Here is a 114821-nt window from a genome sequence, read left to right as displayed (position 1 = left end):
GAGCGTGAACGCGAGCGACGCGACCATCGCGGCGAGCATCCGCAGCGTGGTGCGCAGCGCGTATTCGGGCAGGTTCGACGGATCGAGCGAGATCTTCTGCGTCTGCAGCACGGCGATCGGCGCCATCGTTTCGTGAAAGCCGACGATCGCCATCGCGAGGATGCCGATGATCAGCGGAAACGCGACCGCATCCCAGCGGTTGGGCAGCACGCGCCACGCGGACGCGTTGGCGGTGCGGTTCGGGTCGAAGAAACTGATATCCATCGGTAGCGTCTTGGTCGAATTGAAAGATCGATGGGGCCGGCCGCACGCCGCGCGGCCGACAGGTGCGTCAGCGGATATGAGCTTGAGCCCGCGAACCGGATGGACGATCGACGGCGATCGGGAAAGGCAGCGCGAGTCTGACGGCGGGCCGGCGACGACGAGCCGCACCGCGGGTTTCCGTTGCCGCGGGATTCGGCATGAGGGGCTCCGGACACGTGATTCGGTGTCGCAGGCTATCTGGCGGGCGTGACGCACATATGTCGTGTCACTTACAGGACATTGACGGGTCATCGGCCGGCCGTCACCGGCCCGGCACGGCGTCGCAACACGCGGGAATAAAACCGCCGCCGCATCGGTATCGCATGCGAAAGCGCCGGCTTAATCCAGGACGACCCGGCCGTCCGGTTCCGTCATACGAATGCGAGGCTCACATGTCTTCATCGAATCCCACTCGCCCGTCGCGCCGCAAGGCCCTGCAATGCATGGCGTTCGGCGGCCTCGGCACGCTGTTCACGCTGTCGGGCGGCGTTCTGACGCCGTTCGATCTCGCGCTCGCGCAAAGCGGCACCGCACTTCCCGCGAATGCGGGCCGGCCGCTGTTCGTGCAGATCAGCGACACGCACATCGGGTTCAACAAGGACGCGAATCCTGACGTCGCGGCCACGCTGCGGCAAACCATCGATCTCGTCAACGCGATGCCGGCGACGCCCGCGCTCGCGATCCATACCGGCGACATCACGCATCTGTCGAAGGCCGAAGAGTTCGACCATGCGTCACAGCTGCTGTCCGGGCTGCGCGTGCCGGAACTGCACACGGTGCCCGGCGAACACGACGTGACCGACGGTTCGGGCGCCGAATACTTCAGCCGGTTCGGCAACGCATCGAACAACCGCGGCTACTACAGCTTCGACCACGCGGGCGTGCACTTCGTCGCGCTCGTCAACGTGATGCACTTCAAGCCGAACGGGCTCGGCAGCTTCGGCGACGAACAGCTCGCGTGGCTCGCGCAGGATCTGAAGGGCCAGTCGTCGAGTACGCCGATCGTCGTGTTTTCGCACATGCCAATGTGGACGATCTACGAGCCGTGGGGCTGGGGCACCGGCGACGCGCCGCAGGCGATGGCGCTGCTGCGCCGCTTCGGCTCGGTCACGGTGCTGAACGGACACATCCATCAGATCGTGTCGAAAGTCGAAGGCAACGTGACGTTCCATACCGCGCGCTCCACCGCATTCCCGCAACCGACCGCCGGCAACGGACCGGGGCCGGTGCCGCTTGCCGTGCCGCGCGACCGCCTGCCCGCAATGCTCGGCGTGACGACCGTCGACTTCACCGGCCATCCGGTCGCTGCGTCGCTGCACGACACGACGATCGCGTGATTCCTCGGCTGCTTTCGATACGCAAGGAGACCGACATGACCTTTCTCAAGCCTTCGATGCGCACGGCCGCGCTGCTCATGTGCGCGGCGGCCGCCGGCGCGCCGCTCGCAGCATTCGCGCAGACGCCGGCCGGCCCGCTCGTGACGATCCGCAATTTCATGTTTTCGCCGATGTCGACCACGATCAAGGCCGGCACGACGCTCACGTGGAAAAACCTCGACGCGGAACCGCATACGGTCGTCAACGACGCGGGCATCTTTCATTCGAAAGCGCTCGACCAGGACGAAACCTACTCGTTCCGCTTCGACAAGCCCGGCGTGTACAAGGTGTTCTGCGGCATCCATCCTTACATGAAGGAAACCATCACGGTGGAGTGACGCGGCGCGCCGCACGGCGCGCGACGACCCGGCACCGACCGACGCCGATCGCCTACACTGGTTGCAACCGGCCGGCACTCGCCGGCCGGCATCGACCGTGAGGACAGCGATGACGGCAAGCCAACCCGCACATCCGAAACTGCCCGGGCAGGCCGTGCTCGTGCTTCAGGGCGGCGGCGCACTGGGCGCGTACCAGCTCGGCGTATTCGAAGCAATGGACGCGTCGGGCATCCAGCCCGACTGGGTCATCGGCACGTCGATCGGCGCGATCAACGCCGCGCTGATCGCCGGCAACGCGCCCGCGCGCCGCGCGCAGCGGATGGCGGAATTCTGGCGCCACGTGACCGAACACGCGGCCGTGAACGTGCCGGGCTTCCCGACGAGCTGGGACAAGATCGGCGCCGAACTCGCGGTCATCGGCGCGGGCATTCCAGGCTTCTTCCGGCCGAATCCGGCCGCATGGCTCGGGCCGCTCGCGCGTGTCGGCGTCGAGCACGCGTCGTACTACGTGGTCGAGCCGCTGCGCGACACGCTCGCGTCGCTGATCGATCTCGAGCTGCTGAACGCGGGGCGACCGCGACTGACGGTCGGCGCGGTCAATGCGTGCACCGGCACGATGCGCTATTTCGATTCGCGCGACCGGCCGCTCGGCATCGAACACGTGATGAGCTCGGGCGCGCTGCCGCCCGCATTCCCTGCCGTGCGGATCGACGGTGCGCCGTACTGGGATGGCGGCATCTTTTCGAACACGCCGGTCGAGGTCGTGCTCGACGATGCGCCGCGCCGCAGCTCGATCATCTTCTCGGTGCAGATGTGGAATCCGGTCGGGCCAGAGCCGCAAAGCATCTGGCAGGTGTCGGAGCGGCAGAAGGACATCCAGTACGCGAGCCGCACCGACAGCAACATCGCGCGGCAACAACAGATTCACCGGCTGCGCCATGTGATCAAGGAACTGGTGATGCGGCTGCCGGAAGCGGAGCGCGCGTCGGCCGACGTGCAGGCGCTCGCCGCGTGGGGCTGCCAGACGACGATGCATGTCATCAAGCTCGCGGCGCCGCGGCTCGACGGTGACGATCAGTGGAAGGACATCGATTTCACGCCGGACGGGATCGCCGCGCGCCGCCAGGCCGGCTTCGACGCGACGATGCAGGCGATCGCCGCGCGGCCGTGGGAACTGCCGCTCGATCCGACGGAGGGCTTGAGCGTGTGGAGCCCCGAAGAGAACCGGATCGGCGAGCGGCACAACTGAGCCGATGCCGCCGCGCGACCGGTTGCGCGCATCGTCGCGACGCCGCGCCCGCTTACAGCGCGCGCACGATGCCGCCATCGACGCGAATGTTCTGCCCGGTGATGTAGCCGGCGCCTTCAGACAGCAGGAACGTCACGGTTTGCGCGATCTCCTGCGTCTTGCCGAAACGTCCGACCGGAATGCGCGCGACGATCTCGGGCGTCTCCGGCCAGCTGTCGATGAAGCCGGGCAGCACCGAATTGATGCGGATGTTGTCCTTCGCATAGCGCTCCGCGTACAGGCGCGTGAGCGAACTGAGCGCCGCGCGCAGCGCCGACGACACCGGCATCGGCTGCTCCGGCGCGTCGGCCGCGAAGCTCGAAATGTTGACCACCGCGCCGCCGCCCTGCTTCAGGAACACCGGCGTCACGCGGCGCAGCACACGCACGACGTTGAGCACGATCAGGTCGAGCCCTTCGTGCCATTTGTCGTCGTCGATCGACAGCAGGTCGCCCTTCGGCGGATGCCCGGTGTTGTTGACGACAGCATCGATGCGGCCGTACTTCGCGAGCGTCTCGTCCACGAAGCGCGCGATGTCGGCGTCTTCGGTGACGGACCCCGCGATGCCGAACCCGCCCAACTCCTTCGCGAGCTCGACCGCACTGCCCGACGGCGACATCAGCGCGACGCGATAGCCGTTGTGCGCGAGATCGCGCGCGATCGCCGCCCCCATGCCCTTCCCCGCCGCGCTGATCAAAGCCACTTTCTCTACAGTCATACCGCTCTCCCGATAGATCGGCTCAACGCCGTGATCGTCGATCCAAAGCGCCACTTTAGGGCTCTATAATCGCCTTGTCGAACGATGATTTCTCCATCCAGACTGTAGAATTTCTACTGCATGAACGCTTTATCCCGCACCCGCCGGTTGCCGCCGCTCAATGCGCTCCGCGCATTCGAGGCCGCTGCGCGGCACCTGAATTTCCGGCTGGCCGCCGACGAACTCGGCGTGACGCAGGGGGCGGTCGCGCAGCAGGTCCGGCATCTGGAGGATGTCGTCGACGTGCAGTTGTTCCGGCGCCTGCCCAGAGGGCTCGCGCTGACTCGCGGCGGGCTCGAGTATTTCTCGTCGGTTCAGCGCGCGCTGCAAATCATCTCGGATGCGACGGACGCCCTCGGCGAACGCCCGACGGTCCTCGCGGTCAGCACGACGCCATCGTTCGCGTCGAAGTGGCTGATTCCGCGCCTGGCGGACTTCAGCCGGCTGCATCCGGACATCGAGGTGCGCGTGATCGCAGACGAACGGCTGGCCACGTTCCGGGCCGACGGCGTCGACATTGCGATCCGGTTGAGCAAACCGCCGTTTCCGCCGGGCTTGGTCGCGCAACTGCTGTTTCCGCTCGACGTCTTCGCCGTCGCGAGCCCGGCGCTGCTCGACGGCGGCGCGCCAATCCGCAAGCCCGCGGACTTGTCCAAGCACGTGCTGTTGCACGACGCGCACGACCTGTGGCCCGAATTCATCGGGAAGCTCGGCGGCAAAGGCCGCGCGGATCCGACGAAGGGACCGCGATTCAGCCAGTCGCTGCTCGCGATCGACGCGGCGGTCGCCGGACAGGGCATCGCGCTGACCAGCGAGCCGCTCGTCGAACGCGACATCGCGGAAGGCAGGCTGCGGCGGGTGTTCGATTTCTCGTTTCCGATGTCGCTCGGCTTTTACGTCGTCTTTCCGCGGGCGAATGCGGAGTCGTACGCACTCGGCGCGATGCGCCGGTGGCTGTTCGCGCAGTATGGAAACGCGTGATTCGGCGCGCACGCAGCCGTTTTTCCCGCGTCCGATCGCGCCCCGCTCGCATCCGCGCGTGTTGCCGATTTACCGATATCGAGCGCAATAAACCCCACCACCGACAGTGTCATCGAAGATATCGTGTTTTTACGATATATGATTCGGCCATCGACGATACCTGGTTGCCCGGATTTTCCGGCTGAACCTTCCGCCTTTCCATGCCGACCGAACTCGACATCGATGCGATCCTGAAAGCGCTCTCGAACCCCGTGCGCCGGGAAATTCTCGTCTGGCTGAAAACGCCGGGCGCGCATTTTCCGGACCAGACGCTGCCGTTTGACCACGGCGTCTGCGCGGGGCAGATCGATGCGCGCTGCGGGCTGTCGCAGTCGACCGTCTCCGCGCACCTCGCCACGCTGCAGCGCGCGGGGCTCGTGACGTCGACGCGGATCGGCCAGTGGGCGTTCTTCCGGCGCAACGAGGCCGTCATCGACGCATTTCTCGACGCGCTGCGTCGCGAACTCTGACTCAGGCCATGCGGGCCGCACGCCGCGCACGACGCGGCGCGATCCCGCCTTTCGTGAAGAGGTTTTCCGCCATGCCTACCCTGTTCGACCCCGTCACCCTCGGCGACCTGACACTGCCGAACCGCATCGTGATGGCTCCGCTCACCCGCGCCCGCGCCGGCAGCACGCGCGTGCCCAACGACCTGATGGCCCGTTATTACGCCGAGCGCGCGTCGGCCGGGCTGATCATCAGCGAAGCGACGTCGGTGACGCCGCAAGGCGTCGGCTATGCGGACACGCCCGGCATCTGGTCCGACGAACAGGTCGAAGGCTGGAAGCGCGTGACGCAGGCGGTGCACGCGGCCGGTGGCCGCATCGTGCTGCAGCTGTGGCATGTCGGCCGGATTTCCGATCCGGTGTTCCTGAACGGCGACCTGCCGGTCGCGCCGAGCGCGATCGCCGCGGGCGGCCACGTGAGCCTCGTGCGCCCGCAGCGTCCGTACGTGACGCCGCGCGCGCTCGAACTCAATGAAATTCCGGGCATCGTCGCCGCGTACCGCCACGGCGCGGAAAACGCGAAGAAGGCCGGTTTCGACGGTGTCGAGATCCACGGCGCGAACGGCTACCTGCTCGACCAGTTCCTGCAGGACAGCACCAACCATCGCACCGACGCCTACGGCGGCCCGATCGAGAATCGCGCGCGCCTGCTGCTCGAAGTGGTCGACGCGGCGATCGACGTGTGGGGCGCGGGCCGCGTCGGCGTGCATCTCGCGCCGCGCGGCGACGCGCACACGATGGGCGATTCCGACCCGGCCGCGACGTTCGGCTATGTCGCGCGCGAACTCGGCCGGCGCAAGATCGCGTTCATCTTCACGCGTGAAGCCTATTCGGGCGACCAGTTGAGCCCGCGCCTGAAGGAGGCGTTCGGCGGGCCGCTGATCGCGAACGAGCAATTCACGCTCGAATCCGCGCAGCACACGCTCGCGAACGGCGACGCCGATGCGATCGCATGGGGCAAGCTGTTCATCGCGAACCCCGACCTGCCGCGCCGCCTCGAACTCGGCGCGCCGCTGAACAAGCCGGTGCCGGAGACGTTCTACGCAGAAGGCGAAACGGGCTACACCGACTACCCGGCGCTCAGCGACGCGGCCTGACGGCCTGCGCCGCGTTCATGCGCGCACGTCCGCGCGCATGAACACACGCTGCGTTTCGTCGAGGCCAAGCGCGATATGGTGTGCGCGGATCGCGCGCAGCGTGTCGTCGAGCGATGCGTCGTCGACGATGTGAAAGCCCAGGCGCGCGTAGTACGGCGCGTTCCACCGCACATCGCGGAACGTCGACAGCACGACCTGTGCAATGCCGTCTTGCGCGGCGCGCGTCATGATCCGCTCGATCAGACGCGCGCCGATCCGCTGCCCGGCGTGCGACGGCGCGACATCCAGTTCTTCCAGATACAGCCGCTGCGGGTCGAGCAGCCGGTAGAACGCAAAGCCCACGCACGTGCCGGCTTCATCCGTCGCGACATACGCGTGGCCGTCGGCGATGCGCGCCAGCAAGTCGGCAGCACGCGTCGGTTCACCGTCGGCGATGTCGGGCATGCCGACGTCATGAAACCGCCGGGCGGCGGCTACTTCGACGGCGGCCATCGCGGCCGCGTCTTCCCGCGTGGCGGGACGAATCCGGATCGGTACTGTCATCACGACGACGTAGCAGGCAAGCAGGGACGGCCGTCACTATAATCGAAACCTCACACCTTTCGAACGCCCTGCCCACGAGGTTCGCCATGACGCCGTCCGCGCTCGCCGTGTTCGCCATCGCCCTGCTCGTCACCGCCGGCACGCCCGGGCCAAGCGTCGCCGCGCTCGTCGCGCGCGTGCTGACGAACGGCGTGCGAGACGTGCTGCCGTTCCTCGCCGCGATGTGGCTTGGCGAAGCACTGTGGCTCACGCTGGCCGTCGCCGGGCTGTCCGCGTTCGCGCGCACGTTCGAGACGGGGCTTCTCGTGCTGAAGCTCCTCGGCGTCGCGTATTTGCTGTTTCTCGCATGGAAAATGTGGACCGCGCCGACCGACACGAAAGCCGGCGAGCTGCCGCGCGGTCAGTCGCCGTGGCGGATGTTCGTCGCGGGCACGCTTGTGACGCTCGGCAATCCCAAGATCATGCTCTTCTATCTCGCGCTACTGCCGACGATCGTCGATCTGACGCATGTCGGCGTCGTCGCGTGGGCCGAACTGGTCGGCACGATGCTCGCGATCCTGATTCTCGCCGATTGCTTCTGGTCGCTGCTTGCGGTTCGTGCGCGCGCGTTCCTCACCTCCGCCCGCGCGAAACGGATCGCGAACCGCACGAGTGCGACCGCGATGGCGGGGGCGGCGGTGGCGATCGCGACGCGCTAGGTCGGCATCGCGCGTCGCAATGTGACCGGCAACGCGCACGCGATCGCGCGGCGCCCGGCGCCCGGCGCGGCTTCACACTAACACCCGGCCGGCCTGCGCGTGTTTCCCGCCGCACGCACATGCCAGTTGCATTCGACCAGCGCCCGCACCAGCGCCCAGTCGTCGTCGTCGCAGAAATCGAGCAGCATCGCGCCGCACGGCCCGCGCGCTTCACGCAATCGCTGCGCGAGCCGCGAGTGAATCCCCTGCACGCTGCCATCGCCGTGCGCGACTACCGACGGATTCGCGCCCATCCCTGTCCCGCTGCAGAAATTGATCGCCCAGCGGCCGCTGTCCGGCGACGGCATGCCGGTGAGCAGCGCGTCGATCACCCGCCACTTGTAGTGAATCGAACCGGGCACGGGCACCCGGTATTCATCCTGGATCACGAAAGCCGCATCGGGATGATCGATCGTGAACGTCGCGTTGTCGGGCCACGCCGTCAGGTCGATACCGAACGGCCGGCTGCTGCGGAAGCGGCGCAACAGCACCACGGCCCCGCGTACGTCGCCGAGCGTCGGCAACGCACTGCCCGAATGCCAGTGCAGCCGTGGATGCCGCGCGCAATGCGCATCGAACGTCGCGTCGAAACTGCGGGTGCATGCGTGCGCCGGCCATTCGTCCTTCACCGACATCACGATGCATTCGCGCGGATGCGCATCGAGAAAACGCGTGCAGTCCGCGAGCACGTCGTCGAACGACATGCCGAGCGCGATCCCGCCGTGATGGATGTCGAACGTATCGCTCCGGTGCCGGCAGCGGATGTCGAGCAGCCGCACGCCGTGCGCGAGCTGCGCCGCGAGCGGCGCGTGCTGCGTGCGCACGAGCGGATCGTCGACGGTATACGCACAGGTGTCATGGCTGCCTGGTAAGGTCAGCGTGTGCAGCAGTCGCGCGTCGTCGAGCACCGACATCCAGTCGGCCAGCGGCGCGGGTTCTTCGTGTCGCGAACGGTTCATGTATCGATGACTGACAAGGAAAGAAAAACGTGGGTAACCGCGTCGGATGTCGCGGTGCGGGCCGGCGTGTCGCGCTCCGCGGTCTCGCGCGCGTTCTCGCCGACGGCCAGTATCGCGCCGGAAACGCGCGAACGCGTGATGGTGGCCGCGCGCGCACTCGGCTATCAGGTCAACCTGATCGCACGCGACATGATCACGCAGCGCAGCAGCATGATCGGCGTCGTGACGGCCGGCTTCGAGAATCCGTTCCGCGCGCGGCTGCTGTCGGACCTGATGGCCGCACTCGGCCAACGCGCGTTCACACCACTCGTGACCAACGCAGACGATCCGCATCAGGTCCGGCAATCGCTCGAGCGGCTGCTCAGCTACCGGGTCGCGGGCCTCGTGATGACGTCGGCATCGCCGCCGCTGTCGGTCGCGCAACAGTATCTCGATCACCGGATTCCGGTCGTGATGATCAACCGCGAAGCGAACCTGCCCGGCGCGGACGTCGTGGTCAGCGACAACGCCGCAGGCGCGGCCGGTGCCGCGCAACGGCTGGTGCTCGCCGGCGCGCGCCGGCTCGCGTTCGTCGGGCCGCGCACCGCGAGCTACAGCGCACGCGCTCGCTCGCTCGGGTTCGAGCACGCGCTGCAGCACGGCGACACGCTCGGCGCGACGCTCGTCCGCACGATCGATACGCGGTCCGACACGCATGCGTGCGGGATCGACGCGGCGCGACAACTCTTCGTGGCAGGCGAGCGTCCGGATGGCGTGTTCTGCTCGTCGGATCTGCTCGCGCTCGGCGTGATCGATGCCGCACGCGACGCATACGGCTTGCGCGTGCCCGGCGACCTGCGCGTGATCGGCTTCGACGACATTCCTGCCGCCGAATACAACGCGTATCGGCTCACCACGCTGCGCCAGGACACGCAAGCGCTCGCACACGCAGCGGTGGACCTGCTCGCCGACCGGATCCACGCATTCGACGGCGCGTCGCGCACGAGGATCGTCCCGGTCACGCACGTGGTGCGGCATAGCTGCGCGTAACGCGTCGCATCACTTCAGCCCGCCGGCGAAACCGCGCAGCAGATAACGCTGCACGTAGCCGGCCACCGCGAGCGTCGGCAGCGACGCCAGCAGCCCCGCGCTCATCAGATCGCCCCAGTCGATTCCGTTTTCGGTCACGTAGCCTGCAATCGCGAGCGGCAGCGTGAAGCGGCTCGGCGTCGACACGAACAGCAGCGCGATCAGGAACTCGTTCCATGCGGCGATGAACACGAAGATCGCGGTCGCGATCAGCCCTGGCGCGCACAGCGGCAGCACGATCTGCACGAGCCGCCGCGCGAGGCCCGCGCCATCGATGCAGGCAGCCTCCTCGTATTCGACGGGCACGTCGCGCACAAACGCGAGCAGCATCCAGATCGCCATCGGCAGCGCGTAAAGCTGGTACGCGAGCACCAGCCCGGGCGTCGAATCGAGCAGATGCAGCCGCTTCGCGAGCGCGAACAGCGGCACCGCAATCGTGATCGGAGGCATCAGCTTCAATGCAAGCACGAGCATCAGGAACAGCAGATCGAGCCGCGCCGGAAAGCGCAGCCGCACGAGCGCAAAGGCGGCCGGAAACGCGAGCGTCAGCGCGAGCACCGTCGTGCCCGCGCCGACCAGCAGCGAATTGACAAGCGGCGCACCGAGGCCGTTCGACCATACCGACGTGAAATGCTCGAGCGTCGGCGCGACCGGCCAGATCCGCAGCGGATGATCGAGGCGCTCGAGCGTCGGCATGAACGCGGCGCCGCCCATCCACAGGCACGGCAACAGCAACAGTGCGAGCGCGACGATGCGCAGAATCCATGGCGCCGCGCGACCGAATACCGCGCCCGTTCGCCCGGGTGCGATGCGCGCCGGTCGCGCGGTCATGCGCGCCGCTTGCGAACCGTCTGCCATACGTACCCCGAAACCAGCAGTGCGGACGCCGCGAGCATCAGCACCGACGCGGCGCTCGCCGGCCCGACGTTGAAGAAGCGGAAGCCCGTGTCGTAGATGTAGGTCGACAGCGTCTGCGTCGCGTTGCCGGGGCCGCCGCCCGTCAGCGCATAGACCTTGTCGAACAGCTTGAACGTGTCGATCGAGCGCAGCAGCAGCGCGAGGCCGATCTGCGGCGCCGCGAGCGGCAGCGTGATGTCGCGCAGGCACTGCCATTCGCTCGCGCCGTCGGTGCGAGCGGCTTCGTACAGCTCGTGCGGGATCGCTTGCAGTCCGGCCAGCACGATCAGGAACGCCATCGGCGTCCATTGCCACACGTCGACGAGCGCGAGCGACCACAGTGCGAGATGCGGATCGGACAGCCAACGCACGCCCTCGCGTCCGAACGCGGCAAGCAACGCGTTCAGGAAGCCGTCGAAGTTGAGCCAGTTGCGCCAGATCGCCGAACACACGAGCGTCGACAGCATCATCGGCAGGATCGCGAGCGGCAGCGCGATGCGCCGCCCCGGAAACGCGCGCACGAACAGCAGCGCGAGACCGAAGCCGAGCGCGACCTCGGCCAGCGACGCGACGACCGTGAAGCGCAGCGTGTTGCCGAAGCCGGCCGCGAACGCGTCGTCGCCGAGCACCGCGCGGTAGTTCGCCAGCCCGACGAACGCGCGCCGGCCGGCCGCGTAGTCGACGCGGCAGAACGAATCCACGAGCACTTGCGCGACCGGATACAGCGCGAGCGCGGCCAGCACCAGCAGCGCGGGGCCGAGCAGCGCGACGAACGGCAGGCTTCGGCCGAGCGCCTTCATGCGCGAATTGCGGACGATGCGTGACGGCGGGCCGTCATTTGGCGGCCGTTGCCATTGCCTGCGCGATCTTCTGCTGCGCCTGATGCAGCGCGGCGTCGGGAGCCGCCTGACCGGTCAGCGCGAGCTGCAACTGGTCGCCGAGAATGCTTTCGACCTGCTGCCAGTCCTTCACGCGCGGCCGCGCGCGACCGGCTTCGAGCGCCTTCAGCTGATCGGGATACCAGCGGTACTGACGCACCAGCGCCGGATCGTTGAACACACTGCGGCGCGTCGGCGGAATGCCGATTCCCGCAAGACGTGTTTGCGTGTCGCGCGCGCTCAGGTATGCGAGAAATTCCTGCGCGAGCTTCGCGTGCGGCGCATCCTTCGGAACGCCCATTTGCCAGATGCCGAGCATCGGCGCCGGACCCGCCGTCTGTCCTGGCGGCGGCTGCAGTGCGATCTGCCCGACCACGCGCGACTGCTTCGGGTCGTCCAGCGCCGGAATCCATGCGGGCCACACTTCGATCGATTGCGCGGCGGTGCCGCGCTGCAGTGCGTCGCGCACTTCGGCGGCGCCATACACGTCGACGTCCTTCGGTGCCGAGGCCTTCAGCGCAACGAAGGTTTTCAGCGCAGCTTGCGACTCGCGCGAATCGATCGTCACGTTGCCGGCACGGTCGAACACATCGCCGCCATACGCCCACAGGATCGGCAGGAAGCCGGTCACGACCGGGTTGCCCTTGGTGCCGCGGAACACGACGCCCGACACGCTCTTGTCCGCGCCGCCGACGGTCTGCGCGATCTTCAGCACGTCGTCCCAGTTGCGCGGCGGTTGCAGCTTGTACTTCGCGAGCAGATCCTTCCGGTACGCGAACATCTCGACGTTGCCGACGATCGGCAGCGCGTACAGTACGCCCGCCGCATTCCGGCCGAGCGCGAGCGCCGACGGCACGAGATCGGCATCGGCCAGCGATGCGGGCAACGGCTTCAGCCAGCCGTTGCCGATGAATTCAGGCGCCCACGTGTCGTCCATCATCACGAGGTCGTACGTGCCGGTGCCTTCGCGCATCGACAGCTTCAGCTTCTGGTACAGGTTCGCGTTCGGCAGCTTCAGCAGCTCGATGTCGGTGCCCGGATGCAGCCTGGTGAAACCGGCGACGGCGTCGGCGAGCCCTTTGCCGTAGATGTCGTCGCGGCCTGCGATGACGAGATCCGCCGCGCAGGCGTGCGTGGCGACAACGGACAGCGCAACGGCGGCGGACAGCGCGCGCAGGCGGCTCAGCAGGGTCATGTGGTCTCTCCCGGTCGGCGTATGGAAGGCAACGGTCGTGCATTGCACACGTGTGCAATGCTGAAGCGTCGCCATTGTTCATGCAGACCGTGAAGGTATTGTGGCAAGCCGCAAGCTCGTCAAACCGACGCGCGCGTTCGGCGGATTCACGCCCATTCGGTCGGGCATCCGGATGTTTTTTTCAAGCATCGACTTCCATCGAACGCACGGGCCGGCCGCTCAACGCGGGTGCAGCGCGGCGGCACGCGACCCACGTGCCGCCGCCCGCACCCGGCGTCAAAAGTTCACACGAATGCCGGCCATTACCGCGAGCTGCCGACTCGAATTGCTGTTCGCGAGCACGGGGATCTGCGCGTAGTTCACCGCGTTGCCGTTCGCGTCGGCGCCGAGCCCCCGGCCGCTCGCGATCTGGCCGATCGCGACCGCGTACAGCGCGGTGCGCTTCGACAGGCTGTAGTTCGTGCCGACGTTCACCTGATGAAAGCGCGTCGTGCCGCGGCCGTCGGTGTGCGCGGCGTTGAAGATGTACGCGACACCGCCCTGCAGCGCGGGCGTGAACATGTACGTGACGTTCAGCTCGCCGATATCGAACGTGAACGCCTGCGTGTGCGGCTGCGCGCCGGTCGAGAAATAGCGGCTGTCATCGACGCGCGTGTGCGTGTAAGTGAGCGCGGCCGTCGCGGCACCGAGTGTGACCGAGCCGCCCGCGCCGAATGCGCGCATCGAGCCGGCGTCCTGCAGCAGGCAGTACATCGCGCCCGCGTTGCTGCACGCGAAGTCGCCGATATAGCCGTTCGCGCCGCCGAGCGCCGCATCGAGCGGCTGATGCAGGTCGAGATAACCGACGGAGAACGCGACCGGCGCGCGCGCGTAGGTCGCGGCGACCGCATAGCCGCGCTTTGCGGAAAAATCGCCGGCCTGGCCGCCGAAGCTGAACGTGCCGCCGAACGTCAGGCCGTTGAAGTCGGCGCTGGTGAACTTCACCGCGTTGTTGAAGTTGAATGCGGCGTTCAGGTTGTCGACGTCGCCGAGATGCGATCCGTACGGGGTCGACCAGTTGTTGCTCGACACGTAAGTGCCGAGCATGTCCGTATACGAGTCGTACTGCCGGCCGAGCCCGAGCGTGCCGATCCCGTCCTGGCGCAGCCCGACCCACGCCTGCCGGCTGAACGCGGAGCCGCCCTGCAGCGCCTGCCCGTTTGCGGAAAGGAACTGTTGCTCCAGCGTAAACACCGCATCGAGCCCGCCGCCGAGCGGCTCGGCACCCTGGAACCCGAAGCGCGACGGCACGAGGTTGCCGCCGCCCATCTGCCACGCATGGCCGCCGCCCGTGCTGCCGTCGGCGCGCGTGAACTGCTGGTTCGTCGAATAGATGATGCCGGTGTCCACCGTGCCGTACAGCGTCACGCTGCCGGCGGTCTGCGCGTGTGCGTGCATGCAGCCCAGCGCCGCCGCAGTCGCGGCCAGTCGTCGTCCGATCGTCATGTCCCGCCCCTCTGTTGTCATCGGTTTGCACTACAGACCGATGGGTTGCCGATATGGGTGACGGGACTTTATCCAGCGAAAATTTCGGACCCCTATCCCAAATCAGCAAACGGTGAAGCGGCGATTGATTGGTGACGGCGCCGGGCGGCGCCGTCGCGGCACGACGGCGTCATTCGGGTCGCAAGGTTTGCGACGGCAGTTCGCCGAACAGGTCGCGATACTCGCGCGCGAAATAGCCGAGATGCGTGAAGCCCCAGCTCGCGGCGGCCTCGCCGACGCCAAGCTGCTGCGCGGACGTCGTGCGCAGCAGGCGCCGTACCGCGTTCAGCCGGATCGTGCGCAGATAGCCAACCGGCGTGACGTCGGCGACGCGCTGGAAGCTCGTCTGCAACGTGCGGCGGCTGCAACGCAGCGCGCGGCACAGCTCGAGCACGGTGACGGGCTCCTCGGGCCGATCGCGCAAGTGCTTCTCGCAACGGCTGACGATATCGCTGTACGTAGCATGCGTGATGTCGCGGCGCTCGACGCCAATGCCCTGCTCGAGCGCATCGAGGAACATGCCGAGCATCGCATCGCGGAACATCTTGCGGGTGGCCGCGTATTCGAGGCAGCCGGGGTTGCGCTGCGCGTCGTCGATCAGCGACGACAGCCGCGCGCCGAGCGCGACGCCCTGCGCGTCCGACAGCCGCGTCACGTGCCGCAGCTTGCGCGCGCCGGCCGCGCCGAATTCGGCCTCGCACAGTTCGTCGATCATGTCGGACGCGGCGCTGATCCCCACGAGTCCCATTCCTTCAGGCGTATGGAATTCGAAATCCTCGCCGGCGCGCAACGCGAGCAGCGCATAGCCGTCGACCGGCTGCCCCTGGAACGTGCCGGCGAGCGGCACCGACAACGGCACCGCGAGCGACGTGCGCGCGTGCGGCGCGAGGCCGGTTTGCGCGACGCGCCGATTGGTCGTCTCGCGAAAGAAATGGAAATCGTCGTACAGCACCTGCGTGACGGTGCCCTTGAACCGGCCCGGCGTCATCTGGCGGTAGACCTGATGCCAGCCCGCGATCGCGAGCCCGTGGTCGTGCACGTCTTCGTGTGAGCGTGACTGGAACAGCATCGGCATCTCCGGTAAAACCCTGAATCCACGTTGCGCAGCGCGCAGCGTCACAGCTTACCCCCGCAAAATTCCGCGCAGCGCAGTTTCGAATGCCGCACACGCGGCCGACAGCGCGGCGGCCTGCTCGCCGGTGAGCCGCACGTAGCGGCGAAACGACGGCATCCGGTTCACGACCTCGCTGCCGCCGAACGGCGCAACGTCGAGCGTCCATCGGCCGTCGCACGCGGCGATGGTGCAGCCGGTCACGTGCAGCGGGCGCAACGCATCGATTACTGCCGGCTGCGCGACGATTGCCGACACGGCGCGCACGAACGCGGGGTCGCAGCCGGGCAGCGGCGTGGCGGCGATTCCGGTGCGCCGCAGCCAGCCGGTCTGCACGATGCGCGCGTGGCCGTGTCCGGCCGGACCGCGCGCCGCCGCCGATACCTGCACGCTGACGGTATGCATCAGAAACTGGCGATCGGCGCGCTCCGCGATGTTCACGTGCACGCCATTCGGCAGCCGGGCAGCAACGGCGGTTGCCGTTGCGCCCGCGCCGCCATTCGAACCGCGCACCGCGCGCAGGTCGGTCAGCACGCGCGCGACGACCGTGCCCGGCCGGTAACCGGGCGGCCGCGCATCGGGCGACGCGCGCCACCACGCGAGCACGGCCTTCACGATGCGACGTGCTCGTTGCGCAGCACTTCCTCGACCGGCACCGGCTTGAACGGATGCCGACGCTGCACGACGAGCGTCCAGAACAGCGCATACAGCGCGGTTAGCCCGAGCATCGCGCCGAACGGCACGTAGATGTCGCGTGCGTTCATGCCGGGCGGCGTGATATACCAGATCGCGAGCACGATGCCGACGCTGGACACGATCTGCGGCAGCGGGAACCACGGCGATCGATACGGACGCGGCAGGTCCGGCCGGCGGATCCGCAGCATCACGACCGACGCGGTGACGAGGAGGTAAGCGGTACCCCACGCGCAGGTCGCGGCGAGCACAAGGTGCAGGATGCTGTCGAGATTGCCGTTGATCAGCCATGCATGGAAGATCGGCACGATCGCCGATGCGACGATGCCAACCACCGGCGTCTTGAAGCGCGGATGCAGATACGCGAAGCAGCGCGGCAGCGCGCCGTCGATCGCCATCCCGTACAGGATGCGCGGCAGTCCGGCCATCAGCGTGTTGATCGTCGCGGCGCCTGCGCACAGGAACGCGATGCCGAACCAGATCCGCCCGAACGGCCCGAGCACCTGCAGCGCGAACGCGGGAATCGCGCCCGGCGTGTCGAGCAGGTGCGTGAGGCCGTCCGGGCTCACCGGCACGTTCGCGACCTGGCGACGGATCGCCGCGCCGTACAGGAACATGCAGACCGCGACGCCAACGAGGCCGATCGCCATCGCGCGCGGAATCGTGCGCCCCGGCGCTTTCATTTCAGGCGCGAGCGGCGTGACGAACTCGCAGCCGACGAACATGAACATCGCCATCCCGACCAGCGACAACACGGCCGGCGCCGACGTGCCGATTTCCGATCCGCCGAACCAGCCGTCGAGATGCACGGCCGGCGCGGCCGCGAGGCCGAGAATCCCGAAGATCATCAGCGACAGCCACATGCCGGCGGTCAGTACGACCTCGAGTTTGCTGAACACCTTGATGCCGATGATGTTGGTAATCGCGAACGTGACCACGAGGCCGACGCCGACGAGCCACGCGCTGTTGTGCTTCTCGAACGCGGCGTTCAGCGACTCGAAGTTCACGAGCGCCATGATCCCGCTCAGGATCGTCTCCGCGGTGCCGGCGAACACGTGCACGAGGAAGTACGCGGAAATCGTGCCGGTGATCGCCCAGAAGCGGCCGAGCCCGCACGACAGGTAATCGTAAACCGAGCCGGCCGTCGGCAGCATCGCTGCGGCTTCGGAGAACGTCGTCGCCTGCGCCTGCATCATCACGAACGCGATGATCATCGCGACCGCGAACGCCCAGCCGCCCATCCCGAAACCCGACGTCGCGGTGAGAATCACCGGGCTCGCCATGATCAGGCCCACCGCGCTGGCGAGCGCCGTCGGAAAACCGACCGCGCCCGCCTTCAGCACCGCGCCGCCGCCCGCTTCAGCCGGCCCGCCGGCGGGCGTATCGCCCGCGGCGCCGGTCAATCCAGACCATCCCGACATCCTCGTCTCCTTCCAGTATCGGCCGGCGCCGCCGCTGCGGCGCCGCTCCGGCTCCATGCTTCACGATCGGCCGGGGCCGGCGCTTCCGCGCTTCACCATCCGGCCCCGCCCGGTCCAATCCTGCTCCGAAGTCGAAAAAATACGCAGGCAAAATAAGCCCGTCATAGCGCAAATCGGCAAACCGGCAGTGGGCAGCGGGTTATCCCGCCCTCCACCGCCGGTTCGTCGTCACACGCTCACGCCGTCATGCAAACGGCACGGCGTTGAAGCCCGCGGCAAGTGCATCGACGATCCGGTCGAGCTGCTCGCGCTGGATCACGAGCGGCGGCGACAGGATGATTTTCGTGCCAACCGGGCGCACCAGCACGCCGTGTTCGCGCGCGACTTCGGCGACCGCGTTTGCATAGCCGGACAGCGGATCGATCGGCTCGCGCGTCTGCTTGTTCGCAACGAGGTCGAGCGCGAGCATCAGTCCCTTGCCGCGCACCTCGCCCACCGCCTCGAAGCGCTCCGGGAACGACCGCAGCGCTTCGAGCAGATACGCACCCTGCTTCGCCGCGTTCGCCGGCAGATCCTCGTTCACGACGATGTCGAGGCTCGCGATCGCGGCCGCGCACGCAACCGGATGCCCTGCATACGTGTAGCCGTGCATGATCGCGCCGCCGAAATCCGCGTTCGCGGCGAATGCATCCTCGATCCGCGCGTTCACGGCCGTCGCGCCGAGCGGCACGTAGCCGGACGAGATCCCCTTCGCGAGACACATGATGTCCGGGCGCACGCCCCAACCGCGGCTGCCGAACAGGCTGCCGCTGCGGCCGAAGCCCGTCACGACCTCGTCGGCGATCAGCAGCACGCCGTAGCGGTCGCACACCTCGCGCACGAGCGGCCAGTAATTGGCCGGCGGCACGATCACGCCGCCTGCGCCCTGCACCGGCTCGGCGATGAACGCGGCGACCGTGTCGGGGCTCTGGAACTGGATCTCGCGCTCCAGCATTTCCGCACAGATCCGGCCGAGTTCCTCGGGATCCTGCGTGAACGGATTGCGATACAGCCACGGCGTCTCGACATGGAAGCAGCCCGGCAGGTTCGGCTCGTAGTTGCGGCGGAACACCGTGTTGCCGTTCACCGACGCGCCGCCGAAGTGCGTGCCGTGATAACCCTGCTTCAGCGAGATGAATTTCGTGCGGTCGGCCTGGCCGCGAACCTTCCAGTACTGGCGCGCAATTTTCAACGCGGTTTCGATCGAATCCGAGCCGCCCGAGCTGTACAGCACCCGGCGCATCCCTTCCGGCTCCATCATGTCGACCAGCTTCTTCGACAGCTCTTCCGCGCGCGGATGCGAGATGCCGTCGAACAGCTGAAAGTATTCGAGCTCGTCGAGCTGGCGCACGATCGCGTCCTTCACTTCCTGCCGGTTGTGCCCGACGTTCACGTTCCACAGCCCTGCGACGCCGTCGACCAGCTGCTTGCCGGTTTCGTCGAACACGTAGCAGCCGTCGCCGCGCACGATGCGGATCGGCTTGCGCTGTTTCATTTCGTTCGGATGCAGCATCGGGTGCCAGAACTTCGCTTCGTTATAGCTCATTGCAATCTCCACTTTTCGGATCGGTTTGTGCGGTGTTTGCGGCTTTTCGCGGTTTTTTGCGGCGCCTGGATCCGCCCGCGCGTCAGTGCGCGATGCAGACGGATTTGGTTTCGGTGAAGCCTTCGATCGCGTATTGGCCGAACTCCCGACCGATGCCCGATTGCTTGTAGCCGCCGAACGGCATCGACGGGTCGAGCGGAACGTGGCAGTTCACCCATACGGTGCCGGCCTCGATCTGCGGAACGAGGTTCATCACGCGCTTCAGGTCGTTGCTCCAGATGCTCGCGGCGAGCCCGTACGGCGACGCGTTCGCGAGACGCACCGCGTCGGCCGCATCGTCGAACGGCACGACGACGATCACGGGGCCGAACACTTCGTCGCGCACGATCGCGCTGTCCGGCGGCGGATCGGCGATCACGGCCGGCCGCACGTAGTAGCCGGGCAGATCGTCGACGGGCGTGCCGCCCGCCAGGAACGTGAGACCCGCGCGGCGCGCGCCTTCGATGTGCTGGCGCACCTTGTCGCGATGGTGCGCGGAGACGAGCGGGTTGATCTGCGCGGTCGTGTCGAGGCCCGCGCCGAGCTTCATCGACCGCGCGACGCCCGCGAGGCCGTCCGCGAGCTGCGCGAACCGGCTGCGGTGCACGTAGATGCGCGACGCGGCCGCGCACACCTGGCCCTGATTGAAGAACGCACCGGCGGCGACGCCGTCGAGCGCCTGTGCGACGTCGACGTCGTCGAGCATCACGATCGGGTTCTTGCCGCCGAGTTCGAGCGAGAAGCGCGTCATGTTCTGCACGGCCGCCGCGCCGACCAGCTTGCCGGTCGAGGTCGAACCGGTGAATGAGATCTTCGCGACCGCCGGGTGACTCGACAATGCTGCGCCGCAGACGCGGCCGCCGGTGACGACGTTGAACACGCCGGGCGGCACGCCGGCTTCGCGTGCGAGTTCGGCGACGCGCAGCGCGGTCAGCGGCGTTTCCGGCGACGGCTTGAGCACGATCGTGCAGCCGGCCGCGAGCGCCGGAATCAGTTTCCACACGGCGATCATCAGCGGGAAATTCCACGGCACGATCGCCGCGACCACGCCGACGGGTTCCTTGCGCGTATAGGCCGTGTAGCGCGTGCCGGGCGGGAACGGGATCGACACGTCGAGCGTCTGGCCGGTGATCTTCGTGGCCCAGCCGGCCATGTAGCGCACGTATTCGACGGTCGCGCCGACTTCGATCGCGCGCGACACGTGGATCGACTTGCCCTGATTCAGCGTTTCGAGTTGCGCGAGCGTTTCGGCGTCGGCTTCGATCAGGTCGGCGAGCTTCAGCAGGATGCGCTCGCGGTCCGCAGGGCGCAGCCCGCTCCACACGCGCGTGTCGAATGCGTGCTTCGCACTCGCGACCGCGCGGCCGACGTCTTCCGCGTCGGCATCCGGAACCGTCGCGAGACGCTCGGCCGTCGCCGGGTCGTACACGTCAACGCGCGCGGCCGCATGGGCTGGCTGCATTCGACCGTCGATGAAAAGGCCGAAGTCACGTGCGAGGAAGGTGCGCACGGTGTCGCTCACGGCGACGTGGTTCGTGGTGGTCATGGGCGTCCCGATAGTTGTCGTGGCGGGCCGCATGCGCTTCGGCACGCGGTTTTCGGACCACTGTATCGACGCGGTCACGCGCCCGGTGAGCGCAAATTGGCAGCGCATCGGCAACCGACACGCACTCGACATGTGGATGACACTGACGCAGGCACGGCGGCGCATGGGCTCCGAGTCATCGTCGGACTAACAATGCGGCACGAGGTGGACGTGAGCGTGCGGGGTGCGGGGTGCGGGGTGCGGGGTGCGGGGTGCGGGGTGCGGGGTGCGGGGTGCGGGGTGCGGGGTGCGCGGTGCGCGGTGCGCGGTGCGCGGTGCGCGGGAAATTACAGGAACAATGCGCCGACCAGTTCGGTGCGGTTCGACACACCGAGCTTGCGGTACATGCGCATCAGGTGCGTCTTGATCGTCGTCTGGCCGAGCGCGAGATCTCGTGCGATCGCCTTGTTCGAGCGGCCGTCGCGCACCAGGCGTGCGATCTGTTCCTCGCGATACGTCAGCCGCTCCTCGCAGCCGATCCGGTGAATGCCGCGCCGCGCGCGCAGCAGCGGCGCCAGCGCGGCTTCGGCGACCGGCTGCAGCCGCGCGAGCGCATCGATCTCGGGCGGCGCGAAACGGCCAGCCGGGCTGTTGCCATCTGCGTCGCCGGTGCCGAAGCGCAATAGCGAAAACGCGCCGACCGTGCGGCGCGCGTCGTCGCGCAGCCAGACTTCGACGACGTCGGCCACGTCGTGTCGCCGCAGGAAACGGGTCCAGTACGCGGACGCGTCGCGTCTTTCGTCAGGCAATTGGGACGCGAGCGTCACGACCGCGGGCTCGGCCGCCGCGCAACGCGACGGATGCAGCGGATCGAGCATCCGGTAACGCGCGAGGTAAGTGCGATGCATTGACTCCGGCATTCCGAACAGCTCGAAATCGGCGGGCTCGCCGCTCAGGTCGAGCCGGTAGAACACGATCGCGGACGGGCTCGCGAACGCGTCGAACGCAGCGACGCATGCACGCAGCGCGCGCGGCCAGTCGGCGCAGTCGCCGGCGGCAGTAACGGGTGGGATCGGGAGCGGGATCTGCATGGCTGGAGCGGCCGGCGGCCGCACGCGTCTGAGTTCGGGCCAGCCTACCGGGCGCCGCAATTGACCGGTGAGCACGAATCGGCAATTCGTCTCGGGATGGCGGGGCGCGGGTCGCGGCCGGCCCGCGCTATCGCGCTGACGGCGCAGCAGCGTGCGCGCACGGCGCGGCCGGTCTGGATCCAGATTCGCGCTCGTATCAGTGCGCGTTCGCGGCGAACGTGTCGCACGCGCTGACCTCACCCGACTCCATCCCGCGCCGCAGCCAGTACACGCGCTGCTCACTCGAGCCGTGCGTGAAACTCTCCGGCACGACATAGCCCTGACCTTGCTGCTGCAGCCGGTCGTCGCCGATCGCGGCGGCCGCCTTCAGCCCCTGCTCGAAATCGCCGGGCTCCATCAGATGCTGGTTTGCACGTTGCGCGTTGTTCGCCCATACGCCGGCCAGGCAGTCGGCCTGCAGCTCCATCCGCACCGACAGCGCGTTCGAGCGCGCTTCGCTCGAACGCCGGCGCGCGGCGTCGACCTTGTCGGAAATGCCGAGCAGGTTCTGCACGTGATGGCCGACTTCATGCGCGATCACATACGCCTGCGCGAAATCGCCACCCGCGCCGAATCGCTTGCGCAGCTCGTCGTAGAAGCCGAGATCGATATACACCTTGCGGTCGGCCGGACAGTAAAACGGCCCCATTGCGGTCTGGCCGGTGCCGCACGCGGTCGGCGTCGAGTTCGTGAACATCACGAGCTTCGGCGGCTCGTACTGCGCGTGCAGCTGCGTGTTGAACACGCCCGACCACGTCCGCTCGATGTTGCCGAGCACCTTGCGCGTGAACACCGCGCCGGGATCGTTCGCCTGCGCGCCCTGGCGTTGCGTCGGCGCGGTTTGCGCCTGCTGCTGCCGCCCTTGCAGCGCCGATGCGCCTTCGAGCACGACGCGCGGGTCGATCCCGAAGAAATACGATGCAGCGAGCGCGACCACGATCGTGCCGATGCCGATGGTCGCGCGCCCGCCGCCGAAGCCGCCGCCGCCGCGGCGATCCTCGACGTTCATGCTTTCTCTCTCGTCGTCCAGCCTCATTGCCGGCCCCTCCCTGTTCTCGTCGATGGTCCGGCCGCGCGATGCGCAGCCGGGCGACCCGTCGCCGCGACGTTCATCATCGGCCAATGCGATCGATCCGCACCGCGCACGCTCGCGCGGCATGCGCCGATCGCAGCGCCGGCCGCTCCGCTTGCACGACGGAATTGGCCGGGGCCGGCGCGCCGTACGTCGATGCGCGGGCTCGCCCGCGCCTATTTTGCCGGGCTTTTGCGACTTATCGCAAAAATACGGAGGATAGAGCGATTCGGCGCAGAACATCGTCAGCCTTTGCAAAATGCCGCATCGCATTCATCCGTTCGGCGGATACCGGCGTGCGCGGGCACCGCCTAGAGTGACCGGAAACGTCCCTTCCGGAGAACGACATGACGCACCCTCGCCCTCGTACGATCGCGATCACCGGCGCAGGCACCGGTATCGGCGCCGCGTGCGCACGCCGCTTCGCGGCCCGCGGCGACCGCGTCGTGCTGCTCGGCCGGCGCCGGGCGCCGCTGGACGCGCTCGCCGCCGAACTCGGCGGGCTGGCGCTCGCCGGCGACGCCGCGAACGCGGCCGACTGGGCGCGTTTCCTGCCGGAGATTGCCGCGCGATTCGGCCCCATCGATTCGCTGATCGCCTGCGCGGGCGGCCACGGTCTCGGCCGCGCCGGCGAAACCGGGGACGCGCAATGGCGCGATGCGATCCATGCGAATCTCGACACCGCATTCGCCAGTGCACGCGCGTGCTTGCCTGACCTGATCGCGCAGCGCGGCAGCATCGTGCTGGTCGCGTCGATCGCCGCGCTCGCGGCCGGTCCCGGCGTGTGCGGCTATACGGTCGGCAAGCACGCGTTGCTCGGCCTCGCACGTTCGCTCGCCCGCGACTACGGACCGCACGGCGTGCGCGCGAACGCGGTGTGCCCCGGGTGGGTCCGCACGCCGATGGCCGATGCGGAAATGGCGCCGCTGATGTCCGCATACGGCGATACGCTCGATGCGGCCTATGCACGCGTCAGTGCCGACGTGCCGCTGCGGCGCGCGGCCGATCCGGACGAGATCGCGGCCGTGTGCGCGTTCCTCGCGTCGCCCGACGCGTCGTTCGTCAGCGGCGCGACGCTCGTCGCCGACGGCGGCGCGACGGTCGTCGACGTGCCGACGCTCGCGTTCGACAAGCTGTGATGCCGGCAACCGCACCTATCCGCACGCTGCGTCATGGCGCATGAACGCGCGACGTTCGGCGGGCGGCATCCTGCCCGTCGGCGGTTCGCCCGCGCGTGAGCGGGTGCGCGCTTCGCTACTGTCCCGCGCCCGAAATCCGCTAACATCGACCGATCCCGCCGCAGCGCGGCACGGCCTCACCGTTCGGACTTCGATGAACATCCGGTTCCTGGAAACCTTCGTCTGGCTCGCGAAGCTGGAAAACTTCCGTCTCACCGCCGAGAAACTGCACACGACGCAGGCGGCCGTGTCGAGCCGCATCGCGTCGCTGGAAGAGGCGTTCGACGTGCGGCTGTTCGACCGCAACACGCGCTCGGCCACGCTCACGCCCGCGGGGCGGCGCATGCTCGCGTACGCGGAACGGATCGTGCGGCTCGACAGCGAGATGCGGCGCGATATCGACGCGGCAAGCGACGCGGGCCTGATCCGGATCGGCGTGATCGAATCGATCGTGCACAGCTGGTTTCCGGCGCTGATGGCGCAACTGCGCGAGCGCTATCCGCGCCTCGACGTCGAGATCACGAGCGACACCACGCTGCACCTGATCCGCCTGATGAGTACCGACGGCGTCGACCTGATCCTGCAGACCGATCCTGTGCCGGGCCCCGACTTCACCAATCTGCCGCTGTGCGAATTCCCGGTGCGCTGGGTCGCGAGCCCGCGCGTCGGGCTCGGCGGCAAACGGCTCGGCGTCGCGCAGCTCGCCGCATATCCGATCATCAGCTTCTCGCGCCATTCGGGGCCGCATGCGACGATCGAGCGGCTGTTCGCGGCCGTCGAGCGGCCGGCCAGCATCAACTGCATCACGTCGGTCGCCGCGATGATCCGGCTCGTCGCCGACGGCTTCGGCGTGGCCGCACTGCCGCCCGCGATCATCGGCCGCGAGTTGCACGAAGGCACGCTCGAACTGCTCGACGTCGAACCGGAATTCCCTGCGCTGCCACTCGTCGCGTCGTATCGCACGCAAGGGCTGCCGGTCGCCGCGCGCATCGCGGAGCTGGCGAGCGAAGTGGCGCGCGCAATGCCGGCCGCGGCGGGACAAGTGAAACCGTCGGCGGTGGTAACGGCCGATGCCGGCGTCATCAGCGACACGCGTGCCCGCACGGCGGCCAACACCAACGCAAAGGCCGGCACCGTGGCCGCGGCGGCAAAGCGCGCGCCCGCATCCGCACCGCCCGCCGCCGCTGCGAAACGCCGTCCGCGCCGCTCATAAGAAAACCTGTTCACCGCGAATTTGTTTTCTTGTTGGACGGGCGCGCCCCGTCTTCGGGACACTGCAGTTCCTGACACACCGCGTCGCAAGGAACCCGCAATGACCCGCCCTTCCCTTCCGCACGGCCAGCTCTGCGTCTGGACGGACATCGATCCCGCACACGAAGCCGATTTCAATGCTTGGTACGATCGCGAGCATATGCAGGAGCGTGTCGCGATTCCCGGCTTCACGCATGCGCGGCGGTTTCGCGCAACCGACGGCGGCCCGCGCAAATATCTCGCGCTGTACGTGACGGAGACGCTCGACGTGTTCCGCAGCGACGCGTACCGGCGCGCGTTCACGCAGCAGACCGCGTGGTCGCTCGCGAACTTCGAACGGATGACGGGCACGCAGCGGCGCGTCGGCGACCTGACGCTCGAGGCCGGCGACGGCGAAGGCATCCATCTCGCGCTGTTCGTGGTGCCGCCGGAGCGCATCGACGTGCCGCACCTGCGTGAACGCTTCGACGTGGCGCTGCGCGAACCCGGCATCCATGCGACGCGATTGTTCCGTACCGTGCCGGAACTGTCCGCGCCGATCGGCGCCGATGCGGCCACGCGTCCGGACGCCGATGCGCTCGTGCTGATCGAAGGCAGCGACGCCGCGGCCACGCGCCGCGTCGCCGCAGCAATCGCCGGCCACGGCGACGTGCGCACGTTCGATCTGCTGTGGCGCGCCGCCGCGCCGCTGCCGGCTGCACGTCGCGACGCCGAAGCGGAAGCCGCGGCCGCGGCAGACCTCCCCGGCTGAACCGGAACCCGACGCTGCCGCGCGCCCACATCGGCAACGCTGCGCCCGGCGCATGGCGCCGGGCACCCAGCCGCTCAGGCGCCGTCCGTCATCCCGTCATCCCTTCACGACATGCCCGATACCATGAGCACTCTCGCCCAGCCCGCCGCCCACGCGCCCCGCCGCGTCCGCAACAGCCGACTCGCGACCGCGAGCATGATCGGCACGTCGCTCGAGTGGTACGACTTCACGATCTACAACACGCTCGCGGCACTCGTCTTCAACCATCTGTTCTTTCCGTCGGTCGATCCGCTGGCGGGCACGATTCTCGCGTTTTCGACGTATGCGGTCGGCTACGTGTCGCGTCCGCTCGGCGGTTTCGTGTTCGGCAACCTCGGCGATCGCATCGGCCGGCGCGCGGTGCTGATGCTCACGCTCGTGCTGATGGGCGTGACGACCGCGCTGATGGGCGTGTTGCCAACCTATGCGCAGGCCGGCATCCTGAGCCCGATCCTGCTCGTCGCGCTGCGCTTCGTGCAGGGTGTCGCGCTCGGCGGCGAATGGGCCGGCGCGGTCCTGCTGTCGGTCGAGCACGGCGACCAGAAGCGGCGCGGCTTGTCCGCATCATGGACGCAGATCGGCCCGTCGTTCGGCACGCTGCTCGGCACCGGCTGCATCGCGCTCGTGACGCTGTCCACCACGCCCGGCGACTTCCTGTCGTGGGGCTGGCGCGTGCCGTTCGCGGCGAGCGCGCTGCTCGTCGCGTTCGGCTTCTGGGTGCGGCGCGGCGTCGATGAAACGCCGCAGTTCGAGCAGCTCGCCGAATCGCATGCGACCGCCGACGTGCCCGTCGCCGAAGTGCTGAAGTCCCACTGGCGGCGCCTGCTGATCGCCGGCGGCTCGCGAATCGGCTCCGACGTGCTGTACGCGCTGATCGTCGTGTTTACGCTGACCTACGTGACGACCGTGTTGCACCTGTCGCGCCCCGTCGCGCTGACCGCCGTGATGATCGGCACCGCATGCAACGCGCTCGCCGTGCCGTTCTTCGGCGCGCTGTCGGACCGCCTGGGGCGCCGCCCCGTCTACCTCGCCGGCGCGATCGCGGGAATCGTATGGGCGTTCGTGTTCTTCGTGCTGCTCGATTCCGCGCGGCCGGCGGCGATCGTCGCAGCGGTTGCGATCGGCCTGGTGATCCATGCAGTAATGTACGGCCCGCAAGGCGCGTTCGTCACTGAACAGTTTCCGACGCGTGTGCGTTACGCAGGTTCGTCGCTGGCGTACACGCTCGCCGGCATCGTTGGCGGCGGGTTCGCGCCGCTCGTGATCGCGGCGCTGTTCCGCCAGACCGGAACGACGACGGCCGTGTCGCTGTACGTGACCGCCGCACTCGTCGTGACGTCGATCGCACTGCTCGCAGCGCGCGAGACCGCACATCGGCCGCTCGCCGATTGAGCGTTGCGGCAGCCGCTCCTCATTCATTCGCACTTCAAACGGATACCTGCATGCAAACCCTGTCGTTCAACGTGATGCTCGTGCACGACGCGCCGGCCGCCGTCGACGTCGACATCGAACGCGTCGTGATCGCCGGCTGGGCCGGTCGCGACCCGGCGGCGATCCGCGCACACATCGACGAACTCGCGGCGCTCGGTGTCGCGCCGCCATCGACCACACCGTGCTTTTATCGCGTGTCGTCCGCGCTGCTCAGTCAGGCGGCGTCGATCGGCGTGCTCGGCGCGCGCTCGGGCGGCGAGATCGAATGCGTGTCGATCGACAGCTCGATCGGCACGCTGGTCACGGTCGGCTCCGATCATACGGATCGGGAAGTCGAGGCCTACGGCGTCGCTGTATCGAAACAGGTATGCGCGAAGCCGCTCGGCCGCGACGCGTGGCGCCATGCGGATGTCGCCGATCACTGGGACGCGCTGGAAATGCGTTCGTGGCTCGTCAAACGCGACGGCGAGCGCATCGCTTACCAGCACGGCGCAGTCAGCGCATTGCTGGCTCCCGAAGCGCTGTGGCAGCGCTTCGACGACCGGCGCACGATGCCCGCACGCTGCGCGATGTTCGGCGGCACGGTTGCCGTGCACGGCGCGATCGCGACGATGGACGACGGTGATGCGTTCGAGATGGAATTGCACGATCCGGTGCTCGGCCGCAGCCTGCGGCACCGGTATGCAGTCGACGTGCTGCCCGTCGTGGCATGACGCACGCTGGCGCTCGTCCGGCGATCGGCGGAATGTGGCGCGCCCGCGCCTGCGGCGCATCTTCGCCGTCCGACGCGACGGCCGCCGTCACGGCAAGCAGCCGAGCCCGGCCAGCGTCGTCTCGACCGCCGCGTCGAGCGGCGTCAGCGGCTCGCGCCCCAGCTCCGCCGTCAAGCGCGCGTTGTCCATGCGCAGCGGCTCACGCCACAGATAGCGCATTTCGAGCATCTCGCGCATCGTCGTGACGAACGGCGCGGCCGCCCACACGAGCCACCACGGAAACCGCCGCACCGCCGGCTGCATCCCGTGCCGCTGCGCGACGCGGCGCACGGCTTGTGCCATCTGCGTGCCGTCCGCGTCCCAGTGGCCGCCGAAATGGAAACGCGCGAACGGTTCCAGCGTCGCGCGCCGCTCGACCAGCGCGACCATCGTACGCGCGACGTCCGGCAGGTACGCCCATTGGTGGCCGATGCCCGGCCGCCCCGGCACGCTGATGGCCGCGACGGGCCGCCCCGCCTTGACCAGCCCCTGCCCGAACCAGTTGTTGCCCGCGTGCGCACCGAAGAAGTCACCGGCCCGCACGATGATCGTCCGCACGCCGAGCGCGGTCGCCGCCTGCAACCGCCGTTCCATCTCGACACGGATCGCGCCCTTGCGCGTCACCGGATGCTGCGGCGCATCTTCGTGCAGCACCGGAAACGCGTCGGGCCCGAAGTTGTAGATCGTCCCGGGCAGCACGACAGTCGCCTGTGCGTGCGTCGCCGCCGCGATCGTGTTGTCGAGCATCGGCAGCACCTGCGTCGACCAGTTCCGGTAGCCGGGCGGGTTCACCGCATGCACGATCACGCTGCAGCCGCGCGCCGCGCGGACCACCGCTTCGCGGTCCAGCGCATCGCCGCGCATCCAGGCGATGCCGTCGCGCTCCACCGTGTCGGCGTCGAGCCCGCGTTTGAGTGCGCGAACCTGCCAACCGGCGTCGCGCAATTGACGCGCGACCTCGCCGCCAATGCCTCCGCTCGCGCCAAGCACGAGTGCCTGTCGTTGCGTCCCGTCTGCGTTCGCCGTCATTGCAATCCTCCGTGAATGGACCGTTGTCAGCACGCATTCTGGCCGTTTGCGCCCTACTCATAAATTGCCGAACATAATCGATCTGCTATACATTTATGTATGACCATCGATTTGAGCTGGGAACGCTACCGCACCTTTCTGGCCGTACTCACCGAAGGCTCGCTGTCGGGCGCCGCGCGCGCGCTCGGCATTACGCAGCCGACCGCCGGGCGCCACGTCGCGGCGCTCGAAGCCGCGTTCGGGCAGACACTGTTCACCCGGTCGCCGTCGGGACTGCTGCCGACCGAGGCGGCGCTTGCGCTGCGCGGCCATGCGGAGGCGCTGCGCAGCGCGGCCGCCGCGTTCGAGCGCGCGGCCGCGAGCCATGGCGCAGGCGTGCGCGGCACGGTGCGGATTTCGGCGAGCGACGTGATCGCAGTCGAGGTGCTGCCGCCGATACTCGCGCAGCTGCGGCGCGACCATCCCGGGGTCGTAATCGAGCTGGTCGCGACCGACCGCGTTCAGGACGTGCTCAATCGCGAAGCCGACATCGCGGTGCGGATGGCGTCGCCGGCGCAGGAAGCGCTCATCGCGCGACGCGTCGGCGCAATCGACGTCGGGCTGCATGCGCGCGACGACTATCTCGCGCGCACCGGCACGCCTGCAACGCTCGACGAACTCGCGCATCACGCGCTAATCGGTTTCGATACGGTGACGCCGTTCATCCGTTCAGCCGCGCGCGGGATGCCGTTCTGGAAGCGCGATGCGTTCGCGTTGCGCACCGACAGCAATCTCGCGCATCTCGCGATGATTCGCGCGGGCTACGGAATCGGCTTCTGCCAGAACCGGCTCGCGCAACGCGATGCGCGGCTCGTGCGCGTGCTGCCGGACGAACTGGCGATGGCACTGGAAACCTGGATCGTCATGCACGAGGATTTGCGCACGAGCCCGCGTTGCCGGGCCGTGTTCGATGCGCTGGCGAACGGGCTGCGCGCGTATGCAGAAGGGACCGCCGAGTAGGCCGCTCGCTACACCGCTTGCGTCAATTGCCGCGGCGCGCTGTTCGCAGCGCTTGCCGGCGAACGGGATGTCGGCGATGCGGCGCCACGGATTGTCGAGCTGATCGTGGCAATGCAGGGCGTCTTCCGGCGCGTCGGCCCAGTCGACCATCGCCTCCTCATACTCGCCGATCGCGCGATTTTCCTGGCCGAGCGCGGAACTCGCATGCGGCGACTGCGGCGCGTCGGCCAGCGAGCTGGCCCGCGTTGTGCCGGTCATGGGCGAGCACGCGCGGGAAGTGGATCAGCGAGCGCGCGTCGGCCACCGGTCGAGCGCGTATTGCAGCCGCTCGGCCATCCGGCGCTTCCGTTCGTCGTTCATGCGCATCGTCCCCCGCCGGTTCCCCGGCAACGTGCCGAGCGCTCGGTACGATTTCACATCAGCAGCTGCCGCGACAACACCTCGCGCGCCTGCGTGACCGTATCGCGCTCGCCCGGCATCGGCGGTGTCAGCGAAAACACCGCGTCGGGCAGCGCCGGCAGCCGGTACTTCGCGCCGAGCCGCACGAGACCGTCGCCGATCGCCGACGCGCACAAACACCCGACGCCGAGCCCCGCCGCCAGCATCGACTGGAGCCCCGCGACACCCGACGCGCTGTGCACCAGCACGTACGGCGCATGCTGTTCGTCGAGCGAGCGCACCGCGATCTGATGCATCATGCAGTCGTCCGGCAACAGCACGAGCGGCAACGGCTCGGGCAACTGCTCGGCGATCGCCGGCGACGCGACCCACGACAGCGGCTCGCGCCGCAGCACCCAGCGCGTATCGGCCGACGCAGGCCGGAACGGGCCGCTCGACAGATTCATCACGACGCCGAGATCGATCTGCCCGCGCGCATGCGCAATCTCGATGTCCGCGCTCTTCATCGCGCTCACGTGCAGGCTCAGTTGCGGGTAGCACTCGCGCAGCCGCGCAAGGAGGCCCGCGACTTCGTGCGTGCGGTAGTAGTCGGTGATCGCGACGCGCAACTCGCCCTTGATCGCCTGGCCGCGCAATTCGTCGAACGCGGCCTCGTTCAGCGCCACGATGCGCCGTGCATGTTGCAACAGCCGCGCGCCGGCCGGCGTCGGTTCCACGCCGCGCTTGCTGCGCACGAACAGCGGCACGCCGGCCCGCGACTCGAGCTTGCGCACCTGCTCGCTGACGGTCGACTGTGACAAATGCAGCCGCGGCGCGGCTGCCGTCAGGCTGCCGGCATCCGCCACTGTCGCGAATGTGCGTAATTGATCCAGGTCGAAACCGCGCACAGCGCCCTCCATCCATCTAATAACCCGATGGATGCTACCACCAATTCCCGCTTTTCCGAATCATCGGCAATTCGCACAATATCGGTTCAACCGTCGCCCGGACGCGGTCACGGCCTGATCCGGGAAGCGTCTCGTACATTGCGGCCCTCAATTTTTCGGATCTTCGCTCATGACCGACAACACTCTCGCCCATTGCGCGGCATCCGGCGCGGCTGCCGCGGCGCCGCCGCGCAGCCATCACGGCTGGGCGCTCGTGGTCCTGCTGGTCGGCGCCATTCTGCCGCCGCTCGACTACTTCATCGTGAATCTCGCGCTGCCGGCCATTCGCGACGGCATCGGCGCGCGGCCGGCCGAGCTGCAGCTCGTCGTGTCGGCCTATGCATGCGCGAACGCGGTCGTGCAGATAACCGGCGGGCGTCTCGGCGATCTGTACGGCCGCAAGCGGATGTTCATGGTCGGGATGGCCGGCTTCGTCGTCGCGTCCGCGCTGTGCGGGCTCGCCGGCAGCGGCGCGGTGCTGGTCGGCGGTCGCGTACTGCAAGGCGTGTTTGCGGCGATCCTCGCACCGCAGGTGCTGGCGACGATCCGCAGCGTATTCAGCCCGCACGAGCAGGTGCGCGTGATGGGCTTCTACGGTTTCGTGTTCGGGCTCGCGGCCGTGATCGGTCAGCTCGGCGGGGGCGCGCTGATCAGCCTCCATCCGTTCGGGCTGGGGTGGCGTGCGATTTTCCTGGTCAACGTGCCGATCGGCATTCTTGCGCTGCTCGGCAGCTGGCGCTTCATCCCGGAGAGTCGGCCACCGCGCGGCCAGCGCATCGACGTGCCGGGCACCGTGCTGTTGTCGCTGTTCCTGCTGATGCTCGTCTATCCGCTCACGCACGGACGCGAGGCCGGCTGGCCGCTATGGATGGTCGCGTGTCTCGTCGGCGCGTTGCCGGTGCTCGGCGCGCTGCTGGCAGTCGAAGCGCGCAGGCTCGCAGGCGGCCGCGATCCGCTGCTCGACGTGCGGCTGCTGCGCAACCCGGTCGTCGCGCTCGGGCTCGCGCTCGCGTTCCTGTTCTACATGCTGAGTGCGTTCTTCCTGAGCTACGGGATCTACCTGCAGGGCTGCCTGCACTGGTCGCCGCTTGCGTCGGGGCTCGCGATTCTGCCGCTCGGCGTCGGCTTCCTCGCGAGCCCGCTGCTGATGCCGCGCCTCGTCGGCCGCTTCGGCGGCCATCGCGTGCTCACGCTCGGCTTCGCGCTGCTCGCGGCCGGCGTCGCGACCGCCGCCGCGCTCGCAGGCGCACACGCGCCCGGCGTGGGCTTTTATGCGGGCATCGCGGCGATCGGCGTCGGACAGGGTCTCGCGCTGCCGTCGGTCGTACGGATCGTGCTCGCCGAAGTCGATGCGGCGCGCGCCGGCGTCGCGTCCGGCATGGTTACCGCGATGCTGCAGATCGGCGCGGCAGTCGGCGCGGCGACGCTCGGTGGATTGTTTTTTGCGCGGCTCGGCGCGCAGCCCGGTGCGCTGGATTACGTGCACGGGTTCAGGACGACGATGGGCGCGCTGACGGTGGTGTTGCTCGCATGCGTCGCGTTGTCGGCCGCGTTAGGGCCGTTGCACGGGCGGATGCGGGCGGGCGCGTGACGCCGCACGGCCGGGCGCGCACGCACGGCCGCCAAACCGAAGCGGCACATGCGGGCCGCTCGCCGGAATCCGGTTCATTTCAACGGTGATCCTTGCGCTGCGCGTGCCGCGCTTCCCACTCGGCCAGCTCGACGCGATAGCGCGCCAGCGCTTCATCGTACAAGTCGAACACGCAAGGCGAGCAGCCGCTGTTGCAGCAGTCTTCCAGTTCGGGTTGTACGGGCGGGGTCGGACGCGGATCGTCGGCGAGCGGAGGAGCGTCCGCGGGGGCAGGCTTGGTCACGGCTTCGGTCACAGAATGTCGAATGCCAAGTATACGGTGGCTCGAGCGCGACCGACACGTCGTCGGTCACGGCGACAGCAGGCGCAGGCGCGGCAGACGCTAGCCGACATTCAGGACGTACGCGCTGCGCTCGGCGCACACGTGCAGGACGTGAGGTCGCTCTTTCAATATCGGACCGACATCGACACGTTCATGCAGCCGGCGACATTCGCACCGCGTTCTTCGCCGAGTCGTGTCCCGTGACGACGGAGGTGCACATCGAACAGCCGTACCGTCCCGATCTGCCGAACGACTTCGCGGCGATCGTGGAAATTCCATCGGCGCGGTTGCGGAAGGCTGCGCGACGAACATGGCCGGACAGCAAGCCCTTCGTTACCCGACGCGCCCGCTCACCGGAATCGACGCACCGGTGATCGCCTGTGCGTCGGCCGACAGCAGGAAGCCGATCGTCGCCGCGAGCTGTTCGGGCCGTACCCAGCGCGAGAAGTCCGCATCGGGCATGTCCTTGCGGTTGGGCGGTGTGTCGATGATGCTCGGCAGCAGCGCGTTCACGGTCACGCCCCGGTCGAGCAATTCCGCCGCAAGCGACTCGGTGAGCCGCGCGACACCGGCCTTCGCGGCCGCATACGCGCCCATCCCCGCCCCGGCCTTGAATGCCGCGCCCGCGCCGATGTTGACGATCCGGCCGGCCGGGCTCGCGACCAGATACGGCAGCGCGGCCTTCGACGCGTTCAGTGCCGTCTTCACGTTCAGCTCGTACATGCGGTCCCACGTGGCCGCGTCGCCGTCGGCAACCGTCTGCCACACGAAAGCGCCGGCGATGTTCAGCAGCGCATCGACCCCGCCGAATTCGCGATTCACCGCGTCGAGCGCGCGCACGGCCGCCTGCGGATCGACCAGATCGATGCCGCCGATGCGCAGCGCATCGGCCGGCACGCCGGGTAGTGCGTGCGCGTCCGGTGCCGCGCCGCGGCCGATCAGCGCGACGCGGGCGCCGCGCGCGCCGAGCCACGCGGCCGTCGCGATGCCGAGATGGCCGAATCCGCCGGTGATCGCAACGGTCTTGCCTTTCAGGTCATGTTCCATCGATATGCTCTCCTGGGTCGAGTGGGCACCGGATGATACTGGGTTCGGACGCGGTGCGGCCGCGACACGGGCAGACCCGGCGGGCATGTCGACATGCACAGCGCCGTTCATGCATCCGTGCGAACCGCGGCGCCCGAGCGGGCCACGACGAATCCGCACAGCCGATGCGCCGACACCGCCGGCGAACCCGTGCCCGCCCGCACGCGGGCGGCCGCGCGGGCATAATGCACGAGCCCGCTCCGCTGCGCGGCGCAATGGCCACCGCGATGTCGACGGTCTGTCGCACGCGCTGCGCAGGCGGCACATCGGACCCCCGAACCTCAACCCGTCCATTCCATGCAAGTATTCATCGTAGGCACCGGCAAGCTCGCAACCGAACTGCTCGGCTCCCACCGGCTCGACCCGGCAACCTTTCGCGTGACACGCTGGCCCGGCACCGTGACCGAAGAGGCCGCACATCGCGGCGCCGATTCCGGCGATGCGCGAGCGATCGTCGTGCACGCCGGCTCGGGCCGCGAGCTGCCTGCCGCGATCGAATTCTGCCGCGCGACGGGTTCGCCGCTTGTCGAGCTGTCCACCGGCTCGGCGCTCGAAGCCGGACCACACGGCTTCCCCGTCGTGCTGTGTCCGAACACGAACATCCTGATGCTCAAGTTCATGACCATGCTGGAAACCAGCGGTCATCTGTTTCGCGATTGCCGCATCAGCGTGACGGAGTCGCACCAGGCGAGCAAGACGTCCGTGCCCGGCACCGCGGTCGGCATCGGCCATTCGCTTGGCGTACCGGCGCACGACATTCGCTCGGTACGCGACCCGGCGGAGCAACGGGACACACTACAGATTCCCGACGATCAGCTCGGCCGCCATGCATTCCATCGCATCCGCATCGAGGATGGCGCATGCAGCCTGCAGTTCGAGTCGCGCGTGTACGGCGCGGCGCCTTACGCGGACGGCGTGTCGCGCATCGTCGACGCCGTGCGGCAGCACGAACTCGAGCCGCGCCTTTACTCGATCGTGGAGTTCATTCACAACGGCTGGCTGTAGACGCGGCGCGGGGCCGAAAGCCCTGCCGCACTCGCGCGCACGCCGGCCTGCCCGCGGCCTGCGTTGATGCCAACGCCCGCGTCCCGTCACGCGCCGCCCAGCAACGCCCCGCTCTCCGGCAGTGTCGCTCCGCCGTCGACGACGATCGTCTGCCCGGTAATGTAAGCGGCATCGGCCGATGCGAGAAACAGCATCGCGTTCGCGATGTCGTCGGGCTCGCCGAGCCGCGCGAGCGGAATATCGCGCGCGATCCGCTCCGCCACGGACGGATCGCCGAGATTGCCGGCTGCCGGCGTGCGGATCATTCCAGGCTCGACACCGTTAACCGTCACATTGCGGCGCGCGAGTTCGAGCGCCGCCGCGCGGATGAAGCCGTTCACGCCGGCCTTCGACGCCGCGTAGTGCGCAAGCCCCGGATACGCGACGCGCGGCCCCGTCACCGACGACGTGACGAGCAACCGCCCCGCCCCCGCGCGCTCGAAAGCCGGCAGCGCCGCCTGCGCGAGCCAGAACAGCGCGGACAGGTTCACGGACAACGTGCGTCCGAGCGTCGGCTCGTCGATCCGCGCAAACGGGGTAAGCGGGAAATAGGCGGCGTTGTGGACGACGATGTCGAGGCGGCCGCCATCGCGCTCGACGGCCGCGACGAGCGCGACAAGCTCGTCGCGGCTGCCGGCATCCACGCGATAGGCGCGCGTTTCGGCACCCGTGCGCGCAAGCGCATCCGCTTGCGCGGCGGCGGCATCGCCGTTCAGGTCGGCGATCGCGACGAACGCATCGGATTGCGCGAAACGGCGCGCGATTGCCGCGCCGATTCCCTGCGCGGCACCGGTGACCAGCACCACACGTCCGCTGAAATCAGCGCGCAGCCGGCCGCTGCCCAGCGCGGCGCTCACCGGTGCACCTCGGCGCCAAGCGGATGCACGGTTTCGTTCAGCACCTGCGCGTGCGCGCCAATCGGGAAGTTGGACAGCGTGCCGAAATCGCCGCCGTGATAGCCGAAAATCTTGCCGTCGGTCTTGCGCTGCGCGAGATCGATCAGCACGACCCCGAGCGTCGGCACCACCTTCTCGCGCCACACGAACAGATACAGTTGCTCGGCGATCCGGAAGTAATGGCAGCGATCCACGTCGGCCAGCCCGCGTTCGACGCCCTGCAAGCACTGCCACGCGTAGAAGTTCTCATTCAGGTAGATGTGCTCGTAGCATTCGGTCGGGCTGTAGCGGTACATCGTGCGCTTGCCGATCAGCTCGCGCGTGAGCCCGTGCGGTGCGCCGGGCTGCGCATGGCCGCCGAGCGTGCCGTGCCGGAACGCCGCGTCGACGCCCGTGAGCGGCAACCCTTGTGCGACGCGCGTGAACGCGTCGATATGCGTGCCGGCTTCGGTCGGCAACGTGCCCGTCACCGACGTCCACACGCCGTTGCCGATGTCGATCACGAGGCTGACCGACGTCGCACGAGCGCCCGGATCGATGTAGTCAACGAAATACAGCTCGTCGCGCAGCCGCGTCACGCGGCACGGCGCATGGCCGTTCGTGCCGGTCGCCGCGTCGCGCCATTGCAGCGCGCCCGTGTCGAACGTGTACACACGCCACGCGCCCGATGCATCGTCGAGGGCGAGCGAGCGCCCTGCGAGCGCGTTCACCGGTGCGAGGGTGTGGGCCTCCGGCGCGAAGCCGTCCGCAAGCGCGCCCACCTGAATGAATACCGGATCCTGTCGTTCCACCTGCCGTCTCCCGCGCAGCTTCAGGCCCGGCGGGCCGTATACGCTGCTCATGTGCACATGGTGCGGGCTGCGCACGCGGCGCGGTATCCGCCAAACGGATGAAGGGCGCGCCGCGCCGGAACGCGCTAAAGTGCACGTGATCCGCGCCGCCGGCGGCGCGAGGAGCGCCCATGCATCGTGTCACCCATTACCAACGCACCGGCGAAGGAATCGAGGCGATCAGCCTCGAGTCCGATCGCACGTTTCCGCGGCACGCGCACGATGAATTCGGGATCGGCGTGATCGTCAGCGGCGCGCAACGGTCCTGGAGCGGCCGCGGGCAAGTCGACGCGCAAGCCGGCGACGCAATCATGGTCAATCCCGGCGAAATGCACGACGGCATGCCGATCGACGGGGACACGGGGCGGCGCTGGCGGATGCTTTATCTCGCCCCCGCGCTGGTCGCGGGCGTGGCTGCGGAAGAAGGTCTCGGCGATATCGAGCTCGCGCACCCGGCCGTGCGCGACGCCCGGCTTGCCGCCGCTTTCGACCGGCTGCATGCGCGGATCGTCGCGGGGTACACGCCGCCGCTCGCATGCGACGAGGCGCTCGTGATGCTGGTTGCCGGGCTGCTCGCGCGGCATGCGAACCGCACGCTGCCGGCCGCGCGTGGTGCACCGGCCATCCGCGTGGCCCGCGAGCGGCTCGATGCGGCGCCTGCCGCGCCCGTTTCGCTGGCCGAACTCGCGAGCCTGGGCGGCGTGAGCCGGTTCCAGCTGCTGCGCGGGTTCGCGCGCGAGTTGGGCATCACGCCGCATGCGTATCTGGTGCAGTCGCGCACGCGGCTGGCTCGCGCACTGCTTGCGAGCGGCCTGACGATCGCGGATGCCGCGGCCGAGGCGGGCTTTGCCGACCAGAGCCACCTGACGCGTGCGTTCGCACGCCAGTTCGGAATCACGCCGGGTCAATTCACGCGGGCCGGCTGACGGGCTTCTTCATCGCGGTACGGCGGCGGTCCGCGCGACGGTAACGAACATTCCGGACCGGCAGCAACGAACACTGCGGCCGACGCGCCGGACGGACGACGGACGCCGGACGCCGCAACCGCGTGACCGACCACGCCGCTGCAATTTCGTTCAAGACGCCCAACAGCGCCGCACGTGATGATGCGGCGCATGAAGACACGACTGATCGGCTATCTCTATCTCGCCGCCGCGATGGCGGGCGTCGGCAGCACCGTCATCGCAAGCCGCGTCGCGGCCGGCGGCCTGCCGCCGTTCGCGGCCACGGCGCTGCGCTTCCTGATCGCGACGCCATTGCTGCTTGCGCTGATGCGCGCGCAGCGCATGCGATGGCCGCGCATCTCCGCGCGCGATGCAGTGCTGCTGATCGTCCAGGCCACGGCCGGCGGCGTCGGCTATACGGTGCTGCTGATCAGCGGCACGAAACTGTCGTCGCCAGTCGAGGCGGGCGTGATGCTCGGCACGTTGCCCGCGATGTCGACGCTGATCGCGGCGGTCGTGCTGCGGGAGCGCCAGACGGCGCGCGACTGGAGCGCGGCCGCGCTCGCAACCGCCGGCGTGCTGTTCGTCACCTTCGCGCCCGGCCACGCGACGCCGTCGCTCCGCACGCTCGCCGGCGACGCGCTCGTACTGGGCGCCGTCGCATGCGAAGCCGTGTTCATCCTGCTGAACCGGCGGCTGTCGGCGCCGTTGCCGCCGCTCGCGCTGTCGACCGCAATGTCGGGCCTCGGCTTCGTGCTCGCGCTGGTGCCCGCCGTATTCGAATGGCGCGCGGTGGCAAATGGCTGGACGATCGGAGCCGTATCCGCGATCGCGTACTACGCGCTGGTCCCCACCGTGCTCGGCTATGTGTGCTGGTATGCGGGATCGGCTCGTACGAGCGGCACGGAAGCCGCACTGTTCACGGCGGTTGCGCCGGTTTCGGCCGTGCTGTTCGCGGTTGCACTGTTCGGCGAGACGCTGGGCGGCGCGCGGCTGCTCGGCATCGCGCTCGTCGTCGCAGGCATGTTGCTGGGCGCGGCGCAACGGCGGGTGCCACCGGCGCGCGGGACGAACGCACAATCGATCGCCCAGACCCGCTCAGCGATAACGCCGGCCGCTACCGACTGATGTGGACGAGCGACTGTAGGAATGTGTCCGCGCGCGCCAAAACCGTTGCGCACCGTCGTGCAAGATGCAATATTCGCGTGGCCGGGCCATTTGACCACCACCGAACAATAATTCGCATCGCCATGAACAAGAAGGAAGCCAAAACAAAAATTGCGGCGCTGCTGTCCGCGGGCGCGAGGAAAGCCGACGTGCTGGCCGAGCTGGGCGGACAGGGCCTCAAGGATCGCGTGCTCGCACACCTGATCGCCTCTCATGCGGACCCGGAGTTGTGCAGGAAAAACCAGCTGCACACCCGCATCCTCGTGGGCCTCGGCATCGCGCAACTGCTGATCAGCGTCGGACTGGCGTACCTGCTGTGGGCCGACACCCGCAGCAATGGCGCGGCGCTGCTGTTCGTCGCCGTCACGGTGCCGCTGTCGCTGCTGTTCATCTGGGGCTTCTCGACCCATCGCGTCGGCGCGTATCACGCGTTCATCATCCTGTCGCTGCTGCAATTGCCGAAGACGATTGCCGCGCTCGCGCACGAGCCCTCTTCCGCGGTGCCGAGCCTCGCGGTGACCGTCGTCCTCGTCGGCTACGTCTGGTTCGTGCGCAACCGGATGTTTCCGGATTTCGGCTGGTTCACGCCGCGCAAGGTCGACGGCCGTTACGCATTCGTCGAAACCGCCTGACGGCGTCAGCGCTCGCGGCGCCAGCGACAAAAAAGGCGCCGGCCCGCCCCGCAATCGCGGAACGGGCCGGCGCCTTCTGCATGTTGGAACCCCGGCGGCTTACTTGGCCTTTTCAGCCGTGTCGCTGATCGCCTGGCCGCCCTTCGAAATGTCCTGCCCCACGCCGGCAACGGTATTGCAACCGGCGAGCGCAGCGGTCACCACCAGCAGCACTGCAGCAATCGTACGCGTCATTCTCATTCTCCTTTCGAATCAACCAGCCCGACCGGGCGAATCGTGTGCGGCGTGGCGCCCTGCATCGCGCAGGACACGGGGCCTGACCTGATTATACGGAGACAGCTGCCGCGCGCCAGTAGTGGCGAACGCGGCATTGCACGCGCGCCCGCGCGCCGGGTGGCGCAGATTTCCCTTGACTTCGACGGGCCGCGAACTAATATACGCATCGCGTATATTTTCTATCAGGGTGCCGCCGATGACCGTTCCCCAGCAAGCCTTCCTGCGCGACGCGATGCGCCGCCTCAACATGACTCGCGAGGCGTTCGCGAGCCGCATTGGTGTCAGCCGTCGCGCGCTGGACACGTGGCTGCTCCCCGACGATTCGCAGGAATCGCGCGGAATGCCGGAGATCGTCGAGCGTTTCGTGTCGGAAATCGTCGAACGTTCGCCGGACGGCGCGGACTATACGCAAAGCGTAGACAAGCAGGGGCTCGCAAAGCAATTCCTGTTCGAAGGCAAGCCGCAGCTGATTTCGGTCGACCAGTTCTCGCGGGAGTCGGTCGAGGCGCTGTTCCGCGTCGCCGACGTGATGCAGCCGATCGCGCGCCGCCACAAGATTTCGCGCGTGCTCGAAGGCGCGGTGCTCGGCAATCTGTTTTTCGAGGCCAGCACGCGTACTCGCGTGTCATTCGGCGCGGCCTTCTGCCGGCTCGGCGGCTCGGTGTGCGACACGACCGGCTTCACGTTCTCGTCGATGGCCAAGGGCGAATCGATCTACGACACGAGTCGCGTGATGGCGGGCTACGTCGACGCGCTGGTGATCCGTCATCCGGAGAAAGGCTCGGTAGCCGAATTCGCGCGCGCAACCAACCTGCCGGTGATCAACGGCGGCGACGGCCCGGGCGAACACCCGAGCCAGGCGCTGCTCGATCTCTACACGATCCAGCGCGAATTCTCGCGGCTCGGCAAGATCGTCGACGGTGCGCACATCGCGCTCGTCGGCGACCTTAAATACGGCCGGACCGTGCACTCGCTCGTGAAGCTGCTCGCGCTGTACCGCGGGCTGAAGTTCACGCTGGTGTCGCCGCCGACGCTCGAAATGCCGGCATACATCATCGACCAGATCGCGACGAACGGCCATGTGATCGAGCAGACGAACGACCTCGCGACCGGGCTGCTCGGCGCGGATGTGGTGTACGCGACGCGGATCCAGAAGGAGCGCTTCACCGACGAGTCGTTCGAAGGCTATACGCCCGATTTCCAGATCAACCAGGCGCTCGTCGATTCCGTATGCAAGCCCGACACGCTGATCATGCACCCGCTGCCGCGCGACAGCCGGCCCGGCGCGAACGACCTGTCGGTCGATCTGAACCGCGATCCGCGCCTGGCGATCTTCCGGCAGACCGACAACGGCATTCCGGTGCGGATGGCAATCTTCGCGGTGCTGCTCGGCGTGGAGAATCTCGTCCAGCATTCGATGCGCGATGCAACGTGGCGCCCACCGGCGTACCTCGGCCCCGAGGACGCGGTGTTTCACGGCATCGACTGAGCTGCGTCCGGTGTCGCGCGCCTGAACGCGCGATTGCTTCGGCGCAACGCGCACCCGCATACGTCACGCAGTCAACGCGCCGGCTTGAACGGCGCGTTGTCATTTTCTGCGCCGGCAACGTTGCTGGCGGCTAGTCCGGCGTCAGCCGGCCCAAGGAGCAATCACACGCAGGCCCGCTGCGTCGAACCGCGCGACATCGCGCGTGGCCACGATCAGCGGCAGCGCCCGCACCGCTGCGTTGCGAATAAAGAAAGGTCGGGTTCAGGTCGCGCGGGAAACCATTCCGCGTCGGTATCGAATGCGAACCTTGGTCGAGGGGGCCTCACCGGGAGGTAGAGCGCATGCCATTCGGGACGATCAGCAACTGGTCGATCAGTTCGAGCTTTAACGGCTTGTCAGCGTCGAGCTTGTTTTTCTCGATCACGTATTTCCAGCCGTCGCCGTTGCCCGGGTTTCTGTAGAACGCGACGATCGCCACGTACTTCGTATCGGCCTGCATCGGCTGTGTGAGACTTGCGGACGCGCCCGGGTTCAACACGGAGGCCATGCTCGTTTGCAGATCCTGCGCGAGTACGGCCCGGTCGTTCTTCAGGAGATCGTCGTACGATGCGCCGTCAAACATCTTCCGGTCCTTGAGCTGGTATACGCGCACGGCGACCGACGTCGGCCGTCCGGCGTCGTCCGGATTCAGTGCTTCGCGGGCGGAAAGATCGACGTTGAGCACCTTCACCTGCTTGAAGAACACCGCGTGATACGTGCTTGACGAGGCGTCCGACACGGCCTGCCACGCGCCGCACGCTGACAGCAGCAAGGCGGATGCAACGGTTGAGATGGCGAAACGGATGGACATCGATATTCCCCGGTCAGGCATGTCGTGGAGTCAAATATGGATTGGGCTCGGGCGTGGGAAACGCCTCATAGACGCCGAGTGCGATGTTGATGATGCGTTCCTCGTCGGCGGGCAGTACGGTTGTCCAGCCAAGGCGCGGCGCCGGGGCCGTTGACGCCGCGCCGATGGCGGGTTCGGGCGCAAGTCGCGACGAGATTTCCATGCGCAACTGCACATCGGCTTTCGCGCCCACATACAACCGCAAAAACGCGATCAATTCGCGATGCAGCCATGCGCCGGGCAGGAGATCGTGGGCCTGGCCACCATCGGCCGGACGCAGCGTGACCCGCACCGCGCGGCTGCGATAGGCGAGCCGCCGGCCGAGTACGTAGCCGCCCCCGAGGCCCCGGCGCGCGCCGTCTTCCGAAGCAGCATGGCTCACGGTTGTCAGCGGCCGCGGCCGGCCGGCGCGCGTGGTTGCCGGAAAGAATTCGTCGACGCGCACTTCGACACCGGGCACGGCCAGCGCGATGACACCCGCGAGGCCCTCGGGCGTGCGCGTACGCTGGATCAGCAGCCCGAGCAGCGCGAGCATCCGCGAATCCGGCAGGCCGGCGCGCTGCGGCTTGTCGCCCCAGCCGAACCCGGCCAGGCATAACAGATTGCGCGAATGCGCGTCGGCACCGCCTGCGCGGAAGCTTTCGGGATAGCGGTACTTCTTCCACGCGCGATACAGCAGCGTGACGTACCGGTGATTGAACTGGTCGAGAAACGCTTCGACCGCCTCATGCCCTTCCTCGCGCAGCACGATCTCGTCGATCATGTGCGACGGCACCGCCGCGTCGACGCCGTACAAACCCATGAACGTCGTGCGTATGGTGGGCGGCGCATCCGGCCGTTCTTCGTCGAACTCGACCGACGCAATTTCGCCCGCCGGAAAGCCCATGCGAGGCCGTGGCCGGAAACGCACCCGTTCATGCTCGAGCGAGTCGCGCGTGCCGAAACCGGGGGTTCCCGGCAGCTGCGCCTCCTCGAGTAGCCGGCACAGCTGCATGAAGTTCATGCGGGGCGCGCGGGCGAGCAGCGATGCGACGAGCGGCTCGAGATTCGGAAGCTCGTCTCCTGCCACAAGGGCACTTCCTGCGGGGCGCAAGGCGACATCCTTCGAGGCGCGCGCACTCATAGCGGGGCTCGTTGTGCTTTGCTGCGTGGCCAGTTCGTGCGGGTCTGCGACGGCAGGCTCACGATCGACAGCCTGGTGAACAGGTTGATCTCCGCATACTGCGCGAAGAACCGGTGCAGCAGTTCGCCGAACAGCATCACGTCGCCCTCGCCCGCAAACGCATGCGAATCGAGCGTCACCTCGATCAGCACGCCGCGCTCGACCGAGCCGCCTGTCACCTCCTCGAGCAGTTCCTGCGAGACCCACAAGACGCCTGCGAGCCGCCGGCGGTTCAGCTCATCGTCGGTCCAGTCGTACAGTGCGAGAGCACCGCGCAGCACTTCTGCATTCATGAGCGACAGGAAGTTCGGTGCCAAATGCGACAGCACGCGCCACTGAAACCGGTCTTCCGTCGGCGGATACAGCGGCAAGGTCGGCGAGACGAGATTGCGTACGCCACTGACATTCGGCGTGCTGGCGGCCAGCTCGTCGAGACTCGCTTCACGCAGCCCCTTGCGTGGCAACAACCCGTTCGTACCCGTCACGCGCAGCGACAGGCTCTCTTCGGGCAGCGTGTCCATGGTCTCCCAGGCATGGCCGCCGAGGATTACCCACGTCTCATGCAAGCCCGACACGCCCGGTCGCACGCGCGTATGGAAATAGCGCTCCGGCGCCTCGTGCCGCAACATGCCACCGCGGTGCCGGAAGGTGGCGAACGGCACGTATTCATATCGCTCGGCCGTGTCGTGGTCGAATGTCGCAATGGCGTCGACCGAATAGGTTTCGACGTGCTCGCCCTGATGCCCTGCCGGCACCACGCGATATTCGGTTTCGTGATGGTCGATCACGATCGGTTCGGCATCCAGTTCGAACAGGTTGATCACCGGGCTGCAGAAGAGGCGCACGTTCTCGGCGCCGAAGCGCTGGTCCGACGGATACGCCTGCTTGAGCACGATTTCCAGCTCGAACCGGGTCGAGCTTTCGGGCAGCTTCGCGATGTCGACTCCGCACACGTCGACGAACAGGAATTTCTCGCGGAACGCGAAGTATTCGAGCAGCAGCTGGTAGCCCGAGAAGGCCGCTTCGGCCTTCGGCCATAACCGCTCTTCGGTCGAAAAGCCCGCCGGTTCGATCGTGACGCCGGCGAGCGCAACCGCTTCGCCGTCGCGGATTTCGGGAATGCGCCAGTTGATTGCATCGACCTGCCGAGTAAGCGCGAGATGCATCGCAAACGCGGTCGGCAGATCCGCATTCAGATGCAGACGCAGTCGCGACAGGTCCGTTTCCTTGCGGCGCGCCGACCCATCGAGTGCGAACCCGAGCCGAATCACCGAACGGCCATCATGGCGGACAGCCGGGCCCGCGTGCGTGATCGTAAGCGGTTGCAGCGTCACGGGCTGCGTGGTCCGGTACAGACACCGGACTGTCTTCGGTGTCGAGCCTTCGGCGCCGGCGGGCGGCGGTACCGCGATCGGCGCGGAGCGGACCGGTACGCCCGCCGGCACGATTTCGGTTTTCTGGAGCTTTTCCGCGAGCGGGATCAGCTCGACCACCGACAGCGACGGAATCATCCGCAGGTAGTGCGGCCACAAGAGGCTCACGAGCCCCTCGGTGAGTTCCGGCAGCTCGTCGTCGAGTTTCTGCCGAAGCCGGCCAGTCAGGAACGCAAAACCTTCGAACAGCCGCTCGACATACGGATCGCGATCGCCCACGCGATCGAGGTTCAGCAGGCGCGCGCGATCGGGATGCGCTTTCGCGAATTCCTTGCCGGATTCGCGCAGATAGCGCATTTCCGCTTCGTAGTAGCGCAGGATCGGATCGTCGTTTTTCATTGATCTTGGTTCTTATGAGAGGGTCAGCGCGCGCGCCGGATCGAGCACGGTCAATTCAGCCTGCAGTTCACCGATGCGACGGGCGAGCGCCGGCTTGTCGGCATCCTTGCGGCGGCTCTCGGCCTTCAGTGCCCGGACCAGCTGCTGCTTGACCTCGAAGACGAGCGCCGGCTCCCAGCGCATCAGCGGCAGTGACCGGGACGATGCGTCGAGTTCGACCAGCAGTGCGAGGGCCGTGTCCGGCCGGCCGGCATGGTCGGCCAAGCGCGCCATCACCAGCCGTTGCAGGTAGCGATGGCGATCGGTCCGCATGCCCGGCAACGCCTCAAGCCATCCGAATGCGGCTTCCACGCCTTGGCGCCCGGCCACTTCACGCGCCTGCGCTTCGATTTCCGGCCAATCGCCGCCGGCATCGCCAACACTCTCGGCCGAGACCGGCAGCGGTGCGACAGACTCGCCCGCCTCCAGATCGCGCACGACTGCGTGCCGCGCGATCCAATCGAGCGTTGCGTCATCCGCGAACGGCGTACCGTCGTTGTATGTCAGCCGTTCGATGCCCGGCAACCGTTCGAGGAACAGCGCGAAGTCCGCACGTAGCAGTTCGCGCCAGGTGTTATAGGGCGCGCCGACGTGATCGAGGGCGACGTGCTGGAAGTACTGCAGGTCGAACCACAGATGGTTGACGCCCTCCATGAACGCGCCTTCGACGCGCTCGAGCAGTTCGTGCCATTGCTTCTGCAACACGAGCCGTTTCATCTGCTGGCGCAGTTCGCCTCGGGGCGGCACGAGGCGCGTGCGGAAAGCAGCGTCTGCCGGCGGCACTTCGTGCAGCGTATCCCAGCGGACGCTGCGCACAAGCCGCACCGACGGCAGATAGCCGTTTTCCTCCTGGTCACGCAGCCACACCGCCATCGTGCGCGCCTGATCCAGCAGCTCCCGCGTCGATGTGATCGTGCTGGACGCAGCAGTCGCCGCTGAAGGCGACGAAGACATTGCCGCGCTCTGCGCTGCACTCAGAGCTGGTTCATCGTTTCGCTCGAAGCGCGAGACGAGCGGTTGCAGGTTAGGGCGCGCAGCATCGGGCCACGTCCCCGTGCGTGCGACGAGTACGTCGAGCGCGGCAAGTGCGCGTTCGAGATCCGTCGGCGCGAACGCGCCGCGGCTGTCCAGCAGCTCGATCATGCGGGTGGTCGCCAGCATCTCGAGTGCGCCCTTCCTCGCCTCGGCACGTGCGGGCAACACGGTTTCGCCGTAGCGGTCGACGAGCGCCGCGGCGAGTTCGAGCCCGTCGGCGAAGCCGGAAGGTCCGTCCTGCCGCAGCCGGGCGAACGCGTAGTATCCGGCCAGACGCAGATCCTTGCCGGTCTCCTTGAGCAACTGCTCACAGGAACGAACAATGAGGCCGTCGTCGATGCCGGAGAGCTTTTGCGTCTCCTCCCGAAGCTCGAAGAACGCGTCCTCGTAGCCCGGGTCGCGCCCCACGCCGGTATCGCCCGCAAGCGGCAGCAACCACGTGTTCCACGCGTCGAGTCGCGAGCGTGCGAGCTGCTCGGCGTCGTCACGGGCCGGAAAGAGGCTTTTGAACAGTCCGCCCAGCATCATTCGACCTCCGGCAACGTACCGCGCGGCAATGACATCGCGGCCTGTTTTGCTGCCGCGATTGCGGAAGCCGGCAACGGCGGCGGCTGGGAAGGCAGATTCGTGGCCGACAACTTCGGCCGCGCCTTCGCCGCACCTGTGACGAAGATCCGGGCAGGCAGCTTGAAGTGGCGCAGCTGGAGCACGTCCAGCGGCCCAGCACCCGCCTCGCTGCGCAATTGCACGCGCAGCGGCAGCCCCACACTCGTATCCGGCGTCCAGGTCACCAGATACCGCGCGCTGTCCTGCTGCGAAACCTTCGCGCGTTCCAGCAGGCGGATCAGGCCAAACCGGCCCTGCGAATCGAGCGCCGTGCGCAGTCCGCCCTGCTCGGTCTGCCATTCGATGTGCGACAGGTTCTCCAGCGACTGCCCGGGCCACTCGAACGGTGTCCACTCCTGCTTCTGGTTGAAATAATGCAACTCGCGCCCCGATAGTACAAACTTCATGTCCGTGACGCCCGGTGTCGGCACGGCCTGCAACTCGTATCGCACGTGCGCGTCCCCGGACGGGAATAGCACGGTCGAGACACGAGTCAGCTGGTTCAGGCTGGCGAGGAAACCTGGATCGATCGTCAGCGCGCCTTGGTCGCCGCCCTGCGCGGCCACCCACCGGTCACCCTGCCGCTCGACGACGCCGGCGAGTTGCGTGGTGACGAATTGCGCGATCACGCCGTTATCCGGCCGCATGAAGCGAGCCATCTCGGGCAGCGACGCGTCATTGTCGGAGTCGGCAAACGGATAGCGGCCGCCGAACGTCCTGCTCCAGTCCGCCACGATCGTGGTGCGCCACATCTCGTTCAGGCTCGATGCCGCCGGCTGCACGACAACCTGCCAGGTCTGGTCGAACGGTGCGCGGAACAGATCGCCAAACCCGGACCAGTGCTCGCCCAGGCTCGCGGCCAGACGGCTGGCGTAGTCGCGGCTCTCGGCCATGTCGGACGTCTTGCCTTGCAGGACCGATTGCGCTGCCTGACGCGCCATCGCGTCCGGATCTGCACCGGAAACGATCTGCGAGGCCTTCAGGCGCATGGCGGTGACCCGTTCCAGGTATCGCGCAAGGCTCAGATCACCGGTTGCGGCGAGCTGCGCGGCGGCCTTGCTGTTTGCTGGCGCGCCGGAGACCAGATCGCTGCCCGTCAGGCGCAGGATCGGCCCGAAAGCCGTGGCAAGCGGCGCAAGGTGCGGCTGAGCCTGCTTCGACGGATCCTTCTCGCTGCCGCCGACAAGTTGCTGCGCCTTGTTGATCAGGTTGTCGGCCAGCGACTGCGTATGCGCGCCCGTGCCGGCCTGATAGACGACAGCGTTCATCAGCGCGACGAGCGGCGAACGTTGCGGGTCGCCAAGCAGCGTGAGCTGGTCGGCGGTGGCGGACAGCGTCGGCGCCGGTTGCCAGCGCAGGCTGTTGAGGAGCAGCGCCCAAGCCCGACCGTAATCGTCGAAGTAGCGCTGGCGCAGCTGAGCCTTCAGCGTTGAGGATGCCGCCTGCGTCGCCTTGACGTCGGAGAGCACCCAGTCGCCGGCGACATTTTGCTGCTCGCTCGCTTCGTCGATCGCTTTCGAGATCCGCTCGTCCCATGCGGCGCGCGTGAACACGCCCGGCACGGTCGCCGTCGTATTGAAGAGGCCCCGGCTGGTCGTGTCGCCCAGCAGCGTCGCGAGCGAGACAGGCGGATACTTCGCCTTCGCGTCGTCGACGATCTGTTGATAGACCGCATCGGTCGAGTTCTGGATGCCGCGTACGCCGATTACCGTCTGGCGCGTCGAAGCCACGAGCCCGGGATCCGGCGTCATCGCCGGCAACCTTCCGCGGCTCAGATGGTCCGCGAAGAATGCGATCGTGTGCTGGCGCAGGTCTTCCCAGGCGCCCGACGTTAGCGGCGAGTTCGCAGGGCGCGTGGGCGCCGCCGTCGCGACAAGTTGCGGCGTCAGGAATGCGGCGAGCGCACGTTCGGGCCGCGCGAGCATCAGGTAAGCCTTCAGCGTGTCGTAGGCCGCCTGCACCTGCGCATGGCCGCCGCTGGCGATCTCGGCATCAGACAGGGAGGCAAGGTGGTGCAGGCGCTCCTCGAGCTTCTGGCGGATCGGCGCAACGAGGATATGGCTTGCCGCATTCGCGTAGCCCGGCCACAGCGCATCGAGCAGCGCGCTGTCTCGGTTCAGGCCGAAGCGCGTGTTCCACGGCGCGCCGTCGCGCTGATGAACTTCGAGCGTATCGATCTGCCGGTCGAGGCCATTGAGGGTTTGCAACGCCTGCGTGCGATCCTGCGCAGCGGACAGCTGCGCGATGGTATCAGTCGCGTTCCTGATCGCTGAACGGTTGGCGAATCCCGACAGCATCGTGCCGGCGATCCAGCAGCCAATCAGGGCGGTGGTGATCCATGCGGCTGTCGTCGACAGCGAGAAGCCGACGCGGCGGCCGTGGATTCTGCGGCTATGTTCGGCGACGGTTTGCCAGATTGTGCGATGTTGAGGTCCAACCGCCGGCTCGTCGTCGTTCGCGTCGGCGGGCCGCGGTGGCGCCAGCTCTCGTTCCAGTAATAGCGGTGCGAAAAGCAGCCCGTGCACCGCGTGCCGCATGACACGCGACTGAGCCGTTTGCAGCACCAGACCCAACAGTCCGCTACGAAGGTTCGAAATATGCTGCGACAGCTCGGCGGGGTAGCGATCGTCTGCATCCTTCGTCAGCCGCACGACACCGGTATCCGCCAGGTTGTAGGTCAGCTCTTGCAGAGATGTGTCGATCTGAATTGCGCTCACGCGCGCATTCGACCACGTGAAACCGATCGCCTCGTCGCGACTCGACGTTTCGCTGCCGAAATCGGTGACGTTAAGCAGATACGCGGGTGCGGCCCAGCGCAGTGCACGGGCATGGCGGGCGAGCCGCTGAGAGAGGTTATCGGCGTCGAACGGAGTATTGGCCGAGCTGCGGTTACGCGTCACGACAACGATCGCATCGATAGGGCGCCGACGGCGCAATCGGCGGATCTGGTCGAGCCAGTCGGTTTCGAGCGTGTTGCTCGTTTGTTGCGCGTAGAGCAGGACGGTGTCACCGGTGCTCGCGTAGCCGGTGTCGGCGAGGCCCGGCGCCAGGCGTTTCACCAGCGGCAGGTCACCGGCGATCAGCACCCAGCGATCCCGGTAGCGCCAGCGCCAGCCGTGGCGGTCACGAAGACAATTACGCAACGCCGCACCGCGCGAGTCACCAACCGGGGCATTGGCGTCGTCCGGCTCAGCTGATGAATTGATCTGTTTCGCGACCCAATACCGAATACGCCGCGCTGCCACGGCCGGGCGGGACGAAGCGTCGAAGCTGAACCACAGATAAAGCACAACGAAGACGATGCACAGCGCGACAATTCCCACTGCGCGCTGTTCGGCCGAGCGCAAACCGACCCAGTCACCTTTGAACCAGACGAGCAACCCGGGCAGGACGACCACAATAATGACGCTCAAAATGTCGATTCGGAACTTGCGAAGCATATGGAAATGGCGTTTATTCCCCATGCCCTTGGCACGGCGGCTTGATTTGAGGGGCAAACGGAGCAGAGCGAAGTGCCGCCTCGTTGGTCGCGGGTTGCGTCAACATTATTGACGTATCTATTCATGCAAATTTCGCCGCGCTGAATTGCAACGACACCGGGTAATGCGCTGCTCAAGTGGTTGCCCAACAGCTCAAACATCTACATAAGACGATTGCTGGGAAGACAGCAGACGTGGCGGCGACTCGCACTTGCATACACAAAGATCTTCGCTCAGTGCTCCCTCCCTGCCATCCGGGTCTTTCATCGACAAGCGGGGGCCTTGGCACACAATTTTCCCCATTGACTGACATGCAGGACACCAGACATCGTCGCGCTCGTAGGCTTGTTCGCGATCGCCAATCCGGTCATTCGAATCGCCCCCCATCACGGTGCCATTCGATGTTGTCTTATCGCCTTTCAGAATGTCGTACCGCCTGACCATGATTTAATCTCCTGAGTTCCTGATATGCCGAGTGTTGCCTTGTGCACTGCCACGATGCAAAGAGCGGAAAAGACACCCTTGCCCCTTTATTGCCGGTCGACATTCCGCAAAACACTGAAGCAAGGCCCGTTCTTGCTGGCGGTCACAACCAACTGAGCCGAACCATCCTGTGCCGCTGCCTTGGCTGCGCACGTCAAACCCAGCCAAGAGGCGACTTCGCCTGCATGCCCAACCATGTAATCGATGTTCGAGGGCTTCGCGGGGATACCAGCCTTAACTACGGCCGCACTCACCTTATTCGCTGTGACTGACGCGAGACCGCTTTGCCAGATACGATCAACGGTCACGGGCTCCACGCCCCCCCAACGCAACGCACGTGCGAGGGCAACATCTACTGGGCATGTGTCAGTCTCGTTTGGTCGATGCAACCAAGCAATTGGCTGAACTTTGGATGCCCGCTGCACCTGCTCCGGCGCGACCAGAAGCGCAATGCCAGCCTCCGCGCTTCCTTCCGGCGGAAGCACTTGAAGAATGGAATTCAACCGAACGAAAACAAGCAGACGCACCTCGTGATCTCGCTTCTGGTTGATTCGATCCAGCCACACGTCAAGAGCCATCAAGTCGGGAGGTTCTAGTAGTATCTCGGCTTCGAGCGACCGAAGATCGGATTTCGCCCATTGCTTGTCCCATGATGCCAACGCTTCATCCTCGTTCACCGTGTCCGACAATACCAACTGGATGGCCAGTTTCGATTCCGGCGGCAATGAACGCACCGCCTCAGCGACATCTTGAATCAGCGCCCCGAACACCCACTCGCACACGTGACGACGTCGCTCCTCATCGATCATGAATCGCTTCCCGTCTTTGTCTGCGTCGGGCTGCTCGAACCAGCGTGCGTTCACCGGAGGCATATCGAGTTGCGGCGCGGTCCGCGTTTCGAGTCTGATCGAACCGTTCAGCAATTTGTCGAACGACTCTTCCTTCGCATCGCTCGCAAACCGGTATGCGGCAGCTAGAAGCGCAAGCGGGCGGCTGGCCTGCTCGAATACGCTGTTCACGTGCTTTCCTCTCGCTGCGTTCCATTCGATGGCGTCCAGCCGACGCCCCTCGTAGACGCTATAGCGCCGCAACACGACGAAGGCTGCAACGCCAACCGGATACACGGTGACGCATATCCAGAACCATAGGGTTCGCGTTGACTCGCCTTTAGGCCAGAACAGCAGAATGGCGAAAACTCCGGCCAGCACGATAACGAAAAACACGATGCTCCAGATGAAGCGTGAAGGAGGTTTGTCCGGTACGGGTTCCTCCGGTGGCAACTTTTCGAAGTCAACCGCCATGCCCCACCTTCATAACCTGTTCGAGATCGGACTTACCGTCTGGGAAACAACACACCGCACCGCCCGAGCCTGGTCCTCGCCTCACGACGAATGATCGAGATGTTAGGAACGACCTCATGCCACGCTCTTCTTGTGCGATCGAACGATAGAGCAATACGATTCATTTCGCTTCTGGCAACGCGACGGAAACACCTCTTCGTTCAGGTAGCGCATGACGTCGGCAACCGTCATGCCGTGCGAAGCACCGCATGAGATGCGGGGTGCGAGCGTAGCCACGGGCGCTGCGACGAGCGCCATCAAGACTTTGCGGCGGGACAATGTCGTCATACCGCCCCCGGCCGCAAGCGAATGGAATCCACCACGCCATCCCACAGCTCCAGTGCTTCGCCATCATTGGCGAAGGACTCCTGATTGGTTGGATAGGCGCTTTCGCCTACGCGCAATGATGCATTCAGATTAGGTTCCGCCAGCGAGTATGCATTGCCCGGCGCTTCCCATTTGAATCCGGAGGTGCGCTTGCCGTCCTGCGTGCCGGCCACCAGAATCTCGTCGGCTTCGATTGGGCCAACGGGTCGGGCACGGCTGCGCAACTGGCTCACACCCACGACCGTCCCTAGCAACGCTGGCAAAATGCCGCCCGCGCGGGCACGCAAACCCTGCTCCACGCTCTTTTGCGTATAGGACGTCAGCCGGAACCAGACGTCGGGCTTGTTGGGCAGTCGGATGTTCAGTTCCCAGCTTTCGAGGTTGAAACGTTTAGCCGCCAGGATGGTGTCTGCAGCCACAAAGCCAATGCCTTCTGGCTGTTCGCCGGGTGGGATTTCTCGCCACTCGCCAGACAGCCTTTGGCAGGTAGCTAGCGCACTGGTCCTGAGGTCCGGCGACACCTCTCCCGAGTACTTCAGGCTTTTTGAACCGGCCCGGAAGTAAGTACCGAATCGATACAGAATATCGCCTGTCGGACGATTCCATGAGACCAGCGTTACTGAACCGTTGGCGTGCGGCACCCGCTCAATGAACAACGTGCCATATTTGACGTGTTTGGTAGCGCGCAACTCCTGCTCCCTTTGAGCAACCAAGTAATTAAAGCTTGCTTGCGTCGTGATCTCAGGCAGCAGGTCAATTTTCACCTCGTTGTACTTATACGTCTCGACGGTCGTCGCCCCAGGGGGAAGTTCCACCAGATGGCGCCCGACGGCTCGAGTTATCCAACCTTGCTTCATGCCGACTCCTTTTTGTGCCAACGGGCTTTCTGAGCGATCTTGACGATGGCGTACATGGTCGCGTATAGCGATCGGCCGTACGCGTCGCCGTAGCTGCCCTGATGGTCATATCCGAAATGCTCGTTGCATGGACCGGCGTTGCCTTGCCCGTGCGCAAAACTCATGGCAATGCCGGCCTTGCCCGGAGCCTCACTGGTGCTGCAACGAGCACTATCAGGACTTTGCGGCGAGATAACGTCTTCATACAGCCCCCGGCCGCAAGCGAATGGAATCCACCACGCCATCCCACAACTCCAGTGCCTCGCCATCGTTGGAGAAGGACTCCCGATTGGTCGGATAGGCGCTTTCGCCTACGCGCAAGGATGCGTTCAAGTTTGGTTCAGCCAGCGAGTACGCCTTGCCCGGCGCTTCCCATTTGAATCCGTAGGTGCGTTTGCCGTCCTGCGTGCCAGCCACCAGAATCTCGTCGGCTTCGATCGGGCCAACGGGCCTAGCGCGATTGCGCAACTGGCTCACGCCGACCACCGCCCCCAGCAATGCAGGTAGAACTCCTCCCGCGCGGGCACGCAAGCCGGGATCCACTCTTTCTTGGGCATACGACGTAAGCCGGAACCAAACATCGGGTTTGCCGGACAACTGGATGTTCAACTCCCAACTTTCGAGGTTGAAACTATTACTTGCCAATATCGCGTCACCGGCAACAAAACCAATGCCGATCGGTAACTCGCCAGGTGGAATTTCTCGCCACTTCCTCGCCAGTTTCTCAAAACTAGCTAGAACGGCAGCTTTGCGAGCCGGATCAAGGTCGCCAGAGTATTTCAGGAATTTTTCACCTACCCGGAAGTAGCTATCGAAACGATACAGGATATCGCCCGTCGGACGATTCCACGAGATCAACGTCACTGAACCATTAGCATGCGGTACTCGCTCAACAAACAAACTGCCATATTTGACATGTTTGGTAGTCCGCAACTCCTGCTCCCTTCGAGCGACCAGGTAATCAAAGCCACCCTGCGTCGTGATATCAGGCAGTGGATCAATTCGATCCTCATTGAAAGTGTAGCTTTCTGACGTTGTTGCCTCATGTGGCAAATCCACCAGATGGCGCCCTATCGCGCGCGTTCTCCAACCGAGTTTCATGCCGATTTCCTCTTATGCCAAGTGGCTTGCTGGGCGATCTTGATGATGGCGTACATGGTGGCGTACAGTGATCGCTCGTGCGCGTCGCCGTAACTGCTCTGATGATCGTAGCCGAAATACTCGTTGCATTGCCCAGGGTTGCCTTGTCCGTGAGCAAAGCTCATGGCAATGCCGGCTCTCCCCGCTGCCTCACCCGAATATACCGGTACGGTTCCGTCCCCCGGGCAATCGGGTGCCCCAATGGTCAATTCGATGCCCGAGGTAGTCACGAGGGTGCCGTTGCCATCGTCGCTGGCAATCGTCAAGCCGACAGGATCAAAACCATCGAGGCCACTCCCTTCCCACGCCACCTCCCCCCAAGTGAAGCGGTGCTTGCTCGCTAGCAGTCCCATTTCAAGAATGCCACCCGCACCCTTTTCGGAATCGCGCTCCCCTTGCGCGCCATAGTGTGAGTACGTAGGCGTTTTGTATTGCCTCTCGATAGCATCGTGGAATGTTCTAATTTGATCGATCGTCTCATTGAGTTTTTTACGCGGGCTACGTTTAACAACGACATCCCCATTTGTTAATTCGGCTGGAACAGTCTTCCCCCCCTGATTCACGAACCCCAAATTCCCATCCGGCACCAACCCATACCACGCAGGCGAGAAATAGATCTCGTTATACGGATCACCGTTCTGCGGCAGAGCAAGGATCTCTTTACCGGTCTCCTTGTCGCGCACCTTGAGCCACGGCTTGCCATCGTTGTAATCCGCGGTAGGCAACAGTTCGAGGCCGCCCGGTGCCTGCGCGAGAATCGCCACAACATCGGCCGCGTTGCGCCCGAGGAAGAGTTGCTCCGCGCCCTCAAAGCCCGAACGCATGCGCTTGTACGTGGCAGGCGCACCCGTGGCGGGCTGCACGCCGTGCGAGACGCCCAGCACCTTGTCGCAGTTGTGCAGTTCCGTGAGAGACCGACTGACAAGCCCACCCATCGAGTGCGTAACGACAATCACCTTTTCCGCCACTGGCCGGCTGGGCGCCGGACGCTCGTTGTAGCACGACGACCCGCCCTTGCCGTCAGGCGTATCATGGACAACGACGGCCTTGCCCTCGTTGTAGAAAGGCAGAATGGTTTTTTCGATTAATTCCTTGATGGCCGCGCCAGAGTCCCGGTTGCTTTGCAGCCAGTTGTAACCACCCGCCCAGACGTCGAACTGATAGTTGGCGGCATGCAGGATTTCTTCACGCGTGAGGGCATCACCTTCTTTCGCCCCCCATTCCGTCGGCGCGGTCTGCCCCGCCTCAGCGGCCCATTTCTGGAGCTTGGCCTCGCAGCGCTCGAAATCGTATCGAGACAAATCATTCAACAAGTGCTGCAGCTTCGCCATGAGCGGGTGATAGCTCGAGCGCATCAAGCCGCCCCAACCACGTGCGACCAGCACGTTCTTTGGGAGACCGCTCTCGCCCGCGTCGATCGGGCCGCTAGGATCGATCTCAACTGAGTTGGTCACCAGATCGCCGGCACGTTCGTTCGTGCTCTTGAACAGATAATTAAACAATTGCCCGATCAGATCCGCCGCACCTCGCAAGTCAGCGTTAGGTGGTCGCCATACGCTGGCCTTGGTGTCCTTCTTGCGGAGATTCGTGCCCATGATGCCGGGCAAGAAGAGAATTGGAATGACGTATGGTTTGGCAAGCACGATCTTCTCGCGCCGGTCTTCCGTGGAGGTCAGCGTCGCAATACTGTACTGGTCGCCGTTCTCGTCGACCATGCTGTGATGCAAAACGGAAGGGGATTCTGTCATGAAGTTGTTCCCGAACGAGAGTCGCTAGGTTTAGTCCAGCACACGAATTCGAACGTGCTCAGTAAAGAGGCTCTTTTGATGTGGCGTCTTGCCGGACTCGTCGGTCAGTACTTTGATCACGCTACCGTCGTCCCGCTTGATTTCGGCGCTTGCATTACCAAGCGGCTCTCCTGTGGAAGGATTTCGCACGACGTAGGTATCGGCGAAATTTGCGTGCTTCCATGTGTTCATCGATTCTGCAAGCGAACTCGGCCCCTGCCGGCTGAAAGCTGCCGACTTGATTGTCCGGTTGCCGCGTGTTCCATCTTCGATACCGGTCGAGGAAATACGGACGTAGGAACCGCCACATTTGAGGATAAGCTCGCTTTTCGCTTCGATCGTGACCCGCCCGTTGGCACTAGTCATCCGCATGTCCTTCTCGGACATCAAATGCATCTCGTCGCTCTGCGCTTGGATATCGACCCTGCCGCGAGCAGCAAAAAGTTTCAGTCCGAATTTTTGTGCAAATAGCGATACGAGTTCGCCAGCTGCAACCGTGAACCGCTTCATGACACCGATATCAGCGTTTCCGCCGGCGGTGGCAATCAGATTGTCGTTCGCAGTCAGTTGAAGATCGGTTCCGGATGCCAGTCCCATCCCGTCCGGCGCACTGACGAGCACGCCCGACTTTTTCAACCCCTTGAGCGTTCCATCGAGCAACGCGCGTTGACGGTCGTAATCCGCCGCGGCAGCTTGCGCTGCGCTGGCCGCCTCACCCAGCGATCGCATCTGCTGCAGCGCCAGATCGAACAACCCCTGGGCGCCCTGCATCGCAAGTTGTTGACCCGAGGCACTCCATTGAGCTTCAGCGGTGACAAGCACCCCTTTTGCGCCCCGAACCGAGACGTGCTCATCCGTCCGGAGCTCAGCCCCCTTGCCTCGCTCCTTGCCGTCCCCATCGACCATGTGCCCAAGATTGAGCTCACTGGCCTGGAAGGGTGTCGCCAGATGAATGTGCTCGCCCCCTTCCTTATCCTCCATCCGCAGTTCATTCTGCGCGGCAGTGCGAACGATGTTGCGAGTGTGATTCCGGTTATTGACGAGATCCGGATGCTGGCTGTCGTGCATGGCCCCGATGATCACGGGCCTGTCCGGATGGCCATCAGTAAAGACGATGGCCACTTCCGCGCCGTCGATCAGCGGAAAGTGATGGCCGTAGTTGTCCCCGCTGTACGGTTTCGCAAACCGCACCGGCCGGCTCGTACCGCCCGGACTCCACTCGTCGAGATCGAACGGCAGCTTGATCACGTACCAGCCCTGCTCCGTCAGGTACGCGTATTTGTAATCCCCCGGCGACGTAATGCGCGCCGGCAGGATGCCATCAATGGCCGGCCGCTTGATCGAGGCCATCGGCGTGCGATATACGCGATCGGATGGAATCCCGTCGAAGGTCACCCAATACGATTGGCTACGGCCACCGCTCGACTCCACCGCGGTGACGAAGATGCCGTGTTCCGCGTCGGTCTGGACTGGCTCAACGCGCATGACTTCGCCCGCCTCGAGCCAGAACGGATTGCCGGTGCCCTTGAACGTGATCTGGTTCGCCAGATACGCCTCGTGCCTCAGACGCGCAACGTGCTTGCCCTCCTCCGGCGTCTCGTAATACTCACCCCAGCGGTAGTCGATCCCGTTCGTCGACTTGTCGGCACGCGCGGCGTTTTCCTCGACGACGAGCGATACGCCTGCCTGGCGGTGGTTGTAGTCGTGCAGGCGCACCGCTTCAGGCACGCGGCGCGCGCGCTTCTCGAGCGTCTTGATCGCATCCGCGCCCGAACTCTCGAGCCCCGAGTCACGCCGGTACGGGACCATGCGCTGCTTGCGCGCATAGGCGTCGAGATCGTCACCGAACACGATCACCGCGTGATCCTTCTTCTGCTCCCAACGAAACCAGACGCCCTCCTGCGCACAGAGGCGCCGGATAAAGGCGAACGTTGTCTCGTGATACTGCGTTACGTATTCGTGCCGCTTGTACGTGCCGCGCAGTTGGAACTGGAAGTCGACGCCGGCGCGATACCCGTAATGGCGCAGCGTGCCGGTCACGATTTCCTCGACCGACTGCTTCTGGAAAAGCCGGCTGGTGACGCCCCGGTTCAGGTCCGCGAGCACCGGCTCGAGCCGGACCCGGTAGTGCGTCTGATCGGCGGTCGTCGCAAATTCATCGAATTCCGTGATGATGCCGTGGATGGTGCGTGCTGGCGGCATCTTGCTGAACTGCTCCGCGTTCTCCCCGAACATCTTGAGCAGATAGTCCATGTTCGGATCGACCGGAGCGATGATGAATTTCGCGGATCGACCAATCACCTGATCCATCGGGATACCGGCCGTCGGACTGGTGAATTCGATGTCGTAGTGATACAGCTCGCTCACGGCATCCCGGCCACTGAATTTGAGTACCGAGAACGGCGCCGGGTGCGGCGCGAGCTTCAACTCATAGGCCTGGGTAGGCAGGATCGACGACATGCGAAAACTCCATTGAGCGGCGCGAAATATGAGGCAGCACCGCCGGAGCCATCATGGCTCCGGCGGTCAACACATGGGACCAACCGGATCAGCGCGCCTTAACTTTTGGCCTTGGGCATCTGCGACACCAGCGACAGGCCGATGTCCATGCCCTCGACCTGGAAGTGCGGGATGATGAAGAGCTTGATGCGGAAGAAGCCCGGGTTGTCCTCGATGTCCTCGACGGTCACCTTTGCCTCACGCAGCGGGTGCGAAGCCTGTAGCTCGTCGCCCGGGTCCTTCATCTCCGTCACGAGCCCCTTGATCCAGTTGTTCAGCTCGAGCTCGAGGAGACGCCGATCCTTGGTCGTACCGATGTTCTCCCGCTGGATCAGCTTCAGGTAGTGAGCGATCCGCGACAGCAGGAAGATGTACGGCAAACGTGCGTTGATGCGGCTATTGGCCGTCGCTTCCTTGGTCTCATAGACCGCGGGCTTCTGCGTCGAACTGGCCGAGAAGAAGCACGCGAAGTCGTGATTCTTGTAGAACGACAGCGGAATGAAGCCGAGATTCGCGAATTCGAACTCACGCGTCTCGGGAATCAGCACTTCGGTCGGGATCTTCGGTTGCACACCCGTGCCGAGGTCGTACAGGTGAACTGGCAGGTCCTCGACCTTGCCTCCCGCCTGCGGGCCGCGGATCTGCACGCACCAGCCGTTGTTCACGAAGCTGCGCACCATGTTCGCCGCGAACGCGAACGATGCGTTGACCCACAGGTACTTGTCGTGATCCGGGCCCTTCACTGCCTCTTCGTAATTGAAGGCACGCACGGGCGTCGTGTCCTTGCCGTACGGCAGACGCCCGAGCACGCGCGGCATCGTCAGGCCGACATAGCGTGCATCGTCCGTGTCGCGGAAGCTCTTCCACTTGATGTACTCGGCGCGATCGAAGTAGTTGCCGATATCCTGGATCGCAGCAACTTCCTCCATCGACTTCTTGCCGAAGAACGCCGCACCGACCGCGCCGATGAACGGCATGTGCGCGGCAGCGGCGACCTTTGAGATGTTGCGCAGCAACGCCACATCCATCGGCGAATTCGTGAACTCGAAGTCACTGATCATCGCGCTGATCGGCTGGCCGCCCGGCGTGTCGTACTCTTCGATATAGGTAAGGCGATACAGGCCGCTCTGGATCAGTTCCGGCGCGTCCTCGAAGTCGCGCTGCAGCGCGTCCTTCGCCACATCCAGCACTTCGATGCGCGCGTTCTTGCGGAAGTCCGTGCGCGAGACGAGCATCTTCAGCCCGCGCCAGCGCCCTTCGAGCGCCTGGAAGTCAGGTGTGTGCATGACGGCGTCGAGTTGACGGCTGATTTGGCGGTCGAGCTGCCCGATGTAAAAATCCAGCAGCGACTTGTCCAGGCGATCGACCGGCTTGCTTTCCTTCGCGATCAGATTGAGCAGCGCGTCCATGCCGCGCGCAACGCGCTCGTCGGCCGATGCCTCCGACAGCGTGTCGTTATCGCGAAATGCTTCGATCGGCCGAGCTTCGGCGACCGGCATCAGATTGATCTTGTCGCACAGCGCGGCGTACACGCTTTCATGCTCGAGCACGACGGTTTCCGTTGCGCCCTGACCCGCTTCATTCTGCTTCATGGTTCTCTCAGTCCCGTTTCGTATGGCTGTGTGGTTGCGTGAGGCGGTGGAGGCCCTCTTCGGCCGACTGCGCTCAGGCATGACCTTCCTGTTGTGTAGCGGCCGTCACGATCTGTGACAGTTCGCCACGAAGCTTTTCGGTGAGGCGCTTGTCCTTCAGAATCTTTTCGAACTCGCGACGGAACGTGCCGTTGTCGAGCAAATTCGATTTGAGGTCGCGCAACAGATTGCGCATCGCCAGCATGGCTTGCAACTCCGGGATCTGGCGAGCAACCTGCTCCGGTTCGAAATCCTTCATCGAGCGGAACGAGAGGTTCACCGGAAGCTCCGATCCGTCGCCGGCCAGCATGTTCTCCGCGGACATCTTCAGATCCGGCGCATAGTCGGCCAGGACAGCATCGAAGTTGTTCTTGTCGATATTGACCTTCTTGCGCTCGGCAAGCGGCGCTTGCTCACGGCCCGCGCTGAAGTCGCCCGCAACGAGCAGCTTGAGCGGCAGCTCGACCTTCTTCTGGGCTCCGCCCGTATGCAAATCCAATGTAATGGACACACGGCTTTTCGGAATTTCTCTCTGGAAGCTATCCATTTGCAATCCTTATTGAGTGATGGTAAAGCCCGAGCAGGTGCGCGACGCGTTCGACACGATACTGAGTTCGTCATGCACATCACGCGGAGCATGCTCCGATCGGAGTTTCATCGTGTGGTTTCGGTTAGCACGGCGAAATCGCTTGGCACTTATACTCGGTAAACACGACATGCGTCAAAGCATGTTGCACGTCTGCCACGCGCTCAAATGCAAACCAATTCAAAAATATCCGGTTTTATTTTGAGATTTAACATTTATCGACATTAATCGGGCCACCCTGGCGCTACGCTACCTGCCGCTTAGGCGCGACGTCCTTTCGCCCCATCACCATGGCGGTTGCAATATAGGACGAGGGTGGCACGTGTTTCGCCACCATCTCTAAATTGCCTCGACGATCTTTATCTCAATAATTAATTATTCAATAGTTGATTTAATGTATTTGACATTTTCGCGAGAGCGATTAGTAAATCGAAATACTTTGATATTTCACCGCGCGAGAAAGATTGTGTATATGTTATGCCCTCTTTCTTATAACGCACATTCAGACCATACTTATGCGGATCGACAAACCGCTCTGGTACGAGGGCTTGATCCTCTCGCAGCAGCATTTTCAGCAGCAGGACCGATGGACGGGGTTTGCGATGCAGCAGTTCGCAGCCGCCGCGCTCGCGCATCCCTGGGGCTCCCTTGGCGTCGAGGTCGACCAGGAGGCGCTGGCAGCGGGGCGTCTGAAGCTCACGCGGCTGAAGATACGTTTTCCCGATGGTACGCCGGTCGATACGACGATGGCCGATGACGTTCCGCCCGCGCGTGACCTGACACAGGGCGTGCCGGCGGATCGTCAAAGCATCGTGGTGCTCGCCGCGCTCGCGCTACCGGATGCGAACGGCAACAACTGCCGCTTCGATGAAACCACGCTTGCGCGCCCGCGTCGCTCGTACCGCGAATTCGTCAAGGTCACGGACCTGAACGGCTCCGGTGAATCGGAAATCGCGGCCGAACGTCATGCGGTACGACTGCTGTTCGACTTCGAGTCCCATGCCGACGACACGGTCTGCGCGATCGCGCGGCTCACCCGAAGCGCAAGCGGCCAGTTCCAGGTCGATCACCGGTTCGTGCCGCCATGCCTGACGCTTGGCGGTCATCCGCTGCACGTCGAGCGGATCAATCGCCTTGCCGACATCCTGCAGGCGAAAAGTCTTGCACTTGGCGCACGCCGCAGCGAGCGCATCGAGCAGGTGGCGGAATATGGTGTGGCCGACATTCAGCTTTTTTGGCTGCTCCACTGCATCCATGCAGCGTGGCCGCAGTTGCGGCTCTTTGCAACGCACCCGAATCGCTCGCCCGAGCACCTGTACGCAACGCTCGCGCAGTTGGCGAGTGCGCTCATGACGTTCTCGACCGGCGCGCAGCTCTCGGACATCCCGGCGTACGAGCATGCGCGCGCTGACGACGTATTCGCACAGCTCGAATCGACGATCCGCGATCTGCTCGATGCCATCATTCCGTCACGTGTCATATCAATCGGGCTCACGCGCAAGACGCCCACCACGTGGACCGGCCAGTTCCTCGACGATCGCATCGTCGGGGATGCCGCCGACTGGTATCTGTCCGTGAATGCGCCGATTCCCGCGTTCGAGCTCGTTGAGCAATTCCCGCGGCTGTGCAAGGTCGGCGCGCCGGACGACGTGGAGCACATCATCAATTCAGCGTTGTCGGGCATACCGTTGAAAGCCGTGCAGCGCGTGCCGGCGGCGATCCCGATACGCCTGGACAATCAGTATTTCGCACTCGATGCGGCGAGTGCCGCGCACGTGAAGATGCTCGCCGCGCGCGCCTGCCAGATCTATCTTCCGGCGTCGGTACCCGATGCCGCGCTTGAACTCTACGCGGTGCTGCGCTCATGAACACGCTGACTTCCCGCCGCCCCGAACTTGCCCTGCTCGACTCGGTGACCAACGCTGGCGGCACACCGCATAACGGCATGCGCGATCTGCTGCGCGATACGGCATTGCTGGTGACGACCCTTGGCTCGGGTGGGATGGCGCACGATGCGGACGGACTGCGCCATCGATGCAGGCAGTTGATCGAGAATTTGTCGGAAGCACTGGCGCGACGTGGCTATCCGGATGACGTGCGCCGGGAGGTCCTGATCGCCCAGTGTGGCCTGCTGGACGAAACGGCACTACGCGCGCTGCCGACCGAAATGCGCGCCGACTGGGAACTGACACCGCTGCAGGTCGAGCAGTTCAATCTGCACGACGCCGGCGAGAGCGTGATCGATCGGCTGGAGGCGCGCATGCAGGAGGCTACGCCGCGCGTCGACGTGCTCGAGTGTTACGCGGCGATCCTTGGCATGGGATTCGTGGGACGCTACGCCCGCGAAGGCGAAGCGAAGCGCACCGCGTTGATCGCATCGCTGAACGCCCAACTGGAGAAGCTTCGGCCTTCGTCGGCACGGCCCTTCGTTGCCGATCGCGCGGGACGACGGCTTTCGGACTGGTTCTACCGGCTGTCGCCGTGGGCGATAGCCGGACTGGCCTGCGTCGCCGCGGCGACCGTGTGGATGATCTGGGCAGCGGCGCTGGATGCTCAGCTCGCGCATCTGCTGTCGGCACGGGTCGGTCAGCCGTGAAGTCCGACCTGCGGGTCCTGTCCGCCAGGCCGGCGCGCACGCCCGATGATGGGTACGAAGGGCTCGGGTACCCGCTTCGGATTATGATCGTGTTCGCGGCTGCGCTGGCGCTCGCGGTGATCTGGCTCGTGCTGCCACTCGGCCGTGGCGTGACCTGGGCGCTCACGGCGCTCAGTGGAGCCGTCGTGCTCGCGCTGATGGCGTGGTTCACCCGCCGGCTGTCCCGCGCGCGCGAACAAAGCGCACACGTCCTGGCTGCACTAGGCGCGGCGACTGAGGATATTCCCGTCAGGCTGCGCACGCGTATGCGGCTCGTATTGGTCACGGGCGATGGCCTGCCCTCGTTGTTCAATCGGAGCGAAGAGGAGCGCTTCGCGCATGTCGGCGATGGCGCGATCTGGCTGCGTGTCGATCATCCGCAGGAGCTGCCGCGGCTCGCCGTCGCGGTCCGGCAATGGCGCGACGGTCGTGCGCCCGATGGTGTCGTACTTTGCGTTGCGCCTGCCTTGCACTCGGGGCCGGACGTCCTGACGCAGAAGCTGCGACTGGTGCGTCAGGCGGTCGCCGACGCGGCGCGCATGCTCGGCGCTCGCCTACCCGGTTACGTCGCCGTCTATCAACGGCTGACGGTCGAAGAAAATTCCAATGTCCCGCACGCGATCCCGGGTTTGGGAGCCGCTGCCAGCGCGCACCTCGCGACATCGCAATGGTATGGCGTTTCCTCGGCAACACGTCTGGTTGACACCGAACGCTTCGAGCCGGTGATCCGGGCAGCCGAGGATGAGGTCCAGCGCGCCGCGGGCGACCGGATGGTTGCCACGCGCGCAGCCGCCCTTGCGTCAATCGTTGGATGGACGCAGCGTGTCGTGATCGGTGCGCTTACGGACCGGCAGCAGCCGGCCACACCGTGGGCGCTGTTCGGTGCCGGCTGGACCGACTGCGGCCCCGCGGACCGCGGGGGCATTTCCTTGGGCCACGATTCGGGCAACCCTTGGCAACGCGATGTCGGGATGCAGACCGGGGTCGTGCCCGCTGGCGCGGCAGCTTCTTCGCTGCCGTGGCCGTTCCCGCAGCCGTTGATCGAGGCGATGCCGCGCCGGCACTGGTTGTCGCCGCGCATGGCGGCCTGCGCCCATGCGCTCGCGCTGCTCGCGTGCGCGGCCGCAGTGGCGTCTTGGGCGTCAGCAAAGAGCAACTCGGCGTTGCTGAACCGCATCGGCGCCGATCTCGGCCGCTATTCGATGGTCCCGTCCGCACACGACGCTGCGAAGCGCGACGCGTTGCAGGCGCTGGTCGCCGATCGCGATCAACTCGACCGGTATGCACGCACCGGCATTCCGCTTCGCCTGTCGTTCGGCATGTACCGGGGCAACCGTCTGATGCCGGCGCTCGACGACGCGATCGCCTCCTACGCGCCGCCGCCTCCGCCGCCCGCGGTCGTCACGCTCGACAGCATGTCGCTCTTCGACAGTGGGCGCGCACAGCTGAAACCGGGGTCGACACGCGCGATGGTCGGTGCGCTCGAGATGATCAAGACGCATTCCTCCAACGGGACTTCCTTCGGGGCGCCGGACAAGCGAATTCTCGTGGCCGGCTACACCGACAACGTGGGCAATCCGGACAGCAACCTGAAGCTGTCGACAGCGCGTGCGCAGGCGGTGCGCGACTGGCTGATCGACGCATCAGGCATCCCCGCCACGCAGTTTGCCATCCAGGGCTACGGCGATACACGACCGATCGCAAGCAATGACACACCGGACGGACGCGCCACGAACCGGCGCGTGGAAATCACGCTGGTGCCGGAGGTCCGAAGGACGACGCCGTGAAATGAAGCACAGGCTTTAAGCCCCCGGAGCGCCCGCTTCGGGATTCTGAAGCTCGGGGGCTGGCTCCGGGCGGTTGTCGCAGTACGTAAACAGGAGTGAAGCAATGGCAATTCCGGCCTATATGTGGCTCAAGGACGATGGTGGCGCCGACATCAAGGGCTCGGTGACGGTTCAGGACCGCGAAGGCAGCGTCGAGCTCGTCGCGTTCGATCACGGCGTGCACATCCCGACCGACGGCAACACGGGCAAGCTCACGGGTACACGTGTGCACAAGCCCATTACGTTGACGAAGGAAACGGACGCGTCGACGCCGTACCTGTACAAGGCCGTGACGAGCGGCCAGACATTGAAGTCGGTCGAAATCAAGTGGTACAAGATCGACGACGCGGGCAAGGAGAAGGAGTACTTCAACACGAAGCTCGACAACGTCAAGATCGTGGCCGTCAACCCGGTGATGTACGACATCAAGAACCCGGACTACGAGAAACACAACCACCTCGAGAACGTCGAACTGCGCTACGAGACGATCACCTGGTCGTACAAGGACGGCAACATTATCCACAAGGACACCTGGAACGAGCGTTCCTGATATCCGCACCTTGTAGTGGGACTGGCGCGCTGCTGCGGCCGGTCCGTTTTACCAGCTCGCGATCCGGGCTGACCTTTTTCTACTTCGGAGCGGGCCACAGGCTGTCGCCCGCTCTCTTCTGCGACCCGGCTTCCGTCATGACCCTGCGCGATACGACCCATCTGTTTCGTCGACTCAACCCGTACTGCGCGAAGGCGCTCGGGGCGGCTGCAAGGCTTTGCCAAGGACGGCTCTCGGGCGAGGTTACGGTCGAACACTGGCTGTTGAAGCTGATCGAGGCCGGCGACGGCGACATTCCCGCGATTCTGCGGCATTACCGGATCGACGTCGATGCGGTCTGGGACGCATTGATTGCCGCGCTCGAGCACCAGCCTCGCAACCTGCGCGGCAAACCGGCGCTGTCCCCGCAATTGGCGACCGTGCTTCAGGATGCATGGCTTCACGCCACGTCGGAAACCCACGAGCAGGCCATCCGCTCTGGCCACCTGCTGCAGGCCATCGTCGACGTGCCGCACGTGCTGCGTGCGCAGAATGCCTGGCCGCTGCTGTCGATCAGCAGCGCGCAGATCCAGCGGCTGCTACCGCGCCTCGGTCATCGGTCGTGCGAAAACAAGCTGGATGACGTGGACGCTGGAACGGATGACGAGGCGCTCGCCCCGGCCGGCGAAGTCCGGCCCACAGTGGCCACGGGCAATGACACTCGAATGCCCGCGCCTCAGCGCACCGTGGAGGGAGACGCGCTTGCCCGCTTCGCGATCGATCTGACCGACAAGGCCCGTCGCGGTGACATCGATCCCGTCTTCGGCCGCGATCGCGAGATCCGGCAGATGGTCGACGTGCTGGCGCGCCGGCGCAAGAACAATCCGATTCTCGTCGGCGAACCGGGCGTGGGCAAGACGGCGCTCGTCGAAGGCCTCGCGTTGCGCGTCGCTGAAGGCAGCGTGCCCACCGTCATACGCGACGTGCGGATTCTCACACTCGACCTGGGTCTGCTACAGGCAGGCGCCGGCGTGAAGGGAGAGTTCGAGCAGCGCCTGAAGAACGTCATCGAAGAAGTACAAGCCTCTGCCGTGCCGATCCTGCTCTTCATCGACGAAGCGCACACGTTGATCGGCGCGGGTAATGCCGCCGGCGGCGCCGACGCCGCGAACCTGCTCAAGCCGGCGCTCGCGCGCGGTGAGTTGCGCACGATCGCGGCCACCACGTGGTCCGAATACAAGGAATTCTTCGAGCGTGACGCCGCGCTCGAACGCCGCTTCCAGATCATCAAGGTCGACGAACCCGACGATGACGCGGCGTGCCTGATGCTGCGGGGTCTGAAGAGCCGCTATGCACAATTTCACCACGTCCACATCCGCGACGAGGCGCTCGTCGCCGCGGTGAAACTGTCGCGCCGCTATATTCCGGCACGGCAGTTGCCCGACAAGGCGGTCGATCTGATCGATACGGCGGCCGCGCGCGTGCGCATGAGTCTCGAGTCTCCGCCCGCGGAACTCCAGCGCGCGCGGGCCGCGGTGTCGGCGCTCGAGCTCGAGTACGCGACGCTGGAAGACGACGCGCGCGCAGGCATTGAGCACGCGCAGGCGCGTCGTGCGTCGCTCGAGGTCGCGCTCGTGAACGCGAAATCGGAACTGGCGGATCTGCAGAGCCGTTATGACAGAGAGCTCAAGCTCGTTCAGGCGCTGCATGAGCAACGAGAGGTCGAGCCGTTCGAGCGCGACGGCGCTTCTTTGGTCCGCGCGCGGCAGGCGCTTGGCGGCGCCCAGGGTAAAGCTCCGTTGGTCTTTGCCGATGTCGACGCGCAGGCGATCGCACGCGTCGTCGCCGAGTGGACCGGCGTGCCGGTCGGCAACCTCGTCGACGATGAATTGCAGAGCCTGCTCACGTTCGAAGCGCAGCTCGCCACACGCGTGGTCGCACAGGACGACGCGCTGGCTGCGCTCGCCGAGAGCCTGCGCACCGCGAAAGCGGGGCTCAAGAACGAGCACGCGCCGCTCGGTGTGTTCCTGCTCGCAGGACCGTCCGGCGTCGGGAAGACCGAGACCGCGCTCGCGCTGGCCGACCTGCTCTTTGGTGGCGAAACGGCGCTCACGACGATCAACATGTCGGAGTACCAGGAATCGCATACGGTGTCCCAGCTGAAGGGCTCGCCCCCGGGTTACGTCGGATATGGCCGTGGCGGGATTCTGACCGAAGCCGTGCGCCAGCGTCCCTATAGCGTCGTACTGCTCGACGAGATCGAGAAGGCACATCGCGACGTGCTGGACATCTTTTACCAGGTGTTCGATCGCGGCATGATGCGCGACGGCGAGGGGCGCGAGATCGATTTCCGCAACTGCGTGATCCTGATGACGTCCAATCTCGGCAGCGCGCAGATCGACGAGGCGACCACCGACGATCCCAGGATTGCGCAGGCCGCGCTGCTGGACGCCATTCACCCGCAGCTCGTCGCACACTTCCAGCCGGCCCTGCTTGCGCGCTTCCAGACGCTCGTCTACCGTCCGCTGGACGCAACCGCGCTCGCCTCCATCGTGCGCCTGAAGCTCGCGAAGGTTGCAGACCGCCTGCGCCGTCAGCACGACGTCGAGCTGACGTGCGACGAGTCCCTGATCGGTGCAATGGCCGAGCAGTGTCTCGCTCGCGAATCCGGCGCGCGCAACGTCGATGCGTTCCTCAACCAGCGCATCCTGCCGACGGTTTCGCGCGAGTTGCTCGCGCGCATGGCCAACGGCGCCGCGCCGGCGAAGATCGTGCTGTCGAGCTCGACCGAGGGCAATCTGACGATCGATTTCGTCGACCGCGACACGTCGGTGGACGCCGCGGCGGTCGCGCCGGTCGTCGCATAACGGGAGCGACGCCATGCCGGCCGGACCGTCTCTCCATGACATGCTGCTCGGACAAATCGGTGGTGAACCGCTCGATGCCCACGACGAGCGGACGCTGGAATGCCTGAGCGTGCAGCAGAACGTGCGCCGCATCCTGAACACGCGTGCCGGTGCGCTGAAGCACCTGCCCGACTACGGCCTGCCGGATCTGACCAACATCTACAAGGCGCTGCCGGCGTCCGCCCATTTGCTGAAGAGCCAGATGGAGGCGACGCTGCTGAAATACGAGCCGCGCATCCGAACGATCGGTGTTGAAATCCTCGAGAACGACGATCCCGGCGTGCTGGTAAGTTTCGAGATGACCTGTCATCTGAAGAGGGCCGGGCTCGTCCGATTCGGAACGTACTTCGCGCCACCGGGCCGCATGCGAGTAGAACATAGGCCGCACGCAAACGCCGGCCGCTAGCATGTGCTCGCGGAGATGTCCCGCCACTGAGCAGAACATCGGAATGCGCCCGGCCTTCCGGCAGCCCCAACCGCGCCTCGGCCATGTCTTCCTCGAACTCGCGATATAGGGCGTGATCGTCGTACGGGCTCGCGGCGTAGAGCTGCGTCCACGACATCGACGGATGTTCGAGTTGCCGCTTCAGGAATACGACGGCCATTCGCGCATCCCCGCGCGGTGCAATTCCGCGAACAGCCGCCGCCACAATCGTCAACACTTTCCTTACAAACGCAAACAAGAACGCTTCTCATTTAATAAAAAATTACATAGAATGCGCATCTGAAAACAAATCGTAATAATCCCCGGCGGCATGCACGTTTTCGTACCGCGTCGTTGCCTGGGGGCCACACCGCGAGGTCGATGCGCATCATGAAGTCCCGTCCTGACGAGCTGAAGCTCGGTAAATTCACCACCCTGTGCAGCGTGCTGGCCGCGAGCCCCGCGTTCGCAGACGGCACGCCGCCGCCCGCCCCCGTCGGCACCGACGGCCATCTGGCGCCGATCGAGATCCAGGGAAAGACCGAGCATAGCTACAAGGCCGACTTTTCCGCGTCCGCCAAATTCACTGCGCCGCTCGTCGACACCCCGAAGTCGGTCACCGTGATCCCGCAGGAACTGATCCAGAACAGCGGCGCGGCGACGCTGACCGAAGCGCTGCGCACGGTGCCCGGCATCACGTTCGGCGCCGGCGAAGGCGGCAACCCGCTCGGCGATCGCCCGTTCATTCGCGGCTACGACACGCAGGGAAGCATATTCGTCGACGGGATGCGCGACACGGGCGCGACCACGCGCGAGATCTTCAACACCGAGCGCGTCGAGGTCACGAAGGGCTCCGACGGCGCCTATGGCGGCCGCGGCGGCGCCGGCGGCAGCATCAACCTGATCACGAAGGCGCCGCACGTCGGCACGACGGCCGCGGCAAGCGCAGGCCTCGGCACCGACCGCTATCGCCGCTTCACCGCCGACGGCAACTGGCAGTTCGCCGATCACGCGGCGTTCCGCCTGAACCTGATGAGCCACAACAACGACGTCGCCGGCCGCGACGCGGTCAACAACGAGCGCTGGGGCGTCGCGCCGTCGATCGCGTTCGGCCTCGGCACGCCGACGCGCGTGACGGCGAGCTACTACCACCTGTCGACCGACGACCTGCCCGACGGCGGCATCCCGTACTTCTATACGACGTCGAACAAGCCCGCGAACGTCGGCACGATCTATCCGGCGCCCGTCGATCGCCACAACTTCTACGGCCTGATCGACCGCGACTTCCGCAAGACCACGTCGGACATCAGCACGATCAAGATCGAGCACGACCTCACGCCGAATCTGACGGTGCGCAACACGACGCGCTACACGGAATCGACGCAGGACTACATCTGGACGCAGCCGGACGACAGCCAGGGCAACGTCGTAAACGGCAAGGTCTGGCGCCGCAACAACAACCGCAACAGCTCGATCAACAGCGTCGCGAACCTGACCGAGCTGTTCGGCGAATTCCGCACCGGGCCGTTCAAGCACAGCTTCACGACCGGCATCGAACTGTCGCGCGAATGGGGCAAGCGCGATTCATACACGGTCGCAACGGATACCGGCAAGATCTGCCAGAACGGCATCGGCGCGGCGTCGGGCTACAACTGCACGAGCCTCTGGTCGCCGAACCCGAGCGATCCGTGGGCCGGCTCGATCACCCGCAACAACGACTACGCGCATGCGCGCACCACGACCAAGTCGCTCTACGGCTTCGACACGATCGAGCTCACGCCGCGCTGGCAGGTGAACGCCGGCGTGCGCGTCGACGACTACTCGACCCGCTTCACCGATACCAGGGCGAACGGCGGCAAGACCTATACGCGCGACGACACGCTCGTGAACTGGCAGGCCGGCCTCGTGTTCAAGCCCGCGCGGAACGGCAGCATCTACGCGTCGTATGCGACGTCGTCGACGCCGGCCGGCATGCTGCTCGGCGAAGGCAGCGAAACGCAGTCGCTGACCCCGGGCCGCGGCGGCGTCGGTCCTAACGCCGACCAGATGGCGCCCGAGAAAAACCGCAGCATCGAGCTCGGCACGAAGTGGAACGTGCTGAACGACAAGCTGTCGCTGACGGCCGCGCTGTTCCAGATCGATACGACGAATGCACGCGTGACGCTGCCGAACAACCAGTACGCAATGGTCGGCAACAAGCGCGTGCAGGGCCTCGAACTCGGCCTCGCGGGGCAAATCACGAAGCAGTGGCAGGTGTTCGGCGGCTACACGTACATGAAGAGCGAGTTGCGCGACAACGGCAAGGACGCCGCCAACGACGGCCACCGGTTCCCGAACACGCCGAAGCACAGCCTGACGATGTGGTCGAACTACGACGTGACGCCGAAGTTCACCGTCGGCGGCGGTGCGTTCTACATGTCCGAAGTGTTCGGCGATCCCGCGAACCTGCGTGCGGTGCCATCGTACTGGCGCTTCGATGCGATGGCGCAGTACCGGATCAACAAGAAGCTCGATCTGCAGCTGAACGTGAACAACCTGTTCAACCGCACGTATTTCGATCAGGCGTATCCGGCGCACTACGCGTCGATCGCGCCCGGGCGCTCGGCATTCGTCACGCTGAACGCGCGGTACTGATCGATGGAGGCCGTATCGCTGAAGGCGCTCGCATCGGTGTCGCCGCGCGAGTTCGCCGACATCCTGGCCGGGCCGCCCCAGCGCGCCGCCGCATGGATCGCGGCGGCCGCAGAAAACGGCATCGTCGAAGCACAGGCCGTCTACGGACAATGCCTGCTCGACGGGCATGGCGTCGCGCGCGATCCGGCCGCCGCATTCGGCTGGTTCCGGCACGCGGCGCGCGCCGGTCATCCAATGGCGATGAACATGCTCGGGCGGTGCTACGAGTTCGGTTGGGGCACGGCCGCGTGCGCGCCGGTGGCCGTGTACTGGTATCGGCTCGCCGCGCAGGCCGGGCTCGATTGGGGCATGTACAACTACGCAACGGCGCTCGCGCTCGGCAACGGTATCGACGAGAACCGCGCCGACGCGCTCGACTGGCTTCGCCGGGCGGCCGCGCTCGGCCACGCGAAGTCGATCAATCTGGTCGGCGGCTTCTACGAGGACGGCTGGGTCGTGGCGGCCGATGCCGACGCCGCGTTCGATCACTATCGCCGCGCTGCCGAGGGCGGCGACTTCCGCGGCCAGTTCAACTATGCGCGGCTGCTCGTCGAGCGCGGCCGCATCGACGAAGCGCTCGTCTGGCTCGCGCGCGTGCCGGCCACCGCGACGCCCGCGTTCGTCGCGAAAATGCACGCGTATCTCGCGTCATCGCCGCTCGAGGCGTTGCGCGCGGCGGCGGCGCAATTGCCGTCTCAAGAAATGGAATTCGAATCATGATGCTTCATGTCCCCGGTGTGCTGACGAAGACACAGGTCGCGCAATGCCGCGCGCTGCTCGACGACGCCGAGTGGATCGACGGGAACGTGACTTCCGGCGCGCAGTCCGCGCTGGCCAAGCGCAATCGCCAGTTGCCGGAAGGATCGCCGGTCGCGCGTGCCGTCGGCGACGCGATCCAGGATGCGCTTGCGCAGCATCCGCTGTTCTTTTCGGCGGCGCTGCCATTGAGGGTCTTTCCGCCGCTGTTCAATCGCTATGCAGGCGGCGAGACGTTCGGCACGCATGTCGACAACGCGATCAGGTTGCTGCGCGGCACGGATTTTCGCGTGCGCAGCGATCTGTCGGCGACGCTGTTTCTCGCGGAACCCGATTCGTACGACGGCGGCGAGCTGTGCGTGGAGGATACGTACGGCCTGCATCGCGCGAAACTGCCGGCCGGCGACCTCGTGCTGTATCCGGCGTCGAGCCTGCATCGGGTGACGCCCGTGACCCGCGGCGAACGCGTGGCATCGTTCTTCTGGATTCAAAGCATGGTCCGCGACGACGGCGACCGCACGCTGCTGTTTCAGCTCGATACGCAGATTCAGGCGCTTTCTGCGGAGAAAGGCGCGAAGGATCCGATGGTCATCTCATTGACGGGGATCTATCACAACCTGTTGCGGAAGTGGGCGGATGCGTGACGGGCCGCAGCCCCCAAGGCCCGAAACGCAAACCGTTTCGCGTCATTTCTTTGGTGTCTCCGGCTTGTCCGGGTAGCAATATATCCGCTGCATTCCGCGCGCGTTGGGCAAGCGCCGCTGCACGCTGTGCCGGAGTCTGGCATATAGGCGTTTCGTCAGACCAAAGCGATCGCCACTCGCGGGAAGGGGGCGCATATGCAACGGCGCTGCGGTGCACCTGCGCGAAATGGGCGCCGGTATTTTCACTGCGAGCGCCGCTCAAGTTGCCTGCTCGACGACGCACGACGACGGTTTTCCCGATCCGGCAAGCGTGACTCGGCAACATCTGCACTTGCCGATCCGAGCCTGCTCCCGCACAATCGGGCCACCTGCGTCCCTCCTCCCCCCGCGCCGATGTCCTATGCGTCACTCGCCACCGGCGTCCTGCTCGCCGGCGGTCTCGGTCAACGCTTCGACCCAAGCGGTCTGCACAGCAAACTGCTCGCGTTGCTTCCCGACGGCACGCCGGTTGCGGTCGCGGCCGCACGCCATCTCGCCGCGGCGACAGCCGATGTGATCGCCGTCGTGCGTCCCGGCGCCGAAAAACTCGCGATGTTGCTCAACGAAGCCGGCTGCCAGGTCGTCTACGCGCCCGACGCGATGCGCGGGATGGGCGCGAGCCTGGCGGCGGGCGTGCGCGCGACGCCGGAAGCGACCGGCTGGCTGGTCGCACTCGGCGACATGCCGTGGATCGCGGCGTCCACGTACGAAGCAGTCACGCGCGCGCTGGATGCAGCAGACGCATCGATCGTCGCGCCCGTCCATCGCGGCGTGCGCGGCCATCCGGTCGGCTTTGCCGCGCACCATTACGAAGCACTCGCCGCGCTCGACGGCGACATGGGGGCCCGCGCGCTGTTTGCGAGTGCGCCGGTGAACCTGATCGACGTCGACGATCCCGGCATCCTGCGCGACGTCGATACGCCGGCGGACCTGCGCTGATATCGGCGCACGGCAGTCAAGCCGCGCATTGCGCACACCGGTTTGAGCCCGGATCCCGCGCAATGCATGCCGACGCCCGAATATCGGCGGCTACGCCGGTTCCACCGCGAGAATCGTGCTGCAAACGCTCGCCCGATTGCCTATAACGGAGACGAGGCGCGCCCGCCGCGCCACCGTCGTCACGCAAGCGCGAGTTCTCCATGGACCACACGACCCCGATGCCCGAACCCCCGGCCGACCCGAACCGGGATCCGGAAGACGACCCGCTGTCGCCACCCGCGCCGGGCCACCCTCACGACAACCCGCAGCAGCCCGACGGGCCGCCGAGCAAGGACCCGGTATAACCGCGCGCAAGGCGCCGCAGCGCAGCCACGCTTTCCGGACAGGCCCGGCACGAACGGCCGATGCGTGGCCGCCGCCGGTCGCGCGTGCGTCACCGCGCGAGCGTGGGCTAGCGCGCCGTATACCCGCCGTCGATCGCCAGCGATACGCCGCTGATCATCGACGCCGCGTCGCTGAGCAGGAACAGGATCGGCTCGACGACCTCGGCCGGCTCCGCGAAACGCCCGAGCGGAATCGCCGCGAGCATCGGCGCGCGCTTCTCCGGCTCGCTCCACGCGAATTGCGCCATCGGCGTCAGCGTGACGGTCGGGTTCACGCTGTTTACGCGAATCCCGTGCGCGCCGAGTTCGATGCACAGCACCCGCGTAATCGCATCGAGCGCGGCCTTCGATGCGCAATAGCTCAGATGCGCGGGCAAGCCGACCAGCGCGGCCTGGCTCGAGACGTTGACGATGCTGCCGCGCGCGTGCGCGGCGCCGCGTGCGTCGCGCCCGATCATCTTCCGCGCGACGGCTCGTGCGACAAGCGCGGCGCCACGCGCATTGACTGCCATCACGCGATCGAACTGCTCGGCGCTGATTTCCAGCGCCGGTTCGAGCGATGCGATACCCGCACAATTGACGAGCGCGTCGAACGCGTCGTGCGCGGCGAGCGCCGCATCGATCGCCGGTTCGTCGCCGCCGACGTCGATGCGCACGACATCGCATGCAATCTCGCGCGCAAGCCCGTCGAGCGCGGCCGCATCGCGCGCGGCCGCGACGACGTGCGCGCCCGCAGCGGCCAGCGCAACCGCGCATGCGCGCCCGATTCCGCTCGATGCGCCGGTGACGAGCACCCGTGAACCGCTGAAATCGAATCGTGTCTTCATGATCACGTGCGCAACGCGTGCATGATCGGCATGAGCGCCGGATACAGCGTCGTATAGAGCAAGAAACGCGCGTCGTACGCGTGCGCGCGATCGGCATCGGGCCGCGCGCGTTCGGCGAGTGTGACCCAGCCTCCCTGCGCATCGTCGTGCGACACGAGCCCCACGCCGACGCCCGCGAGCAGCGCGGCGCCCATCGCGGCTTCGACGTCCTGCTCGATCGTCCATACCGGGAAACCGGTCACGTCAGCGACGATCTGCATCCACAGCGCCGAATGTGCGGCGCCGCCGACGACGATCAGCCGGTCGTCCAGCGCCGCCGCGCCGCGCCGCCCGGCCTCGATGTTGTGCCGGAGCGCGAACGCGACGCCTTCGAGCACTGCACGATAAAGATGCGCTCTCGTATGCGCGAGACTCAACCCGACGAACGCGCCGCTCGCCTTCGCATCCCATACGGGGCTGCGCTCTCCCATCAGATACGGCAGGAACAGCACACCGTCGGCGCCGGGCGGCACGCTCTCGGCCGCTTCATCGAGCAGCACGTGCGGATCGCCGTGCGGCAGCAATCGCGCCGCGTCCGTTTCCGCATGACAGAACTGGTCGCGAAACCATGCAACCGACGCGCCCGCGGTGATCGCGCCGCCGAACACGTACAGGTCGCGCTGCCCGTTGCACACGTGCGGCATGCTGACGAGCCCGTGCCGCGCATCGACGTGCTGGGTCACATAGCCCCAGCACATGCTGGTGCCGATCATCGCGACGTGCTGGCCCGTGCGCGTCGCGCCGGCCGCGAAAGTTGCGACAGCCGCATCGACACCGCCGGCGACGATCGGCGTGCCGGCGGCCAGACCGAGTTGTCCAGTCCATTGCGACAGCAGCCCGCCGACGACGCCGGTCGATTCGACGAGCCGCTCGGGCATCATCGTCGCCGGAATGCCGAGCATGTCGAGTGCGTCGTCGGACCACTCGCGGCGCGCGACGTCGTATACGCCGCCGATGTTGCCGGCCGAACTGTGATCGACGGCAACTTCACCGGTCATCAGGTAGGTCACGTATGCGTTCGGCGGCAGGAAATAGCGGACGTTCGCCCATACGTCCGGCCGCTGCTCGCGCAGCCACAGCATCTTCGTGAAGCCGTAATAGCTGTCGACGCCGTTGCCGGTGATCGCGCGCAGCCGCTCGACGTCCACGTTCCCGTTTACCCAGTCGACTTCGTCGGTCGCGCGCCGGTCCATCCAGATCAGGCACGGATGGAGCGGCCGCATGTCGCTGTCGACGGGAATGCCGGAGCCGCCGTACAGGCTGCTCACGCACACCGCGCGAATCGCATCGGCGGGCACGCCGTGCTCGCGCGCGTCCCGCACGCAGCCGCCGATGCATTCGAGCACCGCGTCGACCCATACCTGCGGCCATTGCTCGGCCCATAGCGGGCGCGGCGTGTCGGGCCGATAGCCGGCCGCGCGGCGCGCGACGATCGTGCCCCGCCGGTCGACGAGCAGCGCCTTCGTGCTCTGCGTGCCGATGTCGACGCCTATGACGTATTCCATGATCTCTCCGTTGACGCACGCGTCGGCCGTCAGCGCGCCGGTTTCAGCAGCACCTTGATCGATTCGGACGATTTCGCAACGCGGATCGCTTCGTCCCAGTCCTCCAGCGCGAAACCGTGCGTGACGATGCCCTTCGACGTGACGAGGCCGCGTGCGAGCAGATCGATCGCAATCGGATAGCAGTATGGACCCAGGTGCGCGCCGCGCACGTCGAGCTCCTTACGGTCGCCGATGATCGACCAGTCGGCAGTCGTATCGTCGCCGAACACGCTGAATTCGACGAAGCGCCCGAGCTTGCGGATCAGCTCGAGTCCCTGGTTCACGCCGACCGGTACACCGGTCGTCTCGATGTACACGTCGCAGCCATAGCCGTCGGTCAGCGCGCGGACGATCTCGCGCGCGTCGTCGCGCTTCGGGTTGATCGTCACGTCGGCGCCGTATTGCCGAGCAAGGTCGAGCCGCTCGTCGATCAGATCGATCACGACGAGCTTCTTCGGCGTCTTCAGGTGCGCGACCTGCGTCATCATCAACCCGAGCGGCCCCGCGCCCGCGATCACGACGACATCGTCGAGCTGGACGTCGCCGCGGTTCACGGTGTGGATCGCGCACGACAGCGGCTCGATGATCGCCGCATCCTCGAGTGATACGCCAAGCGGAATGCGGTGCACGATCGCGGTCGGCGGAATGCGCATGTATTCGGCCATCCCGCCGTCGGCGACTTCGCGCTGGAAGCCGAAGATGTTGTGCACCTCGCACATCCAGTACTGTCCCGACTTGCAGTAGCGGCACTTGCCGCACGGCACGATCTGCTCGGCGATCACGCGATCGCCCGGCGCGACGCCGAAATGGTCGGCCGCGCCGTCGCCGAGCGCTTCCACGAAGCCGAAGAATTCATGACCGGGAATCACGGGCGCCTTGACCCAGGGGTTCGGGCCGCCCCAGAACATCTTCGCGCCCGTATAGCACTTGCAGTCGCTCGCACATATCCCGCACGCGGCAATGCGAATCACGAGTTCGTTCCGGCCCGCTTGCGGCTTCGCGACCTGTTCGACGCGGTAATCCTCGGGGCCGTGGCAAACCACTGCGGTCATGCGCGGCTGGGCTTCGGGTGTCGTCATGAGTGTTCTCGTTCGTTGGTAATATGGATGCCTGACGAACGGCGCGCTATCGCGACCGTTCCCTGCTGATGTAGATCGCGAGCAGGATGATGCCGCCCTTGATCACGTTCTGCACGTACGGGTTCACGCCGACCATGTTGAGCCCGTTGTTGAGCACGCCGAGCAGCAGTGCGCCGACCAGCGTGCCGAGAATCGCGCCGCGGCCGCCCGAGATCGACGTGCCGCCCATCACGACGGCCGCGATCGCATCGAGCTCGAAGCCGACGCCCGCGTTCGGCTGCCCGCTCATGAGCCGCCCGGTCAACACGACCGCCGCGATCGCCGACGTGAGCCCGGCGAGCGTGTACACGATCAGCTTCACGCGCGCGACGCGCACGCCGGTGAGCCGCGTCGCCTGCTCGTTGCCGCCGATCGCATACACGTAGCGGCCGAACGGCATCCGGTCGAGCAGCAGCCACGCGATCGCATAGACGACGAGCATGATCAGCACCGGCGCCTGGATGCCAAGCACCTTGCCGCTGCCGAAGAATGCGACCCAGTCGGGCAGCCCGTCGATCGGATAGCCGCCGGTGTAGATCAGCGCGAGGCCGCGTGCGATGCCCATCGTCGCGAGCGTGACGATGATCGGCGGCATCCCCGCGAACGCGACGAACACGCCGTTCGCGAACCCGAACCCGAACCCGACCGCGATGCCGATCGCGAGCGCAGCCACGGCATTGACGCCCGCGACCATCAGCCCGGCCGCGAGCGTGCCGGACAGCGCCATCACGGAGCCGACGGACAGGTCGATCCCGCCGGTCAGGATCACGCAGGTCATGCCGACCGCGATGATCGCGTTGATCGACACCTGCCGCAGCACGTTCTCGAGGTTCGCGGCGGACAGGAAGCTCGGGCTCGCGATCATCATCGCGACGCACACGACGATCAGCCCGATGAGCGGATAGAACAGCGTCGAGCGCCGCAGTTGCGTCCACATCGCGCGCGGCGGCCGCGCATCGGCGGCGGCGGCCGCGAGCGTCGTGGACGGCGTGGAAGAAGAATCAGGCAGGTTCATGGGTCGCTCCTCGCGTGCCGGCCGTGGCATGGACCATGACCGTATCGGGATCGATCTCGTCGCCTTCGAGCGTCGCCTCGATGCGGCCCTGCCGGAACACGGCGACGCGATCGCACATGCCGACGATCTCCGGCAGTTCGGACGAGATCATGATGATGGCGTAGCCGCGCGCGGTCAGTTCGCGCATCAGCCCGTAGATTTCGGCTTTTGCGCCGACGTCGATCCCGCGTGTCGGCTCGTCGAAGATCAGCACGGTCGCGTGATGATTGAGCCAGCGCGCGATCACGACCTTCTGCTGGTTGCCGCCGGACAGCGTCGCGACCTCGGTATGGATCGACGGCGCTTTCACGCCGACGCGCCGCATCACGTCGTGCGTGGTGCGCGCCTCGCCGCGCCGGTCGATCAGCCAGCGCAGCGACCGGTATTTGCCGAGGTTGTTCAGCGAGATGTTGTCGCGGATCGAGAACGACGTCACGAGCCCTTCCGTCTTGCGGCTTTCCGGCAGCAGGCCGATGCCCGCGCGCAGCGCATCGGCCGGATCGGCGAGCGTTGCCGCCGCGCCGCGCACACGCACGTCCTTGCGGTACGCGCGCGTCGCGCCGATGATCGCGAGCGCGGTCTCGGTGCGACCGGAGCCGACGAGGCCGGCGAACCCGAGGATCTCGCCCTCGTGCAGCACGAAACGGTTGACCGGACCGTCGCGCTCGACCTGCAGCGCGTCGACTTCGAGCACGGCGCGCGCGTCGGCGCGCCGCGCCGGCTTCGGCGGAAAGCTGCTCTCCAGCCGGCGGCCAACCATCATCCGCACCAGTTGCTCGACGTCCGTGCGCGCGACGTCGGTGGTCGCGACATACTGGCCGTCGCGCAGCACCGTGATCCGGTCGCACACCGCGAAAATTTCGTCGAGGTGATGCGAGATGAAGATCATCGCGACGCCCTGCCGCTTCAGCTCACGCATGATCGCGAACAGGTGTTCGGCTTCGGCCGGCGTCAGCGTGGCGGTCGGTTCGTCGAGGATCAGGATCCGCGCGTCGAGCGACAGCGCCTTGCCGATCTCGACGAATTGCTGCTGCGCGACCGACAGCGTGCGAAGCGGCGCATCGAGATCGATCGACACGCCGAGCCGCGCGAAGATGCCCGCCGCGGCGCGCCGCATCCGCGCGCGATCGCGCCCGCCCCAGCGCGTGCGCAGTTCGCGGCCGAGAAACAGGTTGTCGACGGCATCGAGGTGCGGTATCAGGCTGAATTCCTGGAACACGATGCCGACGCCGGCCGCGACCGCATCGTGATAGCTCGCGAAATGCCGCGCGGCGCCGTCGATCTCGATCGTGCCGGCATCCGGCCGATAGATGCCGCAAAGGATCTTCATCAGCGTCGACTTGCCGGCGCCGTTCTCGCCCAGCAGCGCATGCACCTCGCCGCGCGCGACCTCGAGATGAATGTCCGACAGCGCCTTGACGCCCGGAAAGCTCTTCGTGATGTGGCTGAGTCTGAGTATCGTGTCCATCGGCTTCTCCGCGCGACGGGCAGCGGCGCCGCCGCCGCCCGTCGCGTCGCGTTGCAGGCCGTTCACCAGCTGAAGCCCTTTGCATTGCCGCGGTCGACGACCTTCACGTCGACGGGAATCGCCTTCGGCACCGTCGCACCCCACTTGCGGGCGATCGCGATGCCGAGCGCGATGCGCACCTGGTCGGCCGGAAACTGCGCAGTCGTCTCGACGAACTTCGAGTTCGGCTTCTGGATCGCGGCGATCGCCTCGGGCGCGCCGTCGACGCTCGTCAGCTTGATGTCCTTGCCAGAGCCCTCGATCGCCGCGAGCGCGCCCATCGAGCCGCCGTCGTTCACGCTGAAGACGCCTTTCAGGTTCGGATGCGCGGAGATCATGTTCTCCGTCACCGACAGCGCGCTCGCGCGCTCCTGCTTGCCGTTCTGCGTATCGACGAGCTTCACGTTCGGAAACTTCGCGAGCCCGGCCTTGCAGCCGCGCACGCGCTCGAGAATCGGCACGACCGGGATGCCGTCGAGGATCGCGACCTCGCCGCTGCCGCCGATCGCCTTCGCGAGGTATTCGCATGACATCACGCCCGCGTCGTAGTTCTTCGAGCCGACGAACGAATCGACCGGGCCGTTCGCGTTCGCGTCGACGGCCACGACCACCGCGCCGGCCTTCTTCGCCTGCGTGATCGCCGACTGGATGCCGGTGGAGTCGGTCGGATTCACGAGCAGGATGTCGATCTTCTTCTGCAGCATGTCCTCGACGTCGCTGACCTGCTTGCTGACGTCGTGATGCGCATCGGTGACGACGACCTGCGCGCCGATCGACGCGGCGGCTTCGTTCAGTGCCTTTTGCATCGTCACGAAATACGGGTTGTTCAGCTCCTGAAAGGTCATGCCGATCCGCAGCGGCGCGGCGTGCGCGGCCGCCGGCAGCACGGCCGCGACGGCAAGCGCGGCGACGGACGCGACGCGCACGGCGCGACGAGGAAATGAAGCGGGCAACAAGGCGGGCGATGCATGCGTCATGACGGTGTCTCCGGTTATGTGCGGCTTTTTCGTGAATAAGCGAGCCCCTCGCGACGTGATGCGGCGCGATGCGACTGGGTGAAACGGCGAGGCAAGCTCAGGCGGGCGACGGCCCTTCGATCATCCGGGCTGCGGTGCGGGCTGCGGCACGCCGAGCGTGACCACGCGCGGCGGCATCGGATTGCCGGTCGGCGCGGCGTGCAGTGCAAGCTCGCGGCTGCGCGCGTTCAAACGCTGCAGCGCGCGAAATTCGGACGGCGACATCCCCTTCACCGCGCGGAATTGGCGGTTGAAGTTCGACACGTTGTTGAAGCCGGACTGGAAGCAGATGTCGGTGATGTTCGCGTCGTCGGCGAGCAGCATCTGGCACGCCGATTCGATCCGCAACCGGTTCACGTACTGAACGAACGGCATGCCGGTATGACGGTGGAACGCCCGCGAGAACGCACTGACGCTCTGCCCCGTCAATTGCGCGAGATCAGATTCGCGCAGCTCGGACGCGAGATTCTTGCCGATGTACGACAGCGCATGGCTGAGCCGCGTCGGCGTCACGTGCGCCTGGTCGTATGCGGGGCTCGCGAGCAACGTGCGTTCGGCCGCGCCGCACAGGCGTTCGAGGATCGTCATGAACAGCGCGATACGGCGCATGCCGCGCGCGCCCAGCAGTTCGTCGAACAGCGGCGCGATCGCGGCGCTGGTCGCGGCGTCGAAGCCGACGCCGCGGCGTGCGTCGTCGAGCAGCGCCTGCGCATCGCGGCATTCGGGAAACGCGTCCATGCAGCGCTGCACGAACGACGGATCGAACTGGATCACCAGGTTGCGGCGCTCGACGGTTTCGCCTTCGGCCATGTCGCTGACCCAGTTGTGCGGCAGGTTGGGGCCGAGCAGCACGAGATGGCCGGGACCGAACGACCCGATATGGTCGCCGACGAAATACTTGCCGCGCGTCGCGACGATCAGATGCAGTTCGAATTCGGGATGAAAATGCCAGCGGATCGTGCGATACGGATAGCCGTGCGACCAGACCTTGAACGACTCGTCGCGTCGCACTTCGACCACTTCCAGATCGGGGTGCATCATGTTGGCGTCTCCATTCCCATGTCTCGCTGGCCGGCTGCTCGGCGCGTTCGCTCGTTCGCTCGTTCGCCGCGTGTATCGCGTGTAGCGTGCAGTACCGCGGACCGGTCGCATGGGAAGCAATGTAGGTCGATCGCGTGTGCGGCTCCACCAACTTTACGCCTGATTTTCGATACTTTTTTGCCGCATCGAGACCGAAACGGCCCGTTGCGGCAAAATTGTGCAGTGCGGAACGGGCCGCGGCCGGCGGTTCGCGAATCCAGGAGTGCGCGAACCGCGCGACGCATGGCCCGCCGCGCGTTGCGGGCCGCCGGCGGCCGCCAACGTCGCTACGCCGCCGCGCGCTCGCGCGCGGCGCGCACCTCATACGTCTTCAGATGGTTGTAGGCGATCCGCAGCAGCGACAGCGCATCCGCCTCCTGCGGATCGCGGCGCGCGAGCAGGTCGCCGATCACGTGATCGGCTTCGACACGCGCGCGGTTCTCGACGTCGCGCAACATCGATGCAGTCAGCGGCGACGGCGTCAGCACCATTCGCTGCATCCGCTCGACTGCCGCCGAATCGGGCCGGTGACCGTTGTACGCGGCAATCGCGCTGCATTCGTCGAGCATCGTCTGCAGCAGGCGGCGGCCGTCCGGCGCCGCGAGGATGTCGCCGACCGACCCGCGAAACAGCGACGTGCTCGCGGCGAGCGTCGCGAGGAACACCCATTTGTCCCACATCCGCGCGGCGATGTCGTCGCTGAGCGTCGCGTCGAAGCCCGCGCCGCCGAGCACGTCGGCCACCGCACGCACGCGCGCCGATTCCCCGCCGGCGAGTTCGCCGAACGACAACCCGTGCGTGTCGTTCAGATGCACGATCCGCTGCTCGCGATCGAGCGTCGCGGCAATCACGCACAGGCCGCCCAGCACCTGCGCGGCGCCGAACCGCTCGCGCAGCACGTCGAGATGGCGCATCCCGTTCAGCATCGGCAGGATCAGCGTCGACGGCCCGACGAACGGTGCGAACGACGCGATCGCATCGTCGAGGCTGTACGCCTTGCAGCTCAGCAGCACCAGGTCGAACGGCGCGGCGGCGTCGCCTGCCCGCACCGTCTGCACGTTCGCGAGCGTCAGGTCGCCGCGCGGGCTGCGGATCATCAGCCCGTCGCGCGCGAGCGCGGCCGCGCGGCCTTCGCGCACCAGGAACGTCACGTCGCGCCCCGCCGCCGCGAGCCGGCCGCCGAAATATCCGCCGACCGCGCCGGCCCCCACCACCAGAATTCGCATCGTTGCCTCCGTTGAGATTCGTTGGGCGCAGCCCGGCCGCGACTGTCCGGACCCGGCGCGCCATCGCCATCGGACGACAGTATAGCGACGCCGACTATGTATATGCATAGACGACCGCGCCGCGCCCGGCGGCATTGCGCGGCCGCGCGGTTTCTAAGGGATTTCCCGCCTACTGCAACGTTCGTTGCGTGCCGTCAATGACTTATCCCGTCACGCCGTCCCGGCGCGCCTGTTCGACCGACCGACCTCACTAACCATGCGCACCCTTTCCCTGAACCAGAAACTCGCCTCGATGATCGTCATTCTGTGGCTCGGCCTGCTCGTGATTGCCGGCATCGGCGCATGGCAGACGCGCGCATCGATGATCACGGACCGCCGCGACCAGCTTGCGGCGCTGGTCGCGCAGGCGGCCAGCGTGACCGAGCACTACTACAAGCTGTCGCAGCAGAACGCGATGCCGGAAGCCGAAGCGAAACAACGCGCGCTCGACGCGATCGCGGCGATGCGCCACGGCACCGACGGCTACATCTCGATCAACGACTCGAAGCCGGTAATCGTGATGCATCCGATCAAGACCGAGCTCAACGGCAAGGACGTGTCGGGCTTCGCCGATCCGAACGGCAAGCACCTGTTCGTCGAGATCGTGAAGGCCGGCAACGCGGAAGGCGGCAAGGGCTTCGTCGAATATCTGTGGCCGAAGCCGGGCGCCGACAAGCCGCAGGACAAGACCAGCGCCGTGCAGCGCTTCGCGCCGTGGGACTGGTATCTGGTGACGGGCATGTACATGGACGACGTGCGCTCGGCGGTGCTCGCGAGCGTCGGCCGCTGGCTCGCGATGACGACCGTGCTCGGCGCGATCGCCACCGTCGTGATGGTGCTCGTGCTGAAAAGCGTGCGCGCGAACCTCGGCGGCGAACTCGAAGTGGCGCTCGACGCCGCGCAGCGCATCGCGCAGGGCGACCTGACCGCGCGCGTGAGCGTGAAGCCCGACGATCGCGGCAGCCTGCTGCATGCGCTGCATACGATGCAGGGCGGACTGATCGACATGGTGTCGCGCGTGCGGGCGGGCACGGAGAACATCAACGTCGGCGCGAGCGAGATTGCGTCCGGGAACACCGATCTGTCGCAGCGGACCGAGGAACAGGCGGCCGCGCTCGTGCAGACCGCCTCGAGCATGGACCAAATGACCGCGAACGTGAAGCAGAACGCTGAAAGCGCAGCCCAGGCCGCGACGCTTGCCGGCCAGGCAGCGCAGGTCGCGACGCGCGGCAGCGAAGTGGTCGACGACGTCGTGCGCACGATGAACGAGATCACCGACCGCTCGCACAAGATCGGCGACATCATCGGCGTGATCGACGGAATCGCGTTCCAGACGAACATCCTCGCGCTGAATGCGGCCGTGGAAGCGGCGCGCGCGGGCGAACAGGGCCGCGGCTTCGCGGTGGTCGCGGCGGAAGTGCGCTCTCTCGCGCAACGCTCGGCGACGGCCGCGAAGGAGATCAAGTCGCTGATCGTGTCGTCGAACGAAACCGTCGAGCACGGCGCGGCGCTCGTCACCAACGCCGGCGAAACAATGGCCGAGATCGTGCAGTCGGTGCGGCGCGTGAACGAGATCCTCGACGAGATCAGCCACGCGTCACGCGAGCAGAGCGCGGGGATCGAGCAGGTCAACCGCGCGGTCGGCGAGATGGATCAGGTCACGCAGCAGAACGCAGCGCTCGTCGAGCAAGCCGCGGCCGCCGCGCACTCGCTGCGCGACCAGGCCGAAGCGCTGCGCGACGCGGTCACGCGATTCGCGCTGCCGGCTTGACGGTTTCAGCGACGCCCGCTTCCGGTCGAGGTCGCGGGTGCGCACGGGTTAGCAGGCGGCACGGGAGGCGAGTCGGCTCGGGGCCGCGTCGCTGTGCTGTAGTTGCAACTGCGATACGGCGTACTGCCCGGCTTTCCGGTCGCGACGTGCCGCAGCTCCGGTTTGCGTCACCACGAATAGCCCTGCATCCCGTAATCGACATCGTATCGGCGGCCCCACCACGGCAGGTACGCGTTGTTGCCGCCGCGCGCGCGGAACCAGTCCTTGTCCGGATCGATCGCCGTCAGCTTCGACGGCGGCCTGACGACAATCGCGACGGGGTGATCAGGATCGGTGGTGCCGGCAACCAGCGCGTTGCCGCCGAAGTGATTGATCCGGCCGATGGCGAGAGCGACGTTGGTCAATGCGCTGCCGGTGCCCATGTCGCCGAGCAGCGCAGCCGTGTTGAACGTCTGTTTGCGGTGGTCGTATTCGGGAATCGTTTCAGTCAGCGTCTGCGCGAGCGAGACGAGCCGTGACGACGATGCGTCGCTGGGTGCACCCGCGTCGTGAACGATGTAATCGAGGTCCGTGACTGCGACTCCGCCGTTGCGTGCCGCTTCGTCGATCGTGGCTTTCCATGCCTGCACCGCGCGCGTCGTGCCGACTTTCCGCGCAAACGCCTGTGTATTGCCGACGGCTGCCTTGCCGATCCACGCAAGGGGTTCGCGCTCGGTGTTGAAGTTCGAACCGGCGAGAAACAGCACGACGAGGTTCTCGTTGATCTGCGCGTCGGTCGGCGGGAAATTCGGTGCGTCCCAGTTCATCGCCCAGACGGACTTGTCAGGGTTCTGCTGCAAGTAGTCCAGTGCGTTGTTCAGCGACGTGAAACCGGCATTGGCGCCGCCTTGAGTGATGTGGACGTCGGGGGGCGTGTCGCGGCTCCACATCGTCGGGAAATACCGGTTACCGATAAAGAACGTTTCCTCGATCGAGTTTTTCAGATAGTCATGGGCGATTACTGGATCGAGGCGCTCAGGAACGGCACCCTCGATTCGAATCCCGGCCAGTTCGCGCCAATCATGCCGATTGTCCGCTCCTACCGAATAGAAATACTTTGCGTTCATCGCGTAGCGACGACTCATGAGCCGGGGGAATTTATCCACATACTTGTGATAAAAGCCCTTGAACGTTTCTTCTCCGTCGTTACCGTAAACCAGTGCTCCAATGGAGCGAAGCGACGAATATTTTTCAGGCTTCGTGCGCACCATATCGTCGTTCTTGTTCGGCTTGACAAACCCTTGTGTCCACAGCAATTGCCATTCGGTCGGGTAGTCCATGCGCTGCAACGGATTCAACCAGATCATGCCGACGACCTGTGCAACGAATGGCTTGTTCTGGTCTTCGGCCGTTCGCGCCGCCATCCCGGCCGGCTCTTGGACAAGCGCGGCTTGTGCGGAATGCATCGCGGCCGTAGAAAATAGAAACACCACCAGCGCAGCCAGGCCCGGTACTACAACAAGTCGCTTCATCAACTCTCCTGTTTCCAAATGTGCCAGACCGGGTTGTTCCATTTGCATCGAGATCGTGGCCATTAGTACGGTGGCGATCAGCCATACCGAAACGGCAACAGCAGCGCGTCGAGGCCGTGTAGAGATCAGCGCCTTCATATCGCGCCTCCGGCCTTCAGGTAGACTTGACCTTCACGCTCATCCACGATCGCGGCCGGCATCTTTCCCGCGCTTGTCTCGGCATGCACCCACTCCAGCATCGGCATGCCGTCCATCGCGCCACTGGCAAAGTACTTTGCATATTGCTTGTTGGGATGACAGTCCGGAATCCCCTCCCCCATCCTCCAGTCCGCCTCGATGCGCAGCAATTTGAGTTGCTTTTCAGTCAAATAGCACCGCCCTACGGCAACGTCATACGCAAGCGCCTTCTCCGCGTGCTCGGGATTGGTCATCGTCGTCGAATGATTCGTCGGACTGTTGGTCGCACTGCGATCGAGCCAGTCGACGATCTGCTTGTCGCGCCATTCCTTGTAGCCGTCGGGCATCGCGCTTTTGCCGTCCTCGCCGATCACGTGCCCCTCGCTGTCGAGCCATTCGGTATTGAGCGTGCGGCGCGCTTCCATGCGCATCAATGCACGATCCTCGTAACGCTGCCCGGCCTCGGTTGCAGCCGTGCCTCGAGCGACGCCGTCCTCGTTCTTCGGCTGGTATTGGTCGTATGGATCGTCGGCGCGCTTGTCGGAGTCGGCCTTGTTCGCGTCGCGCCACGCGGCTGGCGGATCGTTGCCTTCGTTGAAGTCGCTCACGGCGTCGCCGTCGGTGGTTTCGATCGGCTTGCCGAATCGCAACGCCTTCGGCGTGAACGGCTCGTCGAGTGCCGGCGCATCGGCCATCACCGTCCAGCCTTTCGGCGGATCGGCGTTCACACGCAGCATGTTCAACGCCGAACTGATGCCCGTCACGACAAACATGAGCGGCGCGGTTACGAGCGTCGCCGCGACGCCCAGAACCGACTCGTTTCCCTTGATCGCACCGATCAGATTGAACTTCGCCGGCGGCGACGGCGGATACCAGAAGCCGGATGTCGTTCGTTGCTTGCCGTGCCGCCAGTCGTCTTCCCAATAACGGTAGGATTTCCGTACGCCAACCGGGAAGCCGGACGCAAACACGCGCTGCGTCAGGATGCCCGCCGCACCGATATCGTCGAGTTCATGCTTGCTGAACCCGCGCCAGCCGATGCCTTGAACCGTCACCGCAGAAATCACCTGATCGTGCGGACAGCAATACGCGGTGACGCGGCCATACGTCGACCCGTTCAGGCCGTGCCGCATGCGATCTGCTTGCGCGGCGTAAGAGCGGTTGCTCGTCTGCGATACGCGTTCGTTGGCCATGTCTTCATCGACTTTGTCGGCGGGCTGTTCGTGTTCCTTTCGCGCGCCGACGATCGACAGGAATTTTCCGAACGTCTTCGTGCGCGATGCGTAGGTTTGCCGTCCCCGCTGACCCGATCCGTCTTTCGTCGCGCGTTGCGACCATGTGTCCATGAACGTGTCGGATTTATACGGACCGTCCGCGTTGGCGAGGCTATAGGGCGCGTTTGCGAGCACGTAGGCGTCCGCCACGCAATGGCCTTTGCGTCCCCACGGATCCTCTACATCGGGAAAGGCGTCGCCGAAGAACGCCGCCGTAAGGCCGACGATGTTGCCCTGGCTGTGGCACACGACGGTAATTGGTACGTCGGCCTGCATGCTGCGAATCGACTCGATCAGTCTGGCGAGACGCAATGCGGCGAGCACGCCATACGCGCGCGGCGGCGCACGATACAGCGGACGGTTGGTCGGGTTGATCCCTTGCACGGTCAGCCAGCCCATCGTCCGGTCATCCAGGCCGCCGTGCCAGAGATCAGGCAGGCTTGAACAGCCATTCGTGAACGGACCGCCGCCCCAATAGTCCTTTTCGTTCAGGAAGATCTTGTCGCCGTATTCCTTCAGCTCCGCGGCGGTCGCGCGATATCCCCATCGGAAGTGGATGACCGGCGAGAACGATGGATCAGATTTGATGTAATTGTCTGCAAGCAAATCGGGGTTCAAGAACCCGTCCGGCGTCACGCTCTCCGTGTACTTCGCCGGCATCAACTGTCCGGCATCGACGCCGCGATACATCATCTGATCGTCCAGCCGCCCGAGCCGTCGATTCAACCCGCGGCACAGCCCTTCTTCCGATGCGTCGAACCACTCGCCTTCGGAATTCACGCCATGCACGAAGATCACGATGCCGGGCAACGGCAATTGCTTGATGCAGACGAGCGGCGTGTTCTTCGCGAACATCGTCACGCCTTCGCCGCGGCCGACGACGATCGGCGGCGGCGAAGGCCGCGAAACGGGCGCGTCGATATCGTTCGGGGCAGCGAGACTGAAAGAGAGATCGCGGACGCCTGTTGCTATCGGCATCGCTCCCGCCCCGCCACTTCAATTGCCGGGCCGATATCCACGCCGCGCGACACTGCCTTTGCGCCGCCGAACCCCAGCCCGGCCGCCCGCTGAACCAGCTCGATGTCGTTCGTGACGCCGAGCTTTCTCATCGCGCTGATCTTCTGGGCACTGACCGTCTGCTTGCCCTTGTTCAGCCGCTGCGCGATCGTCTTGATCGGTACGCCGTCGAGATAGAGGCGAATCACCTCGATCTCGCGCGTGGACAGCTTCGCTTGCGGCTGGTCGCGATCGGCAAGCTCATCGAGCGCACGCCGGACGAGCGGCGACAGATAGCGACCGCCGCTATAGCTCGAATGGATCGCGGTGACGATATGGCCGACCTCGTCGAACTTGCTGACGAGGCTCGCGCCGCCTTGCGCGAGAATCGAGCGCAGAATCACCGGCGCCTCGTTGCCGACCAGCGCGACAATCCCGACGCTCGGGCGCATCCGCCGCAGCCATTCGAAGAGCGCGAGGCCGTCCATCTGCGTGTCGCCGCGGATCGCATAGTCGACCAGCGCGATGTCGCAGTCGACGCTGTCGAGCGCCGCGACAAGTTCACCCGGCGTCCGATAGACACCGACGAGATCGATCGCGCACGCATCGCCGGCGATGCGTTCCATGCCCGCGACCGCCAACGGCCAGTCGTACGCGAAGACTGTGCGAATACTGAATTTCCCCATGCGCAGTTCCAGAAGTTCGCCGGGCCGCACGGCGCGGGATGCGCGCGCAACCGGATCGGCGTTGAATCGATGATCGAGATATTTTTATCTCGACCCATATTCTAGAAAGCCGCGCGCGGTCGGACTATCGGACGACGTATAGATCGGCCTGCGGGAACGTAATACGAGTTTGATATTTGCGCCGATTCGCTCGTTCGGCGGCAGCCGGGATCGGCCGGGCGGCCGACGTTGCGGGACGGCGCGGTAAAATTGCGGCCTTTGCAAGCCATTCCGGGCGACCGGCACGGTGCCGCGCCGCTGGCAGCCACGCGCGCCGGCGGTTCGCCAGTTGTCCATTTGCCGGTTGTCCGCACGCCGGCTGCCCGTACTTCCGCTTCCTCCATGACCGAATCCGACCTGCACTCCGACGACACCACCATCCATGAAGACGGCCTCTGGCGCGACAACGGCTGGACCGCCCGCATCATCAAGAACGAAGACGACGACGGCTGGGCCGTCGAGATGATCAAGGACGGCGAGGCCGAGCCTGCGCTCGTCGGCCCGTGGACGATGGGCCGCGACAAGAAAAATCCGAAGCCGATGGACGCGAACGCGTTCCGCACGCTGGTAAAAACCGCGACCGAAGTGCTGATGCGCCATGAGCAGCAGCGCCGCGCGATGCTGCACAAGGAAGTGACGGTCCAGCGCGACGACGGTCAGGATGTATCGGTCACGCTCGACATCGTGCCGGACGAGTTCGAACCGTATGCGGAACTGAAGGCGTTCGACGCGTACGGCGAGCTGCTGGCCGACGCGAAGGTGTCCGCCGGGTTCAAGCTCAACAAGGCAACCGCCGCACGCTGGGTCGAATCGGGTTTCGAGCGGCCGGCCTGACGCCGCGCGGCGCTACGGCGCCCGCACGCGCGCGGCGCACACGTGCGGCGTCAGCCGTGCAGCCCGTGCGCGATCATCAGGCGATACAAGGTCGCGCGCGATATCCCGAGTTCCTCCGCGGCGTCGGCATACCGGTTCCGATGCCGCAACAGCGTTTCCTCGATCGCGCACCGCTCGGCTTGCCGGCGCGCTTGCGCGAGCGTCGGCGGCCGGTGCGACGTGTACTGATGCAGTTCGAGATCGGCGGCCGAGATCATCGGGCCGTTCGTCATCACGATCGCGAAGCGGATCCGGTTGATCAGCTCGCGCACGTTGCCGGGCCACGCATAGTTGTGGATCGCTTCGATCGCACACGGCATGAAGCCGCGAATCCGATGCGAAGCGTCGTCGCGGTAACGGCTCAGCATGTGATCGGCAAGCAGCATGATGTCGCGGCCGCGCGCGCGCAGCGGCGGCTCGTCGATACGCAGCACGCACAGGCGGTAGTACAGATCGGCGCGAAACCGCCCCGCCTGCATCGCGGCTTCGAGGTCGACGTGAGTCGCGGACACGATCCTCACGTCCACCGGAATCGACGCGTGCCCGCCGAGCCGCTCGATCTTCCCCTCCTGAAGGAACCGCAGCAGGCTCGCCTGGCTGTCGAACGGCATGTCGCCGATCTCGTCGAGAAACAACGTGCCGCCGTGCGCGGCCTCGATGCGGCCGATCTTGCGCTGGTGCGCGCCCGTAAACGCACCGCGCTCATGGCCGAACAGCTCGGCCTGCAGCAGCGTCGGCGGGATCGCCGCGCAATTGACCGCGACGAACGGCGCATCGGCGCGCGACGAATGCCGATGGATCGCCGCTGCGGTGAGCTCCTTGCCAGTGCCTGATTCGCCGGCGATGAACACGGTTGCGTCGGTGTTCGCGACCTTGCGGATCGTCGAGAAGAGACGGCGCATCGCGTCGCACGCGCCGATCATCGCACCGCCGGGCGGTGGCGCGTCCGACGCCGGGTCGCACTCCGCCAGCTTCAGCATTCCATATGCATGGCCGACGAGATAACCGATCGTCGTGTAGGCCGCCGCGTTGCACACATAGTCGAAGCAGCACTGGCGGATCAGGCGGGCGATCGCGGTTTCGCCCAGCCGCTCGTCGCCGACGAGCGCGACCCAGCCGATGCGCGGGTCGCGCAGCAGCGCTTCGAACGACGCGACGTCGAGCATGTCGAATTCGCTGAAATCGACGATACCTGCGTGCAGCCGGTTTGCCTTCACGAGATTGAGTGCGTCCGCAACGGATTTAGCGCGCCATACGTCCCAGCCGCGCGCCGCGAGTGCATCGGTCAACCCCGCATCCGGATGCTGCGACAGATAGACGAGCGGCCGCGAAGGCGCGGGTCGGGGATGGCGGACGGCGACGAACGGCGGCGCGCATGTGCCGCGCTCGCGCAGCCGCGGGCCTGATAGTGCGGTCGGGCAGCAATAGTTCACGATGGCCTCGCCCTCTAGGGTTGTCCGGCGGCGCTGCCGGCGCGGCTGGCGTGTCGCGGGCCTCGAAGCCCGCGCCACGCTGTCGGCGCGTCCGCGCAGAAAAAGTCCGGTTATCGGCAGAACACGACGCGCTGCGTATAGATCTGAGGCTCGACCACCGGTGGCGCTGCCTGGTTCAGATCGTTGCGGTAGCTGCGATAGGTCTTGCCGCCCACTGTCACTTCCGTCGCGCGCGCCGTCTCGATCGCGGCGAGCCCGCTGCGTTGCCAGTCGTCGACCCGTGCCGACGCGGTCATGCTCGATTCGCCGGCGATCTTCTGCGTGATCGTGCTGCTGTCGCTCCACGGCTGCGTTTGCATGTCCTCGGCGTGCTGCATCGCGCCGATCGTCTTGCCGGTGGAAGCCGGCCCGCTCTGCGCGACGAACGGCGCGCCGCGGCCGTACAGCGGCGACTGCCACGACGGCGCGTGCCCTTGCTCCGGCATCATGTAGATCATCTGCGGATCGCTGACCATCATCATCGGCACGCAAGCCGTGTTGTCGGGCCGGCCGAGCGTCGTCAGCGCCTGCTGCACGCTCGCGGCATTCGCGAGCGTCTGCTCGCTCAGGATCACGAAGACCGCCGGATTCTGAAACAGCGACTGCGCGAAGGCTTGGGTGCCGTACAGCAGCAGCGCGACCAAAAAGATCCTCATGATGGAGGCCTCCTCGTACCCTCGTCAGGCAAAAAGAGGTGCTGACCTCGGGGAGGGACCAACACCCGTCAAACTTGCGACGCGCGCCGCGCCGCGGATCGCTGCGCCTCGCGCACGGCCGGACGCCAGCCGCGCGCAAGACGCCCCCCGCCTACGACGACGTGCTCGTCGAAATGACGGCCGGAGCCGGCATCGCGGGTTCGGCGTGCTGGTCGCCCGTGGCGGGGGCGGCGACGGTCGGTGCGTCCGCGGCCGGCGCGGGTTGCGCTGCGCTGTCGGTTGCCGGAGCCGGTTCAGCGACCTTGGCCGCGACGGCCGGCATGGGTTCCGGTGCGTTGTCGGCAACCGCAGGCGCAGGCTCCGCTGCCTTCTCGGCAACGACCGGCGCAGCAGGCTCCGGTGCCTTGTCGACAACCGCTGCCGCGGGCTCCGATGCCTTCTCGGCGACGACCGGCGCAGCAGGCTCCGGTGCCTTGTCGGCAACCGCAGGCGCGGGTTCCGATGCCTTCTCGGCAACGACCGGCGCAGCAGGCTCTGGCGCCTTGTCGGCAGCCGCAGGCGCAGGCTCCGCTGCCTTCTCCGCGACGACCGGCGCAGCAGGCTCCGGTGCCTTGTCGGCAACCGCAGGCGCAGGCTCCGCTGCCTTGTCGGCAACGACCGGCGCAGGCTCCGGTGCCTTGTCGGCAACCGCCGGCGCAGCGACGATCGCGGCCGGTGCAACGGCCGGCGCGGCAACCGCCGCCGGCGCTGCCGCGGCAACCGGTGCGGCAACCGCCGCCGGCACTACCGCAGCGGCCTGCGACGCCTTCACCGCCGCCGCTTGCGTAGCGGCCGGCACGGCACCGACCGCAGGAGCAGCGATCGGCGGCGCGGCCATCGGCACGGGCACGGGCACAGGCATCGGCGCCGCCTGAACCGCGGCCGTCGCGACCGGCCGCGCCTGCGCGGGTGCTGGCGCAGTGCCGTCGAGCGGCGGCAGGCCCATGCGGCTGCGCACGATCGGATCGCGATACTTCACGTCGTCGGCGACGGTCGCTTCGGCGGACGGCGCAACATTCGAACGCGCAAGCGGCGCAGTCGTACCCGGGCACAGATGCCCGGTCGCTTCCACCGCGCGCCGGTTCGCATCGCTCTGGCACAGCAGCGCCAGCGCGACGTCGGTCAACCCCATCGCGCGGAATTCGCGCGCATCGAGACGGCGCACGCACGCCTGGTCGACCAGGGTCGTGCCGCCGGTCGCGCCGAACCCCGGAAACGACACGCCGACGCTCACCGAACCCATGCAGGTATCGGACAGCGTGGTCGTGAGGCCGGGCGCCTGGATTGCCGGGTTCGTCTTGATCGTCTGCGTGCCCGAATAGTTGACGTTTTCCGACGTCTGGGTGTTGTACGGGCTCGTGCCCGGAGCGCCCGCCGCGAGCGAGCTCGTGCTCTGCGGCGTGACGTTCGTACCGCCGCTCGCGGAGGACGGCATCGTCACGTTGACCTGCACGCTCGAATTGCCGCTGCCGCGTACACCGCTCGTGCTGGCGCTGCTGGCGTTGCCGCCGCGCGAACTCGTGACGTTCGTGTTCATGCTGGAGCCGCCGCCCTGGCTGATCGCCGTCGACGACGTCGAGGACTGCGCGCTTGAAGTCGAGTCGGCGGTCTGCGCGTGGGCGCCGATCGTGGCCATCGCGAACATCGCCGCACATGCCACCCTGATCTTGTTGCTGTTCATTTCACTCTCCGGACGAGGTTTGACCTCCCACCCAGGCAACCGTACTAATTCCCCTGAATTCCTTCAGATTTGCCTGCTTCCCCGAACTGCTTCCAGCCGCTACCAAGCTGGGACCACGATTCACCCGACATCCCCGGCCATGGCCGGACATCCGATGCGCCGATCACACTGCCCGACGAAAGCACTGTTTGTTGCGACGGGTTGGTTGTAGGGTTTGACGTCTGCAAATTCGATTGCACGTCGTCGGCAACACGATCGGCGCCATGTGCCGTCAAAGACGCGAGCATCAGAGCGGCGGCAATCAATTTCTGCTTCATGCCAACTCCTTACGGAAATCACGGCGCTCGGAAAGAGACCAGCATCGCTGGGAAACTGGTCCCCCCGAACGCGCGCTCAAGGACTGCCTGCGGTTGCACCGGAACTTCCCTGGCTGCCGCCCGATGCGGAGGGCGAGCCGAACGGGCCGGTGCCCCACACAGTCGACGAGTTGTAGTGGTTCGAACCCGCAATCGCGCTCGACCCGCCGATGCCCGTCATGCCCGCGGCGCCCGCGTTCGCGATGCCGTTATCGTTCGCACCCGTTGCCGTGTAGTGGTTCGCGCCCAGTACGATCGTGGCGGTCACCCCTCCCGACAGCGCGTTCGCGTTCTCGCTCGTGTTGCCGGTTCCAGCGAACGAGCCTGCGGCGCCGATACCGCCGCCTGCCGCGAACGCGCCTCCGTTCGTGCCGAAGCCGCTGGCCGTCGAAGTCGAGTCGTGATACGCGGATGCCGTGCCGGCGGAACCGGCGGGCGTCACGGTACTTCCAGCGTTGGCGCCCGCTACCGAAGTCGAGTTGCTCGTATAGCTGCCGGTACCGACCAACACCGAACCGGAGACGCCTGCCGCAACGGACTGCGTCTGGTTGAATGTCGACGGACCGGAAGCCAGTACGGCTGACGACAAGACGGTGAGCGCCGCCGCTACAAAAACGTTGGCTTTCATAGCAATTCCTTTCTGTGAGGAAGCTCGGTGGCCGGACCGCAGGGCCCGCCCTCGCGGGACGGAACCCTGCATCCGCGCCACCCGTCCATGACGAACGCTATGCGCCGCGGCTTAGTAGTGGTAGTTGTACATCGTCCAGCCGGTCGAGCCGGCATTCGCGCCGCTGGACCCGCCGGCTTGCGCGCCACCGAAGCCGAAGCCGCTGACAGTCGACGTCTGCGTATGGTTCGTGTACGACATCGAACCGCTGCTGCCGCCGCCGGCCGTCGCGCCTGCCGCGCCGAGTCCCGAACCCGAATCGGTCGCGGTGAAGTGACCGAACCCGACGACCCCGGCCATGGTCTGGCCGCCGCTCGACGAGTTGCTGGTCGAAACCGTGCCGCTCGCTGCGAACGCTGCACCCGAGACCGCCATCACTGCTGCTGCAATCAGAAGCTTCTTCATGGTCGACTCCATAACGGCGTGGACGGAACAAGCGAGGAAAGCTGCACGCCTTCAACTTTCCTGCCCTGAGCAATCCCGTCAAATGAGGATCACTATCTAATTTAAAAAAACCGCCTCACGACAAATCATGATCCCCGGAATTTTTCTTACCGGATCAATTCAATTTTCACTCAATTATCTTTATGAACTTTCAAGACGCTTTTCCACGTCTCGAAGAAATCCGCTCGATAATCAAAAACCAAATACCGGCCACAACCGGATCCAGGCAATCGCCATTCCAGTTTATTTTTTCCCGATATGTAGCGTCACGACATACGGACGCGCCGCATCAGCTTCAGCGAGCTGAAAATGCGAAAAGTGATTACGCACCGAAAATGCAGGCTGCTTGAAACAGTGTCGCTATCGCACCCATAACGGCTCCGCACTCCGGTCTGGCGGCATCGCCTCTCCCCAAGCTACCGATGAAAGACACTCTGGAACGTCCGGCCCACGGGCGTTCGATCTAATTCGCCCGGCGCCGTGCAATACCCGGCGCGATGGAAACACGCTTGCACGGCAAAAGACCGATTCGCGTCGAACTGCTCGGCACAAGCAGCAGAGCCCATCCGGATGTATTGAAAGAAGGCGAGCACCGCTGTCGGTCGGTTGTCGCACGAAACGACAATCGCTTCAGCGTGTGCAATGCGCGAATGCGCGGAACCCCGCGATAACGAGCCCGCGATGCTGGCACTGCATCGCGAGTCATGCCCCCAGTTGTCCAACTCCCCCAACGGGGCGCGCAGCATGCGCGGATCAGCTGACTGCTTGTGGTCTTCATCGCCGTATCCCCGACTACTTATTGACGAAATGGCCGCCCCCCATCTTTCGTTGCATCAGGTCGACCGTTCGCCGGTGCGTCCAATAACGCAAGCGGCATGCCATGGTCGATTCCACCAACGGTTGCCCGTACCCTCGCGCCCGCAATACCGCTCGAATTGCCGGAAACGTAATTTTTTGTTTCAGGAATGTATCGCGACAACGGCGGCCGACATGCGGCGATCCCCAAATACCGCGCAGCAGTCCCGCGAAAAGCCCGACGAATGCGTAATTCGGCGGAGCACGGAGCGGGATGGCAAACAGGTGTTTCATGATTGAGAAGTGCACCGTCGCGCCGCGCGGCCCGGGGCTGTGGCATGCATGCGGCGATCGCCCGTAACGGCCTGTTTGTAGCGACTGCCGCGCGCAAACCGGCGGGCGCGGCGCGCCCGATACGGCAGGCCCCACGGCAGTCCCCGAATGTGCGTGCCGGCTCCCGGCGAAACGCATTTGATTCATCCGTGAAAATACCGAGGGGATCACGCATCCAATGCCAATGCAAACGCACGGCGAGAATCGGTAAATGCGACCATGCGGCCGAAGCTTTCTTGCAGTCCCGCGGTCAAAAAGACGGCGCCACGCTCGACGCACGCCCTTTCAATACGCTCTGTCGAGGATTACCGCCTTCATTCAATTGGCCGACGTTTCGCACGAGCAACCACTTCACTTGAATGCCTGAATGGCTACCGTCCGGCCCGATGCGACACTCGCCGGAAACATTTCCGACACGATATCGGCCGCGAATCTCATCGTTGAAACACGAGGGTGAACGCGCAATCCGTGCCGGCAATACGGCGCGTGGCGATTTTTTATGCGCGCTTCGCCCCGTCGATTCGCATCGATGAAGCCAATCGACGGATCCGCCGGCCGCCTTCGGGATACGTGCATGAAACCGAAGTGCGGCCGCCTCGACGCTGCGCGCGCCGCTGTGCGGTTTGCGCCCGCAAGAACGGGGATGGCACGCGAATTGTGGGTGTCGCGATTCCGGCCGCCGGCGCGGCGCGCCCGAAAAAACGCGCGATCGCATCGATACACCGGCCCGGCTGAATCACGCCGCGCGTGCCACCGACGACGTTCATCCCGGCATGCGCGGCACCGCGCTCACGTGCCGAGCAGCTCCTTCTTGCGCAGATGCACGACATCGCGCATCGGCGGCGCGCCGAACAGCCGGCTGTATTCGCGGCTGAATTGCGACGCGCTCTCGTAGCCGACGGTCGCGGCCACCGAGCCGACGTCGCCGCCTTGCCGCAGCAACAGACGCCGCGCCTCGTGCAGCCGCAGTTGCTTCTGGTATTGCAGGGGGCTCAGCGTCGTCACGTGCTTGAAGTGATGGTGCAGCGACGACACGCTCATGTTGACCGCCTGCGCGAGCGTCTCGACCCGCATCGGCTCCGCGTAGTGATCGCGGATCCATTCGATCGCGCGCGCAATCCGGTGCGTCTGGCTGCCGGCGACGGCCATGTGGCGCAGCCGTGTGCCCTGCCCGCTCGTCATCAGCCGGTACAGCAGCTCCTTTTCGATCAGCGGCGCGACGACCGGAATATCCGCCGGCGTATCGAGCAGACGCACCAGCCGCAGCGCGGCATCGAGCAGCGGCGGCGTGAGCTCGCCAACCGCGATCCCCTCGCCTTCGGGGCCGGCATCGGGCTCCGGCAGCCGCATTTCCGCCGCGAGCTCGACGATGCGTTGGAGGTCGAGCGTCAGCGTCAGGCACAGGTACGGCGCGGCCGGCGATGCCTGCGTGACGCGCGAGAGGATCGGCAAGTCGATCGACGTAATCAGGCAATGCTGCGCATCGTATTCGTACGCATGGCCGGCGACGATCACGCGCTTTGCGCCCTGCGCGGCGATGACGAGCGCCGCGCGCGACACGCCGCAGCCGAGATCGACCGGATGCGTATGGCGGTGCAGCATCAGCGCGGGTACCGCGGTCGCGTGGGAGCCGTCCGCGGGCGCGAACCGGGAAATCAGCGACGCCAGTTCGCGCCGCCCGAATTCGCGCGATGCCGCGATATCGGTCAAGTCCATGGCGGGTTCCTCGCTTCGTTTCCGTGAATCGCCGGAGCATAGCGAAACGCCCGGCGCCGTGCCGGGGATTTGCAGGATTGTTCAATAAATTTGCAGGATTGGGTAGACGCAAAAGCGGACGTGTCGCGCACACTCGCGGCTATCCTGGCGCATGCCGGGTTTTCCCCACGGAGACAACAATGCCCACCACGTTTGTCCTGAACGGCAAGAGCGTCACGCTCGACGCCGATCCGTCGATGCCCGTTCTCTGGGCGATCCGCGAACACGCGGGGCTGACCGGCACGAAATTCGGCTGCGGCATGGCGCAGTGCGGCGCGTGCACCGTTCACCTCGAGGGCCAGGCCGTCCGCTCGTGCGTGCTGCCGCTCGCGGGAATCGCGGGCAAGCACGTCACGACCATCGAAGGGCTGCAGAGCAAGCCGGCGCAGGCCGTCCAGGCCGCGTGGGTAAAGCTGCAGGTGCCGCAATGCGGCTATTGCCAGTCCGGCCAGATCATGTCGGCCACCGCGCTGCTCGAGCAAAACCCGAAACCGACCGACGCGGACATCGACGCCGCGATGAACGGCAACCTGTGCCGCTGTGCGACCTACGCCCGCATCCGGGCCGCGATCCACGACGCGGCCGCAACGCTGGGAGCCTGACCATGACGATCGAACTCGACAATGCCGGTTCGGTGCGTACGTCGCGCCGCACGTTCCTGAAGGCCGCGGGTGCCGCGGCCGCCGTCAGCCTGACGATCGGCTTCGAATGGGCGGGCCTCGGCCGCCGCGCGCTCGCCGCGACTGCTCCGGCTACGGACTTCGCACCGAACGCATTCCTGCGCATCACGCCCGACGGCGCGGTCACGGTCATCGCGAAGCACGTCGAGATGGGCCAGGGGGCGTACACCGGCATCGCGACGATCGTCGCCGAAGAACTCGACGCCGACTGGTCGAGCGTGCGCGTCGAAAGCGCACCGGCCGACGCGAAACGATACGCGAATCTCGCGTTCGGCACGATGCAGGGCACGGGCGGCAGCTCGGCGATGTCGAACTCGTGGCAGCAATTGCGGGAAGCCGGCGGCAAGGCGCGCGCGATGCTCGTGTCGGCTGCGGCCGCACGCTGGAAGGTGCCGGCCGGCGAGTTGACCACCGACAAAGGCGTCGTCACGCACGCGAAGACCGGCAAGACCGCGGCCTACGGCACGCTCGTCGCCGATGCGTCGAAGCTGCCGGTGCCCGACAAGGTCACGCTGAAGCAGCCGGCGGACTTCAAGCTGATCGGCCATCGCATTGCGCGCGTCGACGCGTCGGCGAAGTCGAACGGCACCGCGCATTTCACGCTCGACACCACGTTCCCCGGGATGCGCGTCGCGCTGCTGCAGCGCCCGCCGCGCTTCGGCGCGACGGTCAAGTCGTTCGACGCGACCGCCGCGAAGGCGGTGCCGGGCGTGGTGGCGGTCGTGCAGGTGCCGCAAGGCGTCGCCGTCGTCGCGACCGGTTTCTGGGCCGCGAAACAGGGCCGCGATGCGCTGAAGGTCGACTGGGACGAAACGCACGCCGAACGGCGCAGCTCGGACGAGCTCATGCGCGAATACCGGGCGCTCGCCGCGAAGCCCGGCGCGTCGGCTCGCAAGGACGGCGATGCCGACGCGGCGATCGCGGGTGCTGCCCGCAAGATCAGCGCGACGTACGAATTCCCGTATCTGGCGCACGCACCGATGGAGCCGCTCGACGCGGTGGTGAAGCTCACCGCGAACGGTTGCGAGATCTGGGCCGGCGACCAGTTCCAGACGGTCGACCAGGGCAACGCGGCGAAGGTCGCGGGCCTGAAGCCCGAGCAGGTGCAGATCCACACGCTTTACGCGGGCGGCAGCTTCGGGCGGCGCGCGAACGCTTGGTCCGACTACGTGGTCGAGGCCGTGTCGATCGCGAAGGCGCTCGGCGCGGACGGCACGCCGGTGAAGCTGCAGTGGACGCGCGAGGACGACATCCAGGGCGGTTTCTATCGCCCGATGTACTTCCACAAACTCGACGCAGGGCTTACCGCGGACGGCCGGCTGGTCGGCTGGCGTCACCGGATCGTCGGCCAGTCGATCCTCGCCGGCACGCCGTTCGAGGCGTTCATGGTGAAGAACGGGATCGACGCGACGTCGGTCGAAGGCGCGGCGAACCTGCCGTATGCGGTGCCGAACGTGTCGGTCGAACTGACGACCACCAAGGTCGGTCTGCCGGTGCTGTGGTGGCGTGTAGTCGGCAGCTCGCACACCGCGTATGCGGTCGAGGCGTTCATCGACGAAGCCGCGCATGCAGCGGGCAAGGATCCGTACCTGTTCCGCCGCGACCTGCTCGCGAAGGAGCCGCGCATGCGCGCGGTGCTCGAGCTCGCCGCGCAGAAGGCCGGCTGGGATCCGGCCAAGCCGCTGCCGAAGGGACGCGGGCGCGGAATCGCAGTAGCCGAGGCGTTCAAGAGCTACGTCGCGCAGGTCGCGGAAGTGTCGGTGGACGCGGACGGCAAGGTGAAGGTCGAGCGCGTGGTGTGCGCGGTCGACTGCGGGATCGCGATCAACCCGGACATCGTCGCCGCGCAGATGGAAGGCGGCATCGGCTTCGGGCTCGGCGCGGCGCTGCACAGCGCGATCACGCTGAAGGACGGCCAGGTCGAGCAGCGCAACTTCGACGGCTACCACGTGTTGCGGATGGCCGAAATGCCGAAGGTCGAGGTCCATATCGTGCCGTCGGCGGAAGCGCCGACCGGTGTCGGCGAGCCGGGCGTCGCGCCGATCGGGCCGGCGGTGGCGAACGCGATCTTCGCCGCGACCGGCAAGCGGCATTACGTGCTGCCGTTCGATTCGGGCGACAGCGCGAAGGCGTGACGGGCGCAACGCGATACGCCGGGCCGGCCGCGTAACGGGAACGTTGCGCGGCCGGCCTTTTATTCCGCTGCGGCGCGTTCCCCGCGTGCCATGTTGCGGACGGTCGCTCGTCCGTGCCCGACTTCCGGCCCCAGGCCCGGAACAGGAAACGCGGACGAAAGTTTGCCGCAGCGTCTCCACGGCCCGGATTGCCGGGCGTTACGCCGGCCGTAACGTTCGCATCGATGCTACGTAACAATCCTTAAAACTTGGGCCGGCCGCCGCGACCTGCGGCGCCCCTGCCCCGCGTTAAAAATTCTTTTAGATTCAACGCTGGCGCGCCATCCGCCCAGCCGGCCCCCACTCCCGCCCGCCCGCCCCGCATCCTGGCCCGGAAGTTGCAGTACATGACCCGCAAACACTCCTTTACGGACATGCGAGGGCCAACATGGATTGCAAATACCTGTACATCGACAACATAAAAATCAACTTCGTGCGCCGCACGATCGAAATCGACAACAAGGTCGTCGACGTCACGCCGCGCGAATTCGACGTCGTCGAATTCCTGCTCGACAACATGAACAAGATCGTGCCGCGGCAAGCGATCCAGGAAGCGGTGTGGGGCCGCGAGCTCGGCGTGTCGTCGCGCACGCTCGACACCCACATCTCGCGCATCCGCTCGAAGCTGCAACTCGATTTCGACAAGAACATGCGGATCATCCCGATCTATGCAGTCGGCTACCGGCTCGTGCTGTTCGGCGCGGCGATGACGCACGTCGAGCGCCACGATGCGGCGCCGCTGCTGCGCACCGCGCCGCAGCCGACGTTGACCGCCGACTACGCGTGACGCATAGCGGCTTGCCCGCCGCCGCCAGCGCGCAGCACGCCGGTTAGCCGTCGTGGCCGCGCTGCGCGAGCGCGGCGCGGCCCTGCGTGCGGGCGCCGCGCCGCTCGACCACGAACGCCGCCGCCAGGCGGCGTTTGCCTTGGTGGCGGCCGAATGCGCACGCACGCGGCCGCTGGCGGCGATGCGGCCCGACGCCGCTGCGCGCTCTGCGCTGCCGTCGCCCCGCCTTACCACCCCGCAACTGCCTTCGTAGCTGGCCGGCACCCGCGCTGCCGCGCAAACCGCACGACTACGGATTCCGGCGCGGCACGCGAGCGGCGCCGTCCCTACAATCGACGCAGCAGCCGCGCGCAACCCGCGCCGCCGGCCACAACAATCCGTCGAACCAACGCCGAATCCGCCCTGATCCCGCCGTGCCTGCGCTGCCCCTGACGAATGCCGACGCCGGCGACGCCGCGAACCGCGCGCCGCCCGCCGCTGCCGCCCCGGCCGCCGTCTCGCCCGCACCGGCGACGGCAGCGGTCGCGCTCGACGCGTCGCCGTATCTGCCGCGTCTGTCCGCCGCCGCCGCGCGCGGGCTGTCGCATGCGTACGGCGCGACGGCCGCCGTGCCGGTCACGCTGGGCGAACACGCGTACGAAGTACGCTGGCGCGTCGACGCAGAGCCGGCTGCGGACGCGCGCGCATACCGTTTCGTGGTCGGCCCGGCCGCGGGCACGCTGTGGATCGATCCGGTCGCGGAAAGCGAGTGGCTCGGCGACGCCGCCGATCCGGCCGTGCCGGCCGTCATCCGCGCGGCGCTGCTCGCCGACCTCGCCGCGCCGCTCGCGGCCGTGCTCCAGGCGGCGACGCGGCAGCGCGTGGAACTGCTGCCGCCGCCGGCGAGCGCACCCGCGTCGCCCACCGCGCCCGCCGCGCTGCGCTTCGAGCTGCGCCGCACCGACGGCGCATGGCGCTGCCACGGCGCGTTGCTGTTCGACGCGCCGGATGCGCTCGCGGTGTTTTTCGCGACGCCGCCGGCCGCGCGCCCCGACACGCACACCGCGTACGCGAGCCTGCCGGTGCCGCTCGTGTTCGAGATCGGCCGGACCGAGCTGACGATGGCCGAGCTCGCCGACGTCGTCGGCGGCGACATCATCGCGATCGAGCGCTGGCGCGCGCACGAGCAGAACCTGCTGTGCATCGCGCGACTGCCCGCCGCGCCGGCCTGGGAAATCACCGGACGGCCGTCGGGCGCCCGACTGACCGTCGAACGAATCAGGGAGATGCCTTTGGAACCGACCCGCAACGACACCCCGCCCACGACCGCGACCGCGAACGCGCACGACGCGCCGGCGGACGATGCGCCGCGCTCGCTCGACGGCCTCGCAGTCGACCTGCGTTTCGAGTTGCCGCCCACGTCGATCCCGCTCGGCGAACTCGGCACGTTGCAGCCGGGCGCCGTGATCGAGCTGCAGCAAGGAATCAACCAGAGCGCGATCCATCTCGTCGCGAACGGGATGCTGATCGGCACCGGCCATCTGATCGCGGTCGGCCAGAAGCTCGGCGTGCGCGTCGTCACGCTGACGCAACCCGCGCCGCGCGAGCGCTGAACGATGGGCAACCTGCCGAATCCGGTCGCGCTGATCGCGGTGATCGCCGCGCTCGGCATCGCGCCGTTCGCGGCACTGATGGTGACGAGCTATACGAAGCTCGTCGTCGTGCTCGGCCTGTTGCGCTCGGCGCTCGGGATCCAGCAGGTGCCGCCGAATCTCGTGCTGAACGGCATCGCGCTGATCCTGTCGCTGTTCATCATGGCGCCGGTCGGAATGTCGATCCGCGACGCGCTGCAGGCGCGCCACTTCGACGCGTCGGGACAACTGTCGACCGCCGATATCGGCGCGCTCGCCGATGCCGCGCTGCCGCCGATCAAGGATTTCCTCGTGTCGCATACGCGGCAGCGCGATCGCGAATTCTTCGTCCGCACGGCGACGTCGGTGTGGCCGAAGAACCGCGCCGACGGCATCAAGGACGACGATCTGCTCGTGCTGGTGCCGAGCTTCACGCTCGCCGAGCTGACCAAGGCGTTCCAGATCGGCTTCGTGATCTACATCGTGTTCATCGTCGTCGACTTGCTGGTCGCCAACATCCTGCTTGCATTAGGGATGCAGATGATCTCGCCCACGACGATCTCGGTGCCGTTCAAGCTGCTGCTGTTCGTCGCGCTCGACGGCTGGTCGCTGCTCGTGCACGGGCTCGTGCTGTCGTATCGGGTCGCAGGAGCCGGATGATGCGCGCAAGCGTTCTGCTGCGAACCTCCGCCTCGTGCGCGTGCGCGCTGGCCGCGCTCGCGCTCGCATTTGCGCAGCACGGGCTCGCGCATGCGGCCGGCAGCGCCGCGGGTTTCGTGCAGCTTGCGCGCGCGTGCGCGCCGAATGTCGATGCCGATACGCTCGCCGCGCTCGTGCGCACCGAATCCGGTTTCAATCCGTATGCGATCGGCGTGGTCGGCGGCCACCTGACGCGCCAGCCGGCGTCGCTCGACGAGGCGCGCGCGACCGCGCGCGAACTCGCGGCGCGCGGCTTCAGCTACAGCGTCGGGCTCGCGCAGGTAAACGAACGCAATTTCGCGAAGTACGGCCTCGATGAAACGACGATGTTCGAACCGTGCCGCAACCTCAACGCCGGCGGAGCGATCCTGACCGAATGCTTCGCACGGTCGTCGACTACAGGCCGCCCCGCGCAGGCCGCATTGCGCGCGGCGCTGTCGTGCTACTACAGCGGCAACTTCACGACAGGTTTCTCGAGCGGCTATGTGAGCCGCGTCGTCGCGAGCGCGCAGCGCAACGCGCGCGAAGGCGGCGTCGAGCCGATACCGGTGGTGCGCGACGTGCCGCCGCCCGCGCGGCAGCGGCGCATGGACGCAGCCGCGACCACCCCGCCCGAGCGCGTGCGCAGGATGCCGTCGCCGTCGGCCTCCGCCGACGCACCGTCATGCCACGCGCGTCCGGTCGTGATGATGTGCCGCGGCTTGTCGGCGAGCCAGGCGAACCGGCTGTGCGTGCGGTGTCTCGATCAGTGAGCGCCGACGCGGCGCCCTCCTGACGTACGCGTCATTCCGCTTCACGCCGCACGCTGCCCGTCCAGCCACGCCTGGAACATCAGCACCGTCCACAGCTGGTGCTGCCAGTTCATCCGGCCCGTCTGGTGCTGGCGCCACAGCCGCTCGACCGCGGCCGCGTCGAAGAAGCCCTCGTCGCGCAGCCGCGACGGCTGCAGCAGCGCGTCGGCCCAGTCGCGCAACGCGCCGCGCAACCAGTGATCGACCGGTGCGCAGAAGCCCTGCTTCGGCCGGTCGATCAGCGACGACGGCACGTACCGGTCCAGCAGCCGGCGCAGCAGCGCCTTCGATTGCCCTTCCGGCAAACGCACCGACGCAGGCACGCGCCACGCGAATTCGACGACGTGATGGTCGAGGAACGGCATGCGCGTCTCGAGGCTCACTGCCATTGCCGCGCGGTCGACTTTCGCGAGGATGTCGGTCGGCAGGTACGTGAGCGTGTCGATTGCCATCGCCTGCTCGGCGAAGCTCAGGTTCGCGGGCCATGCGGACGCCGTATCGAGCGGCGTCGGCGGCTCCTTGCCGGCGAGCGCGATGCGCTCCGGATGATGCACCGACGACATCAGCAGCCGGTACAAGCCGATCCGGCTCTCGGCCGTCATCACGTGGCCGAGCTTGTGCAGCCGGTCGCCGATGCGGGAGGCCGAATCGCGCGCTTCCACGCCGCTCCACGCGCCCTGTGCGACCGCCGCGAGCTGATCCGCATGATCGGGCCGCAGCGCGTGCAGCGCGGCGGCGATCCGCGCACGCACGGCTGCCGGCACGCGATGCAGCTTGCGCCACAGGCGCGGCGTCAGGAAGTAGCGCGTGTAGCCGCCGAACAGCTCGTCGCCGCCGTCGCCGGACAGGCTCACCTTCACGTGCCGGCGCGTCAGCTCCGACACGAGGAAGGTCGGAATCTGCGACGCATCGGCAAACGGTTCGTCGTAGATGGCCGGCAGTTTCGGCACGACGTCGAGTGCGTGGCCCGCCGTCACGTACAGCTCGGTATGCCGCGTGCCGAGATGGCGCGCGACCGCCTTCGCGTAGCCGGCCTCGTCGTAGCCGGCCTCGTGAAAGCCGATCGTGAACGTATCCACCGGAGTGGCCGACTGCGCCTGCATCAGCGCGACGATCGCCGACGAATCGATGCCGCCCGACAGGAACGCGCCGAGCGGCACGTCGGCTTGCATTTGCCGCGCGACCGCCTGGCGCAGGATCGCGTCGAGCTGCCCGACGGCGTCGTCGGCGCTGCCGTCGAACGGCCGTTCGCGCCCCGCTTCGATCGTCTCCGCGAGCGTCCAGTACGCGCGCACGCGCGGCGTGTCGCGCGCGTGTTCGAACTGGATGAAAGTGCCTGGCGGCAGCTTGCTGATCCCGCGATAGATCGTGTGCGGCGCGGGCACGCTCGACTGCCGCAGGTACAGGCACAGCGCGTCGCGATCGATCGCGCCGTCGAAGCCCGGATAGCCGCGCAGCGCCTTCAGCTCCGACGCGAACACGAGTGCGTCGCCGATCCGCCCGTAGTAGAGCGGCTTTTCGCCGATCCGGTCGCGCGCGAGCGTCAACACCCGCGACGACCGGTTCCACAGCGCGAACGCGAACATGCCGGTTGCGCGCCGCAACGCCGCGTCGATGCCCCACGCGGCGATCGCCGCGATCAGCACCTCGGTGTCGGAATGGCCGCGCCACGCCGGTGCGCGACCCGCGCGCTCCAGCTCCGCACGCAATTCGCGGTGGTTATAGATTTCGCCGTTGAAGACCATGACGTAACGGCCGCACGCGGACGCCATCGGCTGCCGGCCGTGCACCGACAGGTCGACGATCGCGAGCCGCCGGTGCCCGAGCGCGATGCCGGCTTCGGGGTCGACCCAAAGGCCCTGCGCATCCGGCCCGCGATGCGCGAGGCTCGCCGTCATTCGCGCGAGCGTGGCGCGCGCTGTCTCCTCATCGAAGGCGACGCTATTCAGAAAGCCGTCGATTCCGCACATTGATATGTCCCGCCCTGTTGACCTGTTCCGTCAGGTGCGGCGCAACCTCGCGGCCGGCCGTCAGGCTGACGGTCGAGCCATATTACGAAGAAATAAATCAGCAATAATTCACGGGTGAACGACGCCGAGGACCGGAAAAAAAACCGCGTCAAGCGGCTGGCGTACCGTACGACGAAAGCAGCACGGGCGCGCTTCGACACGCGCCGATCCGACCCCGTTCGCTTCGGTGATCGCGGTCGCGGCAACCGATGGCGCGGCGATCGACGGCATGCGGCTACCGGCCGCCGGTCGCCCACTTCAGCAACTGCGCGACCTCGCGGAAATGCTGCTGCTGAATCGTGCCCTTTTCCGGCGTGCTGTCGTACAGCGCCTGCGCGAGGCCCGGGTTCGCGAGCGTCGGGCGCAGCGCGTCGCGCGCCAGTTTCACGATCCGCTCGGCCGCCTCGCCCTCGCCGCGCGCGAGCACCCACGGCAGCGTGCCGATCCCGCCGTAATAAAGCGCCACCGCGACGCTCGACGAATAGACGACCACCGACGCGAAACCGATCCGGTCCGGCAGCGACGAGAATTGCGCTTCGCGCGCGAGCTGCCGGCGCTTCGCCTGGATATGCGGATCGCCCTCGTCTTCCTTGTGCTCGCGCCGCACTTCGTCGATCGACATCTTCATCTTCTGGTTGAACTCGTGGCGCTGATGCACGATGTCGATCAGCGCCATCACGATATAGACCAGCGCGGCCCAGCCGAACAGCAGCATCAGCAGCTTCACGATGAGCGCGAGGATCGACATCGGCCGCGTGAAGCCCGACTGCACCGCCGGGTCGAGCGACGCGACGATCAGCCAGCCGAGCGTCGCGGCCAGCAGAACGGTCTTCAGCAGCATCTTCGCGAGATTCACGAGGTTGCGCATCGACCACATGTTCTTCAGCCCCTCGGCGGGGTTGAGCCGCGACAGTTGCGGCACGAGGCGGCTCCACGCCATCACGCCGCCCACCTGCACGAAGCCCGCGAGCACCCCGGCCAGCAGCCCCGCCGCGATGATCTGCGCGGACAGCATCGTCCAGTCGCGCGCGGCGCCATCGATCAGCACCGCGAGCCGCGCGGAAGGATCCGCGGCCCCCGCCGTGTCGAACACGAGCCGGAACAGCGCCTGCAGCCGCGCGAACAGCGCGCCGAGCCCGACCGCGAGCGCGACGCACACACCGACGAAGAACGCGGACGAGATCGTCTCCGCACTCTTCGGTACATCGCCTTTCTCGCGCGCCTCGCGCAGGCGCTTCGCGGTGGGTTTCTGGTCCTTTTCGGCCATGGATGCTCGTCCGGATCACGCGTGCGGTCAGGGGCCGCCATGCGCGGCGAACAGCGCACGCAGCAGCGCCATCAGCCCGCTGTCGGGACTCAGCAACGCATGCAGCGACGCATAGACAACCGGCAGAAACAGCACCATCATCAGGACCGCGAGCGCGCTCTTCAGCGGCTGCGAGAACACGAAGATGTTCAGTTGCGGCACCGCGCGCCCGACCAGGCCGATGCCGAGTTCGACCAGCACCAGCACGATGACCACGGGCGCGGCGAGCTTCACCATCCAGTCGAAGATCGTGTCGGTCTGTCGCACGACGAAGGTTTGCAGCATCGACGAGAAATCCGGCCCGAGCGAGCCGATCGGCCACCACGCATACGACTGCGCGAACAGTTGCACGAGCGCCTGCAGGCCGCCCGCAGTGACGAACAGTGCGATCGCGACGAAATTGAGGAAGCCCGACGTCGGTCCGCCCTCGTGCCCGCCCATCGGATCGAAGAACGCGGCGCTGCCGCTGCCGGTCTGGAAATCGATCAGATAGCCGACGCCCTGGATCGCGAACAGCACCGCGCTGAACGCGCCGGCGAGCAGCATGCCGACCACCGCCTCCTTCGCGACCAGCAGGCACCACATCAGGAACGGCAGCGCGGCGACCTGGGCGGGGTCGATTACCGGCGCGACGAACGCGGCGATGACGACCGCGATGCCGTTGCGCACGAGGCCGGTGATGATCTGCTCGTTGAACACCGGCACCACGAACATGATCGGCAGCAGGCGCGGCATCACGTAGAGCAACGGTCGCAGCGTGCCGGCGATGTCGTTGAAGTTCGCCGCGTGGTCTAGCATCGGCGCTCCGCGGCAGCGGGTGCGGCAGCGGCAGCTGTATCGTCCGCAGGCGCGCTTGCCGAGATCGCAGCGGCCTCGGCCGTAGGCGCGGTTGCTGCGGCCTGCGCGTTCGAGTCCGTCGCTGACGCCTCATGTGGCGCGCCCGCCTCTACCGCATTCCCCGACATCTCCGCATCGAATGCGGCGGCCAGGCCGGCGGACGACGACGCGCCGTCCGCATCGCCCGCCCACACACCGGCCGTCGCGAAACGCCGCACCGCATGCGCGTCCGCGACTTCATCGGCGTCGCGCTCGACCCGCGCGGCACGCGCGTGCAACGCTTTCTCGCCCGCCTTGTCGAGCTTGTCCTCGGCGGCCTTCGCCTTGCGCGCGGCGCGCTGCAAGCCGGCCAGCGTCGCTTCGTGATCGCGATGCACGTGCGCGGCCTCGCTGACCGACGCGTTCGCGACACCGATATGGCGATCGAACGTACGCGTATCGGCCGCCGCGTTCTGCAGCGCGCGCGCCTCGCGCACGTCGCCGGCGAGCCGCGTCTGGATGGCGGCCTTCGCGGCAACCTGCTGCGCGAGCTGCGCGTGCGCGGCGTCGAGCGCGCGGCGGCTCTGCGCGGCGATGCCCTGCTGGCGCGCGGCGGCGACGCGCGCGATCTGGCTGCGCATCTCGCGCACGCGCTTCAGGCGTGCGAGGGTCGCGAGCACCAGGCGGTCGTCGGCTTCAGACATGATCGTTCGCGAGTTTCGTCAGTTTCGCGAGCAGCGCGTCGAAGCGCACGTCCTCGCGAGCCCCCTGCGCGCAGAACGCGCCGATCGCATCGCGCGCGCGCAGCGCGAGATCGCCGAGCCGGTCGCTGCCTTCGCGATACTCGCCGATCTGCACGAGCAGCTCGATCTCCTGGTATTTCGCGATCAGCTCGCGCACGCGCGCGGCCGACTGCTGGTGCGCGCGGCTCGCGACAAGCGGCATCACGCGCGACAGGCTCGCGAGCACGTCGATCGCCGGATAACGGTTCGCGAGCGCGATCTTGCGCGACAGCACGATATGTCCGTCGAGTATCGAGCGCACCTCCTCGGCGATCGGATCGGATTCCTCATCGCCTTCGACGAGAACCGTGTACAGCGCGGTGATCGAACCGGTCGCGCCCTGCCCCGCGCGTTCGAGCAGACGCGGCAGCACCGCGAACGTCGACGGCGGAAAGCTGCGTCGCGTCGGCGGCTCGCCGCTCGCCAGACCGACTTCGCGCTGCGCGCGCGCAAAGCGCGTCAGCGAGTCGACCAGCAGCAGCACGCGCTTGCCTGCATCGCGGAAATGCTCGGCGATCGCGGTGGCCACGAGCGCGGACTTCACGCGCTCCATCGCCGGGCGGTCGGACGTCGACACGACGACGATCGACCGCGCGCGCACGTCGGGCGACAGGCTGTGCTCGATGAACTCGCGCACTTCGCGGCCGCGCTCGCCGACCAGCGCGATCACGTTCACGTCGGCCTGCGCGCCGCGCGCGATCATCCCGAGCAGCGTGCTCTTGCCGACGCCGGACGGCGCGAAGATGCCCACGCGCTGTCCGACGCCCAGCGTCATCAGGCCGTCGATCACGCGCACACCGGTCGGGAACGGCGTGTCGATCATCTTGCGCGCGAGCGGATTCGGCGGGTCCTGCTGCGTCGACACCCACGCGGCGCCGGTCACGGGCCCGCGATCGTCGAGCGGCCGGCCGAGGCCGTCGAGCACCCGGCCGAACAGCGCATCGCCGACCGGAAACACATGCTCGCGTCCGGACGGCACGACGCTCGTCTCCGGCGACAGGCCCGCAACGTCGCCGAGCGGCGTCAGCAACGTGGTCTGCCGCGAGAAGCCGACCACTTCGGCGAGCAGCGTCGGCTGGTTCGGCGTACGCAGCTCGCAGATCTCGCCGAGCCGCGCGCGAATGCCGGTCGCGTTCAATATCTGGCCGACCGCGTGATTGACGCGGCCCTGCACCGACACCGGCGAAAAGAACGCAAGCCCCGCATCGAGATCGCCGACGAGCCGGCCGCGATCGAACTGCGCGGCATTGTCGTCGCGTTCGCCGCCGATCGGCTGCGGATCGTCGAGCGGCGCGTTCATCGCGTCGTGCCCTTCAGCGCGTCGCGGCGAATCGCGTGGCGCAGCGCGTCGATCTGCAGGTCGAGGCTCGCGTCGATGCGCCCGGACGGCGTCTCGACCGTGCACGCGTGATGCTCGAGCTGCGCATCTTCGACGATGCGGATGCGTTGCCGGTTCGACTGGCCGGCGAACGCGCGTTCGAGCGCGTCGCGCATTTCGTCCTCGCGGCCGGGTGCGACGCGCACGATCAGAAACGCTTCGTCGCGCACGAGCGGCGCGATCCGCGCAAGCGCGGCCTCGTACAGCTTCTGCGCGCTCATGTCGCCGACGATCGCACGCACGGCCTTCACGACGATGTCGGCCATCGCGTCCTTCATCGACTCCATCGTGCGCGCGGCGGCGAGCGCCTGTGTATAGGCCTGCGCAGCATGCTCGCGCTGCGCGCGGCGCATCCCTTCGTCATAGCCGGCCGCCTGCCGCTTGTCGAATTCGCGTTGCGCGTCGGCGACGATGCGCGCGGCCTCGTCGCGCGCGGTTGCGATCACCGCCGACGCATCGAGCAGCGCCGCGTATTCGCGCTCCTTGAGCACCTTGCGCTCCGACAGCAGCTGCAGGTTGTCGCTCGTGATCAGAAAAGCCAGTCCCATGATGCGAGCCTCTCGGGAATCAGAAACAGGAACAGCAATTCGCCGAACTGGTCGCGCTGCGCGCGATTCAGCCAGTACGGCGCTTCGTCGTCGATCGCTCGGTTGAATTTCAGGCGCACGCGCCGCGCGACCGCGTCGCCCGCCACGCCGATGAAATCCGCCAGCAGCCGTCCGCCGCGCGCGCGGATCACGACCGGCAGCGCGGCCGGGTCGGCTCGCCACGGTTCGAGCGTGTCGGCGAGCGCGCCGAATTCGGGCGCGCGCTCGAGCGCAAGCTCCAGCGCGTCGCCGCCGAGCTTCGCCGCGACTTCTGCGCGAATGCGCCGCGCGCCGAGCGCATCGCGCAGCCAGCCGCGATGCAGCAGCAGCCCGGCATACGACGCGAGCTGCTCGAGCGCCGCGCCCGGCAACAACGCGAGCCGCGCGCACGGATTCGCGACGTCGAAGTCGTGATGGTCGGCCACACCGTTCACGTCGAGCAGATGGCGCGCGAGCAGCTTGCGTCCGGCCGGGCCGAACGCGTCGGGCGAGCGGTAACGCGCGGGCCATTCGGCGGGCACGCGTGTCACGTGCAGATAGCGGTCGGGCCGCAAGTTGAATTCGCACACGAGCGCGTGAAACGCTGCGCGCCGCGCGGCAGGCGGCGCTGCGACCGGTTGCAGCCACGGCAGCGGCGCCGCGTCGGGTGCGGCGCCCGGCGGCGGCGTGGAGGCATCGTTCATGCGCCGTCGCGCTGTCTCTTATACA

The 114821-nt window shown here is 66.4% G+C and carries 102 protein-coding genes and 1 pseudogene (1 of these 103 running past the window's edge); 40 read left to right on the top strand and 63 right to left on the bottom strand.

Annotation, left to right across the window (positions count from 1 at the left end; translation table 11 throughout):
• Positions 1 to 264: the 5' portion of an ABC transporter permease subunit gene (locus KDW55_RS25480; protein WP_212161341.1), read on the bottom strand. Its footprint begins 1491 nt before the window's first position; the window shows 264 of its 1755 coding nt (coding positions 1-264); the start codon lies at positions 262 to 264; its stop codon lies beyond the left edge, outside the window.
• Positions 265 to 695: 431 nt separating this feature from the next.
• Here KDW55_RS25480 and KDW55_RS25475 point away from each other — a divergent pair, with 431 nt between their 5' ends.
• The 3 genes from KDW55_RS25475 (at position 696) to KDW55_RS25465 (ending at position 3266) form a co-directional block, all read left to right on the top strand.
• Positions 696 to 1640, top strand: coding sequence for a metallophosphoesterase (locus tag KDW55_RS25475; protein WP_069243145.1), 945 nt, complete (start codon positions 696 to 698; stop codon positions 1638 to 1640).
• Between the two features lie 35 nt (positions 1641 to 1675).
• Positions 1676 to 2017 (top strand): cupredoxin family copper-binding protein, encoded by a 342-nt coding sequence (locus tag KDW55_RS25470; protein WP_040140302.1) that lies wholly within the window; start codon positions 1676 to 1678, stop codon positions 2015 to 2017.
• A 109-nt stretch (positions 2018 to 2126) separates the two neighbouring features.
• The gene (locus KDW55_RS25465) at positions 2127 to 3266 is read left to right on the top strand and encodes a patatin-like phospholipase family protein (protein ID WP_069243146.1); all 1140 of its coding nucleotides are present in this window, start codon (positions 2127 to 2129) and stop codon (positions 3264 to 3266) included.
• Positions 3267 to 3318: 52 nt separating this feature from the next.
• On the opposite strand, the gene KDW55_RS25460 is transcribed toward KDW55_RS25465, so the two are convergent.
• Positions 3319 to 4023, bottom strand: coding sequence for an SDR family oxidoreductase (locus KDW55_RS25460; protein ID WP_040141198.1), 705 nt, complete (start codon positions 4021 to 4023; stop codon positions 3319 to 3321).
• A 120-nt stretch (positions 4024 to 4143) separates the two neighbouring features.
• Between KDW55_RS25460 and gcvA the strand changes: the two genes are divergently transcribed.
• The 3 genes from gcvA to KDW55_RS25445 all read left to right on the top strand — a co-directional run bounded on the left by gcvA (position 4144) and on the right by KDW55_RS25445 (position 6685).
• Positions 4144 to 5043 (top strand): transcriptional regulator GcvA, encoded by a 900-nt coding sequence (gene gcvA / locus KDW55_RS25455; RefSeq protein WP_212161343.1) that lies wholly within the window; start codon positions 4144 to 4146, stop codon positions 5041 to 5043.
• Positions 5044 to 5243: 200 nt separating this feature from the next.
• Positions 5244 to 5552 carry a helix-turn-helix transcriptional regulator gene (locus tag KDW55_RS25450; RefSeq protein ID WP_040140307.1) on the top strand — a complete coding sequence of 103 codons (309 nt, stop codon included), beginning with the start codon at positions 5244 to 5246 and terminating at the stop codon, positions 5550 to 5552.
• A 71-nt stretch (positions 5553 to 5623) separates the two neighbouring features.
• Complete coding sequence (locus KDW55_RS25445; RefSeq protein WP_212161345.1) at positions 5624 to 6685, top strand: alkene reductase; 1062 nt, start codon at positions 5624 to 5626, stop codon at positions 6683 to 6685.
• Between the two features lie 15 nt (positions 6686 to 6700).
• On the opposite strand, the gene KDW55_RS25440 is transcribed toward KDW55_RS25445, so the two are convergent.
• A complete protein-coding gene (locus KDW55_RS25440; protein ID WP_040140315.1) occupies positions 6701 to 7228 on the bottom strand; it encodes a GNAT family N-acetyltransferase in 528 nt (175 codons plus the stop codon).
• Between the two features lie 86 nt (positions 7229 to 7314).
• Here KDW55_RS25440 and KDW55_RS25435 point away from each other — a divergent pair, with 86 nt between their 5' ends.
• A complete protein-coding gene (locus tag KDW55_RS25435) occupies positions 7315 to 7926 on the top strand; it encodes a LysE family translocator (RefSeq protein ID WP_212161346.1) in 612 nt (203 codons plus the stop codon).
• 77 nt (positions 7927 to 8003) lie between these two features.
• Here KDW55_RS25435 and KDW55_RS25430 read toward each other — a convergent pair whose 3' ends face one another.
• Positions 8004 to 8924, bottom strand: coding sequence for a phosphatidylinositol-specific phospholipase C (locus KDW55_RS25430; protein ID WP_212161347.1), 921 nt, complete (start codon positions 8922 to 8924; stop codon positions 8004 to 8006).
• A gap of 6 nt (positions 8925 to 8930) precedes the next feature.
• Here KDW55_RS25430 and KDW55_RS25425 point away from each other — a divergent pair, with 6 nt between their 5' ends.
• The gene (locus KDW55_RS25425) at positions 8931 to 9953 is read left to right on the top strand and encodes a LacI family DNA-binding transcriptional regulator (RefSeq protein WP_069243149.1); all 1023 of its coding nucleotides are present in this window, start codon (positions 8931 to 8933) and stop codon (positions 9951 to 9953) included.
• Between the two features lie 9 nt (positions 9954 to 9962).
• Here the strand turns inward: KDW55_RS25425 and KDW55_RS25420 are convergent, their stop codons facing one another.
• The 11 genes from KDW55_RS25420 to KDW55_RS25370 all read right to left on the bottom strand — a co-directional run bounded on the left by KDW55_RS25420 (position 9963) and on the right by KDW55_RS25370 (position 23026).
• Positions 9963 to 10823: a carbohydrate ABC transporter permease gene (locus KDW55_RS25420; RefSeq protein ID WP_069243547.1), complete on the bottom strand. Its 861-nt coding sequence runs from the start codon at positions 10821 to 10823 to the stop codon at positions 9963 to 9965.
• Complete coding sequence (locus tag KDW55_RS25415; protein WP_212161350.1) at positions 10820 to 11689, bottom strand: sugar ABC transporter permease; 870 nt, start codon at positions 11687 to 11689, stop codon at positions 10820 to 10822. The genes KDW55_RS25420 and KDW55_RS25415 overlap by 4 nt, the downstream gene beginning before the upstream one ends.
• A gap of 34 nt (positions 11690 to 11723) precedes the next feature.
• Positions 11724 to 12962, bottom strand: a complete 1239-nt coding sequence (locus KDW55_RS25410; protein ID WP_212161351.1) for an ABC transporter substrate-binding protein — start codon at positions 12960 to 12962, stop codon at positions 11724 to 11726.
• 276 nt (positions 12963 to 13238) lie between these two features.
• Positions 13239 to 14447, bottom strand: a complete 1209-nt coding sequence (locus KDW55_RS25405) for a porin (RefSeq protein WP_212161352.1) — start codon at positions 14445 to 14447, stop codon at positions 13239 to 13241.
• A 169-nt stretch (positions 14448 to 14616) separates the two neighbouring features.
• A complete protein-coding gene (locus tag KDW55_RS25400; protein ID WP_040141204.1) occupies positions 14617 to 15555 on the bottom strand; it encodes a helix-turn-helix domain-containing protein in 939 nt (312 codons plus the stop codon).
• Between the two features lie 54 nt (positions 15556 to 15609).
• Positions 15610 to 16212 carry a DUF3156 family protein gene (locus KDW55_RS25395; protein WP_212198079.1) on the bottom strand — a complete coding sequence of 201 codons (603 nt, stop codon included), beginning with the start codon at positions 16210 to 16212 and terminating at the stop codon, positions 15610 to 15612.
• Positions 16209 to 17711, bottom strand: a complete 1503-nt coding sequence (locus KDW55_RS25390; protein WP_059548752.1) for an APC family permease — start codon at positions 17709 to 17711, stop codon at positions 16209 to 16211. Before KDW55_RS25390 ends, KDW55_RS25395 begins: the two co-directional genes overlap by 4 nt.
• A gap of 244 nt (positions 17712 to 17955) precedes the next feature.
• The gene (locus KDW55_RS25385; protein ID WP_212161354.1) at positions 17956 to 19296 is read right to left on the bottom strand and encodes an aspartate aminotransferase family protein; all 1341 of its coding nucleotides are present in this window, start codon (positions 19294 to 19296) and stop codon (positions 17956 to 17958) included.
• Positions 19297 to 19378: 82 nt separating this feature from the next.
• The gene (locus KDW55_RS25380; RefSeq protein WP_212198078.1) at positions 19379 to 20881 is read right to left on the bottom strand and encodes an aldehyde dehydrogenase family protein; all 1503 of its coding nucleotides are present in this window, start codon (positions 20879 to 20881) and stop codon (positions 19379 to 19381) included.
• Between the two features lie 326 nt (positions 20882 to 21207).
• Positions 21208 to 21951, bottom strand: a complete 744-nt coding sequence (locus KDW55_RS25375) for a LuxR C-terminal-related transcriptional regulator (protein ID WP_212198077.1) — start codon at positions 21949 to 21951, stop codon at positions 21208 to 21210.
• A gap of 196 nt (positions 21952 to 22147) precedes the next feature.
• Positions 22148 to 23026 carry a neutral zinc metallopeptidase gene (locus tag KDW55_RS25370; protein WP_040141207.1) on the bottom strand — a complete coding sequence of 293 codons (879 nt, stop codon included), beginning with the start codon at positions 23024 to 23026 and terminating at the stop codon, positions 22148 to 22150.
• Positions 23027 to 23409: 383 nt separating this feature from the next.
• Between KDW55_RS25370 and KDW55_RS25365 the strand changes: the two genes are divergently transcribed.
• The 5 genes from KDW55_RS25365 (at position 23410) to KDW55_RS25345 (ending at position 28425) form a co-directional block, all read left to right on the top strand.
• Positions 23410 to 24201: an SDR family oxidoreductase gene (locus KDW55_RS25365; protein ID WP_059548730.1), complete on the top strand. Its 792-nt coding sequence runs from the start codon at positions 23410 to 23412 to the stop codon at positions 24199 to 24201.
• Between the two features lie 193 nt (positions 24202 to 24394).
• Complete coding sequence (locus tag KDW55_RS25360) at positions 24395 to 25453, top strand: LysR family transcriptional regulator (RefSeq protein ID WP_212148069.1); 1059 nt, start codon at positions 24395 to 24397, stop codon at positions 25451 to 25453.
• Positions 25454 to 25552: 99 nt separating this feature from the next.
• Positions 25553 to 26242, top strand: a complete 690-nt coding sequence (locus tag KDW55_RS25355) for a DUF4286 family protein (RefSeq protein ID WP_059548733.1) — start codon at positions 25553 to 25555, stop codon at positions 26240 to 26242.
• Between the two features lie 111 nt (positions 26243 to 26353).
• Positions 26354 to 27673: an MFS transporter gene (locus tag KDW55_RS25350; protein WP_212198076.1), complete on the top strand. Its 1320-nt coding sequence runs from the start codon at positions 26354 to 26356 to the stop codon at positions 27671 to 27673.
• A 50-nt stretch (positions 27674 to 27723) separates the two neighbouring features.
• Positions 27724 to 28425 (top strand): DUF2848 domain-containing protein, encoded by a 702-nt coding sequence (locus KDW55_RS25345; RefSeq protein WP_040140340.1) that lies wholly within the window; start codon positions 27724 to 27726, stop codon positions 28423 to 28425.
• An 87-nt stretch (positions 28426 to 28512) separates the two neighbouring features.
• On the opposite strand, the gene KDW55_RS25340 is transcribed toward KDW55_RS25345, so the two are convergent.
• The gene (locus tag KDW55_RS25340) at positions 28513 to 29493 is read right to left on the bottom strand and encodes an NAD-dependent epimerase/dehydratase family protein (protein WP_212198075.1); all 981 of its coding nucleotides are present in this window, start codon (positions 29491 to 29493) and stop codon (positions 28513 to 28515) included.
• Between the two features lie 99 nt (positions 29494 to 29592).
• Here KDW55_RS25340 and KDW55_RS25335 point away from each other — a divergent pair, with 99 nt between their 5' ends.
• Positions 29593 to 30492 (top strand): LysR family transcriptional regulator, encoded by a 900-nt coding sequence (locus KDW55_RS25335; RefSeq protein ID WP_059548737.1) that lies wholly within the window; start codon positions 29593 to 29595, stop codon positions 30490 to 30492.
• A gap of 413 nt (positions 30493 to 30905) precedes the next feature.
• On the opposite strand, the gene KDW55_RS25330 is transcribed toward KDW55_RS25335, so the two are convergent.
• Entirely contained in the window at positions 30906 to 31778 is an 873-nt protein-coding gene (locus tag KDW55_RS25330; protein WP_212198074.1) for a LysR family transcriptional regulator, read from the bottom strand.
• Between the two features lie 169 nt (positions 31779 to 31947).
• Here KDW55_RS25330 and KDW55_RS25325 point away from each other — a divergent pair, with 169 nt between their 5' ends.
• The gene (locus KDW55_RS25325) at positions 31948 to 33408 is read left to right on the top strand and encodes an MFS transporter (protein ID WP_212198073.1); all 1461 of its coding nucleotides are present in this window, start codon (positions 31948 to 31950) and stop codon (positions 33406 to 33408) included.
• Positions 33409 to 33487: 79 nt separating this feature from the next.
• On the opposite strand, the gene KDW55_RS25320 is transcribed toward KDW55_RS25325, so the two are convergent.
• Positions 33488 to 33703, bottom strand: coding sequence for an oxidoreductase-like domain-containing protein (locus KDW55_RS25320; protein ID WP_226209414.1), 216 nt, complete (start codon positions 33701 to 33703; stop codon positions 33488 to 33490).
• Positions 33704 to 34063: 360 nt separating this feature from the next.
• Entirely contained in the window at positions 34064 to 34777 is a 714-nt protein-coding gene (locus KDW55_RS25315; RefSeq protein ID WP_059548740.1) for an SDR family NAD(P)-dependent oxidoreductase, read from the bottom strand.
• A gap of 336 nt (positions 34778 to 35113) precedes the next feature.
• On the opposite strand from KDW55_RS25315, the gene KDW55_RS25310 reads away from it, so the two are divergent.
• Positions 35114 to 35821: a dihydrodipicolinate reductase C-terminal domain-containing protein gene (locus KDW55_RS25310; protein ID WP_040140349.1), complete on the top strand. Its 708-nt coding sequence runs from the start codon at positions 35114 to 35116 to the stop codon at positions 35819 to 35821.
• A gap of 86 nt (positions 35822 to 35907) precedes the next feature.
• Here KDW55_RS25310 and KDW55_RS25305 read toward each other — a convergent pair whose 3' ends face one another.
• Together KDW55_RS25305 and KDW55_RS25300 are read right to left on the bottom strand one after the other, a co-directional pair.
• Complete coding sequence (locus tag KDW55_RS25305; RefSeq protein ID WP_040140351.1) at positions 35908 to 36717, bottom strand: SDR family oxidoreductase; 810 nt, start codon at positions 36715 to 36717, stop codon at positions 35908 to 35910.
• On the bottom strand, positions 36714 to 37547 hold the full coding sequence (locus KDW55_RS25300) for a molybdenum cofactor biosynthesis F family protein (protein WP_212161389.1): 834 nt from the start codon (positions 37545 to 37547) through the stop codon (positions 36714 to 36716). The genes KDW55_RS25305 and KDW55_RS25300 overlap by 4 nt, the downstream gene beginning before the upstream one ends.
• Before the next feature lie 170 nt (positions 37548 to 37717).
• Between KDW55_RS25300 and KDW55_RS25295 the strand changes: the two genes are divergently transcribed.
• The 3 genes from KDW55_RS25295 (at position 37718) to KDW55_RS25285 (ending at position 40329) form a co-directional block, all read left to right on the top strand.
• On the top strand, positions 37718 to 38512 hold the full coding sequence (locus tag KDW55_RS25295; RefSeq protein WP_069243163.1) for an AraC family transcriptional regulator: 795 nt from the start codon (positions 37718 to 37720) through the stop codon (positions 38510 to 38512).
• A 189-nt stretch (positions 38513 to 38701) separates the two neighbouring features.
• Positions 38702 to 39658, top strand: a complete 957-nt coding sequence (locus KDW55_RS25290) for a DMT family transporter (RefSeq protein WP_212161359.1) — start codon at positions 38702 to 38704, stop codon at positions 39656 to 39658.
• A 122-nt stretch (positions 39659 to 39780) separates the two neighbouring features.
• Positions 39781 to 40329: a permease gene (locus KDW55_RS25285; RefSeq protein ID WP_212148059.1), complete on the top strand. Its 549-nt coding sequence runs from the start codon at positions 39781 to 39783 to the stop codon at positions 40327 to 40329.
• Positions 40330 to 40428: 99 nt separating this feature from the next.
• Here the strand turns inward: KDW55_RS25285 and KDW55_RS25280 are convergent, their stop codons facing one another.
• Positions 40429 to 40563: an entericidin A/B family lipoprotein gene (locus KDW55_RS25280; protein ID WP_006752948.1), complete on the bottom strand. Its 135-nt coding sequence runs from the start codon at positions 40561 to 40563 to the stop codon at positions 40429 to 40431.
• Between the two features lie 238 nt (positions 40564 to 40801).
• On the opposite strand from KDW55_RS25280, the gene KDW55_RS25275 reads away from it, so the two are divergent.
• On the top strand, positions 40802 to 42094 hold the full coding sequence (locus KDW55_RS25275) for an aspartate carbamoyltransferase (protein WP_040140358.1): 1293 nt from the start codon (positions 40802 to 40804) through the stop codon (positions 42092 to 42094).
• Positions 42095 to 42235: 141 nt separating this feature from the next.
• On the opposite strand, the pseudogene KDW55_RS29525 reads toward KDW55_RS25275, so the two are convergent.
• The 15 genes and pseudogenes from KDW55_RS29525 to tssB all read right to left on the bottom strand — a co-directional run.
• Positions 42236 to 42310: pseudogene (locus tag KDW55_RS29525) on the bottom strand (VapC toxin family PIN domain ribonuclease); the annotation flags it as partial.
• Positions 42311 to 42416: 106 nt separating this feature from the next.
• A complete protein-coding gene (tssJ, locus tag KDW55_RS25270; RefSeq protein WP_226209412.1) occupies positions 42417 to 42944 on the bottom strand; it encodes a type VI secretion system lipoprotein TssJ in 528 nt (175 codons plus the stop codon).
• A gap of 13 nt (positions 42945 to 42957) precedes the next feature.
• The gene (tssG, locus tag KDW55_RS25265; RefSeq protein ID WP_212161360.1) at positions 42958 to 44106 is read right to left on the bottom strand and encodes a type VI secretion system baseplate subunit TssG; all 1149 of its coding nucleotides are present in this window, start codon (positions 44104 to 44106) and stop codon (positions 42958 to 42960) included.
• On the bottom strand, positions 44103 to 45917 hold the full coding sequence (gene tssF, locus KDW55_RS25260; protein ID WP_212161361.1) for a type VI secretion system baseplate subunit TssF: 1815 nt from the start codon (positions 45915 to 45917) through the stop codon (positions 44103 to 44105). Before tssF ends, tssG begins: the two co-directional genes overlap by 4 nt.
• 12 nt (positions 45918 to 45929) lie before the next feature.
• Positions 45930 to 47519 carry a type VI secretion system protein TssA gene (gene tssA / locus KDW55_RS25255; RefSeq protein WP_212161362.1) on the bottom strand — a complete coding sequence of 530 codons (1590 nt, stop codon included), beginning with the start codon at positions 47517 to 47519 and terminating at the stop codon, positions 45930 to 45932.
• Positions 47516 to 51037 (bottom strand): ImcF-related family protein, encoded by a 3522-nt coding sequence (locus KDW55_RS25250; RefSeq protein ID WP_212161363.1) that lies wholly within the window; start codon positions 51035 to 51037, stop codon positions 47516 to 47518. The genes tssA and KDW55_RS25250 overlap by 4 nt, the downstream gene beginning before the upstream one ends.
• Before the next feature lie 192 nt (positions 51038 to 51229).
• Entirely contained in the window at positions 51230 to 51520 is a 291-nt protein-coding gene (locus KDW55_RS25245; RefSeq protein WP_212161364.1) for a PAAR domain-containing protein, read from the bottom strand.
• Between the two features lie 86 nt (positions 51521 to 51606).
• A complete protein-coding gene (locus tag KDW55_RS25240) occupies positions 51607 to 52860 on the bottom strand; it encodes a hypothetical protein (RefSeq protein WP_212161365.1) in 1254 nt (417 codons plus the stop codon).
• A 323-nt stretch (positions 52861 to 53183) separates the two neighbouring features.
• The gene (locus KDW55_RS25235) at positions 53184 to 54083 is read right to left on the bottom strand and encodes a T6SS immunity protein Tli4 family protein (protein ID WP_212161367.1); all 900 of its coding nucleotides are present in this window, start codon (positions 54081 to 54083) and stop codon (positions 53184 to 53186) included.
• A complete protein-coding gene (locus KDW55_RS25230; protein WP_249174068.1) occupies positions 54080 to 54367 on the bottom strand; it encodes a hypothetical protein in 288 nt (95 codons plus the stop codon). The genes KDW55_RS25235 and KDW55_RS25230 overlap by 4 nt, the downstream gene beginning before the upstream one ends.
• On the bottom strand, positions 54324 to 55223 hold the full coding sequence (locus KDW55_RS25225; protein ID WP_212161368.1) for a T6SS immunity protein Tli4 family protein: 900 nt from the start codon (positions 55221 to 55223) through the stop codon (positions 54324 to 54326). Before KDW55_RS25225 ends, KDW55_RS25230 begins: the two co-directional genes overlap by 44 nt.
• A complete protein-coding gene (locus KDW55_RS25220) occupies positions 55220 to 57010 on the bottom strand; it encodes a hypothetical protein (RefSeq protein ID WP_212161369.1) in 1791 nt (596 codons plus the stop codon). Before KDW55_RS25220 ends, KDW55_RS25225 begins: the two co-directional genes overlap by 4 nt.
• A gap of 30 nt (positions 57011 to 57040) precedes the next feature.
• Positions 57041 to 59509 carry a type VI secretion system Vgr family protein gene (gene vgrG / locus KDW55_RS25215; protein ID WP_212161370.1) on the bottom strand — a complete coding sequence of 823 codons (2469 nt, stop codon included), beginning with the start codon at positions 59507 to 59509 and terminating at the stop codon, positions 57041 to 57043.
• 98 nt (positions 59510 to 59607) lie between these two features.
• A complete protein-coding gene (gene tssC / locus KDW55_RS25210) occupies positions 59608 to 61140 on the bottom strand; it encodes a type VI secretion system contractile sheath large subunit (protein WP_059544318.1) in 1533 nt (510 codons plus the stop codon).
• A 73-nt stretch (positions 61141 to 61213) separates the two neighbouring features.
• Entirely contained in the window at positions 61214 to 61726 is a 513-nt protein-coding gene (tssB, locus tag KDW55_RS25205; protein WP_040140381.1) for a type VI secretion system contractile sheath small subunit, read from the bottom strand.
• A 554-nt stretch (positions 61727 to 62280) separates the two neighbouring features.
• Between tssB and tssK the strand changes: the two genes are divergently transcribed.
• The 11 genes from tssK (at position 62281) to KDW55_RS29665 (ending at position 75480) form a co-directional block, all read left to right on the top strand.
• The gene (tssK, locus tag KDW55_RS25200) at positions 62281 to 63633 is read left to right on the top strand and encodes a type VI secretion system baseplate subunit TssK (protein WP_212161372.1); all 1353 of its coding nucleotides are present in this window, start codon (positions 62281 to 62283) and stop codon (positions 63631 to 63633) included.
• Positions 63630 to 64361, top strand: coding sequence for a DotU/TssL family secretion system protein (locus KDW55_RS25195; protein WP_040140385.1), 732 nt, complete (start codon positions 63630 to 63632; stop codon positions 64359 to 64361). The genes tssK and KDW55_RS25195 overlap by 4 nt, the downstream gene beginning before the upstream one ends.
• On the top strand, positions 64358 to 66187 hold the full coding sequence (locus KDW55_RS25190; protein WP_212161373.1) for an OmpA family protein: 1830 nt from the start codon (positions 64358 to 64360) through the stop codon (positions 66185 to 66187). The genes KDW55_RS25195 and KDW55_RS25190 overlap by 4 nt, the downstream gene beginning before the upstream one ends.
• A 103-nt stretch (positions 66188 to 66290) precedes the next feature.
• Positions 66291 to 66776, top strand: coding sequence for an Hcp family type VI secretion system effector (locus KDW55_RS25185; protein ID WP_069243175.1), 486 nt, complete (start codon positions 66291 to 66293; stop codon positions 66774 to 66776).
• 137 nt (positions 66777 to 66913) lie between these two features.
• Positions 66914 to 69622, top strand: a complete 2709-nt coding sequence (gene tssH / locus KDW55_RS25180; protein WP_212161390.1) for a type VI secretion system ATPase TssH — start codon at positions 66914 to 66916, stop codon at positions 69620 to 69622.
• Positions 69623 to 69635: 13 nt separating this feature from the next.
• Positions 69636 to 70067: a type VI secretion system baseplate subunit TssE gene (gene tssE, locus KDW55_RS25175; protein WP_059544331.1), complete on the top strand. Its 432-nt coding sequence runs from the start codon at positions 69636 to 69638 to the stop codon at positions 70065 to 70067.
• A 408-nt stretch (positions 70068 to 70475) separates the two neighbouring features.
• Positions 70476 to 72719 carry a TonB-dependent siderophore receptor gene (locus KDW55_RS25170; protein ID WP_212161374.1) on the top strand — a complete coding sequence of 748 codons (2244 nt, stop codon included), beginning with the start codon at positions 70476 to 70478 and terminating at the stop codon, positions 72717 to 72719.
• A 3-nt stretch (positions 72720 to 72722) separates the two neighbouring features.
• Positions 72723 to 73478, top strand: a complete 756-nt coding sequence (locus KDW55_RS25165; RefSeq protein ID WP_212161376.1) for a tetratricopeptide repeat protein — start codon at positions 72723 to 72725, stop codon at positions 73476 to 73478.
• Positions 73475 to 74158: a Fe2+-dependent dioxygenase gene (locus KDW55_RS25160; protein ID WP_212161377.1), complete on the top strand. Its 684-nt coding sequence runs from the start codon at positions 73475 to 73477 to the stop codon at positions 74156 to 74158. Before KDW55_RS25165 ends, KDW55_RS25160 begins: the two co-directional genes overlap by 4 nt.
• Positions 74159 to 74551: 393 nt before the next feature.
• Positions 74552 to 75136, top strand: a complete 585-nt coding sequence (locus KDW55_RS25155) for a nucleotidyltransferase family protein (protein ID WP_059544336.1) — start codon at positions 74552 to 74554, stop codon at positions 75134 to 75136.
• A gap of 218 nt (positions 75137 to 75354) precedes the next feature.
• Positions 75355 to 75480, top strand: a complete 126-nt coding sequence (locus KDW55_RS29665; protein ID WP_261314241.1) for a hypothetical protein — start codon at positions 75355 to 75357, stop codon at positions 75478 to 75480.
• A 107-nt stretch (positions 75481 to 75587) separates the two neighbouring features.
• On the opposite strand, the gene KDW55_RS25150 is transcribed toward KDW55_RS29665, so the two are convergent.
• From KDW55_RS25150 to panE, 8 genes are all read right to left on the bottom strand, one after another.
• The gene (locus KDW55_RS25150; protein WP_040141222.1) at positions 75588 to 76346 is read right to left on the bottom strand and encodes an SDR family oxidoreductase; all 759 of its coding nucleotides are present in this window, start codon (positions 76344 to 76346) and stop codon (positions 75588 to 75590) included.
• A gap of 2 nt (positions 76347 to 76348) precedes the next feature.
• Positions 76349 to 77890, bottom strand: coding sequence for an FGGY-family carbohydrate kinase (locus KDW55_RS25145; protein WP_212161378.1), 1542 nt, complete (start codon positions 77888 to 77890; stop codon positions 76349 to 76351).
• 29 nt (positions 77891 to 77919) lie between these two features.
• Positions 77920 to 79008 (bottom strand): alcohol dehydrogenase catalytic domain-containing protein, encoded by a 1089-nt coding sequence (locus tag KDW55_RS25140; protein ID WP_069243181.1) that lies wholly within the window; start codon positions 79006 to 79008, stop codon positions 77920 to 77922.
• Positions 79009 to 79054: 46 nt separating this feature from the next.
• On the bottom strand, positions 79055 to 80062 hold the full coding sequence (locus KDW55_RS25135) for an ABC transporter permease (protein WP_212161380.1): 1008 nt from the start codon (positions 80060 to 80062) through the stop codon (positions 79055 to 79057).
• A complete protein-coding gene (locus KDW55_RS25130) occupies positions 80049 to 81569 on the bottom strand; it encodes a sugar ABC transporter ATP-binding protein (protein WP_209821812.1) in 1521 nt (506 codons plus the stop codon). The genes KDW55_RS25135 and KDW55_RS25130 overlap by 14 nt, the downstream gene beginning before the upstream one ends.
• Before the next feature lie 62 nt (positions 81570 to 81631).
• Positions 81632 to 82585 carry a substrate-binding domain-containing protein gene (locus KDW55_RS25125; RefSeq protein ID WP_069243182.1) on the bottom strand — a complete coding sequence of 318 codons (954 nt, stop codon included), beginning with the start codon at positions 82583 to 82585 and terminating at the stop codon, positions 81632 to 81634.
• A 120-nt stretch (positions 82586 to 82705) separates the two neighbouring features.
• Complete coding sequence (locus KDW55_RS25120) at positions 82706 to 83665, bottom strand: AraC family transcriptional regulator (RefSeq protein WP_040140409.1); 960 nt, start codon at positions 83663 to 83665, stop codon at positions 82706 to 82708.
• 326 nt (positions 83666 to 83991) lie between these two features.
• Complete coding sequence (panE, locus tag KDW55_RS25115) at positions 83992 to 84930, bottom strand: 2-dehydropantoate 2-reductase (protein ID WP_040140411.1); 939 nt, start codon at positions 84928 to 84930, stop codon at positions 83992 to 83994.
• 256 nt (positions 84931 to 85186) lie between these two features.
• Between panE and KDW55_RS25110 the strand changes: the two genes are divergently transcribed.
• On the top strand, positions 85187 to 86740 hold the full coding sequence (locus tag KDW55_RS25110; RefSeq protein ID WP_040140413.1) for a methyl-accepting chemotaxis protein: 1554 nt from the start codon (positions 85187 to 85189) through the stop codon (positions 86738 to 86740).
• Between the two features lie 167 nt (positions 86741 to 86907).
• Here KDW55_RS25110 and KDW55_RS25105 read toward each other — a convergent pair whose 3' ends face one another.
• From KDW55_RS25105 to KDW55_RS25095, 3 genes are all read right to left on the bottom strand, one after another.
• On the bottom strand, positions 86908 to 88389 hold the full coding sequence (locus KDW55_RS25105) for a virulence factor (protein ID WP_249174069.1): 1482 nt from the start codon (positions 88387 to 88389) through the stop codon (positions 86908 to 86910).
• Complete coding sequence (locus KDW55_RS25100) at positions 88386 to 90557, bottom strand: hypothetical protein (protein ID WP_212161381.1); 2172 nt, start codon at positions 90555 to 90557, stop codon at positions 88386 to 88388. Before KDW55_RS25100 ends, KDW55_RS25105 begins: the two co-directional genes overlap by 4 nt.
• A 113-nt stretch (positions 90558 to 90670) precedes the next feature.
• Positions 90671 to 91384, bottom strand: coding sequence for a response regulator transcription factor (locus tag KDW55_RS25095; protein ID WP_052111004.1), 714 nt, complete (start codon positions 91382 to 91384; stop codon positions 90671 to 90673).
• 381 nt (positions 91385 to 91765) lie between these two features.
• Between KDW55_RS25095 and KDW55_RS25090 the strand changes: the two genes are divergently transcribed.
• Positions 91766 to 92257 (top strand): hypothetical protein, encoded by a 492-nt coding sequence (locus KDW55_RS25090; RefSeq protein WP_212161382.1) that lies wholly within the window; start codon positions 91766 to 91768, stop codon positions 92255 to 92257.
• A 50-nt stretch (positions 92258 to 92307) separates the two neighbouring features.
• Here KDW55_RS25090 and KDW55_RS25085 read toward each other — a convergent pair whose 3' ends face one another.
• The 8 genes from KDW55_RS25085 to KDW55_RS25050 all read right to left on the bottom strand — a co-directional run bounded on the left by KDW55_RS25085 (position 92308) and on the right by KDW55_RS25050 (position 100455).
• Entirely contained in the window at positions 92308 to 93729 is a 1422-nt protein-coding gene (locus tag KDW55_RS25085; protein ID WP_040140418.1) for a sigma-54 dependent transcriptional regulator, read from the bottom strand.
• 110 nt (positions 93730 to 93839) lie between these two features.
• Positions 93840 to 94424 carry a hypothetical protein gene (locus KDW55_RS25080; protein WP_040140420.1) on the bottom strand — a complete coding sequence of 195 codons (585 nt, stop codon included), beginning with the start codon at positions 94422 to 94424 and terminating at the stop codon, positions 93840 to 93842.
• Between the two features lie 151 nt (positions 94425 to 94575).
• Positions 94576 to 96144 (bottom strand): chemotaxis protein CheA, encoded by a 1569-nt coding sequence (locus KDW55_RS25075; RefSeq protein ID WP_212161383.1) that lies wholly within the window; start codon positions 96142 to 96144, stop codon positions 94576 to 94578.
• A 44-nt stretch (positions 96145 to 96188) separates the two neighbouring features.
• Positions 96189 to 96461: a hypothetical protein gene (locus KDW55_RS25070; RefSeq protein ID WP_080294510.1), complete on the bottom strand. Its 273-nt coding sequence runs from the start codon at positions 96459 to 96461 to the stop codon at positions 96189 to 96191.
• 76 nt (positions 96462 to 96537) lie between these two features.
• Complete coding sequence (locus tag KDW55_RS25065) at positions 96538 to 97128, bottom strand: hypothetical protein (RefSeq protein ID WP_212161384.1); 591 nt, start codon at positions 97126 to 97128, stop codon at positions 96538 to 96540.
• Between the two features lie 111 nt (positions 97129 to 97239).
• Positions 97240 to 97572, bottom strand: a complete 333-nt coding sequence (locus tag KDW55_RS25060) for a hypothetical protein (RefSeq protein WP_040141227.1) — start codon at positions 97570 to 97572, stop codon at positions 97240 to 97242.
• 831 nt (positions 97573 to 98403) lie between these two features.
• Positions 98404 to 98700 carry a hypothetical protein gene (locus KDW55_RS25055; RefSeq protein WP_156789113.1) on the bottom strand — a complete coding sequence of 99 codons (297 nt, stop codon included), beginning with the start codon at positions 98698 to 98700 and terminating at the stop codon, positions 98404 to 98406.
• 828 nt (positions 98701 to 99528) lie between these two features.
• On the bottom strand, positions 99529 to 100455 hold the full coding sequence (locus KDW55_RS25050) for an AraC family transcriptional regulator (RefSeq protein ID WP_212161385.1): 927 nt from the start codon (positions 100453 to 100455) through the stop codon (positions 99529 to 99531).
• Positions 100456 to 100634: 179 nt separating this feature from the next.
• Between KDW55_RS25050 and KDW55_RS25045 the strand changes: the two genes are divergently transcribed.
• From KDW55_RS25045 to KDW55_RS25015, 7 genes are all read left to right on the top strand, one after another.
• Complete coding sequence (locus KDW55_RS25045; protein WP_009692967.1) at positions 100635 to 101096, top strand: (2Fe-2S)-binding protein; 462 nt, start codon at positions 100635 to 100637, stop codon at positions 101094 to 101096.
• A gap of 2 nt (positions 101097 to 101098) precedes the next feature.
• Positions 101099 to 103309: a xanthine dehydrogenase family protein molybdopterin-binding subunit gene (locus KDW55_RS25040; RefSeq protein ID WP_040140429.1), complete on the top strand. Its 2211-nt coding sequence runs from the start codon at positions 101099 to 101101 to the stop codon at positions 103307 to 103309.
• Between the two features lie 427 nt (positions 103310 to 103736).
• Positions 103737 to 104135, top strand: coding sequence for a winged helix-turn-helix domain-containing protein (locus tag KDW55_RS25035; protein ID WP_040140431.1), 399 nt, complete (start codon positions 103737 to 103739; stop codon positions 104133 to 104135).
• 52 nt (positions 104136 to 104187) lie between these two features.
• A complete protein-coding gene (locus KDW55_RS25030) occupies positions 104188 to 104388 on the top strand; it encodes a hypothetical protein (protein ID WP_069243186.1) in 201 nt (66 codons plus the stop codon).
• 160 nt (positions 104389 to 104548) lie between these two features.
• Entirely contained in the window at positions 104549 to 105727 is a 1179-nt protein-coding gene (sctQ, locus tag KDW55_RS25025) for a type III secretion system cytoplasmic ring protein SctQ (protein WP_069243187.1), read from the top strand.
• 3 nt (positions 105728 to 105730) lie between these two features.
• The gene (sctR, locus tag KDW55_RS25020) at positions 105731 to 106405 is read left to right on the top strand and encodes a type III secretion system export apparatus subunit SctR (protein WP_040140436.1); all 675 of its coding nucleotides are present in this window, start codon (positions 105731 to 105733) and stop codon (positions 106403 to 106405) included.
• Positions 106405 to 107196 carry a lytic transglycosylase domain-containing protein gene (locus KDW55_RS25015; RefSeq protein WP_212161386.1) on the top strand — a complete coding sequence of 264 codons (792 nt, stop codon included), beginning with the start codon at positions 106405 to 106407 and terminating at the stop codon, positions 107194 to 107196. Before sctR ends, KDW55_RS25015 begins: the two co-directional genes overlap by 1 nt.
• A 41-nt stretch (positions 107197 to 107237) precedes the next feature.
• On the opposite strand, the gene asnB is transcribed toward KDW55_RS25015, so the two are convergent.
• The 7 genes from asnB to KDW55_RS24980 form a co-directional block, all read right to left on the bottom strand.
• The gene (asnB, locus tag KDW55_RS25010) at positions 107238 to 109205 is read right to left on the bottom strand and encodes an asparagine synthase (glutamine-hydrolyzing) (RefSeq protein WP_069243188.1); all 1968 of its coding nucleotides are present in this window, start codon (positions 109203 to 109205) and stop codon (positions 107238 to 107240) included.
• A 274-nt stretch (positions 109206 to 109479) separates the two neighbouring features.
• A complete protein-coding gene (locus KDW55_RS25005) occupies positions 109480 to 110511 on the bottom strand; it encodes an EscU/YscU/HrcU family type III secretion system export apparatus switch protein (RefSeq protein ID WP_069243189.1) in 1032 nt (343 codons plus the stop codon).
• 27 nt (positions 110512 to 110538) lie between these two features.
• Complete coding sequence (sctT, locus tag KDW55_RS25000; RefSeq protein WP_040140443.1) at positions 110539 to 111348, bottom strand: type III secretion system export apparatus subunit SctT; 810 nt, start codon at positions 111346 to 111348, stop codon at positions 110539 to 110541.
• Positions 111342 to 112070, bottom strand: a complete 729-nt coding sequence (locus tag KDW55_RS24995) for a hypothetical protein (protein WP_069243190.1) — start codon at positions 112068 to 112070, stop codon at positions 111342 to 111344. The genes sctT and KDW55_RS24995 overlap by 7 nt, the downstream gene beginning before the upstream one ends.
• The gene (gene sctN, locus KDW55_RS24990; RefSeq protein WP_212161388.1) at positions 112063 to 113448 is read right to left on the bottom strand and encodes a type III secretion system ATPase SctN; all 1386 of its coding nucleotides are present in this window, start codon (positions 113446 to 113448) and stop codon (positions 112063 to 112065) included. Before sctN ends, KDW55_RS24995 begins: the two co-directional genes overlap by 8 nt.
• Entirely contained in the window at positions 113445 to 114074 is a 630-nt protein-coding gene (gene sctL, locus KDW55_RS24985) for a type III secretion system stator protein SctL (protein WP_040140449.1), read from the bottom strand. The genes sctN and sctL overlap by 4 nt, the downstream gene beginning before the upstream one ends.
• The gene (locus KDW55_RS24980) at positions 114056 to 114796 is read right to left on the bottom strand and encodes a SctK family type III secretion system sorting platform protein (RefSeq protein ID WP_059544362.1); all 741 of its coding nucleotides are present in this window, start codon (positions 114794 to 114796) and stop codon (positions 114056 to 114058) included. The genes sctL and KDW55_RS24980 overlap by 19 nt, the downstream gene beginning before the upstream one ends.
• Between the last annotated feature and the right edge of the window lie 25 nt (positions 114797 to 114821).

It is taken from the genome of Burkholderia sp. AU19243, from assembly GCF_018148075.1.
Taxonomy (GTDB): domain Bacteria; phylum Pseudomonadota; class Gammaproteobacteria; order Burkholderiales; family Burkholderiaceae; genus Burkholderia; species Burkholderia latens_A.
The sequence above is the reverse complement of the archived record's forward strand: the minus strand, read 5'-3'. Positions and strand labels throughout refer to the sequence as shown.

Excerpts from the sequence above, each read along its gene's own strand:
- KDW55_RS25230 (WP_249174068.1), bottom strand. The coding sequence starts at position 54,367 with ATGGCGTGGTGGATTCCATTCGCTTGCGGCCGGGGGCTGTATGAAGAC.
- KDW55_RS25360 (WP_212148069.1), top strand. The coding sequence starts at position 24,395 with ATGAACATCCGGTTCCTGGAAACCTTCGTCTGGCTCGCGAAGCTGGAA.
- panE (WP_040140411.1), bottom strand. The coding sequence starts at position 84,930 with ATGCGAATTCTGGTGGTGGGGGCCGGCGCGGTCGGCGGATATTTCGGC.
- KDW55_RS25475 (WP_069243145.1), top strand. The coding sequence starts at position 696 with ATGTCTTCATCGAATCCCACTCGCCCGTCGCGCCGCAAGGCCCTGCAA.
- KDW55_RS24995 (WP_069243190.1), bottom strand. The coding sequence starts at position 112,070 with ATGTCTGAAGCCGACGACCGCCTGGTGCTCGCGACCCTCGCACGCCTG.
- KDW55_RS25405 (WP_212161352.1), bottom strand. The coding sequence starts at position 14,447 with ATGACGATCGGACGACGACTGGCCGCGACTGCGGCGGCGCTGGGCTGC.
- tssA (WP_212161362.1), bottom strand. The coding sequence starts at position 47,519 with ATGATGCTGGGCGGACTGTTCAAAAGCCTCTTTCCGGCCCGTGACGAC.
- KDW55_RS25390 (WP_059548752.1), bottom strand. The coding sequence starts at position 17,711 with ATGTCGGGATGGTCTGGATTGACCGGCGCCGCGGGCGATACGCCCGCC.
- KDW55_RS25375 (WP_212198077.1), bottom strand. The coding sequence starts at position 21,951 with ATGCAGATCCCGCTCCCGATCCCACCCGTTACTGCCGCCGGCGACTGC.
- KDW55_RS25340 (WP_212198075.1), bottom strand. The coding sequence starts at position 29,493 with ATGACGGCGAACGCAGACGGGACGCAACGACAGGCACTCGTGCTTGGC.
- KDW55_RS25005 (WP_069243189.1), bottom strand. The coding sequence starts at position 110,511 with ATGGCCGAAAAGGACCAGAAACCCACCGCGAAGCGCCTGCGCGAGGCG.
- KDW55_RS25045 (WP_009692967.1), top strand. The coding sequence starts at position 100,635 with ATGCCCACCACGTTTGTCCTGAACGGCAAGAGCGTCACGCTCGACGCC.
- KDW55_RS25040 (WP_040140429.1), top strand. The coding sequence starts at position 101,099 with ATGACGATCGAACTCGACAATGCCGGTTCGGTGCGTACGTCGCGCCGC.
- KDW55_RS25195 (WP_040140385.1), top strand. The coding sequence starts at position 63,630 with ATGAACACGCTGACTTCCCGCCGCCCCGAACTTGCCCTGCTCGACTCG.
- KDW55_RS25335 (WP_059548737.1), top strand. The coding sequence starts at position 29,593 with ATGACCATCGATTTGAGCTGGGAACGCTACCGCACCTTTCTGGCCGTA.
- KDW55_RS25470 (WP_040140302.1), top strand. The coding sequence starts at position 1,676 with ATGACCTTTCTCAAGCCTTCGATGCGCACGGCCGCGCTGCTCATGTGC.
- KDW55_RS25355 (WP_059548733.1), top strand. The coding sequence starts at position 25,553 with ATGACCCGCCCTTCCCTTCCGCACGGCCAGCTCTGCGTCTGGACGGAC.
- tssC (WP_059544318.1), bottom strand. The coding sequence starts at position 61,140 with ATGAAGCAGAATGAAGCGGGTCAGGGCGCAACGGAAACCGTCGTGCTC.
- KDW55_RS25290 (WP_212161359.1), top strand. The coding sequence starts at position 38,702 with ATGAAGACACGACTGATCGGCTATCTCTATCTCGCCGCCGCGATGGCG.
- KDW55_RS25110 (WP_040140413.1), top strand. The coding sequence starts at position 85,187 with ATGCGCACCCTTTCCCTGAACCAGAAACTCGCCTCGATGATCGTCATT.
- vgrG (WP_212161370.1), bottom strand. The coding sequence starts at position 59,509 with ATGTCGTCGATCCTGCCTACCCAGGCCTATGAGTTGAAGCTCGCGCCG.
- KDW55_RS25170 (WP_212161374.1), top strand. The coding sequence starts at position 70,476 with ATGAAGTCCCGTCCTGACGAGCTGAAGCTCGGTAAATTCACCACCCTG.
- KDW55_RS25055 (WP_156789113.1), bottom strand. The coding sequence starts at position 98,700 with ATGAAACACCTGTTTGCCATCCCGCTCCGTGCTCCGCCGAATTACGCA.
- tssG (WP_212161360.1), bottom strand. The coding sequence starts at position 44,106 with ATGAGTGCGCGCGCCTCGAAGGATGTCGCCTTGCGCCCCGCAGGAAGT.
- KDW55_RS25415 (WP_212161350.1), bottom strand. The coding sequence starts at position 11,689 with ATGAAGGCGCTCGGCCGAAGCCTGCCGTTCGTCGCGCTGCTCGGCCCC.
- KDW55_RS25350 (WP_212198076.1), top strand. The coding sequence starts at position 26,354 with ATGCCCGATACCATGAGCACTCTCGCCCAGCCCGCCGCCCACGCGCCC.
- KDW55_RS25165 (WP_212161376.1), top strand. The coding sequence starts at position 72,723 with ATGGAGGCCGTATCGCTGAAGGCGCTCGCATCGGTGTCGCCGCGCGAG.
- KDW55_RS25105 (WP_249174069.1), bottom strand. The coding sequence starts at position 88,389 with ATGAAGGCGCTGATCTCTACACGGCCTCGACGCGCTGCTGTTGCCGTT.
- KDW55_RS25065 (WP_212161384.1), bottom strand. The coding sequence starts at position 97,128 with ATGAAAGCCAACGTTTTTGTAGCGGCGGCGCTCACCGTCTTGTCGTCA.
- KDW55_RS25130 (WP_209821812.1), bottom strand. The coding sequence starts at position 81,569 with ATGGACACGATACTCAGACTCAGCCACATCACGAAGAGCTTTCCGGGC.
- KDW55_RS25095 (WP_052111004.1), bottom strand. The coding sequence starts at position 91,384 with ATGGGGAAATTCAGTATTCGCACAGTCTTCGCGTACGACTGGCCGTTG.
- tssK (WP_212161372.1), top strand. The coding sequence starts at position 62,281 with ATGCGGATCGACAAACCGCTCTGGTACGAGGGCTTGATCCTCTCGCAG.
- KDW55_RS25155 (WP_059544336.1), top strand. The coding sequence starts at position 74,552 with ATGTCCTATGCGTCACTCGCCACCGGCGTCCTGCTCGCCGGCGGTCTC.
- KDW55_RS25250 (WP_212161363.1), bottom strand. The coding sequence starts at position 51,037 with ATGCTTCGCAAGTTCCGAATCGACATTTTGAGCGTCATTATTGTGGTC.
- KDW55_RS25315 (WP_059548740.1), bottom strand. The coding sequence starts at position 34,777 with ATGGAACATGACCTGAAAGGCAAGACCGTTGCGATCACCGGCGGATTC.
- KDW55_RS25430 (WP_212161347.1), bottom strand. The coding sequence starts at position 8,924 with ATGAACCGTTCGCGACACGAAGAACCCGCGCCGCTGGCCGACTGGATG.
- tssE (WP_059544331.1), top strand. The coding sequence starts at position 69,636 with ATGCCGGCCGGACCGTCTCTCCATGACATGCTGCTCGGACAAATCGGT.
- KDW55_RS25435 (WP_212161346.1), top strand. The coding sequence starts at position 7,315 with ATGACGCCGTCCGCGCTCGCCGTGTTCGCCATCGCCCTGCTCGTCACC.
- KDW55_RS25420 (WP_069243547.1), bottom strand. The coding sequence starts at position 10,823 with ATGACCGCGCGACCGGCGCGCATCGCACCCGGGCGAACGGGCGCGGTA.
- KDW55_RS25370 (WP_040141207.1), bottom strand. The coding sequence starts at position 23,026 with ATGAGGCTGGACGACGAGAGAGAAAGCATGAACGTCGAGGATCGCCGC.
- tssJ (WP_226209412.1), bottom strand. The coding sequence starts at position 42,944 with ATGTCCATCCGTTTCGCCATCTCAACCGTTGCATCCGCCTTGCTGCTG.
- KDW55_RS25285 (WP_212148059.1), top strand. The coding sequence starts at position 39,781 with ATGAACAAGAAGGAAGCCAAAACAAAAATTGCGGCGCTGCTGTCCGCG.
- KDW55_RS25080 (WP_040140420.1), bottom strand. The coding sequence starts at position 94,424 with ATGAGGATCTTTTTGGTCGCGCTGCTGCTGTACGGCACCCAAGCCTTC.
- KDW55_RS25440 (WP_040140315.1), bottom strand. The coding sequence starts at position 7,228 with ATGACAGTACCGATCCGGATTCGTCCCGCCACGCGGGAAGACGCGGCC.
- tssB (WP_040140381.1), bottom strand. The coding sequence starts at position 61,726 with ATGGATAGCTTCCAGAGAGAAATTCCGAAAAGCCGTGTGTCCATTACA.
- KDW55_RS25015 (WP_212161386.1), top strand. The coding sequence starts at position 106,405 with ATGCGCGCAAGCGTTCTGCTGCGAACCTCCGCCTCGTGCGCGTGCGCG.
- tssH (WP_212161390.1), top strand. The coding sequence starts at position 66,914 with ATGACCCTGCGCGATACGACCCATCTGTTTCGTCGACTCAACCCGTAC.
- KDW55_RS25075 (WP_212161383.1), bottom strand. The coding sequence starts at position 96,144 with ATGAACAGCAACAAGATCAGGGTGGCATGTGCGGCGATGTTCGCGATG.
- KDW55_RS25235 (WP_212161367.1), bottom strand. The coding sequence starts at position 54,083 with ATGAAGCAAGGTTGGATAACTCGAGCCGTCGGGCGCCATCTGGTGGAA.
- KDW55_RS25145 (WP_212161378.1), bottom strand. The coding sequence starts at position 77,890 with ATGGAATACGTCATAGGCGTCGACATCGGCACGCAGAGCACGAAGGCG.
- KDW55_RS29665 (WP_261314241.1), top strand. The coding sequence starts at position 75,355 with ATGCCCGAACCCCCGGCCGACCCGAACCGGGATCCGGAAGACGACCCG.
- KDW55_RS25450 (WP_040140307.1), top strand. The coding sequence starts at position 5,244 with ATGCCGACCGAACTCGACATCGATGCGATCCTGAAAGCGCTCTCGAAC.
- KDW55_RS25295 (WP_069243163.1), top strand. The coding sequence starts at position 37,718 with ATGCATCGTGTCACCCATTACCAACGCACCGGCGAAGGAATCGAGGCG.
- KDW55_RS25345 (WP_040140340.1), top strand. The coding sequence starts at position 27,724 with ATGCAAACCCTGTCGTTCAACGTGATGCTCGTGCACGACGCGCCGGCC.
- sctR (WP_040140436.1), top strand. The coding sequence starts at position 105,731 with ATGGGCAACCTGCCGAATCCGGTCGCGCTGATCGCGGTGATCGCCGCG.
- KDW55_RS25310 (WP_040140349.1), top strand. The coding sequence starts at position 35,114 with ATGCAAGTATTCATCGTAGGCACCGGCAAGCTCGCAACCGAACTGCTC.
- KDW55_RS25410 (WP_212161351.1), bottom strand. The coding sequence starts at position 12,962 with ATGACCCTGCTGAGCCGCCTGCGCGCGCTGTCCGCCGCCGTTGCGCTG.
- KDW55_RS25365 (WP_059548730.1), top strand. The coding sequence starts at position 23,410 with ATGACGCACCCTCGCCCTCGTACGATCGCGATCACCGGCGCAGGCACC.
- KDW55_RS25460 (WP_040141198.1), bottom strand. The coding sequence starts at position 4,023 with ATGACTGTAGAGAAAGTGGCTTTGATCAGCGCGGCGGGGAAGGGCATG.
- KDW55_RS25325 (WP_212198073.1), top strand. The coding sequence starts at position 31,948 with ATGACCGACAACACTCTCGCCCATTGCGCGGCATCCGGCGCGGCTGCC.
- KDW55_RS25090 (WP_212161382.1), top strand. The coding sequence starts at position 91,766 with ATGACCGAATCCGACCTGCACTCCGACGACACCACCATCCATGAAGAC.
- KDW55_RS25060 (WP_040141227.1), bottom strand. The coding sequence starts at position 97,572 with ATGAAGAAGCTTCTGATTGCAGCAGCAGTGATGGCGGTCTCGGGTGCA.
- sctL (WP_040140449.1), bottom strand. The coding sequence starts at position 114,074 with ATGGGACTGGCTTTTCTGATCACGAGCGACAACCTGCAGCTGCTGTCG.
- KDW55_RS25385 (WP_212161354.1), bottom strand. The coding sequence starts at position 19,296 with ATGAGCTATAACGAAGCGAAGTTCTGGCACCCGATGCTGCATCCGAAC.
- KDW55_RS25150 (WP_040141222.1), bottom strand. The coding sequence starts at position 76,346 with ATGAAGACACGATTCGATTTCAGCGGTTCACGGGTGCTCGTCACCGGC.
- asnB (WP_069243188.1), bottom strand. The coding sequence starts at position 109,205 with ATGTGCGGAATCGACGGCTTTCTGAATAGCGTCGCCTTCGATGAGGAG.
- KDW55_RS25220 (WP_212161369.1), bottom strand. The coding sequence starts at position 57,010 with ATGACAGAATCCCCTTCCGTTTTGCATCACAGCATGGTCGACGAGAAC.
- KDW55_RS25245 (WP_212161364.1), bottom strand. The coding sequence starts at position 51,520 with ATGGTCAGGCGGTACGACATTCTGAAAGGCGATAAGACAACATCGAAT.
- KDW55_RS25035 (WP_040140431.1), top strand. The coding sequence starts at position 103,737 with ATGGATTGCAAATACCTGTACATCGACAACATAAAAATCAACTTCGTG.
- tssF (WP_212161361.1), bottom strand. The coding sequence starts at position 45,917 with ATGAAAAACGACGATCCGATCCTGCGCTACTACGAAGCGGAAATGCGC.
- KDW55_RS25070 (WP_080294510.1), bottom strand. The coding sequence starts at position 96,461 with ATGAAGCAGAAATTGATTGCCGCCGCTCTGATGCTCGCGTCTTTGACG.
- KDW55_RS25275 (WP_040140358.1), top strand. The coding sequence starts at position 40,802 with ATGACCGTTCCCCAGCAAGCCTTCCTGCGCGACGCGATGCGCCGCCTC.
- KDW55_RS25100 (WP_212161381.1), bottom strand. The coding sequence starts at position 90,557 with ATGTTCGCGAAGAACACGCCGCTCGTCTGCATCAAGCAATTGCCGTTG.
- KDW55_RS25445 (WP_212161345.1), top strand. The coding sequence starts at position 5,624 with ATGCCTACCCTGTTCGACCCCGTCACCCTCGGCGACCTGACACTGCCG.
- KDW55_RS25135 (WP_212161380.1), bottom strand. The coding sequence starts at position 80,062 with ATGAACCTGCCTGATTCTTCTTCCACGCCGTCCACGACGCTCGCGGCC.
- gcvA (WP_212161343.1), top strand. The coding sequence starts at position 4,144 with ATGAACGCTTTATCCCGCACCCGCCGGTTGCCGCCGCTCAATGCGCTC.
- KDW55_RS25225 (WP_212161368.1), bottom strand. The coding sequence starts at position 55,223 with ATGAAACTCGGTTGGAGAACGCGCGCGATAGGGCGCCATCTGGTGGAT.
- KDW55_RS25280 (WP_006752948.1), bottom strand. The coding sequence starts at position 40,563 with ATGACGCGTACGATTGCTGCAGTGCTGCTGGTGGTGACCGCTGCGCTC.
- KDW55_RS25400 (WP_040141204.1), bottom strand. The coding sequence starts at position 15,555 with ATGCTGTTCCAGTCACGCTCACACGAAGACGTGCACGACCACGGGCTC.
- KDW55_RS25140 (WP_069243181.1), bottom strand. The coding sequence starts at position 79,008 with ATGACGACACCCGAAGCCCAGCCGCGCATGACCGCAGTGGTTTGCCAC.
- KDW55_RS25380 (WP_212198078.1), bottom strand. The coding sequence starts at position 20,881 with ATGACCACCACGAACCACGTCGCCGTGAGCGACACCGTGCGCACCTTC.
- KDW55_RS25465 (WP_069243146.1), top strand. The coding sequence starts at position 2,127 with ATGACGGCAAGCCAACCCGCACATCCGAAACTGCCCGGGCAGGCCGTG.
- sctT (WP_040140443.1), bottom strand. The coding sequence starts at position 111,348 with ATGCTAGACCACGCGGCGAACTTCAACGACATCGCCGGCACGCTGCGA.
- KDW55_RS25160 (WP_212161377.1), top strand. The coding sequence starts at position 73,475 with ATGATGCTTCATGTCCCCGGTGTGCTGACGAAGACACAGGTCGCGCAA.
- KDW55_RS25120 (WP_040140409.1), bottom strand. The coding sequence starts at position 83,665 with ATGATGCACCCCGATCTGGAAGTGGTCGAAGTGCGACGCGACGAGTCG.
- KDW55_RS25050 (WP_212161385.1), bottom strand. The coding sequence starts at position 100,455 with ATGGACTTGACCGATATCGCGGCATCGCGCGAATTCGGGCGGCGCGAA.
- KDW55_RS25125 (WP_069243182.1), bottom strand. The coding sequence starts at position 82,585 with ATGACGCATGCATCGCCCGCCTTGTTGCCCGCTTCATTTCCTCGTCGC.
- KDW55_RS25185 (WP_069243175.1), top strand. The coding sequence starts at position 66,291 with ATGGCAATTCCGGCCTATATGTGGCTCAAGGACGATGGTGGCGCCGAC.
- KDW55_RS24980 (WP_059544362.1), bottom strand. The coding sequence starts at position 114,796 with ATGAACGATGCCTCCACGCCGCCGCCGGGCGCCGCACCCGACGCGGCG.
- KDW55_RS25240 (WP_212161365.1), bottom strand. The coding sequence starts at position 52,860 with ATGGCGGTTGACTTCGAAAAGTTGCCACCGGAGGAACCCGTACCGGAC.
- KDW55_RS25425 (WP_069243149.1), top strand. The coding sequence starts at position 8,931 with ATGACTGACAAGGAAAGAAAAACGTGGGTAACCGCGTCGGATGTCGCG.
- sctN (WP_212161388.1), bottom strand. The coding sequence starts at position 113,448 with ATGAACGCGCCGCTCGACGATCCGCAGCCGATCGGCGGCGAACGCGAC.